The organism is Variovorax sp. GW821-FHT10D07 (genome assembly GCF_059415325.1).
Genome location: NZ_JBWKMZ010000011.1, coordinates 226547 through 327449, shown reverse-complemented (window position 1 = coordinate 327449; position 100903 = coordinate 226547). Strand labels below are relative to the sequence as shown.

88 protein-coding genes and 1 tRNA gene (1 of these 89 only partly in view) are annotated in these 100903 nt (G+C 70.4%); 46 read left to right on the top strand and 43 right to left on the bottom strand.

Going from position 1 to position 100903, the window contains the following annotated elements; genetic code table 11:
- Positions 1-101: 101 nt before the first annotated feature.
- The 3 genes from AC07PU_RS29155 to AC07PU_RS29145 all read right to left on the bottom strand — a co-directional run bounded on the left by AC07PU_RS29155 (position 102) and on the right by AC07PU_RS29145 (position 2815).
- Positions 102-1118: a bile acid:sodium symporter family protein gene (locus AC07PU_RS29155; RefSeq protein ID WP_495321827.1), complete on the bottom strand. Its 1017-nt coding sequence runs from the start codon at positions 1116-1118 to the stop codon at positions 102-104.
- Between the two features lie 71 nt (positions 1119-1189).
- Complete coding sequence (locus tag AC07PU_RS29150; protein ID WP_093351697.1) at positions 1190-1645, bottom strand: response regulator; 456 nt, start codon at positions 1643-1645, stop codon at positions 1190-1192.
- Between the two features lie 183 nt (positions 1646-1828).
- Positions 1829-2815, bottom strand: coding sequence for a quinone oxidoreductase family protein (locus tag AC07PU_RS29145; RefSeq protein WP_093351699.1), 987 nt, complete (start codon positions 2813-2815; stop codon positions 1829-1831).
- A 103-nt stretch (positions 2816-2918) separates the two neighbouring features.
- Between AC07PU_RS29145 and AC07PU_RS29140 the strand changes: the two genes are divergently transcribed.
- The gene (locus tag AC07PU_RS29140; protein ID WP_495321825.1) at positions 2919-3824 is read left to right on the top strand and encodes a DMT family transporter; all 906 of its coding nucleotides are present in this window, start codon (positions 2919-2921) and stop codon (positions 3822-3824) included.
- A 19-nt stretch (positions 3825-3843) separates the two neighbouring features.
- Here AC07PU_RS29140 and AC07PU_RS29135 read toward each other — a convergent pair whose 3' ends face one another.
- The 5 genes from AC07PU_RS29135 to AC07PU_RS29115 are packed head-to-tail and all read right to left on the bottom strand — an operon-like array spanning position 3844 to position 10690.
- Entirely contained in the window at positions 3844-6204 is a 2361-nt protein-coding gene (locus AC07PU_RS29135; RefSeq protein ID WP_495321823.1) for a DUF5672 family protein, read from the bottom strand.
- Positions 6205-6253: 49 nt separating this feature from the next.
- Positions 6254-7054: an SDR family oxidoreductase gene (locus AC07PU_RS29130; protein WP_093351705.1), complete on the bottom strand. Its 801-nt coding sequence runs from the start codon at positions 7052-7054 to the stop codon at positions 6254-6256.
- A 41-nt stretch (positions 7055-7095) separates the two neighbouring features.
- Positions 7096-8040, bottom strand: a complete 945-nt coding sequence (locus AC07PU_RS29125) for a DMT family transporter (protein ID WP_495321822.1) — start codon at positions 8038-8040, stop codon at positions 7096-7098.
- Positions 8041-8062: 22 nt separating this feature from the next.
- Positions 8063-9676, bottom strand: a complete 1614-nt coding sequence (locus AC07PU_RS29120; RefSeq protein WP_495321834.1) for a gamma-glutamyltransferase family protein — start codon at positions 9674-9676, stop codon at positions 8063-8065.
- Positions 9677-9706: 30 nt separating this feature from the next.
- Positions 9707-10690, bottom strand: a complete 984-nt coding sequence (locus tag AC07PU_RS29115) for a Bug family tripartite tricarboxylate transporter substrate binding protein (RefSeq protein WP_495321820.1) — start codon at positions 10688-10690, stop codon at positions 9707-9709.
- 99 nt (positions 10691-10789) lie between these two features.
- On the opposite strand from AC07PU_RS29115, the gene AC07PU_RS29110 reads away from it, so the two are divergent.
- Entirely contained in the window at positions 10790-11713 is a 924-nt protein-coding gene (locus AC07PU_RS29110) for a LysR family transcriptional regulator (protein WP_495321818.1), read from the top strand.
- An 81-nt stretch (positions 11714-11794) separates the two neighbouring features.
- Here the strand turns inward: AC07PU_RS29110 and AC07PU_RS29105 are convergent, their stop codons facing one another.
- From AC07PU_RS29105 to AC07PU_RS29085, 5 genes are all read right to left on the bottom strand, one after another.
- The gene (locus AC07PU_RS29105) at positions 11795-13306 is read right to left on the bottom strand and encodes a tripartite tricarboxylate transporter permease (protein ID WP_093351715.1); all 1512 of its coding nucleotides are present in this window, start codon (positions 13304-13306) and stop codon (positions 11795-11797) included.
- 13 nt (positions 13307-13319) lie between these two features.
- Entirely contained in the window at positions 13320-13805 is a 486-nt protein-coding gene (locus tag AC07PU_RS29100; protein ID WP_093351719.1) for a tripartite tricarboxylate transporter TctB family protein, read from the bottom strand.
- Positions 13806-13966: 161 nt separating this feature from the next.
- Positions 13967-15757 carry a type IV pilus assembly ATPase TfpB gene (gene tfpB, locus AC07PU_RS29095; protein WP_431511837.1) on the bottom strand — a complete coding sequence of 597 codons (1791 nt, stop codon included), beginning with the start codon at positions 15755-15757 and terminating at the stop codon, positions 13967-13969.
- Positions 15758-15761: 4 nt separating this feature from the next.
- Complete coding sequence (locus AC07PU_RS29090) at positions 15762-16541, bottom strand: class I SAM-dependent methyltransferase (protein WP_296781379.1); 780 nt, start codon at positions 16539-16541, stop codon at positions 15762-15764.
- On the bottom strand, positions 16541-17032 hold the full coding sequence (locus AC07PU_RS29085; RefSeq protein ID WP_431511836.1) for a DNA-deoxyinosine glycosylase: 492 nt from the start codon (positions 17030-17032) through the stop codon (positions 16541-16543). Before AC07PU_RS29085 ends, AC07PU_RS29090 begins: the two co-directional genes overlap by 1 nt.
- Positions 17033-17158: 126 nt before the next feature.
- On the opposite strand from AC07PU_RS29085, the gene AC07PU_RS29080 reads away from it, so the two are divergent.
- Positions 17159-17992 (top strand): mechanosensitive ion channel family protein, encoded by an 834-nt coding sequence (locus AC07PU_RS29080; RefSeq protein ID WP_495321816.1) that lies wholly within the window; start codon positions 17159-17161, stop codon positions 17990-17992.
- Between the two features lie 66 nt (positions 17993-18058).
- On the opposite strand, the gene AC07PU_RS29075 is transcribed toward AC07PU_RS29080, so the two are convergent.
- Complete coding sequence (locus AC07PU_RS29075) at positions 18059-18517, bottom strand: hypothetical protein (protein WP_495321815.1); 459 nt, start codon at positions 18515-18517, stop codon at positions 18059-18061.
- Between the two features lie 154 nt (positions 18518-18671).
- Positions 18672-19532: a TatD family hydrolase gene (locus AC07PU_RS29070; RefSeq protein ID WP_495321814.1), complete on the bottom strand. Its 861-nt coding sequence runs from the start codon at positions 19530-19532 to the stop codon at positions 18672-18674.
- A gap of 113 nt (positions 19533-19645) precedes the next feature.
- Here AC07PU_RS29070 and AC07PU_RS29065 point away from each other — a divergent pair, with 113 nt between their 5' ends.
- The 4 genes from AC07PU_RS29065 to AC07PU_RS29050 are packed head-to-tail and all read left to right on the top strand — an operon-like array spanning position 19646 to position 23810.
- Entirely contained in the window at positions 19646-20632 is a 987-nt protein-coding gene (locus tag AC07PU_RS29065; protein WP_495321813.1) for a S1C family serine protease, read from the top strand.
- A gap of 37 nt (positions 20633-20669) precedes the next feature.
- Complete coding sequence (locus tag AC07PU_RS29060) at positions 20670-21689, top strand: AAA family ATPase (RefSeq protein WP_093351739.1); 1020 nt, start codon at positions 20670-20672, stop codon at positions 21687-21689.
- 26 nt (positions 21690-21715) lie between these two features.
- Positions 21716-22717 carry a DUF58 domain-containing protein gene (locus AC07PU_RS29055; RefSeq protein WP_203204706.1) on the top strand — a complete coding sequence of 334 codons (1002 nt, stop codon included), beginning with the start codon at positions 21716-21718 and terminating at the stop codon, positions 22715-22717.
- Positions 22718-22772: 55 nt separating this feature from the next.
- A complete protein-coding gene (locus tag AC07PU_RS29050; protein WP_093351744.1) occupies positions 22773-23810 on the top strand; it encodes a VWA domain-containing protein in 1038 nt (345 codons plus the stop codon).
- Between the two features lie 12 nt (positions 23811-23822).
- Here the strand turns inward: AC07PU_RS29050 and AC07PU_RS29045 are convergent, their stop codons facing one another.
- Complete coding sequence (locus tag AC07PU_RS29045) at positions 23823-24398, bottom strand: TetR/AcrR family transcriptional regulator (RefSeq protein WP_296791712.1); 576 nt, start codon at positions 24396-24398, stop codon at positions 23823-23825.
- Between the two features lie 168 nt (positions 24399-24566).
- Here AC07PU_RS29045 and AC07PU_RS29040 point away from each other — a divergent pair, with 168 nt between their 5' ends.
- Complete coding sequence (locus tag AC07PU_RS29040; protein ID WP_495321812.1) at positions 24567-25391, top strand: SDR family NAD(P)-dependent oxidoreductase; 825 nt, start codon at positions 24567-24569, stop codon at positions 25389-25391.
- 12 nt (positions 25392-25403) lie between these two features.
- On the opposite strand, the gene AC07PU_RS29035 is transcribed toward AC07PU_RS29040, so the two are convergent.
- Together AC07PU_RS29035 and AC07PU_RS29030 are read right to left on the bottom strand one after the other, a co-directional pair.
- A complete protein-coding gene (locus tag AC07PU_RS29035) occupies positions 25404-26039 on the bottom strand; it encodes a TetR/AcrR family transcriptional regulator (protein ID WP_093351752.1) in 636 nt (211 codons plus the stop codon).
- Between the two features lie 52 nt (positions 26040-26091).
- Positions 26092-26694 (bottom strand): phenylacetic acid degradation protein PaaY, encoded by a 603-nt coding sequence (locus AC07PU_RS29030; RefSeq protein ID WP_261210036.1) that lies wholly within the window; start codon positions 26692-26694, stop codon positions 26092-26094.
- A gap of 165 nt (positions 26695-26859) precedes the next feature.
- Between AC07PU_RS29030 and AC07PU_RS29025 the strand changes: the two genes are divergently transcribed.
- From AC07PU_RS29025 to AC07PU_RS28945, 17 genes are all read left to right on the top strand, one after another.
- On the top strand, positions 26860-27663 hold the full coding sequence (locus tag AC07PU_RS29025; protein ID WP_296781387.1) for an enoyl-CoA hydratase-related protein: 804 nt from the start codon (positions 26860-26862) through the stop codon (positions 27661-27663).
- 3 nt (positions 27664-27666) lie between these two features.
- On the top strand, positions 27667-28107 hold the full coding sequence (gene paaI / locus AC07PU_RS29020) for a hydroxyphenylacetyl-CoA thioesterase PaaI (protein ID WP_057593742.1): 441 nt from the start codon (positions 27667-27669) through the stop codon (positions 28105-28107).
- A gap of 28 nt (positions 28108-28135) precedes the next feature.
- Positions 28136-29446 (top strand): phenylacetate--CoA ligase PaaK, encoded by a 1311-nt coding sequence (gene paaK, locus AC07PU_RS29015; RefSeq protein WP_398500084.1) that lies wholly within the window; start codon positions 28136-28138, stop codon positions 29444-29446.
- A gap of 30 nt (positions 29447-29476) precedes the next feature.
- Entirely contained in the window at positions 29477-31942 is a 2466-nt protein-coding gene (locus AC07PU_RS29010; RefSeq protein WP_495321811.1) for a penicillin acylase family protein, read from the top strand.
- 41 nt (positions 31943-31983) lie between these two features.
- Positions 31984-32991: a 1,2-phenylacetyl-CoA epoxidase subunit PaaA gene (gene paaA, locus AC07PU_RS29005; protein ID WP_057593739.1), complete on the top strand. Its 1008-nt coding sequence runs from the start codon at positions 31984-31986 to the stop codon at positions 32989-32991.
- Positions 32988-33284 (top strand): 1,2-phenylacetyl-CoA epoxidase subunit PaaB, encoded by a 297-nt coding sequence (gene paaB / locus AC07PU_RS29000; protein ID WP_057593738.1) that lies wholly within the window; start codon positions 32988-32990, stop codon positions 33282-33284. Before paaA ends, paaB begins: the two co-directional genes overlap by 4 nt.
- A gap of 10 nt (positions 33285-33294) precedes the next feature.
- Positions 33295-34074, top strand: a complete 780-nt coding sequence (gene paaC / locus AC07PU_RS28995) for a 1,2-phenylacetyl-CoA epoxidase subunit PaaC (protein WP_495321810.1) — start codon at positions 33295-33297, stop codon at positions 34072-34074.
- Positions 34075-34085: 11 nt separating this feature from the next.
- Positions 34086-34604 carry a 1,2-phenylacetyl-CoA epoxidase subunit PaaD gene (gene paaD / locus AC07PU_RS28990; protein ID WP_093352182.1) on the top strand — a complete coding sequence of 173 codons (519 nt, stop codon included), beginning with the start codon at positions 34086-34088 and terminating at the stop codon, positions 34602-34604.
- Positions 34605-34615: 11 nt separating this feature from the next.
- Positions 34616-35710 (top strand): 1,2-phenylacetyl-CoA epoxidase subunit PaaE, encoded by a 1095-nt coding sequence (gene paaE, locus AC07PU_RS28985; RefSeq protein WP_093351767.1) that lies wholly within the window; start codon positions 34616-34618, stop codon positions 35708-35710.
- A gap of 45 nt (positions 35711-35755) precedes the next feature.
- Positions 35756-36901, top strand: coding sequence for an ABC transporter substrate-binding protein (locus tag AC07PU_RS28980; protein ID WP_093351770.1), 1146 nt, complete (start codon positions 35756-35758; stop codon positions 36899-36901).
- A gap of 114 nt (positions 36902-37015) precedes the next feature.
- On the top strand, positions 37016-38044 hold the full coding sequence (locus tag AC07PU_RS28975; protein WP_093351772.1) for a branched-chain amino acid ABC transporter permease: 1029 nt from the start codon (positions 37016-37018) through the stop codon (positions 38042-38044).
- A complete protein-coding gene (locus AC07PU_RS28970) occupies positions 38041-39957 on the top strand; it encodes a branched-chain amino acid ABC transporter ATP-binding protein/permease (RefSeq protein WP_296781390.1) in 1917 nt (638 codons plus the stop codon). Before AC07PU_RS28975 ends, AC07PU_RS28970 begins: the two co-directional genes overlap by 4 nt.
- On the top strand, positions 39954-40694 hold the full coding sequence (locus tag AC07PU_RS28965; protein ID WP_208510732.1) for an ABC transporter ATP-binding protein: 741 nt from the start codon (positions 39954-39956) through the stop codon (positions 40692-40694). Before AC07PU_RS28970 ends, AC07PU_RS28965 begins: the two co-directional genes overlap by 4 nt.
- A gap of 149 nt (positions 40695-40843) precedes the next feature.
- Positions 40844-42907, top strand: coding sequence for a phenylacetic acid degradation bifunctional protein PaaZ (gene paaZ / locus AC07PU_RS28960; protein ID WP_495321809.1), 2064 nt, complete (start codon positions 40844-40846; stop codon positions 42905-42907).
- Positions 42907-43665 carry an SDR family NAD(P)-dependent oxidoreductase gene (locus tag AC07PU_RS28955; protein ID WP_495321808.1) on the top strand — a complete coding sequence of 253 codons (759 nt, stop codon included), beginning with the start codon at positions 42907-42909 and terminating at the stop codon, positions 43663-43665. Before paaZ ends, AC07PU_RS28955 begins: the two co-directional genes overlap by 1 nt.
- Positions 43666-43710: 45 nt before the next feature.
- A complete protein-coding gene (locus AC07PU_RS28950; RefSeq protein WP_495321807.1) occupies positions 43711-44274 on the top strand; it encodes a methyltransferase family protein in 564 nt (187 codons plus the stop codon).
- A gap of 74 nt (positions 44275-44348) precedes the next feature.
- Complete coding sequence (locus AC07PU_RS28945) at positions 44349-45149, top strand: CPBP family intramembrane glutamic endopeptidase (protein WP_093351788.1); 801 nt, start codon at positions 44349-44351, stop codon at positions 45147-45149.
- A 1-nt stretch (position 45150) separates the two neighbouring features.
- Here the strand turns inward: AC07PU_RS28945 and AC07PU_RS28940 are convergent, their stop codons facing one another.
- The 15 genes from AC07PU_RS28940 to AC07PU_RS28870 form a co-directional block, all read right to left on the bottom strand.
- Entirely contained in the window at positions 45151-45765 is a 615-nt protein-coding gene (locus AC07PU_RS28940) for a flavin reductase family protein (RefSeq protein WP_495321806.1), read from the bottom strand.
- A 59-nt stretch (positions 45766-45824) separates the two neighbouring features.
- Positions 45825-47390 carry a TerC family protein gene (locus AC07PU_RS28935; RefSeq protein ID WP_296781424.1) on the bottom strand — a complete coding sequence of 522 codons (1566 nt, stop codon included), beginning with the start codon at positions 47388-47390 and terminating at the stop codon, positions 45825-45827.
- Between the two features lie 269 nt (positions 47391-47659).
- The gene (locus tag AC07PU_RS28930; protein WP_495321805.1) at positions 47660-48289 is read right to left on the bottom strand and encodes a hypothetical protein; all 630 of its coding nucleotides are present in this window, start codon (positions 48287-48289) and stop codon (positions 47660-47662) included.
- 19 nt (positions 48290-48308) lie between these two features.
- Positions 48309-49904, bottom strand: coding sequence for a vWA domain-containing protein (locus AC07PU_RS28925; RefSeq protein ID WP_495321804.1), 1596 nt, complete (start codon positions 49902-49904; stop codon positions 48309-48311).
- On the bottom strand, positions 49901-51166 hold the full coding sequence (locus tag AC07PU_RS28920; protein WP_495321802.1) for a toxic anion resistance protein: 1266 nt from the start codon (positions 51164-51166) through the stop codon (positions 49901-49903). Before AC07PU_RS28920 ends, AC07PU_RS28925 begins: the two co-directional genes overlap by 4 nt.
- 13 nt (positions 51167-51179) lie before the next feature.
- Complete coding sequence (locus tag AC07PU_RS28915) at positions 51180-52304, bottom strand: hypothetical protein (RefSeq protein ID WP_495321801.1); 1125 nt, start codon at positions 52302-52304, stop codon at positions 51180-51182.
- A gap of 104 nt (positions 52305-52408) precedes the next feature.
- A complete protein-coding gene (locus tag AC07PU_RS28910) occupies positions 52409-53884 on the bottom strand; it encodes an N-acyl-D-amino-acid deacylase family protein (RefSeq protein WP_495321800.1) in 1476 nt (491 codons plus the stop codon).
- Complete coding sequence (locus tag AC07PU_RS28905; protein WP_495321799.1) at positions 53881-54792, bottom strand: MurR/RpiR family transcriptional regulator; 912 nt, start codon at positions 54790-54792, stop codon at positions 53881-53883. Before AC07PU_RS28905 ends, AC07PU_RS28910 begins: the two co-directional genes overlap by 4 nt.
- An 11-nt stretch (positions 54793-54803) precedes the next feature.
- A complete protein-coding gene (locus AC07PU_RS28900; protein WP_495321833.1) occupies positions 54804-56105 on the bottom strand; it encodes an amino acid deaminase in 1302 nt (433 codons plus the stop codon).
- 2 nt (positions 56106-56107) lie between these two features.
- On the bottom strand, positions 56108-57088 hold the full coding sequence (locus tag AC07PU_RS28895; protein ID WP_093351806.1) for an ABC transporter ATP-binding protein: 981 nt from the start codon (positions 57086-57088) through the stop codon (positions 56108-56110).
- A complete protein-coding gene (locus AC07PU_RS28890) occupies positions 57085-58122 on the bottom strand; it encodes an ABC transporter ATP-binding protein (protein ID WP_495321798.1) in 1038 nt (345 codons plus the stop codon). The genes AC07PU_RS28895 and AC07PU_RS28890 overlap by 4 nt, the downstream gene beginning before the upstream one ends.
- On the bottom strand, positions 58122-58961 hold the full coding sequence (locus AC07PU_RS28885) for an ABC transporter permease (RefSeq protein ID WP_057597745.1): 840 nt from the start codon (positions 58959-58961) through the stop codon (positions 58122-58124). The genes AC07PU_RS28890 and AC07PU_RS28885 overlap by 1 nt, the downstream gene beginning before the upstream one ends.
- Positions 58962-58964: 3 nt before the next feature.
- A complete protein-coding gene (locus AC07PU_RS28880) occupies positions 58965-59921 on the bottom strand; it encodes an ABC transporter permease (RefSeq protein ID WP_495321797.1) in 957 nt (318 codons plus the stop codon).
- Positions 59918-61174, bottom strand: coding sequence for a lactonase family protein (locus tag AC07PU_RS28875; protein ID WP_495321796.1), 1257 nt, complete (start codon positions 61172-61174; stop codon positions 59918-59920). The genes AC07PU_RS28880 and AC07PU_RS28875 overlap by 4 nt, the downstream gene beginning before the upstream one ends.
- Positions 61175-61193: 19 nt before the next feature.
- Positions 61194-62765, bottom strand: coding sequence for an ABC transporter substrate-binding protein (locus tag AC07PU_RS28870; RefSeq protein WP_495321794.1), 1572 nt, complete (start codon positions 62763-62765; stop codon positions 61194-61196).
- Between the two features lie 204 nt (positions 62766-62969).
- Between AC07PU_RS28870 and AC07PU_RS28865 the strand changes: the two genes are divergently transcribed.
- Complete coding sequence (locus AC07PU_RS28865; protein ID WP_057597741.1) at positions 62970-63359, top strand: RidA family protein; 390 nt, start codon at positions 62970-62972, stop codon at positions 63357-63359.
- Positions 63360-63386: 27 nt separating this feature from the next.
- Here AC07PU_RS28865 and AC07PU_RS28860 read toward each other — a convergent pair whose 3' ends face one another.
- Positions 63387-63746 carry an ankyrin repeat domain-containing protein gene (locus AC07PU_RS28860; protein WP_490878874.1) on the bottom strand — a complete coding sequence of 120 codons (360 nt, stop codon included), beginning with the start codon at positions 63744-63746 and terminating at the stop codon, positions 63387-63389.
- Positions 63747-63916: 170 nt separating this feature from the next.
- Here AC07PU_RS28860 and AC07PU_RS28855 point away from each other — a divergent pair, with 170 nt between their 5' ends.
- Positions 63917-65749 (top strand): amidase family protein, encoded by a 1833-nt coding sequence (locus AC07PU_RS28855; protein ID WP_495321793.1) that lies wholly within the window; start codon positions 63917-63919, stop codon positions 65747-65749.
- Here AC07PU_RS28855 and AC07PU_RS28850 read toward each other — a convergent pair.
- Positions 65746-66360: an ATP-dependent Clp protease proteolytic subunit gene (locus AC07PU_RS28850; protein ID WP_495321792.1), complete on the bottom strand. Its 615-nt coding sequence runs from the start codon at positions 66358-66360 to the stop codon at positions 65746-65748. The two genes, AC07PU_RS28855 and AC07PU_RS28850, sit on opposite strands and share 4 nt — an antisense overlap.
- Positions 66361-66450: 90 nt before the next feature.
- On the opposite strand from AC07PU_RS28850, the gene AC07PU_RS28845 reads away from it, so the two are divergent.
- Positions 66451-67224 carry a sigma-70 family RNA polymerase sigma factor gene (locus tag AC07PU_RS28845; protein WP_495321791.1) on the top strand — a complete coding sequence of 258 codons (774 nt, stop codon included), beginning with the start codon at positions 66451-66453 and terminating at the stop codon, positions 67222-67224.
- Positions 67225-67358: 134 nt separating this feature from the next.
- On the opposite strand, the gene lolD is transcribed toward AC07PU_RS28845, so the two are convergent.
- A complete protein-coding gene (gene lolD / locus AC07PU_RS28840; protein ID WP_093351827.1) occupies positions 67359-68033 on the bottom strand; it encodes a lipoprotein-releasing ABC transporter ATP-binding protein LolD in 675 nt (224 codons plus the stop codon).
- Positions 68026-69282, bottom strand: a complete 1257-nt coding sequence (locus AC07PU_RS28835) for a lipoprotein-releasing ABC transporter permease subunit (RefSeq protein ID WP_495321790.1) — start codon at positions 69280-69282, stop codon at positions 68026-68028. Before AC07PU_RS28835 ends, lolD begins: the two co-directional genes overlap by 8 nt.
- Positions 69283-69390: 108 nt before the next feature.
- Between AC07PU_RS28835 and AC07PU_RS28830 the strand changes: the two genes are divergently transcribed.
- The 10 genes from AC07PU_RS28830 to AC07PU_RS28785 all read left to right on the top strand — a co-directional run bounded on the left by AC07PU_RS28830 (position 69391) and on the right by AC07PU_RS28785 (position 88494).
- Positions 69391-70362, top strand: coding sequence for a hypothetical protein (locus tag AC07PU_RS28830; RefSeq protein WP_495321789.1), 972 nt, complete (start codon positions 69391-69393; stop codon positions 70360-70362).
- Positions 70362-72083, top strand: coding sequence for a single-stranded-DNA-specific exonuclease RecJ (gene recJ / locus AC07PU_RS28825; RefSeq protein ID WP_495321787.1), 1722 nt, complete (start codon positions 70362-70364; stop codon positions 72081-72083). The genes AC07PU_RS28830 and recJ overlap by 1 nt, the downstream gene beginning before the upstream one ends.
- Positions 72084-72280: 197 nt before the next feature.
- The gene (locus AC07PU_RS28820) at positions 72281-73102 is read left to right on the top strand and encodes an SDR family NAD(P)-dependent oxidoreductase (protein ID WP_208513993.1); all 822 of its coding nucleotides are present in this window, start codon (positions 72281-72283) and stop codon (positions 73100-73102) included.
- A gap of 325 nt (positions 73103-73427) precedes the next feature.
- The gene (locus tag AC07PU_RS28815; RefSeq protein ID WP_495321786.1) at positions 73428-77717 is read left to right on the top strand and encodes a DUF4132 domain-containing protein; all 4290 of its coding nucleotides are present in this window, start codon (positions 73428-73430) and stop codon (positions 77715-77717) included.
- Positions 77714-78166, top strand: coding sequence for a hypothetical protein (locus tag AC07PU_RS28810; RefSeq protein WP_398494022.1), 453 nt, complete (start codon positions 77714-77716; stop codon positions 78164-78166). The genes AC07PU_RS28815 and AC07PU_RS28810 overlap by 4 nt, the downstream gene beginning before the upstream one ends.
- Complete coding sequence (locus tag AC07PU_RS28805) at positions 78163-81597, top strand: DUF4132 domain-containing protein (protein ID WP_495321785.1); 3435 nt, start codon at positions 78163-78165, stop codon at positions 81595-81597. The genes AC07PU_RS28810 and AC07PU_RS28805 overlap by 4 nt, the downstream gene beginning before the upstream one ends.
- 91 nt (positions 81598-81688) lie before the next feature.
- Positions 81689-82831: an ATP-binding protein gene (locus tag AC07PU_RS28800; protein WP_093351842.1), complete on the top strand. Its 1143-nt coding sequence runs from the start codon at positions 81689-81691 to the stop codon at positions 82829-82831.
- 1 nt (position 82832) lies between these two features.
- Complete coding sequence (locus AC07PU_RS28795; protein ID WP_495321784.1) at positions 82833-85244, top strand: DUF5682 family protein; 2412 nt, start codon at positions 82833-82835, stop codon at positions 85242-85244.
- Positions 85241-86365, top strand: coding sequence for a VWA domain-containing protein (locus AC07PU_RS28790; protein WP_057596088.1), 1125 nt, complete (start codon positions 85241-85243; stop codon positions 86363-86365). The genes AC07PU_RS28795 and AC07PU_RS28790 overlap by 4 nt, the downstream gene beginning before the upstream one ends.
- Positions 86362-88494 carry a YehQ family protein gene (locus AC07PU_RS28785; protein WP_495321783.1) on the top strand — a complete coding sequence of 711 codons (2133 nt, stop codon included), beginning with the start codon at positions 86362-86364 and terminating at the stop codon, positions 88492-88494. The genes AC07PU_RS28790 and AC07PU_RS28785 overlap by 4 nt, the downstream gene beginning before the upstream one ends.
- A gap of 13 nt (positions 88495-88507) precedes the next feature.
- Here the strand turns inward: AC07PU_RS28785 and AC07PU_RS28780 are convergent, their stop codons facing one another.
- On the bottom strand, positions 88508-89389 hold the full coding sequence (locus AC07PU_RS28780; protein WP_495321782.1) for a helix-turn-helix transcriptional regulator: 882 nt from the start codon (positions 89387-89389) through the stop codon (positions 88508-88510).
- Positions 89390-89658: 269 nt separating this feature from the next.
- Here AC07PU_RS28780 and AC07PU_RS28775 point away from each other — a divergent pair, with 269 nt between their 5' ends.
- The 8 genes from AC07PU_RS28775 to AC07PU_RS28740 all read left to right on the top strand — a co-directional run bounded on the left by AC07PU_RS28775 (position 89659) and on the right by AC07PU_RS28740 (position 97498).
- A complete protein-coding gene (locus tag AC07PU_RS28775) occupies positions 89659-91311 on the top strand; it encodes an LVIVD repeat-containing protein (RefSeq protein WP_495321781.1) in 1653 nt (550 codons plus the stop codon).
- A gap of 89 nt (positions 91312-91400) precedes the next feature.
- On the top strand, positions 91401-91844 hold the full coding sequence (locus tag AC07PU_RS28770; RefSeq protein WP_495321780.1) for a hypothetical protein: 444 nt from the start codon (positions 91401-91403) through the stop codon (positions 91842-91844).
- Positions 91845-92019: 175 nt separating this feature from the next.
- Positions 92020-93678 (top strand): LVIVD repeat-containing protein, encoded by a 1659-nt coding sequence (locus AC07PU_RS28765; protein WP_495321779.1) that lies wholly within the window; start codon positions 92020-92022, stop codon positions 93676-93678.
- 2 nt (positions 93679-93680) lie between these two features.
- Positions 93681-95003 carry a hypothetical protein gene (locus AC07PU_RS28760; protein ID WP_495321778.1) on the top strand — a complete coding sequence of 441 codons (1323 nt, stop codon included), beginning with the start codon at positions 93681-93683 and terminating at the stop codon, positions 95001-95003.
- Positions 95003-95236 (top strand): hypothetical protein, encoded by a 234-nt coding sequence (locus tag AC07PU_RS28755; protein ID WP_495321777.1) that lies wholly within the window; start codon positions 95003-95005, stop codon positions 95234-95236. Before AC07PU_RS28760 ends, AC07PU_RS28755 begins: the two co-directional genes overlap by 1 nt.
- Complete coding sequence (locus AC07PU_RS28750; RefSeq protein ID WP_495321776.1) at positions 95236-96696, top strand: hypothetical protein; 1461 nt, start codon at positions 95236-95238, stop codon at positions 96694-96696. The genes AC07PU_RS28755 and AC07PU_RS28750 overlap by 1 nt, the downstream gene beginning before the upstream one ends.
- A 37-nt stretch (positions 96697-96733) precedes the next feature.
- A complete protein-coding gene (locus AC07PU_RS28745; RefSeq protein WP_495321775.1) occupies positions 96734-97138 on the top strand; it encodes a hypothetical protein in 405 nt (134 codons plus the stop codon).
- A 30-nt stretch (positions 97139-97168) separates the two neighbouring features.
- Entirely contained in the window at positions 97169-97498 is a 330-nt protein-coding gene (locus AC07PU_RS28740) for a hypothetical protein (RefSeq protein ID WP_093351860.1), read from the top strand.
- 30 nt (positions 97499-97528) lie between these two features.
- On the opposite strand, the gene AC07PU_RS28735 is transcribed toward AC07PU_RS28740, so the two are convergent.
- The 5 genes from AC07PU_RS28735 to AC07PU_RS28715 form a co-directional block, all read right to left on the bottom strand.
- Positions 97529-97604, bottom strand: a tRNA-Thr gene (locus AC07PU_RS28735).
- A gap of 81 nt (positions 97605-97685) precedes the next feature.
- Positions 97686-98276 carry a ClpXP protease specificity-enhancing factor gene (locus AC07PU_RS28730; RefSeq protein WP_495321774.1) on the bottom strand — a complete coding sequence of 197 codons (591 nt, stop codon included), beginning with the start codon at positions 98274-98276 and terminating at the stop codon, positions 97686-97688.
- Positions 98277-98417: 141 nt separating this feature from the next.
- Positions 98418-99029: a glutathione S-transferase N-terminal domain-containing protein gene (locus tag AC07PU_RS28725; protein ID WP_057596959.1), complete on the bottom strand. Its 612-nt coding sequence runs from the start codon at positions 99027-99029 to the stop codon at positions 98418-98420.
- 95 nt (positions 99030-99124) lie between these two features.
- Positions 99125-99901, bottom strand: a complete 777-nt coding sequence (locus AC07PU_RS28720; RefSeq protein WP_203204672.1) for a cytochrome c1 — start codon at positions 99899-99901, stop codon at positions 99125-99127.
- A 29-nt stretch (positions 99902-99930) separates the two neighbouring features.
- Positions 99931-100903 carry the 3' portion of a cytochrome b gene (locus tag AC07PU_RS28715; RefSeq protein WP_208511608.1) on the bottom strand. It continues 464 nt past the right edge of the window, so the window shows 973 of its 1437 coding nt (coding positions 465-1437); its start codon lies off the right edge, out of view — the gene reads right to left on this strand; the stop codon is at positions 99931-99933.

Genomic DNA, 100903 nt, shown 5'->3' with positions numbered 1-100903 from the left:
GGGGTCGCCTTTTCTTTGCCTACTTTCTTTTGGCGAAGCAAAAGAAAGTAGGTCCGCCGCCGGGCGGAATTCCCGGCTCCTGCCTCAGCAAAAGCAAACCGCTATTTAGAAGAAGCAGCCCCCAATGCAGCAGGCTCAACAGCAACACGCACCTGCCGCCGCGCATACCGCTGCGCCAACACAGCACAAACCATCAACTGCATCTGATGAAACAACATCAGCGGCAAAACGATGGCGCCAACAGCATGCGAGGCGAACAGAACCTTAGCCATGGGAATCCCACTAGCCAGACTCTTCTTCGACCCACAGAACACGATAGTGATCTCGTCCTCCGTATCGAAGCCAAGCTTGCGCGCCAACAAGGTAGTAAGGCTCAACGCCAAAGCCAGGATCACCGCACACACCACCAGCAACCCCACCAGCGCATGCCCCGGCACCTGCCGCCACAACCCCTCGATCACCGCCGCACTGAACGCCGTATAGACCACCAGCAGGATCGACCCCTGGTCCACGAACTTCAGCACCGAGGCACGCCGCTTCACCCAGCCCCCGATCCACGGCCGCAGCAGATGCCCCGCCGCGAACGGCACCATCAGCTGCAGCAGGATCCGCCCGATCGCATCGAGCGACGACGACGCCGCATGCCCACCATGCGGCAGCACCACCAGCCCCACCAGCACCGGCGTCACGAACACCCCCAGCAGCGTCGAGGCCGAGGCGCTGCAGATCGCCGCCGGCATGTTGCCGCGCGCCATCGCGGTGAAGGCGATCGCCGACTGCACGGTGGCGGGCAGCACGCACAGGTACAGCACGCCGGTGTAGAGCTCGGGCGTGACCAGCGGCACCAGCACCGGCTTCAACGCCAGCCCGAGCAGCGGGAACAGCACGAAGGTGCTCGCGAACACCAGCAGGTGCAGCCGCCAGTGGGTGATGCCCTCGAGGATCGCCTCGCGCGAGAGCTTGGCGCCGTGCAGGAAGAACAGCAGGCCGATGGCCACCGTGGTCAGGCCCTCGAAGAACTGGGCGGGACGGCCGCTGGCGGGGACGAGGCTCGCGAGGGTGACGACCGACAGCAGGGCGAGGGTGAAGTTGTCGGGCAGGAGACGGGAACGGGACATGGAAAGGCAAAGCGCGACCGGCCCCTGTGCAGGGACGATCGCTCGAATAAGGGATTACCCGTATTTTCGCGCTAGTGCGCCGTCGAGGCGGCGGGGCGCGAAGAAGGCGACGCGGACGGTGGGGGATAGCTCGCGGCGGCCGTCGTGAAGCGCGCCTGCCGGCGGCGCAGGCAGTAGTCGATCAGGTCGTCGACCTCGGTGGCCTTGTCGAACACGGCGTCGGCGCCGAGCTGCAGGCAACGGCGGCGCATGTCGGGCGTGGCATGGTTGCTCAGCACCACCATCTTCTGGGCCGGATCGCGGTGGCGGCAGGCCTGCAGCACGCTGAGGCCGGTGCCGTCCTTGAGGAACAGGTCGACGATCGCCAGGTCCCACAGCGCCATGTTGCGCGTCAGCCAGCGCGTGCTCTCGGCCTCGGTGTCGGCCAGGCCGACCGGATCGACCCGCGCCACCTCGCGCAAGGTGCCCACGAGGTTCTCGCGGATGGTGGGGTTGTCTTCGACGATGAAGGTGCGGACGGTGCTCATGGCGGCATGCGGCCATCCCTGCGGGCGGCGAAGCGAGGCATCCGCTTCGGCCCGATAAAGAACGGCTGGCTGGACTTTGTTGGCAACGAGGCTACAAAGTGCACCCCCCACAAGACGCAGGCATGACACCCCTGCCCGGGTAGGACAAGGCCGGGGTGCCGCCACGCCCGGCTTCGGGGCCGCTCAGAGCGTGAAGATCGTGCAGCCCGTGGTCTTGCGCGCCTCGAGGTCGCGGTGCGCCTGCTGCACGTCGTCCAGCGCATAGCGCTGCACGATCGGGATCTTCACCGCGCCGCTTTGCACGATGGCGAACAGGTCGTCGGCCGCCGCCTGCGTGCTGTCGCGCGTGGCCAGGTGCGAGAACAGCGTGGGACGCGTCAGGTACAGCGAGCCCTTCGAGGCCAGCACGCCGAGGTTCACCGGCGGCACCGGGCCCGAGCCGTTGCCGAACACGGCCAGCAGGCCGAAGGGACGCAGGCAGTCGATCGAGCCTTCGAAGGTGTCCTTGCCGACCGAGTCGTAGACCACCTTCACGCCCTTGCCGCCGGTGATCTCCTTGACGCGGGCGGCGAAGTTCTCGCTGCTGTAGTTGATGGCATGCGCCGCGCCGTGGTCCAGCGCGAGCTGGCACTTGGCGTCGCTGCCGGCGGTGCCGATCAGCTGCAGGCCCAGCGCCTTGGCCCACTGGCAGGCGATCAGGCCGACGCCGCCGGCCGCGGCATGGAACAGCACGAAGTCGCCGGGCTGCAGGCCCTCGGCCGGCAGCGTCTTCTTCAGCAGGTACTGCGTGGTCAGGCCCTTGAGCATCATGGCCGCGCCGGTCTCGAAGGAGATGTCGTCGGGCAGCTTGCAGACGCACTTGGCGGGCATCACGCGCAGCTCGCTGTAGGCGCCGGGCGGCTGGCTCGCATAGGCGGCGCGGTCGCCGGCCTTCAGGTGCGTCACGCCCTCGCCCACCGCCTCGACCACGCCCGCGGCCTCCATGCCGAGCTGCAGCGGCATCTGGAACGGATAGAGCCCGCTGCGCTGGTAGGTGTCGATGAAGTTCAGGCCCACGGCCTTGTGACGGATGCGGATCTCGCCGGGGCCGGGCTCGCCGACCTCGACCTCGACGATCTTCAGTTCCTCGGGACCGCCATGGCGGTCGATACGAACGGCTTTGCTCAACATCGGTGCTGTCTCCACGCGCGAAAAAAGAAGAGGCGCATCCTGCCATGTTTGGGGTTTCCACGGCGACACGGGTCATTGCCGCCAGCCGCTAGAGTCGGCGCCCATGCAATCGCCACAGCGCCTCACGCCCCTGACCATCCTCCTGCTCGTCGTGCCGCCGCTGCTGTGGGCCGGCAACGCGGTGGTCGGCCGCCTGGTGCGCGAGCTGGTGTCGCCGCTCACGCTGAACTTCGTGCGCTGGGTCATCGCCTTCGTGCTGCTGCTGCCGCTCGCGGCCCCGGTGCTGCGGCCCGCGAGCCCGTTGTGGGCGCACTGGAAGCGCTACGCGCTGCTGGGCCTGCTGGGCATCGGCCTGTACAACGCCTTCCAGTACCTGGCGCTGCAGACCTCCACGCCGATCAACGTAACGCTGGTGGGCTCGAGCCTGCCGCTGTGGATGCTGGCGGTGGGCAGCCTGTTCTTCGGTGCCCGCCCGCATGGGCGCGCGATCGGCGGCGCGCTGCTGTCGATGCTCGGCGTGCTGCTGGTGCTCAGCCGCGGCGAGTGGCGCCAGCTGCTGGCGCTGCGGCTGGTGCCGGGCGACCTCTACATGATCCTGGGCACCATCGCGTGGGCCTTCTACAGCTGGCTGCTCGCGCGCACGCACGAGCCCGCCGCGCTGCGGCGCGACTGGGCCGCCTTCCTGATGGCGCAGCTGGTGTTCGGCGTGGCCTGGTCGGGCGCGCTGGCGGCCGGCGAGTGGACGCTGACGCCGGCCCATCTCGACCTGGGCTGGCCGCTGGTCGCCGCCATGGCCTTCATCGGCATCGGCCCGGCCGTGCTGGCCTACCGCTGCTGGGGCACCGGCGTGCAGCGCGCGGGGCCGCAGGTGGCCGGCATCTTCATGAACCTCACGCCGCTGTTCGCCGCCGTGATGTCGGCGGCCTTCCTGCGCGAGGCGCCGCACTGGTACCACGGCGCGGCCTTCGTGCTGATCGTGGGCGGGATCGTGGTGTCGACGCGGCGCTGAACGAGCGCTCGTGCGCTGCTCAGGGCTTGCGGAACAGCCCGGTCAGCAGGTCCTTCTCGTCGAAGCGGTCGTCCTTGAAGCACTCGATGGTTTCCAGTCCCGCCGCTTCCATCGCCCGCGCCAGGCTGGCCTCGGTGTAGAAGCCCACGTGGCAGGGATCGGGATAGGCGCGGTCGTAGGGCATCGAGATCACGAAGTAGCCGCCCGGCACCAGCGACCGGCACGCCGACGAAAGGAAGTCCGCCACGTCGTCGGCGTAGATGTGCTCCAGCGTATGGAAGCTCACGACGGTGTCGGCCGGCGGAACGATCGGGCCGTCGGCCGTGAGGTCGTGCTCGACGAACAGGCTGGCCAGGGGCACGGCCTCGAAGAGTTCGCGCGCCAGCGACAGCGCCTGTTCGTTGAGGTCCACGCCGACCACCTCGCTCACCCGCGGGTTCTCGCGCAGCCAGTAGGTGCTCGCGCCGTGGTTGCAGCCGATGTCGAGCACGCGGCCCTGGATGAAGGGCGCATAGGCCTGCAGGATGCGGCGGTTCGCATGCCGCTCCCAGAAGCCGAACGGGCTCGGCTCGACCGTGAGGTACGACTCCTTGGCATAGCGCATCGGCGGCGGCGCGGCGGGCGCGAACAGGTGCGCCAGTTCCGGTTGGCTCGCCAGCCAGCGCGGCGCCTCCTCGCGGCCCACCAGTTGCCACGCATAGCCGGGCCGGTCATAGAGGTCGCGCCCCGAGGCCAGCAGCGCGGGGATGTCGAGCGCATCGAGCAGCTCGGGCCGGTTGTATTCCTGGTGCGCGAAGCCGCGGATCTTGGCGCGCACCGCCTCCTCGTCCATCGCGAGGTACGACAGGTGCCAGCCCGCGTCGTCGATCAGCCGCGCGGGCTGGGCGCCGTTGCGCACGCGCAGGCGCAGCTGGTCGGGCGTGAGACCGTCGAGCCGCGCGCGCGTGGCCGCCACGGTCCAGACCGACGCGGCCTCGGGGCCCTGCACGTTGCGGTAGTTGGCGTAGAAGTAATAGAAGGCCTGGCGCAGCCCGAAGACCTCGTGGCGGCGGTCGTCGCGCATGGCGCGCACGGTGTCGGCGCGCGGTATCTCGTCGGCGTCGGAGATCATCACCAGGTCGTGCGGCGCCGCGTCGTGCAGGCCGCGCAGGATCTGGTTGCGCTGGAATTTCTCGCGGATCCAGAAGCCCGATTTCGGCGTGTCGGCATGCCAGTCGCCGGGCACGGCCATCGCATCGGCGGCCGCGTCGACCTCGGGCATGTCGTGCACCGCCACGTGGCGGATGCGCGGCAGGAAGGCCGCGATGCGCGGGTCGGCGGCATCGAAGCGCAGCGGCTTGGGCACGCCGGTGAAGCTGCGGTCGGCCTCGACCACGACGAAGCAGTCGACCACCTCCTCGAGCTCGTGCAGCCGCGCCGCGAGGATGTCAGCCTCGCCGTTGTAGGTGAAGCAGTCGTAGACCCTGCGCGTGGGGCCCGGCGACACGGCCGCTGCCTGCGCCTCGGACGGAAACTCGATGCGGTAGCCGCGGCGCTCGAACATCGTCAGCAGGTCGCGCTCGCCGTACCAGCCGTCGAGCTCCGACAGTGGCACCAGCGAACGCACCGTGGGCGGCGACAGCGACACCAGCCGGCGCACCTTCGAGTGATGGCCGAAGATCCTCAGCGCATCGAAGCCATGGTGCAGCTGCGGGCCCGCATGCTCGATCGCGAACTCGCGCGCCAGCTCGACCGGCGCGAAACGCAGGCCCTGGGCCTCGAGCGCGGGCCGCAGCACGCCGGTCAGTTGCACGTCCTCCAGCAAGGGGTCGTGATGCCAGTGCATCCGCAGCGGCTCGCCCTCGAGCGCATCGGGCGGCGGAATCTCGACGCGGATCTGCGGATGGTCGACCAGCGCGCGCAGGAAGCGCCGGCTGCGCAGGCTGAAGCCGCCATTGAGCACCGGCGTGACGCGGTGGTCGGGCCGCGCGTACTCGTCGGCCCATTCGAAGCGGGTGCGCCAGTACGCCGGCCCCTGCGGCGGCTCGATGCGCGCGAGGTGGATCGGCGCGCCGATGCAGTCATGGTCGAGGAAGGCCTCGTTCCAGTTGGCCGCGTCGAGCACCCAGCCGTCTTCCTGCACGATCAGCACGAACTCGGTCTGCACCACGCGCCAGAGCGCGAACATGATGAACCAGCTGTACTCGTGGTAGTTGAGCGGCGCGATCGCGCGGTGCGCGATGCCGCGGCCCAGATCGGCCGGCGCCTGCGGGCTGCACAGCAGCGCGCGCGCGCCGGGCATCTGCGCCAGGCTCAACGCGAGCGCCATGGCGGCGCCGCGCGCGTCCGGCAGGCCGGTGACGGACACCAGCGTGATCTTCTCAAACGACTCCCTGCTCATCTTCTTCTTGCCCCGCGAATTCTTCGTTCCGCGTGATGCCCGGTCCGGCTCAGTAGGTGCCCGGGTAGGCACCGCCATCGGCCAGCACGTTCTGCCCGGTCATGTAGCCGGCCTGCACGCTGCACAGGAAGGCGCAGATGGCGCCGAACTCGGCCGGCGTGCCGAAGCGGCGCGCGGGCACGGACTTCTTGCGGTTCTCCCACACGGTGTCGAAGTCCAGGCCCGACTTCTGCGCCGCGCCGCTCATCGTGCCCTTGAGACGGTCGGTCTCGAAGGAGCCGGGCAGCAGGTTGTTGATGGTCACGCCCTTGGCCGCGACGCCGCTGCGCGCCACGCCGGCCACGAAGCCGGTGAGGCCGCTGCGCGCGCCGTTCGACAGGCCCAGCACCTCGATCGGCGACTTCACCGAGCTCGAGGTGATGTTGACGATGCGCCCGAAGCCGCGCTCGGCCATGCCGTCGACCGTGGCCTTGATGAGCTCGATCGGCGTGAGCATGTTGGCGTCGACCGCCTTGATCCAGTCCTCGCGCTCCCAGTTGCGGAAGTCGCCGGGCGGCGGGCCGCCGGCATTGGTGACCACGATGTCGAAGGCGTGGCCCAGCGCGAACACCGCGGCGCGGCCGGCCTCGGTCGTGATGTCGGCCGCCACGGCCTTGACGAAGGGAGCCGGCGTGCCCGCCGCCGTGGCCGCGTCGGCCAGCTGCTTGGCGGCCGCCTCGAGCGCCTCGGCGCCGCGCGCCACGATCACCACGTTGACGCCCTCGCGCACCAGCGCCTCGGCGCAGCCGTAGCCCAACCCCTTGCTCGCGCCGCACACCAGCGCGGTCTTGCCTGCAATGCCCAGATCCATTTGTTCGACTCCAGAAGAGAAAGAAGAAAAGCGCGATGGCCTCAGCGGCCCTTGCGCGTGAAAACGAAGATGCCCGCGATCACCAGCGCCGTGCCGGCGGCGATCCAGGCGGTGAACGGCTCGCCGAGTATGACCACGCCCATGAGGATGGTCGACAGGGGTCCGATCATGCCGGTCTGGGCGGCGATGGCCGGCCCGATGCGCTCGATGGCCATCATCACCATCAGCACCGGCACCGCCGTGCACAAGGTGGCGTTGAGCACCGACAGCCAGATCACCTCGGGCGCCACCTGCAGCGCCGCGTCGAGCGGGCGCAGCAGCGCGAACTGCGCGAGGCAGAACAGGCAGGCCACCGTGGTCGCGAGGCCCACCAGCCGCAGCGATCCGAGGCGCTGCACGAATTCGCCGCTGTAGACCAGGTAGCCCGCATAGCTCACCGCGCTGAGGAAGACCAGGAACGCGCCCCAGGCCGCCGCGAGGCCGCCGCCCTTGCTCTCGCCGGCCAGCAACTCGTGGCCGAACACCAGCAGCACGCCCGCGTAGCTGATGACCATGCCGACGAGCTGCGGCCGCGTGACGCGGCGGCGGTACAGCACCCAGCCGAAGAACAGCACCAGCGTGGGATTGAGATAGAGGATCAGCCGCTCGAAGCTGGCCGAGATGTAGGCCAGCCCGGCGAAGTCGAGGAAGCTCGCGAGGTAGTAGCCCGAGAAGCCCAGCCCGATCACGCCGAGCCAGTCGCGAAAGCTCAAGGCGGGCTTGCCGCGGCCCGCCCACCAGGCCATGAGCGCGAACAGCGGCAGCGCGAACAGCATGCGCAGCATGATCAGCGTCACGGCATCGACGCCGTGGCGGTAGGCCAGCTTGACGATGATCGCCTTGCCGCTGAACGCGATCGCGCCCAGTGAGGCGAGGACGAGGCCGGGCGCGATGCTCTTCGCGCCGTCTTGAAGGGGAATGCCGGTGCTCGCGGCCGTCTTGGTCATCCCCCGATCATCGCGTGAAAGCTCAATACCCTGCTGCCGCTCCGTCTCGGCGCGGATCGCTGGCGGCCACGTAGCCCTCGACCGAAGGATCGCCCGCGCGCCAGATGAACTGGCCGGCGCCGAAGTCCTGGTAGGAGTCGTTGATGACTTCGAGGTGATGGCCCAGGCCGCGCAGGCCCTGCACGGTGGCGGGGTTCATCGCGGCCTCGACGTTGATCTCCATGCCCGCGTTGAAGCGCCAGCGCGGCGCGTCGCAGGCGGCCTGCGGGTTCTGCTTGTAGTCGAGCATGCGCACCAGCGTCTGCATGTGGCCCTGGGGCTGCATGTTGCCGCCCATCACGCCGAAGCTCATCACCGGCTGGCCGTCCTTGGTGAGGAAGGCCGGGATGATGGTGTGGAACGGGCGCTTGCCCGGCGCCACCACGTTCGGGCTCTCGGCCTTGAGGCTGAAGCCGTGGCCGCGGTTCTGCAGGCTGATGCCGAATTCGGGCTCGACGCAGCCCGAGCCGAAGCCCATGTAGTTGCTCTGGATGAAGCTCACCATCATGCCGCTCTCGTCGGCCGCGGTGAGGTAGATGGTGCCGCCCTTGACGGGGTTGCCGGCCTTGAAGTCCTGCGCCTTGTTGCGGTCGATCAGCCGCGCGCGCGAGGCCAGGTAGGCATCGTCGAGCATCTGCTCGGTCGTGACCTCCATGGTCTTGCGCTCCGACACGTAGCGGTAGACGTCGGCGAAGGCCAGCTTCATGGCCTCGATCTGCAGGTGCTGCGACTCCACCGAGTCGACCGGCAGCGAGGCGATGTCGAACTTCTCGAGGATGCCCAGCGCGATCAGCGCCGCGATGCCCTGGCCGTTGGGCGGGATCTCGTGCAGCGTGTGGCCGCGGTAGTCGCGCGAGATCGGCGTGACCCACTCGGGCTGGTAGGCCGCAAGGTCGGCCACGGTGAGCGCGCCGCCCTGCTGCTGGGAGAACTTCGCGAGCGCCTCGGCGATCTCGCCCGTGTAGTAGGCCTCGCCCCTGGTGCGGGCGATGGCCTTGAGCGCGCGCGCGGCGGCGGCGAAGCGGAACAACTCGCCGACCTCGGGCGCGCGGCCCCAGGGCAGGAAGGCCTGGGCGAAGCCCGGCTGCGATTGCAAGAGCGGCGTGGCCGCGAGCCACTTGCCCTGCACCACCGGCGGCACCAGGTAGCCGCGCTCGGCGATGTCGATGGCCGGCGCCATCAGGTCGGCGAAGGGCAGCTTGCCGAAGCGCTCGCTGAGCGCGGCCCAGCCGCGCACCGCGCCCGGCACGGTGACCGAGTCGATGCCGCGCATCGGCGGGGTGGCGGCGTCGGCACCGTACTTGGCCCTGAAGTACTCGGGCGTCCAGGCCTTGGGCGCGGGGCCCGAGGCATTGAGGCCGTGCAGTTCCTTGCCGTCCCACAGGATGCAGAAGGCATCGCTGCCCAGGCCGTTGCTCACGGGCTCGACCAGCGTCATGACGGCCGCGGTGGCGACCGCCGCGTCGACCGCATTGCCGCCCTGCTGCAGGATGCGCAGGCCGGCCTGCGCGGCCAGCGGGTGCGAGGTCGACACCACGTTGCGCGCGAACACCGGGATGCGGGTGGAGGTGTAGGGGTTGCCGAAATCGAAGTTCAGGGCGGTCATGGCGGTCGTGCTCTCGTGTCTTCAGTCGTTGGTGATCTTGCGTTCGACGACGATCTTCTTCCACTTGGCGGCGTCGGCGGCCACCATCTTCGCGAACTGCTCGGGCGTGCCGGCGATGGCGGGCTCGATGCCCAGGCGCGACAGCTTGTCCTTGACCTCGGGGTCGGCCAGCGCCTCGTTGGCGGCCTTGTTCACGCGCGCCACGATGTCGGGCGGCAGGCCCTTGGGGCCGTAGAAGCCGAACCAGGTGTTCGATTCGAAGCCCGGCAGCGTGTCGGCGATCGGCGGCAGTTCGGGCGCGAGCGGGCTGCGCTTGAGCGTGGTCACGCCGAGTGCGCGCAACCGGCCGTCGCGCACGTGCGGCATGCCGGTGGGCAGCGAGTCGAACAGCACCTCGACCTTGCCGCTGATCAGGTCGGGGATCGCGAGCGCCGTGCCCTTGTAGGGAATGTGGGTGACGAACACGCCGGCCTGCGCCTTGAACAGCTCGGCCGTGAGCTGCACGATGGTGCCGTTGCCGCTCGAGGCGTAGTTGAGCTTGCCGGGGTTCTTCTTCGCGTAGTCGATCCACTCGCGCACCGTCTTCGCGGGCGAGTCGACCGGCACCAGCATGATGCTCGGCGCGTCGCCCACGTGCGCGATCGGCGTGAAGTCGCGCACCGTGTCGTAGGGCAGGCGGCTGGTGATGGCCGGGCCGATCGAGTGCGTGCTGGTGGTGGCCAGCAGCAGCGTGTAGCCGTCGGGCGCGGCCTTGGCCGCGAGGTCGGAGCCGATGGCGCCGCCGGCACCGGGCTTGTTGTCGACCACCAGCGTGGTGCCCAGCTTCTCGCCCATCTTCTGGCCCAGCGTGCGCGCGAACAGGTCGGTGGCGCCGGCCGCGGGAAAGGGCACGACCAGCCGGATCGGCTTGTTCGGGTAGCCCTGCGCGAGGCCGGTGGCCGGCGCGGCCAGGCACAGCGCGGCGAAGGCGGCCGCGAGGCCGTGGAGAAACTGGTGGCGTTGCATGGTGCGGGATTCCCTTCGCAAGATGGCGAACATTCGATGCTAAGCAGCGCGGGCGCATCAAGCCAGATAATCCCGCTTATTCAACTATGAGCACAATTTATGGCACGGATCGCCGCCGAGGAGGTTTCGCTGCAGCAGCTTCGCGCGCTCGCGGCGGTGGCCGAGACGGGCAGCTTCACGCTGGCCGCCGAGAGCCTGCAACTGACCCAGCCGGCCATCAGCCACCTGGTCAAGCGCATGGAGGAGGACCTGGGCCAGCCGCTGGTGGTGCGCGGGCGCCGCATCCGCATGACCGATGCCGGCCAGATGATGGTCGACACGGCCGTGCGCGCGCTGCGGCTGATCGATGAGTCGGTCAATGCCTGCCGCTCGCAGGCGCAGTTGCGCGAGGGCCGCGTGGTGCTGGCGGTGGGCCATCTCACGGCCGGCGCGCTGATGCCGCCGCTGCTCGGACGCTTCGCGCAGAAGCACCCCAAGCTGGCCACCACGCTGCTCGACAGCACCGCCGAGCAGATGATCTCGCGCATCCTGTCGCAGGAGGCCGACCTGGGCTTCGGCTCCGACATCGGCCAGGCGCATTCGGAGCTCGCGACCGAGCCGCTGTTCGTCGAGCGCATGGCGCTGTTCGTGCGCGAGGACCATCCGCTCGCGCAGCGCAGCAGCATCGAGGCGCGGCAGCTCGACGCCCTGCCCTTCATCCACGTCAACCCCGACGCCAACGTCTGGCGCGCGGTGAGCCGCCAGCTCTCGAGCGTGGCCAATGTCTACCCGCAGGTGGCGCACCACGTGTCGATGCTCTCCACCGCCTTCGGCCTGATCCAGGCCGGCGCGGGCGTGGCGCTGCTGCCGCGCTACGTCGAGGTGCTGATGCCGCCGAACCTGCGCGCGCTCGCGGTCACGCGGCCGGTGCTCGAGTACCCGCTGGTGGCGGTGCGGCTGGCCAAGCATCCGCTGAGCCCGGCCGCGATGGCCTTCCTCGACATCGCGCGGCAGCACCTGAAGCCGCGCACGGCGAAGGGCTGAAAGGCCTTCGCCCAAAACAAACGGCGCCCGCAGGCGCCGTTGGCTGGAGCGAGCCCGGCACGCGTGCCGGGCGGTCGTCGATCACTCCTCGACGAAGGCTTCCTCGCGCTTCGACTTCACGGCCGGCAGCAGCACGATGACGAGCAGCAGCAAGGCGGCAGCCAGCAGGCCGGCGGAGATCGGGCGCGTGATGAAAACGGTCCAGTCGCCGCGCGACAGCAGCAGCGAGCGGCGCAGGTTCTCTTCCATCATCGGGCCCAGGATGAAGCCCAGCAGCAGCGGCGCGGGTTCGCAGCCGAGCTTGAAGAAGGTGTAGCCCACGAAGCCGAAGATGCCCACCATCCAGATGTCGAAGGTGTTGTTGTTGGTCGAGTACACGCCGATCGCGCAGAACAGCACGATCGCCGGGAACAGGTACTTGTAGGGCACCGACAGCAGCTTGATCCACATGCCGATCAGCGGCAGGTTCAGGATGATCAGCATCGCGTTGCCGATCCACATCGAGGCGATCAGGCCCCAGAACAGCTCGGGGTTGCTGGTCATCACCTGCGGGCCCGGCTGGATGTTGTGGATCGTCATCGCGCCCACCATCAGCGCCATCACGGCGTTGGGCGGAATGCCCAGCGTCAGCAGCGGAATGAAGGAGGTCTGCGCACCGGCGTTGTTGGCCGACTCGGGAGCCGCCACGCCGCGGATGTTGCCCTTGCCGAAGGGCACTTCGCCCGGCTTCAGCTTGGTCTTCTTCTCGATGGTGTAGGCCGCGAAGGCCGCCAGCAGCGCGCCGCCGCCGGGCAGGATGCCCAGGGCCGAACCGAGGGCCGTGCCGCGCAGCACCGCGGGCACCATGCGCTTGAAGTCTTCCTTGGTCGGGAACAGGCCCTTCACCTTGGCGGTGAACACTTCGCGCTCTTCATCGGGACGCGAGAGGTTCGCGATGATTTCGCCGTAGCCGAACACGCCCATGGCGATGGCCACGAAGCCGATGCCGTCGGTCAGTTCGGGGATGTCGAAGCTGAAGCGCGCCACGCCCGAGTTCACGTCGGTGCCCACCAGGCCCAGCAGCAGGCCCAGCACGATCATCGCGATCGCCTTGAGCAGCGAACCCGAAGCCAGCACCACGGCGCCGATCAGGCCCAGGATCATCAGCGAGAAGTATTCGGCCGGGCCGAACTTGAAGGCCAGCTCGGTCAGCGGCGGCGCGAAGGCGGCCAGGATCAGCGTACCGACGCAGCCCGCGAAGAACGAGCCCAGGCCCGCCGCGGCGAGTGCCGGCCCCGCCCGGCCCTTGCGTGCCATCTGGTAGCCGTCGATCACTGTCACCACTGATGATGACTCCCCTGGCAGGTTCACCAGGATGGCGGTGGTCGAGCCGCCGTACTGCGCGCCGTAGTAGATGCCGGCCAGCATGATCAGGGCCGACACCGGGGGCAGCGCGTAGGTCGCGGGCAGCAGCATCGCGATGGTCGCGACGGGGCCGATGCCGGGCAGCACGCCGATCAGCGTGCCCAGGATGCAGCCGACCAGGCAGTACAGCAGGTTCGTGAAGGTGAACGCGACGCCGAAGCCGGTCGAGAGGTTCTGAAAGAGTTCCATGGTGCTTGCGTCCTCAGCCGATGAAGGTCGGCCAGACCTGGATCTGGAGCTTGAGCGCCCAGATGAAGGCGATGTAGCTGCCGACCGCCAGCACGGTGGCCAGGATCAGCACGCTGGGCAACTTGAACTCGTGGCCCGCGAGGCTGGCGATGATCACCAGCGCGTAGATCGCGATGATCAGGCCCATGGCCGGCACGCCGAAGCTCGGCAGGCCGCCCAGCAGGATGCCGAACACGAGGTTGGCGCCAAGAATCAGCACCACCTGCCGCCAGGCCCACTTGCCGATCTTGTCGCCCGTGGTGGTTTCGACGGTCATGCCGCTGAACATGATGCCCAGGCCGATCACCGCCATCAGGATACCGAGCACCAGCGGGAAGTAGCCGGGACCCATGCGAGCACCGGTGCCCACGCTGTAGTTGGTGGCGCCCCAAGCGAAGGCGACCCCGACCACGGTGAACATCAGTCCCGAGAAAAAGTCTTTCTGACTTTTGATTTTCACGAACAGTCTCCTCGAACAAATTTCGATGCGGGATTGTGGAGTCAGGTGGAAGTCAGCCCCATGTGGGTTCCACCTACCGAGAACTTAGGGATAACCCCGGTGCACGAGGCGCCTCGGATGTAGGTGGTTCGTATTCGGCGCGGGGCTGCGCCGGGGTGCGATCAAGCGTCGAGCGGCGGCGTGGCGCTCAGCACTTCCTCGATCGTGGTCAGGCCCTCGGCCACGCGCAGCGCGCCCGCGAGGCGCAGCGGCCGCATGCCGTCGACCACGGCCTGGCGCCGCAGCGCCGAGAGGTTCGGTTCCTTCGTGACCTCGGAGCGGAAGGTCTCGCTGATGCTCAGCAGTTCGTACAGGCCCATGCGCCCCATGTAGCCGGTCATGCGGCAGTCGACGCAACCCACCGGCTTGTAGGCGCGCACCGAGCCCGTGATCTGCCACGGCTTGACGATGGCCTCGAGCTTCTCGCGCGTGATGCCATCGTCGGGCTGCTTGCAGTGCGGGCACAGGGTGCGCACCAGCCGCTGCGCGAGCACGCCCAGCATCACGGCGTTGATGAGGTACGAGGGCACGCCGAGTTCCATCAGCCGCGTGATGGCGCTGGGCGCGTCGTTGGTGTGCAGGGTGCTGAACACCAGGTGGCCGGTCAGCGCGGCCTGCACCGCCATCTCGGCGGTGGCGAGGTCGCGGATTTCGCCGACCATGATGATGTCCGGGTCCTGCCGCATCAGCGCGCGCAGGCCCTCGGTGAAACCGAAATCGAGTTGCGGCTGCACCTGCGTCTGGTTGAACGCGGGCTCGATCATCTCGATCGGGTCCTCGACGGTGCTGACGTTGACCTCCTCGGTCGCCACGCGCTTGAGCGTGGAGTACAGCGTGGTGGTCTTGCCCGAGCCCGTGGGGCCGGTCACGAGGATGATGCCGTTGGGCCGCGTGACGAGTTGCTCCCAGCGCTGCGCATCGTGCTGCGCGAAGCCGAGCGCATCGAGGTCCTTGACCGCGGTGTCGGGGTCGAAGATCCGCATCACCATCTTCTCGCCGAAGGCGGTGGGCAGGGTCGACAGCCGCATCTCGACCTCTTCGCCGCGCATGTTGCGGGTCTTGATGCGGCCGTCGAGCGGACGGCGCTTCTCCACCACGTCCATGCGGCCCAGCAGCTTGATGCGCGCGACCATCGCGTTCATCACGCCCATCGGCATCTGGTAGGCCGGATGCAGCACGCCGTCGATGCGGAAGCGGATCACGCCCTGGTCGCGGCGCGGCTCGAGGTGGATGTCGCTCGCGCGCTGGTCGAAGGCGTACTGCCACAGCCAGTCGACCACCTGCACCACGCTCTGGTCGTTGGCATCGAGCTGCTTGTTGCTCTTGCCGAGCTCGACCAGCTGCTCGAAGCTCGCGCCGCCGGTATTGCCGCCGGCCTTCTGCGCCGCGCGCACCGACTTCGCGAGCGCGAAGAACTCGGCCGTGTAGCGCTGGATCTCGGCCGGGTTCGCGACCACGCGCCGCACCGTGCGCCGCGACTGGCGCTCGACCTCGGAGATCCAGTCGGTGAGGAAGGGTTCGGCCGTGGCCACCACCACCTCGTTGGGCAGCACCTGCACCGGCAGCACCTTGTGGCGCTCGGCATAGGCGGCGCTCATGGTGTCGGCCACCTTGCCCACGTCGACCTTGAGCGGATCGATGCGCAGATAGGACAGGCCCGCGCGGCCCGCGAGCCACTGCGCGAGCATCTCGAGGTCGAGCGGCTTGCTGTCGCTCTCGCGCGTCATCGCGACATTGGCCAGCCGCACCAGCGGATGCTGGCGGCTCTCGGCCTGGGCGCAGCGCGCGATGGTGCGCTTGGCTTCCATCGGCGAGATCACGCCGTCGGCGGCCAGCCATTCGATGAGGCGACGCAGGTCGAGCGGCCCTTCGGGGCGGGTGGCCGGTGCGGCGGAAGCGGGAACGGCGCTCATGGATTCAGATGGAAAGGACCGGCTTGAAGACCCGCAGCCACTTGGGCGCGGGCAGGCCCCAGCGAGTCTGGATGGTTTGGGCACGCTCGGCAAGCGCCTCGCGCTTGGGCCGGCTGGGCTGGCGCTGCGCGAGCACCACCGTGTTGCCCTCGCGCGTCGGCTTGAAGGCCCAGACCGCGTCGGCGCCGAAGACGGCCTGGATCTTCTCGAGGCTGCGCTCGTAGCTCGACGAGCGGCCGAAGAGGTTGACCGTCATCGCGCCGTCCTCGGTGAGCAGCGCGCGGCAGTCGGCATAGAAGTCCTCGCTGTCGAGCACGGGCGCCGCGGCCTCGTGGTCGTAGAGGTCGACCTGCAGCGCATCGACCGTGCCCTGCCATTCGGGTCGGCGGATCTCCTCGGCCGCGTCGGCGATCACCACGCGCAGCTTGGCGTCGTCGGGCGGCAGCTTGAACCAGCCGCGGCAGGCCGACACCACCTGCGGGTTGAGCTCGACCGCGGTGGTGCGCATGCGCAAGGTCTTGCGGCAGAACTTGGTGAGCGTGGCCGCGCCCAGGCCGAGCTGCATCGCATGGCGGTTGCCGATGCCGGTGCCGTCGACGAACAGCAGCCAGGCCATCATGCGCTGCACGTACTCGAGCTCGATCTCGTAGGGCGCGTCCAGCTTCATCGAGCCCTGGACCCATTCGGTGCCCAGGTGCAGGTAGCGGATGTCGCCCCAGTCGGAGAAGTTGACCTCGGGCAGTTCGGCGGGAAGGCGGGAAGTGGATTGCTTGCGTGCGGCCATCAGACCAGTCCATGGACAGAGAAGACCTCGCGCCATGCGGCGAGCTTGCGCTCGAAGCTCCACGACGCATTGGCCGGGCTGGTGGAAGGCAATTGGTAAACCGGCACGCCCAGGGTTCGGGTGTGCCGGGCGTGCTTGAAGCTCTCGCCGCCGTTGTGGGCCACGGCCGCCAGCTTTGGCAGGTGCAGCGCCGCGATGTCGTTGGGCACGGCCGCGCGGATCGCCGAGTCGAGGCTGCCCTCGCGCTCGCAGGCCGCATAGACGTCCCACACGCCGAGGCCGTGCGCCAGCAGCCAATCGCTACGCTTTTGATAGCTATCGACTCCCGTGGGGAGCGGGTCGTGGGGCCACAGGGCTTGCAAGATTTTCCAGAACTGGTTTTGCGGGTGCGCATAATACTGCCGCTGTTCCAGCGATCTCGCGCCCGGAAAGCTGCCGAGGATCAACACCACGGTGGCGGGCGAGACGATCGGTGCCAGCCCCGTGAGCACGGCGCCCGCTGCCGCAACGGCGGGTTTCGCCGCTGCTCGTTTGTGAATGGGGGCGCGGTCGGACCGGGTCGAAGGTTTTTGGGGTTTGGATCGAGTCACCGCGCCTGTACCGGAGGATGGAGATTCATGAACACGGAAGCCGTCTGGACTTTTCTCAGTACGCAAGGCGCCGATTTTGGCCTCAAGGTGCTCGGCGCGATCGCCGCCTGGCTGGTGGGCCGCTGGTTGATCGGATTCGCGCTGCGCTTCGTGCGCGTCGGCCTCGAGCGCGGCCGGCGCGTCGATCCGACGCTGAGCCACTACCTGGTGTCGATCCTCAGCGTGCTGCTGAACATCGTGCTGATCCTCGCGATCCTCGACATGTTCGGCGTCAAGACCACCTCCTTCGCGGCGCTGCTCGCGGGCGCGGGGCTGGCGATCGGCACCGCCTGGGGCGGGCTGCTCACGCACTTCGCGGCCGGCGTGTTCCTGCAGGTGCTGCGGCCGTACAAGGTGGGCGACTACGTGACCATCGGCGGCGTGAACGGCACGGTGCAGGAGCTCGGGCTGTTCGGCACCACGCTGATCACGCCCGACAACGTGACCGCCACGGTGGGCAACAACAAGGTGCTCTCCGACACCATCCAGAACTTCAGCACCCTCGCCTTCCGGCGCGTCGACACCACGGCCAAGGTGGCCAACGGCGTGGACGTGAACCAGGCCATCGAGCTGCTGCGCCAGGCGGTGCAGGCCATCCCCAACGTGGCGACGCAGCCGCCGCCCGACGTGGAAATCCTGCAGTTCACGCCCGAGGGCCCGCTGCTGGCGGTGCGGCCCTACACCCACACCGACCACTACTGGCAGGTCTACTTCGACACCCACAAGGCGATCGTGAAGACCTTCGGCGCGGCCGGCTACCCGACGCCCGAGACGCCGGTGCTGCATCGCACGGTGCCGGACACGGCACCCAAGCCGGCCTGAGCGGGCCCAAAAGAAAACCCGCCGAGGCGGGTTTTCGTTGCGGTCGCGGCGCGACGGCCTGCCTGCTTACTTCTTGGCGGCTTCGTTCTCGGCCGTGCCCGGGATCTTCTCGCCGATGGCGTGACCCGTGCTGCGCATGCCGTCGGCCGTCTTGTGGCCGGCGTTCTCGACCACTTCACCGGTCTTGGTGGCGGCCTTCTTGGTGGCGTGGGTCGCCTTCTTGGTGGTTTTCTTGGTCGCGTCCCAGGTCTTTTCGGCGCCCGACTCGGTCGCGTTGGCGGCCTTCTTGGTCGTGCGCTTGGTCGCGTCCCAGGCCTTCTCGGCGCCGCGCTCGGTCGCGTTCACGGCGCGCTTGGTGGTGTCCTTGGTCGCGTCGTAGGCGTCCTTGCCGGCTTCCTTCACCTTCTCGGTGGTCGAGGGTTCGGCCGTCGCGGGCGCGGTGGTCTGTGCCACGGCGGAGATGCCCACGGCACCGAATGCCAGTGCGAGCACGACGGGAAGGGTGCGAGCGAAAGTTGCTTTCATGGATGAACTCCTTTTCTTGGATGAAATGCTGGGAGCCGGTGTCGTTCGACATCGGTGACGAAGGTCGTCACCCCTGTCCAACGAAGCTCCACGGTTCAAGGATGACAGCAAATGCAGGCCTGGAAAGCACTTGGACCCAAGTCAAGGCATTGGCCTACGACCTGAGTAAGGACCCCTCCGACAGGTCCAGCAGACTTTGGAGCTTCGGCATCGCTTCGATGGCATTTCGCGTGGTTTTTTCGGCCAGTTCATCGACCCCGATGCCGCGCAATCGAGCCACCACGTCGGCGATGCGCGGCAACTCGCCGGGCTCGTTGCGGCCCTGCGCCTCGCCCGCGTCGCGCTGCGCCTGCGTGCGGTAGAGCCAGTGCGGCTGGATGTCGGGCGCGTCGGTCTCCATCACCAGCGCCTCGATCGGCAAGGTGGCCGCGAGCCGGCGCAGTTGCAGCGCGCGCTCGAAGGTCACGGCGCCGCCGAAGCCCAGCTTGAGCCCGAGCGCGATGCAAGCTTGCGCCTGCTGCTCGCTGCCGTTGAAGGCATGCGCGATGCCGCGCCACGGCTGCCCGCCGGCAGTCTGCCGCAGATGCTTGAGCACCTTGTCGACCGAACGCCGCACATGGATCAGCACCGGCAGCCCGTGCTTGCGCGCCAATTGCAACTGAGTGTGAAAGAAGTGCTGTTGCTTGTCGTCGTCGAGGTGCTCGACGAAGTAGTCGAGCCCGATCTCGCCGACCGCCACCAGCCGCGGGTCGTCGCGCCTCGCGCCCAGTTCGGCGTCGAGCAGGGCCAGGTCCTCTTCCTTCGCATCGCCCGTGCACAGCGGGTGGATGCCCAGCGCATAGGCGTCGCCCTGGCGCTCGGCCAGCTCGCGCACGGTCGTGAAATTGAAGGCGGCCACGGCCGGGATCACGCACAGCGCGACGCCGCGCTCGGCCGCGCGGGCGCGGATCCCGGGCATCTGCGCACCGAACTCGGGCGCGTCGAGGTGGCAGTGGGTGTCGACGAAAAGAGCCATCGCGTCATGATGCCCGAAGGGATGCAAGGCAGAAGAAAGCGTGCTACCGTGCTTTTCATCACGCCCATCGCGTGACACCCACCACGCGACAGCCTTTTGCCGGAGGTGAACCCATGCGCAGGCCCGCCATGTACAGCCGCTCGCCACGCACGCCGATCGAGTCCGACGACGGGGCCTCCGGGCAGGTCGCGGCCGATCCCGTGGCGCCGCAGCCCGCCGCCACGCGCGAGCGCTGGCAACCCGGGCGCCGCAGCTTCGCGCTGCTGAGCCTCGCTCTGTGCGCGGCCCTCGCGGCCGGCGGCGCGGCCTGGTGGCAGCGCGGCAATGCGCGCCAGCTCACGCAGAAGGACATCGACGCGGCCGTGCTGCGCACGCTGCAGACCAACACCCTCCCCTCGCCCGCCGCCAAGGCCGCCGACATCGTGCGGCCCTCGGTGGTGCGCGTGGTCGGCTACGGCCCCGAGAAGGCCACGCCCGAGGCCAAGACGCAGAAGCGCGGCCGCAACATGGCCAAGGGCAAGTCGCCCGAGGCACCGGCCGACGACGGCCCGCCGGGCCAGGTCGAGCGCGGCGTGGGCACCGGCGTGGTGATCGTCGACAAGGGCGTGATCCTCACCAACCTGCACGTGGTCGCGGGCTCCGAGACCATCAAGGTGACCTTCGCCGACGGCCTGGAGGCGCCGGCCGTCATCACCGGCGTGCAGCCCGAGAACGACCTCGCGGTGCTGCAGGCGCAGAAGATTCCCGACGACCTGATTCCCGCCGTGATGCGCTCGACCGCCGACCTGCGGCCCGGCGACCAGGTGGCCGCGGTGGGCTTTCCCTTCGGCATCGGCCCCTCGGTGTCGGCCGGCGTGGTGTCGGGCCTCAAGCGCTCGTTCCGCTCGCCCGAGGGCAAGCAGGAGCTCGGCAACCTGATCCAGTTCGACGCGGCCGCCAACCCCGGCAATTCGGGCGGCCCGCTGGTCAACATGGACGGCGAGGTGCTCGGCATCGTCACCGCCATCCTCAATCCCACGCAGCAGCGCACCTTCATCGGCATCGGCTTCGCGGTGCCGATAGAGAACGCCGCCTCGGCGGCCGGTTCGCCACCGTTCTGACCCCCTCTTCCTTTTTTCGACCCAGAAAGAGCCCCGAATGAGCAGCACCGAGACCTCCTCCTTCGCCACGCCCGCCAGCACCGCCGAGCTGATGGAGCAGATCCTCTACCAGGTGAAGCGCGTGGTGGTGGGCCAGGACCGCTTCCTCGAGCGCGTGATGGTCGCGATGCTCGCGGGCGGCCACCTGCTGGTCGAAGGCGTGCCGGGCCTCGCCAAGACGCTGACCGTGAAGACGCTGGCCGACACCGTGCAAGGCCAGTTCAAGCGCATCCAGTTCACGCCCGACCTGGTGCCCTCCGACCTCGTGGGCACGCGCATCTACAACCAGAAGACCGGCGACTTCAGCACCTCGCTGGGCCCGGTGTTCGCCAACCTGCTGCTGGCCGACGAAATCAACCGCGCGCCGGCCAAGGTGCAGAGCGCGCTGCTCGAGGTGATGCAGGAACGCCAGGTCACGATCGCGGGCGAGACGCACAAGGTGCCGCGCCCCTTCCTCGTGATGGCCACCCAGAACCCGATCGAGACCGAGGGCACCTATCCGCTGCCCGAGGCGCAGGTCGACCGCTTCATGATGAAGGTGCTGGTCGACTATCCGACCGACGAGGAGGAGTTCGTGATCGTGCAGCGCGTGATCGGCCCGCCGGTCGAGGCCGTGCCGGTCGCCACCACCGAGCAGCTCGCGGCGCTGCAGGCCGAGGCGCGGCGCGTGTACGTCGATCCCTCGCTGATCCAGTACGCGGTGAAGCTGGTCTCGGCCACGCGCACGCCCGACAGGCACGGGCTCAAGGACATGGGCCGCTTCATCACCTTCGGCGCCAGCCCGCGCGCGAGCATCAGCCTGACCGAGGGCGCGCGCGCCCTGGCGCTGCTGCGCGGACGCAGCTACGCGCTGCCCGAGGACATGACGGCGCTGGTGCCCGACGTGCTGCGCCACCGCGTGACGCTGTCCTACGAAGGCCTGTCCGAGGGGCTGACGCCCGACGGCCTGATCGAGAAGATCATGCGCGCGGTGCCCGCACCGCCGAAGCCGCTCGAGCACGAGAAGCTCGCCGCCTGAACCCGGATCACCCCACACGACCCGCCATGAAGAAAAGCTGGTGGCGCAAGGCCCCCGAGGCCGCCGCGAACGACGAACGCCCCGCGCTCGAGGCGGGCGGCGCCGAGCGCGCCCTGCGCCGCCTCGAATGGACCGTGATCCGCCGCCTCGACGGCCTGCTGCAGGGCGACTACCGCACGCTGATGCGCGGCACCGGCCTCGACCTGGCCGACCTGCGCGAATACCAGTTGCACGACGACGTGCGCCACATCGACTGGAACGTCACGGCGCGGCTGCAGACGCCGCACGTGCGCGTCTTCACCGAAGACCGCGAGATGTCGGCCTGGTTCGTGCTCGACCTCAGCCGCTCGGTCGACTTCGGCTCGGGCCTGAAGGCCAAGCGCGAGATCTCGGCCGGCTTCGTCGGCGTGCTGGCGCGCCTGCTCACGCGCCACGGCAACCGCGTCGGCGCGCTGGTCTACGGCCACGACCTCGAGGCCGTGATCCCGCCGCGCAGCGGCCGGCGCCATGTGCTGCACCTGCTGCATGCGATGGAGCGCCGCGCCGACCAGGCCGACAAGGCGCCGCCGCAGAAGGGCATGACCCGGCTCGACGACCTGCTGAAGTCGGCCGCCACCCTGATGCCGCGCCGCTCGACCGTGTTCGTGGTGTCCGACTTCCTGAGCGAGCCCGGCTGGGAGAAGCCGCTGGGCCAGCTGGTGCAGCGCCACGAAGTGGTGGCCGTGCGCCTGTTCGACCCGCTCGAGCTCGACATGCCCGACCTGGGCCTGGTGCCGCTGCGAGATGCCGAGACCGGCGAGCAGCTCTGGGTCGACACCCACGATGCGGGCTTCCGCCGCCGCTTCGCGCGCATCGCCCGCGAGCGCGAGGATGCGCTGCGCGGCGCGCTGGCCCGCGCCGGCGTCGACACGCTGGAGCTGTCGACCGCCGACGACCTGGTCGAGGCGATCGTGCGCTTCGCCGACATGCGCAAGCGGCGCGTGCGCACTTCGGGTGCCTCGCGTCCTGTAAAGGCGGTGGCCGCATGACGACCATCGGGTATATCGAGTTGACGTTGGCGACGACGAGCGCGAGGATTTCGCCGTGACCTTCCTCTGGCCCCAATTCCTCTGGCTGCTGCTGGCGCTGCCGCTGCTGGTGCTGCTCTACCTCTGGCTGCTGCGCCGCAAGAAGAAGCTCGCGGTGCGCTACGCCAGCCTCTCGATCGTGCGCGAGGCGATGGGCACCGGCCAGAGCATCCGGCGCCATGTGCCGCCGTTCCTGTTCCTGCTCGCGCTGGCCGCGATGCTGGTGGCCGCCGCGCGGCCGATGGCGGTGGTGATGCTGCCGTCGAACCAGCAGACCATCATCCTCGCGATGGACGTCTCGGGCAGCATGCGCGCCGCCGACGTGCTGCCGAACCGGCTGGTGGCGGCGCAGGATGCCGCCAAGAGCTTCATCAAGGACCTGCCGCGCAACGTGAAGGTCGGCATCGTCGCCTTCGCGGGCAGCGCGCAGGTGGCGCAGCTGCCCACCACCAACCACGACGACCTCGTGACCGCGATCGACAGCTTCCAGCTGCAGCGCGCCACCGCCACCGGCAATGCCATCGTGGTGTCGCTCGCCACCCTGTTCCCCGAGGCCGGCATCGACGTCTCGCAGTTCAGCGCGCCGAGCCGCCAGCGCGGCGTGGCCATCGACCAGGCCGACAAGCCGGCCAAGGAATTCACGCCGGTCGCGCCGGGCTCCTTCACCTCGGCCGCGATCATCATGCTGACCGACGGCCAGCGCACCACCGGCGTCGACCCGCTCGACGCGGCCAAGGCCGCGGCCGATCGCGGCGTGCGCATCTACACCGTGGGCATCGGCACGGTCGACGGCGAGACCATCGGCTTCGAAGGCTGGTCGATGCGCGTGCGGCTCGACGAGGAAACCCTCAAGGCCGTCGCCAGCAAGACCCAGGCCGACTACTTCTATGCCGGCACCGCCGCCGACCTCAAGAAGGTCTACGAGACGCTGAGCTCGCGGCTCACGGTCGAGAAGAAGGAAACCGAGATCTCGGCGCTGTTCGCGCTCGGCGCCGCGGTGCTCACGCTGCTGTCGGCCGGGCTCTCGCTGCTCTGGTTCAACCGGATTCTCTAGGGCGGCGCCCTCTCAGGCTTTCGCCATTCCCTCGATCCCCGCGAGCACCTCGCGCAGGATTTCCTCGGACAGCGCCTCGTCGTTCATCGCGCGCGCCAGCACCAGCCCGCCGGTCATCGCCGCCACCGCGCGGATCGCGTCGCCGCGCGCGTCGGCGTTCTTGCGCGTACGCCAGGGAAAGAACTTCGCGAAGCGCTCGATGCTCGCCTTCATGTGCGCGGTGAGCGAAGGCGCGGTGACCTGCTTCTGCGCCGTCTGGGCCGAGAAGGCCGCGAGCAGGCAGCCGTCGCCGGGCGCATCGCGGTGCGACACGCTGAGGTAGGCGCGCACGTAGTCGACCATGCCGTTGGGCAGCTGGGTGGCGGCGTCGAGGTCGGCGAGCGAATGCGCCGACGCATGGTCGACGCACTCGGCCATCAGCGCTTCCTTCGAATCGAAGTGGTTGTAGAACGGGCCGTGCGTGAGGCCCGTGGCCTTCATGATCTCGCTCACGCTCACGCCGCCGAAGCCGCGCTCGCGGAACAGGCGCGAAGCCTCGCCCAGGATCTTCTGATGCTTTTCGGCGGTTTCCGCTGCGGGGTATCGCATGTGACCTCATCCTCTTTCCGGGTACTTCCAGACCCTGGTTGACGCTATTCATGATAGGCATCATGCTTCGCACCGTCAAACATGATCACCATCATGCTTAACGACGAAGGGCCTTTGGAAGCGGTCGCCGACCGCGCGGGCACCCCGACTTCTTTTTTGGAGAACGACATGAGCGAGCAAGCGAACAACACCTCCGCCCACCCCGGCACCGCGGTGGTGACCGGCGCCTCCGCCGGCCTGGGCCGGCTCTTCGCCGACCGGCTGGCGCGCCGCGGCCACGACCTGCTGCTGGTGGCGCGCCGCGGCGACCGCCTCGACGAAGCCGCCAAGGCGCTGCGCAGCCAGTACGGCGTGACGGTGAACACCCTGGTGGCCGACCTCGGCGCCGCCGCCGACCTCGAGCGCGTGGCGCAGGCCATCGCCGCCGATGCCTCGATCACGCTGCTGGTCAACAACGCCGGCACCTCCACGCTGGCGCCGGTGCTCGCGACCGCGCCCGCCTCGGCGCAGTCGATGATCGACGTCAACGTCACCGCGCTGGCGCGGCTGAGCCTGGTGGCGCTCGCGGGCTTCAAGGCGCGCGACCGCGGCACGCTGATCAACATCGGCTCGGTGCTGGGCTTCCACACGCTGCCGATCAGCAGCATCTACAGCGGCACCAAGGGCTTCGTGCTGAACTTCACGCGCGGCCTGCAGGAGGAAGTGGCGGGCAGCGGCGTGCGCGTGCAGCTGGTGCTGCCCGCAGCCACCGCCACCGACATCTGGGAGCTGTCGGGCGTGCCGGTCACGAACCTCGATCCCGCGCACGTGATGACGGCCGAGCACTGCGTCGATGCCGCCATCGCCGGCCTCGACCTCGGCGAGCCGATCACCATGCCCTCGGTGGACGACTACGCGCCGCTGTTCGCGGCCTACGACGACGCGCGCGCCCAACTCTTCGGCGCCTCGCAGAACGGCACGCCGGCCACGCGCTACGCCGGCGCGGCGCGCTGAAGGTCCGCGCCCTCAGGCCGCCGGCTTCGGCTTCTTCTTCGCGCGTGCCGGCGGCGCTTTCACGGCGCCGATGCCGCCGAGGAACAGGTCGGCCACCACCGGCGCGATCGAGGCATGGTCGAGCTGGCCGCCGGGCTTCATCCAGGTGAACATCCAGTTGATCATGCCGAACAGCAGCATGGTCAGCGGCTTGGCGAGGTCGTCGCTCGGCGTGCCCGGGCGCAGCGCGGCCACCGCGCGCGCGAAGCCCGCGACCACCTCGCGCTCCTTGTCGAGCACGCGCTCGCGGTCCTCCTCCTCGAGGAAGCGCACGTCGTCGGTCAGCACGCGGTGCGCGTCCTGCGCGCCCGCGTACTCCTCGACGATGCGGTAGATGAAGCGCCGCAGCCGCTCCTCGTCGGTCTGCGTCGAGGCCTCCTCCTCGGCCACCAGCGCCGCCAGCTTGGAGACGTGCGTCTCGGCGATGCTGATCAGCAGGCTGCGCTTGTCCTTGTAGTAGTGGTAGAGCGTGGCCTTCGAGAGGTTGCAGGCCTCGGCCACCTGGTTCATCGAGGTGGCCGGGTAGCCCTGGCGCGCGAACAGCCGCGCGGCCCGCTCGAGGATGAGCTCGCGCTGGTCGTCGTAGCTGGCGGATCTTCCTCTGGGCATCGGTGTTCTTTCTGTTCTGGCGTTGAGAGGGTGTGACGGGCAGCGCGCGATCCTAGCTGCGCCTGGTCGCGATCAGCGGCTTGACGTCGATCGCCGGCAGCCGCGGCCGCCCGGCCTCGACCTGCGCCAGCGGCTCGACCTCGCGCATCGTCGCGAGGCTGCGCACGGCGAGCGCCTGGTAGACCTGCGTGCCCTCGAGCTTCCACGCGATCTCGGCCTCGCTCAGTTCTCTTTTCACGCGCGCGGGCATGCCCGCCACCAGCGTGCGCGGCGGCACCTTCATGCCGGCCGGCACGAAGGCGCTGGCGGCCACGATGGCCTTCTCGCCGATCTCGGCCTCGTCCATCACCACGGCATTCATGCCCACCATGGCGTCGCGCCGCACCACGCAGCTGTGCAGGATCGCGCCATGGCCGATGTGGCCGTTGACCTCGATCACCGTGTCGTTGTCGGGAAAGCCGTGCACGCAGCAGTTGTCCTGCAGGTTCGAGCCCTCCTCGAGCACGATGCGGCCGAAATCGCCGCGCAGGCTGGCGCAGGGGCCGACGTAGCAGTTCGGGCCCACGATCACGTCGCCGATCAGCACGGCGGACGGATGCACGTAGGCGGTGGGGTCGACGACGGGGATCACGCCGTCGATGGCGTAGCTGGGCATGGGTGCGGTCTCCTGTGGGGTGCCGGTCCTTCGTCTCGCGATTCAGGGTTTTCCCTGAATGCTTTGGACTTGTGCCGGATTCGTTCGCCATCCTAAAATCTACCGAACGGTCGGTCAATAGTAATTGACCCGAAGTCATCCCCCCCACAGATGAGAGACAAGCCCATGTCGGAACCCCTGGTCCTCGTCGGCAATGCCGGCGCCGTCCGCACACTGAGCCTCAACCGCCCCGCGGCGCTCAACAGCTTCACGAGCGAACTGCACGCCGAACTGCTGGCGGCGCTCGAAGCGGCGGCCGCCGATGCCGAGGTGCGCTGCGTGGTGCTGACCGGCGCCGGTCGCGCCTTCTGCGCCGGCCAGGACCTCGCCGACCCGATGGTCGCGCCCGACACCACGCCCGGCGCCGCGCCCAAGGACCTGGGCCACGTCATCGAGAAGCTCTACGGCCCGCTGGTCCAGCGCATCCGCAGCATGCCCGTGCCCGTGGTCGCAGCGGTCAACGGCGTGGCCGCCGGCGCCGGCGCCAACCTCGCGCTGTGCTGCGACCTCGTGCTCGCCGCGCGTTCGGCGAGCTTCATCCAGGCCTTCACCAAGATCGGCCTGGTGCCCGACACCGGCGGCACCTGGCTGCTGCCGCGGCTCGTGGGCCCGGCGCGCGCGCTGGGCATCGCGATGCTCGGCGACAAGCTGCCGGCCGAGGAAGCCGCGCGCATCGGCCTGATCTGGCAGGTGGTGGACGACGCCGCGCTGGCCGACGCCGCCGCCGCGCTCGCGGGCCGGCTCGCCGCCATGCCCTCGCGTGCGCTGGTCGCCACGCGCGCCGCGATGAATGCCGCCCAGACCATGGACCTCGACACCGCACTGGCCGAGGAGGCCCGCCTGCAGCGCGACCTCGGCGCCGCCAACGACTACCGCGAAGGTGTCGAGGCCTTCCGCGCCAAGCGAGCCCCCGTCTTCAAGGACCGCTGAGCCATGAGCACCGAACGCACCCCGCAACAGACCGCCGAATACGTGCGCGACGGCATGTTCGCCAACGACAACGCCTCCAAGGGCCTGGGCATGCGCATCGTGGAGGTCGGCCCGGGCCAGGCCACGATCGAGATGCGCGTGCGCCCCGACATGCTCAACGGCCATGCGATCTGCCACGGCGGCTTCATGGCCACGCTGGCCGATTCCACCTTCGCCTTCGCCTGCAACTCCTACAACGAGCTGACCGTGGCCTCGGGCTTCGCGATCGACTTCATCGCGCCCGCGCGCGAAGGCGACCTGCTGACCGCGCGCTGCTTCGAGGTTTCGAAGGCCGGCCGCACCGGCGTCTACGACACCGAGATCACCAACCAGCGCGGCGAGCGCGTCGCGATCTTCCGCGGCCGCTCCTACACCGCCAAGGGCCGCCCCGCCGTCGCGGCCTGAACCGAACGAAAAAAACGAGGACCCCGTCATGCCAGCACCCCGCCCCGCCCCCGGCGATCTCGAACCGATCGAGACCGCGAGCCGCGACGAGATCACCGCGCTGCAGGTGCAGCGCCTGCGCGACACGCTGCAGCGCGCCTACGACAACGTCCCGCACTACCGCCAGGCCTTCGACGCCAAGGGCGTGCAGCCGGGCGACCTCAAGACGCTCGCCGACCTCGCGAAATTCCCGTTCACGGTCAAGAGCGACCTGCGCGACAACTACCCCTTCGGCATGTTCGCGGTGCCGCGCCAGCAGGTCGCGCGCATCCATGCCTCGTCGGGCACCACCGGCAAGCCGACCGTGGTCGGCTACACGAAGAAAGACATCGACACCTGGGCCGACCTGGTCGCGCGCTCGATCCGCGCCGCGGGCGGCCGCGCCGGCGACCTGATCCACATCGCCTACGGCTACGGCCTGTTCACCGGCGGCCTGGGCGCGCACTACGGCGCCGAGCGCGCGGGCTGCACCGTGGTCCCGATGTCGGGCGGCCAGACCGAGAAGCAGGTACAGCTGATCCAGGACTTCCGGCCCGACATCATCATGGTCACGCCGAGCTACATGCAGGTAATCATCGAGCAGTTCGAACGCCTGGGCCTGGACGCCAAGGACAGCTCGCTGCGCATCGGCATCTTCGGCGCCGAGCCCTGGACCGAGGCCATGCGCCGCGACATCGAGGCCAAGGCCGGCATCGACGCGGTCGACATCTACGGCCTGAGCGAAGTCATGGGCCCGGGCGTGGCCAGCGAATGCGTCGAGAGCAAGGACGGCCCGGTGATCTGGGAGGACCACTTCTATCCCGAGATCATCGATCCCGAGACCGGCGAACTGAAGGCCGACGGCGAGGAAGGCGAGCTGGTCTTCACCTCGCTGAGCAAGGAGGCGATGCCCATCATCCGCTACCGCACGCGCGACCTCACGCGCCTCTTGCCGCCCACCTCGCGCGCCTTCCGCCGCATGGGCAAGATCGTCGGGCGCAGCGACGACATGATGATCATCCGCGGCGTGAACGTCTTCCCCACGCAGGTCGAAGAGATCGTGCTCGCGCACGGCGCCCTCACCGGCCTCTACCAGGTGCACGTGAGCCGCGAAGGCCTGCTCGACCAGGTCGAGGTGCACTGCGAGCTCGCGCCGCATGAAGCCGCCGCGGCCGACCGCGCGGCCATCGCCGGCTGGGTGCAGCACCGCGTGAAGACGCTGGTCGGCATCTCCACCCGCGTGGTGGTGCATGCGCCGAACGAGATGGAACGCACGCAGACCGGCAAGGCCCGGCGCGTGGTCGACAACCGCCCGCGCTGAGGCGCCGCCGCTTTCCCCGAACCGCCACCGATGACACTGAATTTCCGATCGATCGCCCTCGCCTGCGCCCTGGTGGCGCTGGCCGGCTGCGCCGCCAACTCCACCGCCCCGGCCACCGGCGCGGTTATGCCCCCGGCCGGCAAGGTCACGATCAAGCGCGACGACTACGGCGTGCCGCACGTCTATGCCAACGACGTGCGCGGCCTGTTCCACGGCTTCGGCTACGCCGTCGCGGAAGACCGCCTGTTCCAGATGGAGATGGCACGCCGCGCCGTGCTGGGCACCGTCGCCGAAGTGATGGGCCCGGCCTATGTCGCGCTCGACAAGGGCAGCCGCGCCAGCTTCGATCCCGCCTCGATCCGCGCGCAGATGGCGCGCCTGTCGAGCGACGACAAGGCCATCTTCGACGGCTATGCCGCCGGCTTCAATGCGCGCGTGAACGAAGTGCTGGCCGCGCCGGCCACGCTGCTGCCCAAGCAGTTCGCCGATGCCGGCTTCCGCCCGAAGGCCGACTGGAGCGGCTACGACGTGGCGATGATCTGGGTCGGCACCATGGCCAACCGCTACTCCAACGTGAGCAGCGAGCTCGCCAACCTGCGCCTGCTCGAGCAGCTGCGCAAGGCGCGCGGCGACGAGGCCGGCCGCCAGCTGTTCGACCAGATCCGCTGGGTGGAAGACCCGCTCGCGCCCACCACCGTGCCGCGTCCCAAGGCCGTGGCCCGAGGCGCCGCCGACGATGCGCACGCCGCCCATCGCGCGGCGCTGGCGCCGGTCTCGCCCGAGCTGCTGGTCGCGCGCAACGAGATCGATGCCGCGCAGCGCGGCGTGGCCGAGCCCTGGACCCGCCCGATCGCCAGCAACCTCTGGATCGCCGGCCCGAACAAGACCACCGACGGCAGCACCGTCTTCATCAACGGCCCGCAGTTCAACTGGTTCAATCCCTCGTACGTGTTCGGCATCGGCCTGCACGGCGCCGGCTTCGACGTGACCGGCAACACGCCGTTCGCGCATCCCGTGGTGCTGTTCGGCACCAACGGCAAGATCGCCTGGGGCGCCACCGCCGGTCCGCTCGACGTGAACGACATGTACCAGGAGAAGCTGGACCCCGCCAACCAGTACCGCTACCTGTTCAACGGCGCGATGCGCGCCATGAGCAAGCGCACCGAGCTCATCAAGGTCAAGGGCCAGCCCGACCAGAGCCTGGACGTCTACGCCACCGTGCACGGCACCGTGACCAACTTCGACCTGCCCAACGGCACCGCGTATTCGATGAAGCGCAGCTGGGACGGCTACGAACTCGAGTCGCTGCTGGGCTGGATCCACGCGATGCGCGCGCAGAACTGGGAACAGTGGCTGGCGCAGGCCTCGCGCGTGGCCATCACCATCAACTGGTACTACGCCGACACCGCCGGCAACATCGGCTACGTCTCGCCGGGCCGGCTGCCGATCCGCCCGGCCACGCAGGACATCCGCCTGCCCGCCGTGGGCGACGGCTCGATGGAATGGCTCGGCATCCGCCCGTTCAGCGAGGACCCGAAGACCTTCAACCCGGCGCAGGGCTACGTCGCCAACTGGAACAACCAGTCGGCGCCGGGCGCGGTCAGCGACGGCGGCAACTACTCGGTGGTCGACCGGGTGCACGAGTTCACGGCGCGGCTCGAGGCCAAGCCCCGGCTCACGCCCGACGAGCTCTGGGCGCTCAACCGCATCACCGCCTACGCCGACACCAACGCGCGCTACCTCGTGCCCTTCGCCCTCGAGGCGACGCGCGGCCTGCCGGCCGCCGACCCGGCGCGCCGCGCGGCCCAGGTGCTGGCGGACTGGAACATGCTCAACGAGGACCCGGCCGAGCGCGGCGTCTACGACAGCCCGGCCACCACGCTGATGACGGCCTGGCTGCCGATCCTCTACCGCAAGGTGCTGGCCGACGACCTGCCGCCCGAGGTGTTCGCGGCCTATGCGGGCACCGGCTATGCCGGCGAGACGCAGGTGGCCAGCATCCGCCCGGGCAACGGCCTGAAGCTGGTCTACAACGCGCTGCTCGGCCCCAAGGCCGGCGTGCCGCAGCGCTACGACTTCTTCAACGGCGAGGACAAGAACGCCGTGCTGCGCGCCACGCTCGCGCAGGCCGTGGCCGAGCTCGACAAGCGCTTCGGCAGCGACACCGCCAAGTGGCGCACGCCGGTGACGAAGCATGTGTTCCTCACCAGCAACTTCATCGGCGCGCCGCAGGCCGGGGCCGACGAGCTGCTGAGCCTGCCGAGCTACATGAACCGCGGCACGCAGAACGACAAGGTGGTGCTCGGCGCCAAGGGCGTCGTGCTGTGCACCGCCGCCCCGCCGGGCCAGAGCGGCTTCGTTGGACCCGACGGCCGCAAGTCGCCCCACTACGCCGACCAGATGACGCTGTTCAAGGATTTCGGCTGCAAGAGCGAGGCCCTGACACCGGCCGAGGTGGACCGCCGGGCGCAGTCCACGAAGCAGCTGAGCTACTGACCACCGATCGACGACCTCTTCACCTCTCAAGGAGAACCGCGATGTACACACAAGCCATGGACACCATGGGCAAGGACGCCGGCGACGGCAAGAAGGCCCTGCGCTCGGCCGACGAGTTGCGGCTCGAGGAACGCTTCGACGCGCGCATCGACGCCGGCGACTTCATCGAGGCCAAGGACTGGATGCCCGATCACTACCGCAAGACGCTGGTGCGGCAGATCAGCCAGCATGCGCACTCGGAGATCGTCGGCATGCTGCCCGAGGGCAACTGGATCAGCCGCGCGCCCACGCTCAAGCGCAAGGCGATCCTGCTGGCCAAGGTGCAGGACGAGGGCGGCCACGGCCTCTACCTCTATGCCGCCGCCGAGACGCTGGGCACCTCGCGCGACCAGATGTTCGACGCGCTGCACACCGGCAAGGCCAAGTACAGCTCGATCTTCAACTACCCCACGCTGACCTGGGCCGACATGGGCACCATCGGCTGGCTGGTCGATGGCGCGGCCATCATGAACCAGGTGCCGATCTGCCGCTGCTCCTACGCGCCCTATGCGCGCGCCATGATCCGCATCTGCCGCGAGGAGAGCTTCCACCAGCGCCAGGGCTACGAGGCGCTCCTGACCATGATGACCCACGGCACCGACGCGCAGAAGGCGATGGTGCAGGACGCGGTCAACCGCTGGTGGTGGCCCTCGATCATGATGTTCGGCCCGCCCGACGACCAGTCGCCCAACTCGGCGCAGTCGATGCGCTGGGGCATCAAGCGCTTCAGCAACGACGAGCTGCGCCAGAAGTTCATCGACGCCACCGTCGAGCAGGCGGCCATCCTCGGCGTGACCCTGCCCGATCCCGACCTCAAGTGGAACGAGGAACGCCAGGCGCACGACTTCGGCACCATCGACTGGAGCGAGTTCTGGCGCGTGATCGGCGGCGACGGCCCCTGCAACCGCGAACGCCTGCAGGCCCGTGTCGACGCCTGGGAAGACGGCGCCTGGGTGCGCGAAGCCGCACTCGCCCATGCCAACAAGCAACCGATGAAGGAGGCGGCATGACCGTCGAACAGAAACAAGAATGGCCCCTGTGGGAAGTGTTCGTGCGCAGCAAGGCCGGCCTGGACCACAAGCATTGCGGCAGCCTGCACGCCGCCGACTCGAAGATGGCGATCCAGATGGCACGCGACGTCTACACGCGGCGCCAGGAAGGCTGCAGCATCTGGGTGGTGCGCTCCGAGCAGATCGTCGCGAGCGATCCGGGCGACAAGGACATGTACTTCGATCCCGCCGAGGACAAGGTCTACCGCCACCCGACCTTCTACGCGCTGCCCAAGTCCGTCGACCACATGTGAGCGGCCGGCCATGCAAGCATCGATCGAACTGAACCGCACGCCCGCCGTGCAGTACCTGCTGCGCATCGGCGACACCTGCCTGGTGCTGGCCCAGCGCCTGGGCGAGTGGTGCGGCCACGCGCCCGTGCTCGAGGAGGACATCGCGATGGCCAACATCGCGCTCGACCTCGTGGGCCAGGCGCGCGCGCTGCTCACCCACGCCGGCAAGCTGGAAGGCGCCGGCCGCGAGCACGACGAGGACCAGCTCGCCTACCTGCGCGAGGAGCGCGACTACTTCAACCTCACGCTGGTCGAACTGCCGCGCGGCGACTTCGCCTTCTCGGTGGTGCGCAACACCATGATCGCCACCCTGCTCAAGCTGCTGTGGCAACGGCTGGCGAGCTCGAACGACGAGGAAGTGGCCGCCATCGCCGGCAAGGCGCTGAAGGAAGCGCGCTACCACCAGCAGCATTCGGCCGACTGGGTGGTGCGCCTGGGCGACGGCACCGAGGAGTCGCGCCGCCGCACCGAGGCCGCGCTCAAGCAGGCCTGGCTCTACATGCCCGAGCTGTTCGAGGCCGACGCGGTCGACCGCGAGGCCAGCGCCAGCGGCCTGGGCCCGGCCTGGAACGAACTGCGCGAGCCGTGGTTCGCCGAGATGCAGCAGGTGCTCGACGCCGCCGGCCTGGCCGCGCCGGCCGAGGCCAAGTTCCGCAGCACCGGCAAGCAGGGCGTGCACAGCGAGCACATGGGCTACATCCTGGCCGAGATGCAGCACCTGCAGCGCGCCTTCCCCGGGGGCGTGTGGTGACTGCCGACACCATGGCCGCTTCGCGCATCGACGCCGCCTGGGAGGTGCTGCACTCGGTGCCCGACCCCGAGGTGCCGGCCGTGTCGGTCTGCGACCTCGGCATCGTGCGCGACGTGATCGAGCACGACGACGGCCTCGAGGTGGTGCTGACGCCGACCTATTCGGGCTGCCCCGCGACCGAGGCCATCGAGCACGACGTGCTGGCCGCGATCGAGCGCGCCGGCCTCGGCCCCGCGCGCGCCACCCTGCGCCGCGCGCCGGCCTGGACCAGCGACTGGATCAGCGACGAGGGCCGCGCCAAGCTCAAGGCCTACGGCATCGCCCCGCCCGCCCACCTCACGCCCGAGCAGGCCGCCGGCACCGCGGTGCCGATCCGCCTGTTCGGCCGCCTCGCCGGCGAGCGCATCGCCTGCCCGCGCTGCGCGAGCGAGCGCACCGAGCGGCTGTCGGCCTTCGGCTCCACCGCCTGCAAGGCGCTGTACCGCTGCCTCGCCTGCCGCGAACCCTTCGAACATTTCAAGCCGATCTAGGCCCCACGCCGATGAGTACCCTGTTCCACCCCCTGCGCGTGAAGGCCATCGAGCCCGACACGCCCGAGGCCGTCATCGTCTCCTTCGAGGTCCCCGAGACGCTGCGCGAAGTCTTCGGCTTCACGCAGGGCCAGTACCTGACCCTGCGCAACGAGATCGACGGCCAGGACCTGCGCCGTTCCTATTCGATCTGCGCCGGCGTCGACGACGGCGAGCTGCGCGTGGGCGTGCGCAAGGTGCGCGGCGGCCAGTTCTCCAACTGGATCAACGCCCACCTCAAGCCCGGCGACTCGATCCAGGTGATGGCGCCGCAAGGCCGCTTCTTCGTGCCGATCGAGGGCGAGTCCGCGCGCCACCATGTCGGCATCGCGGGCGGCAGCGGCATCACGCCGATCCTGTCGATCATGAAGACCGTGCTCGCGCGCGAGCCGAAGAGCCGCTTCACGCTGATCTACGGCAACCGCCAGCTCCAGTCCACGATGTTCAAGGAAGAGATCGAGGACCTGAAGAACCGCTACATGACGCGCCTGGTGCTGCAGCACGTGTTCTCCGACGAGCACACCGATTCGCCGCTGGGCTTCGGCGTGATGAACCGCGAGAAGATCGGCGAGTTCCTGCAGGGCCTGGTGCCCGCGGGCAGCATCGACCACGTCTACATCTGCGGCCCGTTCCAGATGAACGACGAGGCCGAGGCCGCGCTGCTGGCCGCGGGCGTGCCCGAGGAACGCATCCACATCGAGCGCTTCGGCGTCGCGCTGCCCTCGGCGAGCTCGACCGCCCAGGTCGGCGCCGTGGTGCACGAGGCCCTGCCCGGCGACGCCAAGCGCGCGCGCGTGACCATCGTGCGCGACGGCCTGCAGCGCGAGATCACCTACACCGAAGGCCAGCCCAGCATCCTCGACGCGGCCTCTGCGGCCGGCCTCGAGGTGCCGTTCTCGTGCACCTCGGGCGTGTGCGGCACCTGCCGCGCCAAGTGCGTGGACGGGGAAGTCCGCATGGAAAGAAACTTCGCGCTCGACAAGAATGAAGTGGCCGCGGGCTTCGTATTGACCTGCCAGGCCCACCCCCTTACCGAACGCGTCACGCTCTCGTTCGACGAGCGCTGAGATACTTCAGGCCTCAACCTTTTTTCAACCGGAGACAAGCCAACCATGAAATTCTTCAAGCCCCTGCTGATCGCCGCCCTGTGCGCCACGGCCCTGTCGGCCTGGGCCGACGTCAACGTCGGCGTGACCATCTCGGCCACCGGCCCGGCGGCTTCGCTGGGCATCCCCGAGAAGAACACGATCTCGCTGATGCCCAAGACCATCGGCGGCCAGAAGATCAACTACATCGTGCTCGACGACGCCTCCGACACCACGGCCGCCGTCAACAACACGCGCAAGCTGATCGCCGAGAACAAGGTCGACGTGATCCTGGGCTCGACCACCACGCCGGCCTCGCTCGCGATGATCGACGTGGCCAGCGAGGCGCAGACGCCGATGATCTCGGTGGCCGCCTCGGCCCGCATCATCGAGCCGATGGACGCCAAGAAGAAGTGGGTCTTCAAGACGCCGCAGAACGACATCATGATGTCGCTGGCCATCGCCGAGCACATGGCCGCCAACGGCGTGAAGAGCGTCGCCTTCATCGGCTTCTCCGACGCCTACGGCGAAGGCTGGTCGCAGGAATTCGCCAAGGCCGCCGAACTCAAGAAGATCAAGGTCGTGGCCAACGAACGCTATGCGCGCACCGACACCTCGGTCACCGGCCAGGCGCTGAAGATCATGGCCGCCAAGCCCGACGCGGTGCTGGTCGCCGGCTCGGGCACGCCGGCCGCGCTGCCGCAGAAGACGCTCAAGGAGCGCGGCTACACCGGCAAGATGTACCAGACGCACGGCGTGGCCAACGCCGACTTCCTGCGCGTGGGCGGCAAGGACGTGGAAGGCACCTTCCTGCCGGCCGGCCCGGTGCTGGTGGCCGACCAGCTGCCCGCCGGCCACCCGGTGAAGAAGTCCGCGCTCGCCTACGTGGCGGCCTATGAAGCCGCCTACGGCAAGGGCTCGGTCTCGACCTTCGGCGCGCACGCCTGGGACGCCGGCCTCCTGATGAGCTCGGCCGTGCCGGTCGCGCTCAAGAAGGCCCAGCCGGGCACGCCCGAGTTCCGCGCCGCGCTGCGCGACGCGCTCGAGCAGACCAAGGACGTGGCGGGCGCGCACGGCGTGTTCACCATGAGCGCGAGCGACCACCTGGGCCTGGACCAGCGCGCGCGCGTGATGGTCAAGATCGAGAACGGCGCCTGGAAATTCCAACCCTGATCGCACGGGGCTGAACGACGGACACCGCGGGCCGGCGCCACCGGCCCGCGGTGTTCCTGCAAGAGGGGCACGGTTTTTCTCTCGCCCCTGGTCTTCTGAAGGAAAGTTGGTCGTATGGATTTGCAGATCGCCCTGCTGCTCGGGCAGGACGGCATCGTGAACGGCGCGGTCTACGGACTGATGGCGCTCGCGTTGGTGCTGGTGTTTTCGGTCACGCGCGTGATCTTCATCCCGCAGGGCGAGTTCGTCGCCTTCGGCGCGCTGTCGATGGCCGCGCTGCAGGGCGGCCGCGCGCCGTCCACGCTGTGGCTGCTGCTGGCGCTGGCGCTGGCCGTGCTGGCGATCGAGGCCTGGCGCTGGAAGCGCGGCGCCACGGTCGACTGGCGCTCGGCGCTGACCTGGTGCGTGGCCTTCCCCGCGGTGGCCGCCGCGCTGGTGCTGGTGCTCAAGCCCACCTCGCTCGCGACGCAGGCGCTCACCGTGCTGGTGCTGATCGCGCCGCTGGGCCCGCTGCTCTACCGCCTCGCCTACCGCCCGCTGGCCGATGCCAGCGTGCTGATGCTCCTGATCGTCTCGGTGGCGCTGCACGGCGTGCTGATCGGTCTCGGGCTGTTCTTCTTCGGCGCCGAGGGCTCGCGCACCAGCGCGTTCTCCGAGCTGCGCCTCGACCTCGGCGGCATTCCCGTCACCGGCCAGTCGCTGGTGGTGGTCGGCGTCACGCTGGTGCTGGTGATCGCGATGTTCTGGTTCTTCGGCCGCTCGATGATCGGCAAGGCGCTGCGCGCCACCGCCATCAACCGCGTCGGCGCACGGCTGTCGGGCATTCCCACCGAGCTCTCGGGCGACCTGAGCTTCGCGCTCGCGGCCGTCATCGGCGCGGTGTCGGGCCTGCTGATCGCGCCGATCACCACGGTCTACTACGACACCGGCTTCCTGATCGGCCTCAAGGGCTTCGTGGCCGCCATCGTCGGCGGGCTCGCGAGCTATCCGCTGGCGCTCGCGGGCGCGCTGCTGGTGGGCCTGCTCGAGGCCTTCTCCTCCTTCTGGGCCAGCGCGTACAAGGAAGTGCTGGTCTTCACTTTGATCATCCCGGTGCTGTGGTGGCGTTCGCTGCGCAGCCATCACGTGGAGGACGAGGAATGAACCCGTCTTCATCGACCCCTGTGGCTTCTTCTTCCGCCAACGCCGTGCCCGAGGGCCGTCCGCTCGTCACGCCGCGCGTGCTCACGCTCGTGTTCATCGTCGCGCTCGCGCTGGCCTGGGGCTGGCTGCCGCCCTTCACCGTCACCGTGCTCAGCAACATCGGCCTCTATGCGCTGGTGGCCGTGGGCCTGGTGCTGCTGACCGGCGTCGGCGGCATGACCTCCTTCGGCCAGGCCGCCTTCGTCGGCATGGGCGCCTATGCCACGGCCTGGATCTGCACCTCGCCGACCGCGGCCGGCTGGCTCGGCGGCCTCGCGGGTTCCGCGCTGGTGCCCTGGCTCGGCCTGCTGCTCGGGCTGGTGCTGACCTTCGCGCTGGCCTGGGCGCTCGGCGCGGTCACGCTCAAGCTCTCGGGCCACTACCTGCCGCTGTGCACCATCGCCTGGGGCCTGAGCCTGTACTTCCTGCTCGGCAACATGGAGTTCCTCGGCGGCCAGACCGGCATCACCGGCATTCCGCCGCTGGTGATCGCGGGCGTCTCGTTCGCCACGCCGCGCATGCTGGGCGTGGTGATCTGGGCCGTGCTGCTGCTGGCGCTGTGGGCCATGCACAACCTGCTCGACTCGCGCGAGGGCCGCGCCATCCGCGCGCTCAAGGGCGGCCGGCTGATGGCCGAATCGATGGGCGTGGACACCGCGCGCCACCGCATCAAGCTGTTCGTGCTGGCCGCGCTGCTGGCCGCGATCTCGGGCTGGCTCTACGCCCACATGCAGCGCTTCGTGAACCCCACGCCCTTCAACCTCAACATCGGCATCGAGATGCTGTTCATGGCGGTGGTCGGCGGCGCGGGCCATCTCTGGGGCGCGGTGCTCGGCGCCACGCTGATCACGCTGCTGAAGGAAAAGCTGCAGGACATCCTGCCCGCGCTGCTGGGCACCAGCGGCAACTTCGAGGTGGTGGTGTTCGGCCTGCTGATGCTGTTCGTGCTGCAGCGCTTCGCCGACGGCCTGTGGCCCACGCTGGCGCGGTTGTCGCGCCGCTGGGTGCGCGAACTGCCGCGCGCCGCCGGCGCCGGCCCGGCCGTCTCGAGCACCGAGCAGCTCGCGCAGCGCGCGCTGCCGGCCAGCGGCAGCCTGCTGCTGCAAGCCGACGGCGTGAGCAAGCGCTTCGGCGGGCTGGTGGCCAACAACGACATCTCGATGACCCTCAAGGCCGGCGAGGTGCATGCGCTGATCGGACCCAACGGCGCCGGCAAGAGCACCTTCTTCAACATGATCTCGGGCGTGGACGATCCCACCACCGGCGAGGTGCGGCTGGTCGGCCAGCCGATGTCGGGCAAGCCCTCGCGCGCCTTCGCCGCGCTGGGCCTGGGCCGCACCTTCCAGCACGTGCGCCTGCTCGGCCAGCGCAGCGTGATCGAGAACGTGGCGCTCGGCGCCCACCTGCGCGCCAGGCGCGGCTGGGTGTCGGCGATGCTGCGGCTGGACCGCGCGGAGGAAGCCGCGCTGATGGCCGAGGCACGGCGCCAGATCGAACGCTGCGGCCTCGGCGCGCATGCCGACACGCCCGCGGCCTCGCTCTCGCTGGGCCAGCAGCGCGTGGTCGAGATCGCGCGCGCGCTCGCGGGCCAGCCCTCGGTGCTGCTGCTCGACGAGCCCGCGGCCGGCCTGCGCCACCTCGAGAAGCGCGCGCTGTCCGAGCTGCTCGGCCAGCTGCGCGCCGAAGGCCTCGGCATCCTGGTGGTGGAACACGACATGGAGTTCGTGATGAACCTCGCCGACCGCATCACCGTGCTCGAGTTCGGCACTGTGATCGCCACCGGCTCGCCCGCCGAAGTGCAGGCCAACCCGCGCGTGCTCGAGGCCTACCTCGGCGGCGCCGACGACGAACTGCTCGAGGACGCATCGCGATGAGCCAACCCCTGCTTCAACTCGACGGCTTCTGCGTCGCCTACCGCGAGGTGGAGGCGGTGCACAGCGTGCGCCTGCACGTGAACGAAGGCGAGATCGTCACCGTGATCGGCCCGAACGGCGCCGGCAAGACCACGCTGCTGTGCGCGGCGATGGGCCTCCTGCCCTCCACCGGCAGCCTGTCGCTGCAGGGCGAGCGCATCGCGCGCCCGGGCGTCGAGGCCATGGTGGCGCGCGGCGTGGCGCTGGTGCCCGAGCGGCGCGAGCTGTTCGGCGAGATGTCGGTGGAAGACAACCTGCTGCTCGGCGGCTTCTACCAGTGGCGCAAGGGCAAGCGCGACCAGCGCGCGCGCATGGACGAGATCTTCGAGATCTTCCCGCGCCTGAAGGAACGCCGGCCGCAGATGGCCTCCACGCTCTCGGGCGGCGAACGCCAGATGCTGGCCATCGGCCGCGCGCTGATGGCGCGCCCGCGCCTCTTGATGCTCGACGAGCCCTCGCTGGGCCTCGCGCCGCTGGTGGTGCGCGAGGTGCTGCGCGTGGTGGCGCAGCTGCGCAAGCACGGCGTGTCGGTGCTGCTGGTGGAGCAGAACGCGCGCGCCGCGCTGCAGGTGGCCGACCGTGCCTACGTGCTCGAGATGGGCGCCGTGGCGCTCGAGGGCCCGGCGCGCGAGCTGCTGCACGACCAGCGGATCATCGATACCTACCTGGGCATCGGCAAGAAGGACGACGCCCACTGACGAATGCCTCCCTCCCCCGCCGGGGGAGGGCCGGGGTGGGGGCACGACGGCCCCGACCTCCGCGCAGCCCCGAGCTCCGGGGTTGCACCCATCCCGACCTTCCCCCGCAGGGGAAGGCCCAACACAGAGATAGCAAAGGACCCAGCACCATGAGCACCACCCTCCAAAGCTACATCGCCGGCCGCTGGATCGGCCGCGAGGCCGCGCAGTCGCTGCGCAGCGCCGTCAACGGCCAGGCCATCGCCAGCACGCACGCCGAGGCGATCGACTTCGCCGAGGCGCTGGCCCATGCGCGCCGCGTCGGCATCCCGGCGCTGATGGCGCTCGACTTCCAGCAGCGCGCCGAACGCCTCAAGGCACTGGCCAAGTACATCGCCGCGAACAAGGAAACCCTCTACGCCGTCTCGGCCCACACCGGCGCCACGCGCGCCGACGGCTGGGTCGACATCGAGGGCGGCGCCGGCACGCTGGCGGCCTACGCGGGCATCGGCAGCAACGAGCTGCCCTCGGGCAACCTGGTGCACGAGGGCCCGGCCTTCCCGCTCGGCAAGAAAGGCGGCTTCGCGGGCACCCACATCCTGGTGCCGCGCGGCGGCGTGGCGGTGCACATCAACGCCTTCAACTTCCCGGTCTGGGGCCTGCTCGAGAAGTTCGCGCCCAGCTTCCTCGCGGGCATGCCCTGCATCGGCAAGCCGGCCACCGCCACCAGCTACCTCACCGAGGCCGTGGTGCGGCTGATCGTGCAGTCGGGCATCCTGCCCGAGGGCAGCCTGCAGCTGGTCATCGGCGGCACGGGCGACCTGCTCGACCGCCTCGAGGGTCCCGACGTCGTGACCTTCACCGGCTCGGCCGACACCGCCGCCAGGCTGCGCGTGCATCCGAACCTGGTGCGCCAGTCGATCCCGTTCAACGCCGAGGCCGACTCGCTCAACTGCGCGATCCTCGCGCCCGACGTCACGCCCGACGACGAGGAGTTCGACCTGTTCGTGAAGGAGGTGGCGCGCGAGATGACGGTGAAGGCCGGCCAGAAGTGCACCGCCATCCGCCGCGCCATCGTGCCGCGCCAGCATCTCGACGCCGTGGCCGAGCGCCTGCGCGCGCGGCTGGCCAAGACGGTGGTGGGCGATCCCTCGCGCGAGGAAGTGCGCATGGGCGCGCTGGCCTCGCATGCGCAGCAGGCCGACGTGGCCGAGCGCGTGGCCGAGCTGCGCAAGGGCGCCGAGCTGGTGTACGGCGGCGGCGACGGCTTCTCGCCCGTGGGCGAGGGCACGGCCGAGGGCGCCTTCTTCGCGCCCACGCTGCTGCTGAGCCGCAAACCGCTCGAGCACGACGCGGTGCACGACATCGAGGCCTTCGGCCCGGTCAGCACGCTGATGCCCTACGAGGGCATCGACGAGGCGCTGGCGCTGGCCGCGCGCGGCCGCGGCAGCCTGGTCGGCACGCTGGTCACGCGCGATCCCGCCACCGCCGCCAAGGCGATTCCCGTCGCCGCGGCCTGGCACGGCCGGCTGCTGGTGCTCGACCGCGAGGCCGCCGCCGAATCGACCGGCCACGGCTCGCCGCTGCCGCCGCTCAAGCACGGCGGCCCGGGGCGCGCCGGCGGCGGCGAGGAGCTCGGCGGCCTGCGCGCCGTCAAGCACTACTTGCAGCGCGCCGCGCTGCAGGGCTCGCCCACCATGCTGGCGGCCGTCACCGGCGAGCACGTGCGCGGCGCCAAGGTGCGCGAGAGCGAGGTGCATCCGTTCCGCAGCCACTTCGAGGACCTGCAAATCGGCGACTCGCTGCTGACGCACCGCCGCACCGTGAGCGAGGCCGACATCGTGGCCTTCGGCGGCCTGTCGGGCGACTACTTCTACATGCACTTCGACGAGATCGCGGCCAAGGAGTCGCCGTTCGGCAAGCGCATCGCGCACGGCTACTTCGTGCTGTCGGCGGCCGCCGGCCTGTTCGTCTCGCCCGCGCCCGGCCCGGTGCTGGCCAACTACGGCCTCGACACGCTGCGCTTCGTCAAGCCCGTGGGCATCGGCGACACCATCCGCGCGCGCCTGACCTGCAAGCGCAAGATCGACCGCAACCGCAAGGACGCCAACGGCCAGGGCCAGGGCGTGGTGGCCTGGGACGTCGAGGTGACGAACCAGGACGGCGAGCTGGTCGCGAGCTACGACATCCTGACGCTGGTCGCGAAGAAGCCGGTGCCGGCGGCGGCGGCCTGATGTTCGACCTCGGCGGCAAGGTCGCGCTGGTCACCGGCGGCAACGGCGGCCTGGGCCTCGGCATGGCCCAGGGCCTGGCGCAGGCCGGCGCGCGCGTGGTGATCGCCGCGCGCAACCCCGAGAAATCGGCCGCCGCGGTCGAGACGCTGAAGGCGCTCGGCAGCGACAGCTTCGCCATCGCCATCGACGTCGCCGACGAGGCCTCGGTGCAGCAGGCGGTCGACGACGTGGCCGCGCGCTGCGGCCGGCTCGACATCCTGGTCAACAACGCCGGCACCACCGTGCGCAAGCCGGTGGACCAGCTCACGCTGGACGAGTGGAACCTCGTGCTCCAGACCAACCTCACCAGCGCCTTCCTCGTGAGCCGCGCGGCGCACCCGCACATGAAGCGCGGCGGCGGCGGCAAGATCGTCAACGTCGGCTCGATGATGTCGATCTTCGGCGCCGCCTACTCGCCCGCCTATGCCGCGAGCAAGGCCGGCGTGGTGCAGCTCACCAAGTCGACCGCGCTCTCGTGGGCGGCCGACAACATCCAGGTCAACGCGATCCTGCCGGGCTGGTTCCAGACCGAGATGACCGACGGCGCGCGCGCCCAGGTCGCGGGCCTCTACGAGCGCGTGGTCGCGCGCACGGCCGCGGGCCGCTGGGGCCGGCCGGCCGACATCGCGGGCACGGCCGTGTTCCTCGCGAGCCCCGCGGCCGACTACGTGACCGGCGTGTCGATCCCGGTGGACGGCGGCTACTCGACGATGGGCTGACAAGGTGTGAGGGCGCCGGCGGCCCGGCGTGTAGATTCGGGCCCCATGCCTTTCGCCTGGATCCAGATCGCCCTCTTCGTCGTCGTCTCGGCCGCGCTGCTGTACGTCTCGCGCGGCGCGCTGCGCCGGCGCGGCTCGCACGGCTTCTACCGCTTCTTCGCCTGGGAGTGCATGCTGGCGCTGATCCTGCTGAACCTGCCCGTGTGGCACGTGGATCCGCTGGCGCCGCACCAGCTGCTGTCGTGGCTGCTGCTGGCGCTGTCGGCCTGGCTGCCGGTGCATGCCTGGCGCCGGCTGCAGGCCGCGGTGCGGCCCGGCGCGGCGCGCGACGACGATCCCGCGCTGCTCGGCTTCGAGAAGACCTCCTCGCTGGTCACCGACGGCGCCTTCCGCTACATCCGCCATCCGATGTATACGGCGCTGATGCTGCTGGCCTGGGGCGCCTGCCTCAAGGACATCGGCGGTCCCGGCCTCGCGCTGGCGCTCGCGGCCACGGTGCTGCTGGTGCTGACGGCGCTCAGCGACGAGCGCGAATGCATCGCGCATTTCGGCGACGCCTACCGCGCCTACATGCGCGGCACGAAGCGCTTCCTGCCCTTCGTGGTCTGACACCGCCCCCCGGTTGGGGGAGGCGCCGGGCCGGCGGCAGCGGCTAACATGCCCGCCACCTTTGCGCAGCGCCCATGCCCTCCCCGAACCGCCCGGCCTTCCCCTCGGCGACGCAGGCCGTCCTGCTGTACCTCGCCCTGTTCCTCTGCGAGCTGGTCGTGGGCGCCGCGCTGCGCGACGGCAACCGGCTGTTCGGCCTGAGCACCATGCAGATCGGCGTGCTGTCGTCCGTGCTGGGCAACGGGCTGGTGTTCGCGGTCGTGATGCAGCAGCAGAAGCTGGGCTGGCGCGCGCTGTTCCATCCCTCGAATGCCTCGATGCGCGCCACCTTGATGCTGGTGGTGCCGCCCACGCTGCTGCTGGTGCCGGCGCTGATGCTGGCGATCACCTGCGCGATCAACCTGCTGACGCTGGCGCTGCCGCTGTCGGCCTGGGAGGAGGCGATGTTCAGCCGCATGGCCGACGGCAGCGTGGCGGCGGTGCTGGCGGTCTGCGTGATGGCGCCGCTGCTCGAGGAGATGCTGTTCCGCGGCATCGTGCTGCGCGGCTTCCTGCAGCGCTACGGGCGCGGGCAGGCGATCTTCATGTCGGCGCTGCTGTTCGGCGCGGCCCACATGAACATCTACCAGTTCGTGGTCGGCGTGGCGATGGGCGCGGTGCTGGGCTGGCTCTACGAGCGCACGCGCTCGCTGATCCCGTGCATCGCGCTGCACGCGGCCTACAACAGCGCCACGCTGCTGGTGGCCGGCTGGCTTGAGGACGCCTCGCCGGCCGGCGTGCTGAGCTTCGTGCTGCTGGCCGGCGCGGCCGCGCTGTGCGGCGGGGTGGTGCTGCGGCAGCTGCTGGTGGCCTCGGGCCGGACCAGCGACGGCTGATTCAGCGCCCGGCCTGCGCCAGCGGCTTCGCGTCCACCGCCTCGCCGTCGACGATGAAGTGCCCGCCCGCCACGTGGTGCAGCGTGCGCAGGTCGTCGTGGCCCTCGAAGTGCCAGCGGCCGTTCGAGAACACGCGCGCATCGGCCTGGGCCGCGATCACCTCGCCGAGGAACAGGTCGTAGCGCTGCTGGATCGGCGGCTCGGGCAGCAGCCGGCATTCGAGCCAGGCCGCGCAGCCCTCGAGCAGGGGCGCCCCGGTGGCGCTGCCCGCGAAGCTCTGCAGCCCGTAGGCCTCGAACTTGTCGCGGCCGTCGCGTTCGACCATCTCGCGGCCCGAGCTGCTGCCCAGCGCCTCGGTCAGGTCGAGCTGCGCGCGCACCGGCACCTGCAGCGCGAAGCTGCCCGCGCCCTCGAGCAGCACCCGGGTCCAGGTGCTCTTGTCGAGCACCACCGCCACCTTGGGCGGATCGAAGTCCAGCGGCATGGCCCAGGCCGCCGCCATGATGTTGCGCCGGCCCGCGTGGGCCGCGCTCACCAGCACCGTGGGGCCGTGGTTGAGCAGGCGGTAGGCCTTGGCGAGAGGAACGGGCTGGCGGTGAGCGGCGTTGGAGGTCATGCGCGGAGCAGATCGGAGAGCGGAAGGCGCCAGCCTATCAAAGCGGCGCCCCGCGCGCTTCAGGCCTCGGGCAACGCCACGGGCACGCGCCGCACCGCCACCTCGCGGATGCGCTGCGCGTCCACGCCCGTGACGACGAATTCCCAGCCGTCGTGCACCCAGGTGGCCTCGGCCGCGGGCAGGCCGCCGAAGCGGTCGAGCAGCAGCCCCGCCACCGAGGTGTAGCTGTCGTCCTCGCTCGCCAGGCCGTCGGTCTGCAGCGCCTGCTCGAGCAGGTGCGGATCGGCGCTGCCGGCCACGGTCCAGGCCTCGGGGCCGGTCTGCTGGATCTCGAGCGCCTCGTCCTCGTCGGGGAACTCGCCCGCGATCGCCTCCAGCACGTCGATCGGCGTGACCACGCCCGTGAGCGTGCCGTGCTCGTCGGCCACCAGCGCGAGCTGGCCGCGCGCGCCGCGCAGGGTGTCGATCAGGCGGATCACGCGCGTCGACTCGGCCACGTAGATCGGCGCGCGCAGGCCATGGCCCTCGTCGATGCGGCCATGGCGCAGCAGCTGGCCCAGCAGGTCCTTGGCGCGCGCCACGCCCACCACCTGGTCGAGCGAGCCGCGGCACACCGGGAAGATGCCGTGCGGCGTGTCGAGCAGCTGCTCGCGCAGCGCCTCGGGATCGTCGTCGAGGTCGACCCAGGAGACGTCGGCGCGCGGCGTCATCACCGAGCGCACGTTGCGCTCGGCCAGCGAGAGCACGCCGCTGACCATGTTGCGTTCCTCGATGCCGAAGGCGGGTTCGTCCGCGGGCGCATCGGCATCGGCCGCATCGCTGCCCGCGGGCACCGGCTCGCCGCGCGTGCGGCCGCCGAGCAGGCGGATCACCGACTCGGCCGTGCGCTCGCGCAGCGGCCGGCGCGCCTCGTGGCGCAGCGCATTGCGGCGCACCCACTGGTTGAGCGCCTCGATCAGCACCGAGAAGCCGATCGCGCCGTAGAGGTAGCCCTTGGGAATGTGGAAGCCCAGGCCCTCGGCCACCAGGCTCAGGCCGATCATCAGCAGGAAGCTCAGGCACAGCACCACCACCGTGGGATGGGCGTTGACGAAGCGCGTCAGCGGCTTCGAGGCCCACAGCATGATCGCGATCGAGATGATCACCGCGGCCATCATCACCGGCAGGTGGTCGACCATGCCGACGGCCGTGATCACCGCGTCGAGCGAGAACACGGCATCGAGCACCACGATCTGCGCCACCACCACGCCGAAGCTCGCATAGGCCGCGCTGCCGGTCACGGCATGGCTCACGCCCTCGATGCGCTCGTGCAGCTCGGCCGTGGCCTTGAACAGCAGGAACAGGCCGCCGAACAGCAGGATCAGGTCGCGCCCCGAGAAGCCCTGGCCGAACAGGCTGAACAGCGGCGTGGTCAGCGTCACCAGCCACGAGACGATGGACAGCAGCCCCAGGCGCATCAAGAGCGCCAGGCTCAGGCCGATGAGCCGCGCGCGGTCGCGCTGGTGCGGCGGCAGCTTCTCCGCGAGGATCGCGATGAAGATCAGGTTGTCGATGCCCAGCACGATCTCGAGCACGACGAGCGTGAGGAGACCGATCCAGACGGCGGGGTCGGACAGCAGTTCAATCATGGAAGGTGGCGCGCGAGCGCAGGCGGCCCGGCATGGCGCGAACCATGGCGGGCGATGAGGGGGGAATCGGGAGGAGAGAAGCAGCCGTTGGACGCGGCGGAGGCCGTGTCAGGGGCGGGGACAGCACGCGCGGAAAGCGGCGGCGAAGAAGCGGGAGGCTGGCGCAGGCCAGCGACGGACTGGGAGGCTCTGAGGAGGAAGTCACCCGCGCAGTCTATCGAAGCCCGCGCGCGGCCCCACGTTTGCAAGGGCTTTGCCGACGCGGCTCAGCCCTCGAGGAAGTCGGGCTGCCTGAACTTCTTCTCGAGGAACTGGCCGTTGGCCACCAGCGCCGCGGCATCGCTCGCGGCCAGGTTGGCGACCACCTCGCGCAGCTTGGCATCGAGCAGGCCCAGCTGCTCGCCGAGCAGTTGGCGCGCGGTCTTGCCATCCTTCAGCGGCTGCGTGACGCGAAAGGCCGGCGGCAGCGCCACGTAGTTGGCCAGGGTCTCGGGCAGGTAGCGCAGCACGGTCTCGCGCACGGTGAACAGGTCGTCGCCGCCGGTGCCGGCATCCATCAGTTGCGGCAGCACCTCGACCACCAGGCCGCGCACGCTCTCGAGGCTGTGCCGCATGTCCTCGGTGAGGTGCGGCGATGCGCGCGCGACCACCTGCTCGAGCCGCCGCAGCGTCTCCTCCAGGCTCAGGCTGTCCTCGATGCGGCGCTCGAGCTCGGGCGCGCGCCGGCCCAGCAGCCAGCCGCCGACGTAGAGGCCGGCGGTGATGGCGAGCCAGCTGCGGTCGATGACGCCCGCGAACAGCAGCGCCGGACCGGCCAGCGCGAGTGCGCAGCCGAGGATGTTGCCGTTGCCGTAGAGGAACAGCAGCGCGCGCAGCTTCAGCGAATGCCGCGCCACGTCGGACCTTTGCGCGGGCTCACTGATAGCCCCGGATTTCCTTGAACACCTGCGCCAGCACCAGCCGGCGGCCGTCGAACTCGCGCCCGCCCGAGGACTTCGCGAGCTGGTGCATCTCGGCCGCGTTGCCCTCGCCGAACAGGATCGGGAAGATGCGCGCCGGCAGCCCGCTCGCATAGCGCGCCTGGAACTCCTCGGGATTCAGGCCCGCGTTGTTCTGGCCGTCGGTCAGCAGCACGATGCTCACGAAGCGATCGGGATCGCTGCGCTGCTCCTCGCGCGCGAGGTCCTCGGCCACGGCCAGCGCCGAATAGATGGCGGTGCCGCCATCGGCCTTCATCGCGTCGGCCTGGCGGCGCAGCTCCTCGCGCGCGGCGCCGATGCGCTCGGGCTCGAAGCGCACCCACACCGGTTCCGACACGCGCGTGGCGAACGGAATCAGCACCACGCGTTCGCGGCTCTGGAAGGCGCTGTAGCGCACGCTCGCCGCGGCGCCGGCCTCGGCCCCCGACAGCCGCTTGAGCGCCTCGCGCATGGCTTCCAGGCGCTGCCCCTGCATCGAGCCGCTGAGGTCGAGCACGAAGATCGAGGTGGAGGGCTTGCGCCAGCGCGCCTGGTAGGTGCCGAGCACGGCGTCGATCACCTCGAGCCGGTTCGGAAAGGACAGCTCCGACACCGCCGCCGTGGGCAGCGCGCTCGCGGCCTGCACCTCGGGATTGGCCGGGCGCAGGAAGGCGGCCGACAGCGCGTCGCGCTGGAACGCGGCCCCCTTCCAGGCCGCCACCAGCCGGTTGTAGGGCTCGCGCCGGGCCTCGTCGAGCAGCATCAGCGGATAGTCGGCCGAGATCATGCCGTCGCGCGGATAGATCGGCAGCAGCCGGTCGGCCGCGGGCAGCCGCTCGTTGAGGCGCAGGATCACGGCCTCGTAGTTGACCATCGCATCGATCGCCGCGGGATCGGCCAGGTAGGCATCGGCCAGCCAGCCCGAGCTGCCGGCCGTGAGCTTCTGGCCCGAGAGGAAGGCCTTGAGCGTCTTCTCGTCCACGTCCTGCGCCGTCAGATCCTCGGTCTTGCCCGCGAGCGCCGAGGCGACCGCGAACAGCGCGCTCATGCCGGTGTTGGAGCTGGTCGCGTTGGTCATGCCGTAGCGAAGTTGGCCCGTGCTCGCGGCGCGCGCGATGTCGGCCCAGCCGGGTGCGCGCTTGTCCCAGCCGAGCCTCGCGGCCTTGGCGGCCTTCACGCCGAGCGCGATGCGCGAATAGAAGAGCTTCTCGCGCGCCACCGCCGGCTTGGCGAGCGCCAGCGCGGGGTAGGCGCCGTTGGGCGGCAGGATCGCGTCGAAGCGCTCGCCGGCATTCACGCGCTCCACGATGTCGAGCGTGCCCGCGTACGACAGCTGCAGCTCCACCCCGGCGGCGCGCGCGGCCTCGACCAGCGGCGCCTCGAGGTCCTTGAGCTCGGAGCCCGCGAGAACGGTGAAGGCGGCCGATGGCGGGCTGGCCTGCGGCGCGGCGGCGGTGGGCGTGGCAGCCTCCTCGCGGCCGCAGCCGGCCAGCCCGAGGGCCAGCGCCAGCAGCGCGCCGAGCGCGAAGCGCCGCGCCGGCGCCAGGCTCACAGCACGACCCCGCTGCCCGCCGACGGCTCGCGCAGCGCGGCGGCCGAGGTCTCGCGGCGCGCGCGGTCGAGGTAGCCGCGGCTGCGCGCCACCTCGTCGCTCAGCGTGTCGACCGTGGTCTGCATCGAGTCGAGCGCCTTGAGCTTGAAGTCGGCGATCGCGTCCATGGTCTGGTAGATGTTGGCGAAGGCCTGCTGCAGCTTGGCGATCTCGATCGTGCCCGAGGCCGCCTGCTGGTGGATCTGGCCGGTCTGCTCGCGCAGCAGCTCGCTGGTGGTCGCGATCAGGTTGCCGGTGGTGGCATTGAGCGCGCCGATCTGGTCGAGCACCAGCTTCTGGTTGGCCAGCGCCTGCGCCACGATCACCGCGGTGCGCAGCGCCGACACCGTGGTGGTGGTGGCGCGGTCCACGCCCTTGGTCAGCTCGAGGTTGTTCTTGCGGATCATGTCGAGCGCCAGGTAGCCCTGGATGTTGACCGCGAGCTGCGTCAGCAGGTCGGTGACCTTCTGGCGCGCATAGAACAGCATCTCCTCGCGCACCACGCGCGCCTTCTCGGGATCGGTGGCGTCGAACTCGCGCGCCTTGGCATCGAGCCGCGCGTCGAGCGCCTTGCCGATGTGCACGTACTTCTCGAGCCGCTCCATCAGCGTCCAGAGGTTGACCTTCTCCTGCTCGATGGCCGCGTTGTCGCGCAGCAGCTCGTCCTTGCCGCGCTTGAGCGACTCGATGATGGCGTTGAGGTGCGACTGCGAGGACTGGTAGCGCTCGAAGTAGGCGACCAGCTTGTTGCCCAGCGGGATCAGGCCCAGCAGCTTGCGCGCCGAGAACAGGTCGCCCTGCTTCGAGGGATCGAGGTCCTCGACCTGGTGGCGCAGGTCGATCAGCGACTGGCCGATCTGCGAGCCCTGGCCGAACAGGCCGTTGCGCAGCGAGCCCACCGGGCGTTCGAGCATGCGGTTGGAGACCGAGGCCGAGGCCTCGATCTCCTTGCTGCCCATCGAGTGGATGCGCGCCACCGCCTCCTTGAACTGCGGATGCTGGCTGTCGTGCGCCGTGATGTCGTCGATGAAGCGATCGACCTGCGCATCGAGCTCGCCGACCTCCTCGGGCTTGAGCCGCACCCGCCCGCTGGCGGACTCGACCGGCACCGGCGCGACGGGCGCCGGCGGCTCCAGCACGAAGGACTGCGGCGGCTGCAGCACGTCGGGCGCGGCAACGGCGACCGCCGTGGCGGGGGCGGACTCGGGACGGGAAGTGTTCATGGGTTCCTCGGGTTCACTTGAAGCGGCCTTCGATGGCGGTGGTCATGCGTTCGAGCCATTCGAAGCTGGGCGGGTCGATCACGTCGACCAGCACGTCGGGCACCTTGACGCCGCGGCCGGCCCAGTTCTCCGGCCCCTTGGCATCGCCACCGGTGCGAAAGCCGTACTCGTGCGCGAGCTCGCGCAACTTGGGATCGTTCTCCAGCGCCGCGCCCAGGCGCGCGCCGCCCGGCGTGTAGGGCACCAGCACGTGCTTCGAATAGACCGTGGGCCGCGGATAGAGCAGCACCATGTCGCCGCGCAGCCGGTCGGGATGCTTGAGCCAGAACTCCACCAACTGCGATTCGTAGGCCACCAGCAGCGGCGCCTTGCCCATGCCGAGCGCGAGGTAGTCCTCGAACGGCCCGGCCGAGGACTGCTCCTGGAAGCCCTGGCGCAGGAACAGCGGCGCCACCGTCGGCAGCACGCGGTCCACGTCCTGCTGGCTCTGCACGATCTGCTGGCCGTTCGCGAGGTAGCTCGCCAGCGCCAGGTACATCGCCGCCGAATTGGAGGTGCGCACGTCGGTCGAGTTGATCAGCAGCGACTTGCTGGTGGAGAACGCGGCGCTGGCCTTGAGCTCCTTCCAGCGCGTGCCCTTCTCGATCATCGCCATCAGCTTCGGCAGGTCGACCACGTAGTAGAAGTCGCCCTGCTTCTCGGCCACGCCGTTGGCGATCAGGATCTCGGCGATCGGCCGCCAGCTCGCGAGCACGATCGGCGTGTAGAAGGGGTTGTAGACGTTGGGCGCCTTCGCCAGCTCCTTGAGCCGCTGCGCGGCCGGCGCGCCCGAGGGAAAGCCGAAGTCGAACTTGGCGGCGTCGTAGCGCTCGGCGATGGTGCGCGAGCCGGCCTTCTCCACCGTGACCGTGATGCCCTGCGCGGCCAGCGCCTGCTGCACGCGCTCGTCGGCGAAGAACGATTCCTTCTCGGAACCGATCAGCCCGCGCAGCGCCACATGGCGCGCCTGCTCGATCCGCGCGGCGTTGCCGGCCGTGGTGTCGTCGCGCACGCGCTGGTTCGAATACCAGACGCCGCTCGCGACCGCGGCCAGCAGGACCACGGCCAGCGCCGGCGCGATCAGTTTGCGGATTTCCAACGGTGCTGCTCCTCGGCCCCTTCATCGGGGTTCGAAGAACATCCTAGCCACGCAATATGACGGTTCGTGACAGTCCGATGACAGCCGCGGGGCGGCCGCCGCGCTCAGGTGCCGCGCGTCAGCATGCGCCCCGCGCGCGCCAGCACGCGCGCCTCGTCCACCGTCGCGCCGCCGCGATAGGCCAGCACGCCGTTCACGAACACGCGCTCGATGCCCAGGCTCAGGCCCTTGGGCCGGTCGTAGGTGGCGGTGTCGGCGATGGTCTCGGGATCGAACACCACCACGTCGGCCATGTGGCCCGCGCGCAGCAGGCCGCGCTCGGCAATGCGCAGGTTGCGCGCGCTCATGCCGGTCATCTTGTGCACCGCCTGCTCGAGCGTGAACAGCCGGCGCTCGCGCCAGTAGCGCGCGAACACGCGCGGGAACGCGCCCCAGAGCCGCGGATGCGGATGGCGGTCGTGCGGCAGGCCGTCGCTGCCGATCATGGTCAGCGGATGCGCGATCACGCGCTCCACGTCCTCTTCCTGCATCTGGAAGTAGCAGGCGCCGCCGGGCTTCAGCCGCAGGCAGGCCGCCTGCTCGCTCACGCCCCATTCGCGCGCGATGTCCGACACCAGCCGGCCGGTCATCTCGGGATGCGGGTCGGACCAGGTCAGCAGCACGTCGATCACGCCGTCGACCAGGTCCTCGCGCAGCACGGTGGAACCGGCGACGTAGGGGTAGACGTCCATCGCGATCTTCTGGCGCTGCGCGAGCGACTCGATCAGCGGCAGCGTCTCCCTGGTGCGGCCCCAGTTCGCGGGCCCGGCGCACTTGTGGTGCGAGATCACCAGCGGCACGCCGGCGGCAAAGGCCGAGTCGCCGGCCTCGTGCAGCGCCTCGACGATCTGCTGCATCTCGCTGCGCAGGTGGGTGGCGTAGACGCCGCCATGGCGCGCCACCACGCGCGCGAGCGCGGTCACCTCCTCGGCGGGCGCGGCGAAGGCTTCTTCATAGAACAGGCCCGAGGACATGCCGTGCGCGCCCTCTTCCATGCAGGCCTCGAGCAGCGCCGCCATGCGCGCGAGCTCGTCGGCGTTCGCGGGCCGGTCGAGCGCCTCCATGGCCGCGAAGCGCAGGGTGGTGTGGCCCACCAGCGCGGCCACGTTGAGCGCGGGCTGCGTGGCGTCGACCGCGGCGCGGTACTCGACCATGCTCGCATGGCGGAACGAATCGGCGCCCAGCAGCGTGAGCGGCGGCTTCGACTGCGGCGTGCGGTAGGGCGCGAGCGAGATGCCGCAGTTGCCCGTGACCACGGTAGTGATGCCCTGCGACACCTTGGGCAGGCACAGCGGGTCGCGCAGCACGATCGCGTCGTCGTGCGTGTGGGCGTCGATGAAGCCCGGCGCGATCACCTTGGCGCGGCAGTCGACGACCTCGACATCGGCCAGCTCGAGGCCCTCGGGCAGGCGCGCGCGCAGGCCCTCGCCGAGCGCGAGGATGCGGTCGCCGCGCAGCAGCACGTCGCCGGGCCACGAGGGGCCGCCCGAGCCGTCGACCACGAGGCCGGCCTCGAGCAGCACGGCTTGGGGTGTGCTCACGATCGGCGTCCTTTCTCGTTGATGCCGCCGCCGTCCCAGCTCTGCAGCGGGTGCGTGGTGGCGTCGATGCCGTGGCGCTGGAAGGCTTCGCGCGCGCGCTGCAGGCGCTGCACCGCCGGCTCGCCGCGCCGCTGCGCGACCAGCACCGTGAGGATCTCGATCGCCGTGAGGTGCGTCAGGTAGGCATCGATGCCCACGTGCATCACGGCGTCGTCGGGCACCGAGAGCCCGAGCAGGAAATCGGCCTTGGCCGCGAGCGCGGTGCCGGGCCGCGTGAGCGCGACCACCTTGGCGCCCTGGCCGCGCGCGATGTCGACCGCGTCGAGCAGCGAGGGCATGCCGCCCACGTGCGAGATCGCGATCACCACGCCGCCCGGGCGCTGCGCGGCACCGGCCACCTGCTGCAGGTGGTAGTCGGCCCAGGCATTGGCCGACAGGCCGAGCCGGAACAGCCGCGCCTGCAGGTCGTTGGCCATGAACCACGAGGTGGCGCCGGCGCCGTAGAGGTCGACGTGCGGCGCGGCCGCGATGGCCGAGACGGCGCCGTCGAGCACCTGCATGTCGAGCTGGCCGCGCACGCCCGAGACCGAGGCGGCCGCGCTGCGCGCGATCTTCGACACCACCTCGTCGGCGGCGTCCTCGATGTTGACGCGGCGGTGCAGCGGCGAGCCGCCGAGCGCGAGCTCCTGCGCCAGCGCCAGCTTGAACTCGCGCAGGCCCGCGAAGCCGAGGTCGCGGCAGGTGCGCATGATGGTCGGTACCGAGCTGCCGGAGCGCTCGGCCAGCGATTCGAAGCTCTCCTCGAGCACCCGGTCGGGGTCCTCGAGGATCAGGTCGAGGATCGCGCGCCGCGTGGCGGGCGCGCCCTCGCGGGTCTGCGCGATCTTCTGGAGCAGCGAGGGAGTCATCGGCCGCGCGGTCAGAAGTGCATCGCCACCGCGTCGCTCACGCGGTAGTCGTTCTCGACCACGGGCATCCAGTGCCACTTGTCGAAGGTGGTGCAGGGATGCGAGATGCCCAGGCCCACGCGGTCGCCGACGGCCGGCGCACGCGCCTCCTCGTCGGCTTCCCAGCGCAGGTAGGCATGCTGGTCGTTGAGCGCCGTGATCTTCCAGCCCGCGGGCACGGCCTCGGGCGCGAGCGCGCCGCGCGCCGCGCGCGCGATCGGCACCGGCAGCGAGAGGTCGAAGGAGATGTCGCGCTTGCCCACGGCCAGGATCGCGAGGCCGGGCTCGGGCCGCGACTGCACCGTGGCCCAGACCTCCATCGCAGGCACCAGGGTCTCGCCGCAATCGCAACCGAGGCGCTCGTCGACCGCGCTGACCATGCGCTTGTAGAAGCCATGGTCGTGCGTCACGTAGCAGCCCGAGCGCAGCAGGCCGCGCACCGGCGACGCCAGCGCGGGCTTCAGCCGCCCGGCCACGAGGTCGAAGATGGCCGAGCCGCCGGCCGAGACCAGCACCTCGTCGGTCTCGAACAACTGCTGCGTGTCGCAATGGCGCGCCACGGCTTCCACGCGGTCCATCAGGGTCGCGGCATAGGCCGCGTCGGGCTCGCTGGCGCCGGTGGCGCCCTGCCCTTCGTAGGTCTCGATGCCCACCAGCCGCACCGCGTCGCTCGCGCGCAGCCGCGTGGCGAGCGCCACCGCCTCTTCATGCGTACGGCAGCCGGTGCGCGCGCCCTGCACACCGATCTCGAGCATGACCTCGAAGGGCACGCTGTTCGGGTGGCGGCGCGCCCAGTCCTCGATCAGCGCGAGCTGCGCCAGCGAATCGACCAGGAACACGATGCGCAGGCCCGCATGGTCGCGCAGCAGCAGCTGGATGCCGGCCAGGTCCTCGTCGCTCACCACCTGGTTGGCGATCAGGGTGCGGCGCGCGCCGGCGGCCACGCCCACCGCGAGCTGGGTCACGGTGGCGAAGGTCAGGCCCCAGGCGCCGGCGTCGAGCTGGCGCTGGAACAGCTGCGGCGACATGGTGGTCTTGCCGTGCGGCGCGAGGTCGATGCCCCATTCGCGCACGCGCGCCTGCATCCAGGCCAGGTTGTGTTCGAGCGCCTCGCGCTTGAGCACGGCCAGCGGCAGCGGCAGGTCGCCCGCGAGCACGTTCCAGCCCGCGGCGCCGATCTCGCTGCGCCGGCGCGGCGCCTGGGTGCGCGGATAGCCCTTGAAGTTGCTGCCCAGCAGCGGGTCGTCGAAGGAGGGAGCGGCGGTGTCGGTCATGGTCATGCGGCGATGGGGGAAAGCAGGTCCTTGCGGATGCAGGCGCTGTAGTGTCCGCTCGAAACCTGCTCGAGCGGCGGCACGGTCTGCGCGCAGGCCTCGATGGCATGCGGGCAGCGCGTGCGGAACACGCAGCCGGAAGGCGGCGAGATCGGACTGGGGATGTCGCCCTTGAGCGCGATGCGCTCGGTGGCGAGCTCGGGATCGGGCTTCGGGCTCGCGGCCAGCAGCGCCTGGGTGTAGGGGTGCGAGGGCCGCGCGAAGAGCTCGTCGGTCTCGGCCACCTCCATCACCTTGCCCAGGTACAGCACCACCACGCGGTCGCACAGATACTCGACCACGTCGAGGTCGTGCGAGATGAACAGCATGGTCAGGCCCAGGCGCTCGCGCAGGTCGGCCAGCAGGTTGATGACCTGCGACTGGATCGACACGTCGAGCGCCGACAGCGGCTCGTCGGCCACGATGAACTCGGGCTCCACCGCGAGCGCGCGCGCCACGCCGATGCGCTGGCGCTGGCCGCCCGAGAACTCGTGCGGGAAGCGGCTCGCATGCTCGGCGCGCAGGCCGACGGTCTCGAGCAGCTCGGCGATGCGCTTGTCGCGCGCGGCCGCGCCCTTGTGCAGGCCGTGCGTGGCCAGCGCCTCGCCGAGGATCGCGCCGATGCGCATCTTCGGGTTCAGGCTCGCATACGGGTCCTGGAAGATGATCTGCAGCTTGCTGCGCAGCTTGCGCATGCGCTCGCCCGACAGCGCGCCGATGTCGTCGCCGCGGTAGAGCACCTGGCCCTCGGTGCGCTCGAGCAGGCGCAGCACGGTGCGGCCGATGGTGCTCTTGCCCGAGCCCGATTCGCCGACCAGGCCCAGCGTCTCGCCGGGCTGGATCGCGAACGACACGTCGTCGACCGCGCGCACGGGGCGCTCGCCGCTGCCAAAATACTTCTTGAGTCCGCGGACTTCGATGAGAGGGGAAACGACGGCGTTCATGCGAGCCTCGCGAAGTGGGCGTCGGGCTGCACGCGGGTGCAGCGAGCCTGGCGGTCCAGGCGGATGTCGATCAGCGGCGGCATCGCCGTGGCGCAACCGGCCTGCGCATGGTCGCAGCGCGGCTCGAAGGCGCAGCCCGGCGGCGGCGCCAGCGGGCTCGACACCTGGCCGCGGATCGCGAACAGGCGCTTGGGCTTGGGCTGCCCCGGCTGGCGCGCCTTGCCCGGCAGGCAGGCCAGCAGGCCCTGGGTGTAGGGATGCTCGGGCTGCGCGAACAGCGGGCGCACCGGCGCGCTCTCGACCACGCGGCCCGCGTACATCACGACCACGTCGTCGGCATGGTGCGCGACCACGCCGAGGTTGTGCGTGATGAACAGGATGCTCATGCCGGTCTCGGCCTGCAGCCGGCGCATCAGCACCAGGATCTGCGCCTGGATGGTCACGTCGAGCGCGGTGGTGGGCTCGTCGGCGATCAGCAGCGTCGGGTCGCAAGCCATGGCCAGCGCGATCATCACGCGCTGGCGCATGCCGCCCGAGAGCTGGTGCGGGTACTCGTGGAGGCGCTGCGCCGCGGCCGGGATCTCGACCAGGTCGAGCATGCGCTTCGCATGGGCCAGCGCGGCCTGGCGGTCGAGCCCCTTGTGCAGCCGCACGCTCTCGGCGATCTGCTCGCCGATGGTGAACACCGGGTTCAGGCTGGTCATCGGCTCCTGGAAGATCATCGAGAGCTGGTTGCCGCGCAATGCGCGCATCTCGCGCTCGGGCAGGGTCAGCAGGTCGACGGTCCTGCCTTCGCGCGTGACGAAGCGCGCGCCGCCGCTGACCTGGGCGTTGGCGGTCCTGGGCAAGAGGCGCATCAGCGTGAGGCTGGTGACCGACTTGCCCGAGCCCGATTCGCCGACCAGCGCGGTGGTCTTGCCGGGCTGGATCGCGAAGCTCACGTCGGCCACCGAGCGGATCAGGCCATCCTCGGTGGGGAAGCTGGTGCTCAGGCTGTCGACCACGAGGCGCGGGGAGGATGTGGCGGTCGTCATCACGCGGTCTTTTTAAGCTTGGGGTCGAGCAGGTCGCGCACGCCATCGCCGAGCAGCTGCAGCGACAACGCCGTGAAGATGATCGCGAGCCCCGGGAACAGCACCACCCAGAAGGCCTGGTGCGCGTACTGCTGGCTGCCCGCGACCATGGTGCCCCAGGTCGGGATCTCGGGCGGCACGCCGACGCCGAGGAAGGACAGCCCCGCCTCGGCCAGGATCGCGTAGGCGAAGATGAACGAGACCTGCACCAGGATCGGCGACATCAGGTTCGGCAGGATGTGGCGCCACAGGATGCGCGAGGTGCGCACGCCGAGCGCGCGCACGGCCTCGACGAACAGCAGCTCGCGCACCACCAGTGTGGAGGCCCGCACCACGCGCGCCACGCGCGGCGTGTAGACCAGCACCAGCGCCAGCACCGTGTTCATCAGCGAGGGCCCGAGGATCGCCACCAGCGCGATCGCCAGCAGGATGTCGGGGAAGGACATCATCGCGTCGACCACGCGCATCAGCGGCGCGTCGAGCCGGCGGAAGAAGCCGGCCATCAGGCCCAGCACGGTGCCCGCGACGACGGCACCGAGCGCGGTGAGCGCCGCGATCGCCAGCGAGTAGCGCGCGCCGTGCACGATGCGCGAATAGAGGTCGCGGCCCAGCTCGTCGGTGCCCAGCAGGTGCTCGGCGCTCGGCGCCTTCAGGCGTTGCAGCACGGCCGTGTCGTTGGGATCGATGGAGGCGAACAGCGGCGCGCCGATGGCGAGGATGGCGATCGCCAGCAGCACCAGCGCGGACAGCATCACGATGCGGCGGTGCATCAGTTGGCGCAGCATTCTTGGCATCCGCATGGCTCAGACCTTCACGCGCGGATCGACCACCGCATACAGCAGGTCGATAGCGAAATTGATGAGCACGTAGATCGCGGCGATCACCAGCAGCGCGCCCTGGATCACCGGGTAGTCGCGCCGCAGCACCGCGCTGACCACGAGGTTGCCCACGCCCGGCAGGCCGAACACGGTCTCGGTGATGACGGCGCCGCCGATCATCAGCGCCACCGTCAGGCCGATCACCGTGACGATCGGCACCAGCGCGTTGCGCAGCGCATGCTTGAGCACCACCACCGTCTCGCTCAGGCCCTTGGAGCGGGCGGTGCGCACGTAGTCCTCGCCGAGCACGTCGAGCATCGAGGCGCGCGTGAAGCGGATGATGAGCGCGGAGTTCAGGAGGCCCAGCACCGCGGCCGGCAGCACCAGCGCATGCAGCCGCTCGGCCAGCGCCGCGTCGGGCGCGCCGTAGCCCGAGACCGGGAACCAGCCGAACGAGACCGCGAAGATCTGGATCAGCACGATGCCGAGCCAGAAGCTCGGGATGCTCGCGCCCAGCATCGCGATGCCGGTGAACAGCTGGTCGACCGCGCGGCCGCGGAACACGGCCGAGACGATGCCGCAGGGCACGCCGATCAGCGCGGCGATGGCCACCGCCATCAGCGCGAGCAGCGCGGTGGGCTCGGCGCGCTCCCACAGCGCCTGCGTGACCGGGCGCTGCAGGAAGATCGAGGTGCCGAGGTTGCCCTGCAGCACCTCGCGCAGCCAGTAGCCGAACTGCACGGGCAGCGGCTTGTCGAGGCCGTATTCCTTCTGCACGCGCGCGATGTCGGCCGCGGTGGCCTGGTCGCCCAGCAGCACCGAGACCGGGTCGCCCGAGGCGGCGCGCGTGAGCACGAACACCAGCACCGCCACGATGGCGAGCACGATGAGCATGCCGCCCGCGCGCGAGGCGATGTAGCGAAGCGAGGCGTTCTTCTTCATGCCGAGAACTCGATCGCTGCCGCGCTGCCCACCGCCACGTACTGGCCGGTGAACGCGATGTCGCCGTTCTTCACGCGGAAGACCGTGACGTTGTCGCCCTGCTTGTTGTGGCAGACGTAGAGGAAGCGCCCGCTCGGGTCGAGCGTGCAGCTGCGCGGGTAGTTGCCGCGCGTCCATTCTTCGCGTACCAGCGTGGGCGCGCCGGTGCGGGCATCGATCGCGAACAGCGAGATCGAATCGTGCAGCCGGTTGAGCGACACGAAGTGCCGGCCGCCGGGCAGCATGCGGATGCCCGAGGCGTAGCTGGTGCCCTTGAAGCCCTTCGGCAGCGCCGAGGTCTCGCTCACGGGCGCGAGCACGCCGGTGGCGTCGTCGTAGCGCATGAAGGCGATGGTCGAGGCCTCCTCGTTCACGAGGTAGAACCAGCGGCCGTTCGGATGAAAGACGAAGTGACGCGCGCCCGAGCTCTCCGACACGGCCACCGTGCCGGGCTGGCTCAGCACGCCGGTCGCGCGGTCGAAGCGGTAGGAGATGACGCGGTCGAGCCCCAGGTCGGCCACGAGCACGAAGTTGCCTTTGGGATCGGACTGCACCATGTGCGCATGCGGGCCGTCGTGGTCAGAGGTGGCGAAGCCCTCGTGCGAGCGCGCGGCCGCCGGCACCACGTCGGCGCCGGGCTTGCAGGGCGTGGCGCCGCAGGCGGCCGCGTCCGGGTAGACGACGGCGGCACGGTCGGCCTCGAAGCCGCCATCGGCGCGCAGCGCGATCACGCTGACGTCGCCGCTCGCGTAGTTGGCGGTGAACAGGAAGCGGCCTTCGGGATGCACGCTGAGGTGCGCCGGGTCCTTGCCGCCGCAGGGCATCTCGGCCACGAAGGACAGCGCGCCGTTCGCGCCGATGCGGAAGGCCGAGACCGAGCCGGCCTCGAACTCGTTGGCCGCATAGAGCAGCGGCAGGCTCGGATGGCGCGCGAGCGAGGCGGGGTTGCGCAGCTTCGCGCCCTCGCCCTGGCTCGCCACCGCGGGCGGCGCGCCGGGAATGGGCGTGAGCGCGCCGGTCGCGCCGTCGAGCACGAACTGGTGCACGCCCAGGCCGCGCCCGCCGCGCCATGGCTTGCCGCCGTCGCTGTAGGTGCCGACGTAGGCGTACACGGGCCCCGGCGTGGCGGCCTGGACGGTGGAGGCCGTGAGGCCCAGGGCTCCGAGACCGGAGGCCCATGCGGTGGCTTGCAGAAGCTGGCGACGCGATGGCATGGCGGGAGTCCTCGCGGCCTTACTTGATCTTCGCGTTCCAGAAGAAGGGCCAGGTCGCGGGCTGGTAGTTGTCGAGCGCCGGGCTCTTGGCCGACAGCCCGTTGAACTTGCCGACGTTGATGTACGGCACCTCCTCGTAGACCACCTGCTGCACCTTGCCCCACAGCGCGCCGCGCCTGGCCGGGTCGCTCTCGACGTTGAAGGCCTGCAGCGCCGCCTTCTTGGCGGGCGTGTCCCACCAGCCGGGCGCGCCGTCGCCGAGCTGCGGCGGCGAGAGCATCGGCTCGGGGAACTGGCCCGAGTGGGTGACGTAGATGTCCCACAGCTTGGCGTCGTTGCGGCGCTGCACCAGCGTGGCCCAGTCGACCACGTTGAGGTCGACCTTGAAGCCGGCGCGCTTGAGCTGCTCGGCCATCAGGAGCGACATGTTGTAGTGGAAGTCGTACTGGCGGCTCGTGAGCACACGGATCGGCTCGCCCTTGTAGCCGGCCTTGGCCGCGGCCTCCTTGGCCTTGGTGGCGTTGCGCTGGTTGTACTGGTCGGCGCCTGCCGTCGAATAGAAGGGCGAGCCCTTCGGGAAGTGGTTGGCCTCGGCCACGAAGAAGCGCGTGTCGCCGAAGCCGGCCGCGAGCATCTCGCCCTCGCCGAGCGCGGTCTGGATCGCCTGGCGCACCGGCTGGCTCGCGGCCACGCCTTCCTTGGTGTTGAGCACCAGGTAGGGGAAGCCGAACGAGGGCGTCATGATCGGCACCGTCTTGCCGCCCGACTTCTCCAGGCGCGGCAGCGCCTCCACCGGCAGCAGGTCGGCGAAGTCGTACTGGCCGGCCAGCGCGCCCTCGACGCGCGTGCTGGCGTTGGGCACCGGCACGAAGCGCAGTTCCTCGATCGCCGCCTCGCGCTTGCCGCCGTAGCCGCTCGCGGGCTCCTTGCGCGCCGCGTACTTGTCGAAGCGCGTGAGCAGCACGAACTGGTCGGGGCGGCGTTCCTTGAACTTGTAGGGGCCGGTGCCGACGAAGTCCTTGAGCGGCGAGGCGATCGATTCCTTGGCCATGATCGCGGCCATGCCGCTGGGCAGCGCGAGCTGCGACAGCAGCGGCGCATAGGGCTCCTTGAGCACGATCTCGACCGCCAGCGGGCCCTTGGCCTTGAGGCTCTCGATCTCCTTGCCCACGGCCTTGCCGCGCGGCGACTGGTCCATCCAGCGCTGCAGGCTCGCGACCACGTCGTCGGCCGTGAGCTCGCGGCCGCTGTGCAGCATCACGCCCTTGCGCAGCGCGATCGCGTAGGTCTTGCCGTCGGCCGAGATCTTCGGCATGCCCTCGGCCAGCATCGGCACCACGTTCCACTTGGCGTCGAAGGTGTAGAGCGTCTCGTAGACGTGCTGCATGATGGTTCCGACCAGGTCGGCGGTCGAGGCCATCGGATCGAGCGTCTGCGGCTCGGCCACCATCGCCAGCGTGGCGAAGTTGCGCGGACCCTGCGCCTGGGCGTTCAGCGGTGCCACGGCATACAGCGCCGCGAGCAGGGTGGCACCCAGAAGGGTGCGCTTCGACAGCATGGGCAGGCGCGGGAAAGAGCCGGCGTGGGGCATGGAGTTCTCCTTCATGGGGCGAGACGCGTTTGTGAAAAAAACTTTCGTTGCGGGCCGCACTTTGAAGCAGTATCTATGCCAAATCATCCGTGAAAACCCTTGATTCAGCGTTATCACTGAAATAGATTTTCAGTTTCGGCCGATACTGGCGGCCGTTTTCACCCCCTCCCCTTTCATTTCCCTTCTTCAGACAGGAGCTCGTCCATGCCTCTCGAATACCTCGGCGCCCCGCCCACCGCTTCCGACCGCCAGGTGCGTCCCTTCTCGCCGGCCGTGCGCGCGGGCGATTTCATCTACGTGTCGGGCCAGGTGCCGGCCAATGCGCAGGGCGAGATCGTGGCCGGCGGCATCGAGGCGCAGACGCGCCAGGTGATGGAGAACCTGAAGACCGTGCTCGCGCTGGCCGGCGCCACGCTCGACGACGTCTGCAAGACCACCTGCTGGCTCGACGACGCGCGCGACTTCGGCGCCTTCAACCGCATCTACATGAGCTACTTCGGCGAGAACAAGCCCGCGCGCTCGACCACCGAGGCGCGGCTGATGGTCGATGCGAAGGTGGAGATCGACGTGGTGGCGTACAAGCCGAAGGCTTGAGCGGCGCCTGAGCGGCGCTTCGACGGCTCAGGAAGCGTCGCGCAGCAGCGCGACGATGTCGCCATGCTGCTTCTCGAACGCGAGGTCGAAGGCGGTGTGGCCGGCACCGTCCTTGAGCAGCTTGTCGGCGCCATGGATCATCAGCGCGCGCACGGTCTCGTAGTGGCCGCGCGCCGCGGCCTCCATCAGCGCGGTGCGGCCGTTGGCCAGGCGCGCATCGGGATCGGCACCCTTCTCGAGCAGCGCGGTCACGGCCTGCGTCTGGCCGAGGCGCGCGGCCTGCACGAGGTTCGGCACGGCCGCCGCCTGCGCCGCGGCCCAGGGCACCATGGTGCATCCCATCAGCGCCACGCAGGCGTGGATCAGCAGGTGCTTGAGCGGGTTCATGGCGTGTCCTCGGAATCTGCGATGGCGGTCGATGATGGGCCTGCGCGGCGCACGAGCATCGTGCGGGCACATGTCGCTTCGAGCAAGCGACGTGCCATGGCCGCAGGCATGCGCGCATGCTGGCATGGATGCTGCGTTGTCGGGGGTTCAACTCCACTCCGACACCAACGATGACCTCCACGCTCGCGCGCCGCAAGCTTCCTGGCTTCTTCTCCTCGTCCTCGCGCGCCACGCGCTTCGCCTGCACGCTGATGTTCTCCGCCGTGCTCGCCGCCTGCGGCGGTGGCGGCGACAACAGCGTCTTCTCGTTCACGCCCGTGGCCGGCACGCCGCCGACCACGCCCGAGACGCCCGGCGATGCCGTGGTGCTGCAGCCCGACCGCGCGCCCTTCCCGCTGGTCGAGGCCACCGTCGAAGGCTTCCATGCGGCGATGCGCAAGGGCCAGGTCTCGTGCCGCGACGTGGTGCAGGGCTACCTCGACCGCATCGCGGCCTTCGATGCCGATGCCTCCGATGCCTACCCCGACAGCCCCGGCCTGCACAGCGTGATCGCGGTCAACCCGGCCGCGCTCGCGCGCGCCGACGAACTCGACCGCCAGTTCTTCAAGACCGGCCAGATGGCCGGCCCGATGCACTGCGTGACGGTGCTCGCGAAGGACAACATCGACACCCACGACATGAAGACCACGGCCGGCTCGCTGGCCCTGGCCAACAACCAGCCGCCCGACGACGCCTACATCCTGCGCAAGATCCGCGAGGCCGGCGGCATCGTCATCGGCAAGGCCAACCTCGACGAGTTCGCGTTCGGCTTCACCGGCAGCTCGTCGGTCGGCGGCAAGACGCGCAATGCCTACATCCCGGCCAACAGCGCGGGCGGCTCGTCGTCGGGCACCGGCACCTCGATCGCCGCCAGCCTCGCGATGCTGGGCCTGGGCACCGACACCGGCGGCTCGGTGCGCGTGCCCTCGGCGGTCGAGGGCCTCTACGGCCTGCGGCCCACGCTGCGGCTCGTGAGCCAGGACGGCATCGTGCCGCTGGCCCATGGCCAGGACACGGCCGGCCCGCTGTGCCGCCAGGTGCAGGACTGCGCGCTGGTGCTCGATGCCATGGCCGGCTACGACGCCGCGCCCGGCAGCGGCCAGCGCACCGCCAAGGCCTGGGACGCCCCGCTGGTGGCCGATGCCGCCGCCTATGCGGCGATGACCGCGCAGCCCGCGAGCTACACCGCGACGCTCAAGGCCGATGGCCTGCGGGGTGCGCGCATCGGCGTCGTGCGCGCGATGTTCCCGGCCGCGACCGTGGCCAACCAGCGCTTCCTCGACACCCTCGATGCCGCGCTCGACCGCATGAAGGCCGCGGGCGCGACGATCGAGGACGTGCAGATCCCCGACCGCGCGACCATCCTGACCGGCTACGCCAGCCTCTCGTCCTACGAGTTCCGCGACAACCTCACCGAGTACCTCGGCAGCTGGAGCTCCACCGCCGACGGCCATCCGCGCACCACGGAAGACGTGGCGATCGCCATGGCCACGCTGGAACCCACGCGCGTGGCCAACTTCCGCTCGTACATCACCTCGGGCACCAACAAGGAATCCAACCCGACCTACCAGAACAACCTGAAGCCGCGCGACGCCTTCGTGATCCCGCGCGTGACGGCCGCGCTCGACAACCTCGACTTCGCCACTGGCGCGAGCCTGGGCGCGCCCTACGACGTGCTGGTCTACCCGGTGCTGCAGGGCTTCAACAGCACCAGCGTGAACTCGGGCTCGAACAACCGCCTGAGCCCCTTCTCCGGCTTCCCGGCGCTGGCCTTCCCGGCCGGTTTCGTGAAGGCCACCGATGCCTCGAGCTCGGTCGAGCCCGTGACCTTCGAGATGATCGGCCGCGCCTTCGCCGAGCCCACGCTGTTCCGCCTGGCCTACGGCTGGCAGGCCAGCGCCACGGCGCGCGTGCCGAGCCCGCTGGCGCCGGAGCTCAAGAAGCCCGACGCCTCGGCGCTCTAACCGCGCAGCTCGCTCTTGCGCTGCACGATGCGCGAGACCAGCCCGTAGTCGACCGCCTCCTCCGCCGACAGCCAGCGGTCGCGCTCGATGTCGGCCAGCACCACCTCGAGGGGCTTGCCGGTCTCGCGCGCGATCTCGTGCGCGATGCGCTGGCGGGCCTTGACGATCTCCTGCGCCTGGATCGCGATGTCGGTGGCCTGGCCGCCGGCCCCGCCCGAGGGCTGGTGGATCAGGAAGCGGGTGTTGGGCAGGCACACGCGACGCTCGCGCGGCGCGGCCAGGAACAGGTGGGTGGCGGCGCTGCCGACCCAGCCGGTGCCGATCATGTGCACCGGCGCGGCGATGAAGCGCACCACGTCATGGATCGCATCGCCCGATTCGAGATGCCCGCCGGGCGAACTCACGAGGATGTCGATCGGCTTGTCGGCGCTGTCGGCGTCGAGCGCGATCAGCCGGCGCGTGACGTCGGCGGCCACGGCGTCGGTGATGCTGCCGAAGATCAGCAGCGTGCGCGAGCGGAAGGCCTTCTCCTCGAGGTAGGAATTGCGCGGCTCGGCGGTGGCGGCCGGGCGGGTGTCGTCTTCGGATTCCATAGCGAACATGGCGGTCATGGGAAAGCTCCTGCGGGTTGGACGGTTCGAACTGTCTTGACGAACAAGCCCACGCTTTCGTGACATCGCCGGTCGTGGCAAGCTGCGCCGATGCTCGACGAACGCTATCTCTCGCAATTCCCGGCCCTGCGCGGCCGACTGGTGCGCGCGGCGGCGCGGCTGCTCGGCGGCACGGCGCAGGCCGAGGACCTGGTGCAGGACACCTACCTGCGCGCGCTCGAGGCCGGCGAACACGCCGGCATCGACACCGCACAGGCCTGGCTCACGACGGTGATGCAGCACCTCGCGATCGACCGGCTGCGGCGCGAAGGCTGGATGCGGCGCTGGCTCGACGAGGCCGGCGCGACGACGGAGACGGCGGAATCGGCCGAAACCGAGGCCGCGCGCGCCGAAGAGACCGGGCAGGCCTTGCGCCTGCTGGCCGAGCGGCTGAGCCCCGCCGATGGCGCCGCGGTGCTGCTGCGCGAGGTGTTCGAGGTCAGCTTCAAGGAACTGGCCGAGGCCACGGGCCGGACCGAGGCCGCCTGGCGGCAGCAGATGCACCGCGCGCTGCTGCGGCTGCGCGAGCCGCGCGAGAAGGCATCCGACAGCATCGGGCGCGACGCCGTCTTCCCGCTCTACCAGCAGGCGCTGCGCGATGCCGATGCGCGGCTGCTGTTCGCGATGCTGCGCCAGCCGCCGGCACGGGCGATCGGACTGTCGGCCCATGCCGCGCCGCCGCCGGCCTCGGGCTCGCCGCGCGCGGCCTGCCAAGTGGTGCAGATCGGCGGCCGGCTCGGGCTGGTGCTGACGCTGGGCGGGAAGCTGTTGTGCGTGCTGCCGCTGGAGGCGCGGCAGGAAGAGGCGGAAGCGCTCTCGCTCTGAATCGCGGTATTTGCTCCTTCCCCCTCTGGGGGAAGGTCGGGATGGGGGCACGCTGCGATGGCAAGGCCAAGGCCCTATCGACCGCCCGCGGCCCCCACCCCTACCCTCCCCCAGCGGGGGAGGGAGAAAGACACTCAGGCCAGCCGCCCTGCCACCAGCTGCAGCACCCGGTCGCAGCGCCGCGCCAGGTCCTGGTCGTGCGTGACCATCACGAAGGCCGTGCCGTGGCGGCGCGCGAGGTCGAGCATCAGCTCGAACACGGTGTCGGCGGTGCTGCGGTCGAGGTTGCCGGTGGGCTCGTCGGCCAGCACGCAGGCCGGCTGCGTGACCAGCGCGCGCGCGATCGCCACGCGCTGGCGCTCGCCGCCCGACAGCTCGGCCGGCCGGTGATGCAGCCGCTCGCCCAGGCCCACGCTCTGGAGGATCTTCGTCGCCGACTGCGCGGCCGTGGCCGGGTCGACGCGGCGGATCTTCAGCGGCATCGCCACGTTGTCGAGCGCGCTGAACTCGGGCAGCAGGTGATGGAACTGGTAGACGAAGCCCAGGTGCAGGTTGCGCAACCGGCCCTGCTCGGCGGGGTCGGCATGCGCGATGTCCTTGCCGAGCAGCTCGACATTGCCCGAGGTCGGCGAATCGAGCCCGCCCATCAGGTGCAGCAGCGTGCTCTTGCCCGAGCCCGAGGCGCCGACGATGGCCAGCGTCTCGCCGGCATGCACGTCGAGGTCGATGCCGTGCAGCACGGTCAGGTCGAGGCGCCCTTCGTGGAAGCGCTTGGTCAGACCGCGCGCCTTCAATACGACTTCACTCATAGCGCAGCGCCTCGGCGGGATTCACGCGGCTGGCGCGCCAGCTCGGATACAGCGTGGCCAGGAAGGCCAGCACCAGGGAGATGATCGCGATCGGCATGATGTCGCTGCGCTGCGGATCGCTCGGCATCTTGCTGATCAGGTAGATGTCCTTGGGCAGGAAGCTCGCATGAAACAGCTGCTCGAGGAAGGGCACGATCACGTCGATGTTGTAGGCGATGCCCAGGCCCAGCAGCAGGCCGGCCACGGTGCCGATCACGCCCACCATCGCGCCCTGCACCACGAAGATGCCCATGATGCTGCGCGGCGAGCTGCCCAGGGTGCGCAGGATCGCGATGTCGGCGCGCTTGTCGGTCACCGTCATCACCAGCGTCGACACCAGGTTGAACGCGGCCACCGCCACGATCAGCGTGAGGATGATGAACATCATGCGTTTCTCGACCTGCACGGCCGCGAACCAGGTCTTGTTCTGGCGCGTCCAGTCGCGGATCAGGAACTGGCCCGGCAGGGTGACGGCCATCTCGTCGGCCACGTCGCGCGCCTGGTTGAGGTCCTTCAGGCGGATGCGGATGCCGGTCGGGCCCTCGAGCCGGAACACGCGCGCCGCGTCCTGCTCGTTGATCAGGGCCAGCGCCGAGTCGTATTCGTAGTGGCCCGAGTCGAAGGTGCCGACCACGGTGAACTGCTTGAGCCGCGGCACCACGCCGGCCGGCGTGACCTGGCCGCCCGGCGCCACCAGCGTGACCTGGTCGCCGGGCTGCACGAACAGCGAGCGCGCCAGCTCGCCGCCCAGCACGATGCCGAACTCGCCGGGCACCAGCTTGTCGAGCGTGCCCTTGGGCGCGGCGGCCGCGATGTCGGTGACCTCGGGCTCGAGCTTGGGCTCGATGCCGCGCACCAGCGTGCCCTTCATGTCCTCGCCGCGCGCGATCAGCGCCTGGGTCGCGATGAAGGGTGCCGCGCCGACCACCTCGGGGTACTTGCGCGCGGCCGCCATGATGGTGTCGAGCTCGGGCAGGGCCTGGCCGTCGCGCGAGATGATCTCGATGTGCGAGACCACGCCCAGCATGCGGTCGCGCACTTCCTTCTGGAAGCCGTTCATCACGCTCAGCACGATGATCAGCGCGGCCACGCCGAGCGCGATGCCGAGCATCGAGACGCCCGAGATGAACGAGATGAAGCCGTTGCGCCGGGTCGCCCGGCCCGCGCGCGTGTAGCGCCAGCCGAGCTGCAGTTCGTAGGGGAGTCGCATCAGGTCTCCTGCGGCGCTCGGGGCGACGGCATGGGTCGGTTCATGGGGAAAAAGGGTGAAGACGAAGAGGAAGGCGGGCGGAATTGTGGCATCCCGGACAATAGGCCCATGGCCGAACCCGCTCCCGCCCGTCATCTCCTGATTCCCTTTGCCGGCCGCGGTTCCCCGTCCTGCCGCGCAGCCCTCCCAACCTTAAGGTTGCCCAAGCTCGAGGCCCTGCTCGGCCGGCTCGCCGTCACGGCCACCGACACGCAGGACGAAAGCACCCGCTCCCCGCCGCACGAACGCGCCCTGGCGCGCGCGCTCGGCATCGCCGCGGCCGACGGCTGCATCCCCTGGGCCGCGCTCGAGGCACGCCGCAACGGTGCCGCCGCGGCGGACGACACCGGCGCCTGGGGCCTGGTCACGCTGTGCCACTGGCAGGTCGGCATCGACGACGTGGTGCTCGGCGATCCCTCCGCGATCGAGATCGACGCCGAGGAGTCGGCCGCGCTGCTGGCCGCGGCGCGCCCCTTCTTCGAGGAGGACGGCATCGCGCTGCATCCGTCCGCGCGCCCCGGCCGCTGGCTCGCGCGCGCGCCGATCTTCCAGGACCTCGCCACCGCCGCCATCGACCGCGCCGTGGGCCACCCGATCTCGCAGTGGTCGCCGCTGGCCGATGCCGCGCGGCCGCTGCGCCGGCTCCAGAACGAGATGCAGATGCTGCTCTACACCCAGCGCGTGAACGACGACCGCGCCGCGCGCGGCGCGCCGCCGATCAATTCCTTCTGGCTCAGCGGCACCGGCGTGCTCCCCGCGGGTGCCATCAGTCCCGAAGGCCCCGCACCGCAGGTCGACGATTCGCTGCGCACCGCCGCGCTGCACGACGACGGCATCGGCTGGGCCGAGGCCTGGCAGGCGCTCGACGCCGGCCCCGTCGCCGCGCTGCTCGACCACTACAACGCGGGCGCCCCTGTCACGATCACGCTGTGCGGCGACCGCACGGCGCAGCGCCACGAGATCCAGCCGCGCGGCTTCGTGGGCTGGGCGCGCAGCCTGTTCGACCGGCCGCGCGCCGCCGCCGTGCTGGAGGCGCTCTGATGAAGATCCATCCCCGCGACATTCCCCCGCGCAGCGCCTGGGCCCTCGAGCAGGCCGGCGTGCATCCGCTGCTGGCGCGGCTGTTCGCCGCGCGCGGCGTCAGCGCCAAGGACGAGCTCGACGACGGCCTGGCGCGCCTGCTGCCGCCCGACACCCTGCGCGGCACGCACGAGGCCGCGGTGCTGCTGGCCGACGCGATGGCCGCCGACAAGCGCCTGTGCATCGTGGCCGACTACGACTGCGACGGCGCCACCGCCTGCGCGGTCGGCGTGCGCGGCCTGCGCCTGCTGGGCGCGAAGAACGTGAGCTACCTCGTGCCCGACCGCGTGGTCGACGGCTACGGCCTCACGCCGCCGATCGCCGAGCGCGTGGCCGCGAGCGGCGCCGACATGCTGATCACGGTCGACAACGGCATCGCCAGCGTCGACGGCGTGGCCGCGGCCAAGGCGCGCGGCCTGCAGGTGCTGGTGACCGACCACCACCTGCCCGGCCCCGAGCTGCCGGTGGCCGACGTGCTGGTGAATCCCAACCATCCCGACTGCGGCTTCGAGAGCAAGTGCATCGCCGGCGTCGGCGTGATGTTCTACGTGCTGCTCGCGCTGCGCTCCGAGCTGCGCCGGCGCGGCGTGTTCGACGTGGCGACACAGCCCAAGCTCGACGCGCTGCTGCCGCTGGTGGCGCTGGGCACCGTGGCCGACGTGGTGAAGCTCGACGCCAACAACCGCCGGCTGGTAGCGCAGGGCCTGCGCCGCATCCGCGCGGGTGCCATGCCCGCGGGCGTGTCGGCGCTGTTCAAGGCCGCGGGCCGCGTGGCCGCCGCGGCCACCACCTTCGACTTCGGCTTCGCGCTCGGCCCGCGCATCAATGCCGCCGGCCGGCTGGCCGACATGACGCTGGGCATCGAATGCCTGCTGACCGAGGATGCCGCGCGCGCCGACGAGCTCGCGCGCCTGCTCGACGGCATCAACCGCGAGCGGCGCGACATCGAGGGCGGCATGCGCGACCAGGCGCTGCTGCTGGCCGAGTCGCTGTTCACCGTCGACGGCGAAGGCACCGAGACCGTGCCCGCGGCCATCAGCGTGTTCGATGCCGACTTCCACGAGGGCGTGGTCGGCATCGTGGCCTCGCGCATCAAGGAGCGCTTCCACCGGCCCACCTTCGTGTTCGCGGCCAGCGGCGCGCCCGGCAAGGAGCACGAGCTCAAGGGCTCGGGCCGCTCGATCCCGGGCTTCCACCTGCGCGATGCGCTGGACCTGGTCGCCAAGCGGCATCCGGGCGTGCTGCTGCGCTTCGGCGGCCACGCGATGGCGGCCGGCTGCACGGTCGCGCGCGAGCAGTTCCAGACCTTCGAGCGCGCGCTCGCGCAGGTGGCCGACGAATGGCTCGATGCCGCCACGCTCACGCGCCGCATCGACACCGACGGCCCGATCTCGCGCGAGTACTTGCGCGTGGACCTGATCGACACCCTGCACCGCGAGGTCTGGGGCCAGGGCTTCGCGCCGCCCACCTTCAGCGAGGAGGTCGAGGTGGTGTCGCAGCGGCTGGTCGGCGAGCGGCATCTCGCGCTCAAGCTGCGCCACCAGGGCCAGCCCATCGACGGCATCTGGTTCGGCCACACCGACCCGCTGCCGCCGCGCGTGAAGCTGGCATTCCGGCTCGACGCCGACGAATGGCAGGGCGTGCGGCGCGTGCGCTTCCTGGTCGAGGGCGCGGAGATCTGAAGCGTTCGAGCCCCGGCCACAGGTTACGCCGGGGTTTCCGCTGCAAGCAATTGCGTGCGCTGTCCCGCCACGGCGGGCGCGCGGTCGGTACACATTCCTACAAGGAAGGCGCGCGGGCCTTCTACGCTGGCTTCCATGCACGGCGCGCCACGGCCGATTTCCGGCAGCGTCCACGCGGTGCAACGCAGGAGACCGGCATGCAGACACCCTCCCCCGACGTGTTCCCCGGCGCCGAGCGTCGCCCGCTCGCGCTGGTGACCGGCGCCTCCTCGGGCATCGGCTACCAGCTCGCGCGGCGCGCGGCCGAACATGGCTACGACCTGCTGATCGGCGCCGACGAATCGCTGGCGCAGGCCGAGGCCGACCTGCGCGCGCTGGGCGCGCGCGTGTTCGCGGTGCGCGAGGACTTCGCCACGCGCGACGGCGTCGACGCGCTGCTCGCGGCCTGCGAGGACCGGCCGATCGACGTGCTGTTCGCCAACGCGGGCCACGGCCTGGGCCATGGCTTCCTCGACCAGGAATTCCACGACGTGCAGCACGTGATCAACACCAACGTGACCGGCACGCTCTACCTGGTGCAGCGCGTGGGCCGCGCGATGCGCGAGCGCGGCCAGGGCCGCATCCTCATCACGGGCTCGATCGCGGGCTTCCAGCCCGGTGCGTTCCAGGCGGTCTACAACGGCACCAAGGCCTTCATCGATTCCTTCGCGATGGCGTTGCGCAACGAGCTCAAGGACACGGGCGTGACCGTGACCTGCCTGATGCCCGGCGTGACCGACACCCACTTCTTCGCGCGCGCCGACATGCTCGACACGCGCGTGGGCCAGCAGTCCGACAAGGCCGATCCGGCCGAGGTGGCGAGGGAAGGTTTCGAGGCGCTGATGAAGGGCGAGAGCGGCGTGATCGCGGGCTGGCGCAACAAGATGCAGGTGGCGCTGTCGCGCGTGATGCCCTCGCCCGCGCTGGCCGAGCAACACCGCAGGATCGCGGAACCGGGCAGCGCGCACGCGCCTTCCTGAGCCGTCCCGGACCGTCGACGCGCGAACGTCGGAACCTTCTTCGTACATTCCCGACGCCCTACGTAGCCTTGCGACTTTTGGAGGTGCACGCGAGCGTGCCTCGCGGGCATGATCGCGCCCATGCGTTGTCCTTTCCCGATCGCTCCGGCGCGCAGCATGCGACTGCCGGGTGCCCATCGGGCGCCTGCGTCTTGAACCCCCGCGCCCTTCGATGCGCCGCTGGCACGCGGCGTTCACATGGCGCGCCTATCCTGCCTCCAGGCTTGCGTACGGCAACGCTTCTTGATGTCCGCTCACCGACGAACCCCAGGAGGATTTTCTTTCCATGCGCCGTTTTGAACTGATCGAGGGAACCGCCAGCAAGTTCTGGGAAGTGGAACAGGCGGAGAACGATCTCAACATCCGCTGGGGCCGCATCGGCACCGCGGGCCAGAGCCAGACCAAGTCCTTCGCCGATGCCGCGAAGACCGCCACCGCGCTGACCAAGCTGGTGAGCGAGAAGACCGGCAAGGGCTACAAGGAAGTCGGCGTGAGCGCCGATGCGAGCATCGGCAAGACCGAGGCCAAGCCGAAGGCGGAAGCGCCTGCCGCCGCACCCGCCGCGGCGCCTGCGGCTGCACCCGTGGAGGCAGCGACGAAGGTCACCGCATCCGCCCCCGCACCCGCCACGCCGGCACCGCCGCCCGTCGCGAGCGAAAGCCTCGACAGCCAGTGCGAGCGCGTCGTCGAGGCCGTGCGCATCGCGATCGAGGACGGCAGCGTCAAGACCGGCGACAAGTTCTCGGCCGCCGCGCTCAAGCGCCAGTACGGCGTGAGCGAGCAAGGCGCCACGATGGCCTTCGAGGAGCTCAAGTCCCATGGCCTGCTGTCGGGCTGGGGCACCACCGCCGAGGTGCGCGAGAAGGCACAGGATGCGGCGCGCGAGCTCGCGCAACGCGCGGTGGCCGCGCACGGCGAGACCCCTGCCCAGCCCGTGACCGAAGGCGCGCCGCCCTGGCTTGCGCAGGGCGCGCCGCTGCGCATCACGGCGCAGACGCGCGAGTTCGCCTATGCCTCGCGGCGCTTTCCCTCGACCCGGCCGGTGCTCGACCTGGCGCAGGCCTGGAAGCGGGCCTGCAACGACCTCGAGCTGCCGCTGGACCTGGCCGCGACCGATGCCGCGCTGCGGCCCGCAGCCGAGCGCATGCTCGCGCGCGACAAGCCCGCCACGCCCGCGCCCGATGCCGAGGCCGATGCGCTGCTGCTGGCCTTCATGGACCACAACACGCGCCGCGACAAGGCCGGCTCGGTGGTGTTCCTGATCCAGTACCTGGTCGCGCAGTACGGGCTGGCCGGCGCGATCGAGGTCTACCTGTCGGCGCTGCGCCTGCAGGTGGAAGGCAGCTACGACCAGCAGGCCAAGAAGTGGCGCAGCCGCTTCTCGGGCAACCCCGGCCAGGCCGTCAACCACGGCTGGTACGGCGCCGTGGGCGATGCCGAGGAAGTGCTGCGCGAGCAGCTCTCGACCGCACCCGAGGCCGAGTGGCAGCAGTGTGCCGACCTGATCGAGGCCGCGCTGCCCTCGCTGCATCCGAGCCGCCAGCCACTGGCCGCACTGCTGCTGCCCGAGCGGCCTGAACTCTCGAACGCCCTCGCGCTGCGGCTGGCCGGAGAGAAGGACAGCGGCGAGACCTTGCACTGGCTGCTGCTGACCATCACCGATGCCGCCGCCGCCGCGCAGGCCGCCAAGGTGCGGCTGAGCTATTCGAGCGGCTTCTGGGGCCACTACAAGATGACGGCCACCGCGCTGCTCGAACGCGGCACCGAGGCCGTGGCGCTGCTCGAGCGCGGCGCGGCCGAGGAACACGCGGGCGAGACGCTCGCGGCCATCGGCACGCCCGAGGCGGTGGCGGCGCTCGCCAAGGTCGCGAGCGGTTCGAAGGCGGCGCTGGCGCGGCTGTCGCTCGCGGTGGACCGCTGGCCGCAGGCCGCCATCGTCGCGCTGGCGCGGCTGGTGGCCGCCGGCGGCAAGGACGCGGGCCTGCTCACGCCCAGCCTCACGCGGCTGCTGCGCGCGCACGGCGGCCTGGTCGACGGCCTGCGGCCCTGGCTCGATGCCGGCGCGCAGGGCGCGATCGACCGCCAGCTCGCGCTGCTGTCGGGCCCGAGCGAGGTCGCCGATGCCAGCGAGCTGCCAGGCGTGCTGGCCTCGCCGCCCTGGCTCGCCAAGGTGCAGAAGAAGGCAGCCGCGGTGCTCGCGCTCGAGCCGCTCGCGCTGGCGCCGGTCGAGCAGTGGGCGCCGGGCGCGCGCGAGGAGGCGCAGCGGCCCGGCACCTCGTGGCAGGTGAACCGCTTCGCGACCGCGCGCACCGACGTGCAGGTGATGCTCAAGGAGCTGGGCTTCGAGAGCAAGGCCAGCAAGCTCGCGCACGAGGAGCAGGTGAAGCTGATGCAGGCCGCCTACGAGGCCGAGGACATGCCCGATGCCGCGGTGCTGCAGGACATCCACCAGCGCGGCGAGGCGCGCGAGAAGGAACTGCTCGCGAGCCTGCGCGACCCGATCCTCGACACCGCGCGCGAAGGCATCCGCAGCGGCGATGCCAGCAAGCTGATCGCCGCCTGGCGTGGCATGCTGGCCGCGCGCAAGCAGGAGCGCTACTACTTCTTCTGGTTCGATGCGCGCTATGCGGCGCTGCTGCCGCCCGAACTCGGCGTGCCGTTCTGGAACGCGGTGGCCGGCCAGGCCGAGACCCAGGGCGCCGACTTCGTGATGGCGAACTTCGGCCTGCCCGCGCTGCCGGGGCTGCTGTCGGTGGTGCGCGCCAAGCCCGGCGAGAACCTGCAGCTCGCGCTGAACTACGGCGCGGTGGAACTCGCGGCACCGGCCGCGCGCGCCTTCGCCAAGCTCAAGACCGTGCGCCAGGCCGGCCGCGACTGGCTGCTCAAGTACCCCGAACACGCGGCCTGCGGCCTGATCGCGCCCGCGCTCGGCAAGGCCGGCGAGGCGCGCGACGCGGCGGGCTCGGCGCTGCGCCTGCTGCAGGCCGAGGGCCATGCCGAGCTGCTGCTCGAAGTGGCCGGCCGCTACGGCAAGGACGAAGCGGTGCAGGCGCTGCGCGCCGTGCTCGAGGAAAGCCCGCTCGACCGCTTCCCCACCAAGCGCGCGAAGCTGCCCGAGTTCTGGCAGCCGCGCGGCTGGCGCCGGCCGGTGCTGCGCAACGGCAAGGCGCTGCCCGACGAGGCGCTCGACCACCTGGGCCAGATGCTCACCTTCCCGACCAACGAGGAGGTCTACGGCGGCATCGCGGTGGTCAAGGAAGCCTGCGCACCCGAGTCGCTGGCCGACTTCGCCTGGGACGCCTTCAGCGCCTGGCTCGAGGCCGGCGGCCCGAGCAAGGAAGGCTGGGCGCTCACGGTGCTCGGCTTCCTCGGCAACGACGACACGGCGCGCCGGCTCACGCCCTTCATCCGCGCCTGGCCCGGCGAGGCCGCGCATGCGCGCGCCGTCACCGGCCTCGACGTGCTGGCCGGTATCGGCTCCGACGTGGCGCTGATGCTGCTCAACGGCATCGCGCAGAAGGTGAAGTTCAAGGGCCTGCAGGACCGCGCGCGCGAGAAGATCGACACGATCGCCGAGGCGCGCGGCCTCTCGACCGAGGAACTCGAGGACCGGCTCGCGCCCGACCTCGGCCTCGACGAACAGGGCACCCTGCTGCTGGACTTCGGGCCGCGCAGCTTCAAGGTCGGCTTCGACGAGGCGCTCAAGCCCTATGTGCGCGAGCGCGCCGACGGCGTGGACGGCGCGCGCCTGTCCGACCTGCCCAAGCCCAAGAAGACCGACGACGCCGAGAAGAGCAAGGAGGCGGTCGAGCGCTTCAAGCTGCTCAAGAAGGACGTGCGCACCATCGCGAGCCAGCAGCTGCTGCGGCTCGAGGTCGCGATGTGCGTGCGCCGGCGCTGGACGCCCGAGGTGTTCCGCACCTTCCTGGTCGAGCACCCTCTCGTGCGCCACCTGGTGCAGCGGCTGATCTGGGGCGCCTACCGCGTGCAGGGCGAGGCCAGCTACGGCGGCGAGCTGCTGGCGTGTTTCCGCGTGGCCGAGGACGGCAGCTTCACCACCGCCGAGGACGATCCCTTCGAGCTGCCCGCGGGCGAGGACATACGCATCGGCGTGCCGCATGCGCTCGAGATCTCGCCGGCCGACGCGGGCGCCTTCGGCCAGGTGTTCGCCGACTACGAGCTGCTGCAGCCCTTCGCGCAGATCGGCCGCGACACCTACGTGCTGACCGAGGACGAGAAGAAGAGCCAGAAGCTCGAGCGCTGGAAGGACGCCACCGTGCCCACGGGCCGCGTGCTGGGCCTGGTCAACAAGGGCTGGCGCCGCGGCGAGGCGCAGGACGGCGGCGGCATCTGGTACTTCAGCAAGCCGCTGGGTCCGAACCGCGTGATCGAGCTCTACCTCGACCCCGGCATCATCGTCGGCATGGTCGACGAGTACCCCGAGCAGAAGCTCGGCGAGGTGCAGGTCGGCAAGCCCTCGGGCTGGGGCAACATGCAGAACGCCGAGACGCTGGACCAGCTCGATCCGATCTCGGCCAGCGAGCTGATCCGCGACATGGAAGGGCTGCGCGCTTGAGCGCGGCGGCCGCGCGGCCGAGGTCCTGGCTGCTGGCCGCGGGCCTGCTGCTCGCGGCGCTGGCCCCCGCGGCCGCGCGTGACGTGGCGCCCGAGGTGCCGCCGCAGGTCGACACCGTGGCCACCGGCGGCGAATGGCGCACGGCGCGCGACGGCGGCGTGCTGCGCATCGTGATCGTCCACCAGGGCTTCGAGCACGTGCACTCGCGGCTGTGGCTCGAATGGCTCGCGAGCGGCGAGCGCGGACCGGCGCGCCGGGTGGCGCGGGTGCTGGTCAAGGAGCTGTCGGGCGGCATGAACGTGCTCGCCGTCGACGAGCGCGCCCGCACCTTCGAGGGCCCGCGCATCCGGCTGCGCAGCACCCACAGCTATTCCCACGAGACCACCGACATCGCGATCGAGGCCGGCGCGCCCGGCCGCTACCAGCTGCTCGAGCAGCCCTCCAGATGACCGCTTCCAGCTTCGCCCTGCCACCCGAACTCCAGAACGCGCTGCCGCCCGGCGAGCCCGGCGCGAAGCCCCCGCCCAAGGCCGCCTCGCTGCCCACGCTGCGCAAGCGCGTGCTCGACAAGTGCGGCGAGTACGCGGTCGACGCGCTGCTGCCCGAGCCCTTCGAAGTGCGCTCGCCCGCCACGCGCGGCTGGCTCGAGGCCGCAATGGACGCGGCCGACACGCGACTGCTGGGCCTGATGATCGCGCGCTTCCGCGAGCAGGCCTACACCGGCCGCGACGAGCCGGCCGAGGCGCTGGTGCACTGGCTGGTGCTGCAGCACGGCCTGGCCACCGCCTTCGACGCGCTGCTGCATGCGGCGCGCTGGCGGCGCGAACGCATCGGCCACAAGCCGCTGCGCCAGGATGCGCCGCCCGACGATGGCGCCCATTCCTTCTGGGGCCAGCCCGCGAGTTCGCTGTGGCAGTTCCGCGGCCACTGGATGGAGGCCGACGCCGCAACGCGCGCCGCCTGCATCGAGCGGCTGCGCGCGCTCGACCCGCAACTGCCGCTGGCCGCGCGCGCCCGCTTCGCGATCGCGCTGCCCGAATGGCGCCCGCACGCGCGGCAGCTGTTCGACCAGGCCACGCCCGAGCAGCTCGAGCGCTGCGGTCCCTGGCTGCGCTGGGCTGCCGGCCTGCCGCTGGCCGAAGTGGCGGGCGACGGCACGCGGCTGCTCGACCAGCCGTCGCTGCTCGCGCTGCTGCTGCGCGAACACGGCGAGGCGCTGCTGCCCCTGCTGCTGGACCTCGGCGCGCGCCAGCGCAGCGTGGCCGTGGCCTGGACGCTGGCCGCCTTCGGCACGCCCGAGGCCACCGAGGCGCTGGCGCGCATGACCGCCGCCGACGCCGCCTGCGCCAAGGCGCTGGGCTGGGTCGCGGGTGAACGCCCCGAGCGCTGCTTCCTCGCGCTCGCGCAGGTGCTCGAGGACGGCGGCCTGCCCAAGGCCGGCGCCGCGCGCCTGGTGCCGCAGCTCAAGACCCTGGCCGGCACGCTCGGCGAGCGCTTGCCCGCGCTGCTACCGGCACTGCCGGCCGCCGTGCGGCGCCAGCTCGGCGCGGTCGCCGACCAGGCCGGCGCGGCGCCCGAGGCCTTCGCCGACCGCGCGCGCTGGCCCGCGGTGCTCGCCGACCCGCCCTGGGCGCGGCGCGCGGCCGATGCGGCGCCGCCGCTGGTGCTGGCCGGCCTGCCCGTGCTCGAGGTGCCGCCCGAGGAGGACTGGGGCGACGAGGTCCGCCAGGACTGGATCGACCGCGACACGCCCTATGTCTACCGCCAGCCGATGGAGGCCGAGCGCGCCATCGGCGAGCGGCTGCGCGAATGGACGCCGGAACGCGTCGCCGCGCTGCACACGCAGCCGCCGCAGGCGCTCGAGCGCTTCATCGCCGACTGGCAACGCGTGCACGACGATGCCGCGCCCGACCGCCGCCAGTACGGCAACTTCATTGCGGTGCAGGCCGCCTGGTTCCTGCCGCCGGCCACCGGGCTGGCGTTCTGGAATGCCGTCGGCAGCGGCAAGGAAGCGCCGCGCGCCGGCGGCTTCGTGGCGCGCTTCGGCGCCGCCGCGCTGCCGGGCCTGCTGCAGGCACTGGCCAACGATGGCGACGAGCATTTCGTCGCGCGCTTCATCGGCGCCACGCAGCTCGCGCCCTTCATGGCGCAGGCGCTCGCGCGCCGGCCGACGCGCCGCGCGCAGGCACGCCAGTGGCTGCTGCGCTTCGCGTCGCATGCCGCCGCCGGCCTGCTGCCAGCCGCGCTGGGCCCCGAGGGCGAGGCACGCCAGCAGGCCCGCGCCGCGCTGCGCGCCATGGCCGCGCTGGAACAGGCCGAGGCGCTGCGCGCCATTGCGCGCCGCCATGACGACCCGGCCGTGGCGACCGCAGTCGATGCGCTGCTGGCCGAGGATCCGTTGCGCGACTTCCCGTCGCGCATCCACGCACGCAGCAAGCTCCCGGCCTTCTGGCAACCGGCCGGCTGGCGCAAGCCGCGGCTGCGCGACGACGGCCTCGCGCTGCCCGACGAGGCGCTGCAGCCGCTGGGCCTGATGCTGAGCTTCGCGGCCGACCTGCCGCAGGGCTATGCGGGCCTGGACGCCGTGCGCGCCGCCTGCGAGCCCCAGAGCCTGGCCGACTTCGCCTGGGACGCCTGCGAATCGTGGGAGGCCGCGGGCGCCGGCGCGCCCGGCAACTGGGCGCTGCGCGCGCTCGGCCTGGTCGGCACCGACGACACGGCGCGCCGGCTCGGCGCCCTCGTGCGGCGCTGGAGCGCTCCGGGCGCGGGCGGCACCGCCACGCGCATCGGCTGGGTGCTCGAGGCGCTGGCGCGGCTGGGCAGCGACGTCGCGCTGATGCAGCTCGACGCGATCGCGCGCAAGAACCGCATCGCCACGGTGCGCCATGCGGCCGCCGAGAAGCTAGCGCAGGCCGCGGCCGAACGCGGCCTGAGCGGCGACGAACTCGAGGACCGGATCGCGCCCGACCTCGGCCTGGACGAGCGCGGCGGCCTGCTACTGGACTTCGGGCCGCGCCAGTTCCATGTCGGCTTCGACGAGGCGCTGGTGCCTTTCGTGCGCGAATCGGTCGAGGGCCGGCCGGGCGCGCGCCTGGCCACGGCGCCGCGGCCACGCGCGAGCGACGATGCCGAACTCGCGGCCGCGGCCGCGGAACGCTTCAAGGCGCTCAAGCAGGATGCCGCCACCGTCGCGGCCCAGCAGCCGCTGCGGCTGGAACGCGCGATGCGCACGGGCCGCGGCTGGCCGGTGGAAGACTTCCACCGCTTCATCGCCGGGCATCCGCTGATGCGCCACCTGGCCGAGCGGCTGGTGTGGGGCGTGACCGAGGGCGGGCGCGACGCGCGCGGCCTGACGCTGCTGCGCGCCGCCTTCCGCGTGAGCGCCGAAGGCGAATGGGTCGATGCCGACGAAGCGCCGCAGGCCTTCGACGACCACGATGCCGCGCGCATCGTCGTCGCCCATCCGCTGCAGCTGAGCGCCGCGCAGATCGCCGCCTTCGCACAGCAGTTCGCCGACTACGAGCTGATCCAGCCCTTCGAGCAGCTGCACCGCGCCGTGCATGCGCCGCGCGAGGACGAACGCGCGCTGACCGCGCTCACGCGCTGGTCGGGCCGCATCGCGCGGCCCGGCCCGCTGTGGGCGCTGGAGTCGCGCGGCTGGCTGCGCGGGCGCGGCGGCGGCGGTGCCTACGACCATGCCTGGCTAGGGCTGGGCGGCGGCCGCGCGCTCTCGTTGCGCTTCGGGCCCGGCCTCGACAACGCGGGCGCCGGCGAGGACCAGACGCTCGACGTGCTGCACCACGGCCACCCGTTCGGCGAACTCGATCCCATCGTCTTCAGCGAGGCGGTGCGCGACATCGACGCGCTGGGCGCGCGCTGAGGAGCGCTGCGCCGTCCTGCCATCGCTCTGCTATGTTCATTCGCGCGGGCACCATCCCGCGCCCTTTTCAGATCCGACACCGATCCAGACCATGGCCACCTCCCGCAAGCCGACAGACACCCCACCCACCGGTTCCCCTGCCCTGCAGCGCCCGCCTGCCGAGATCCAGTACGCCGCGCAGATCGCGCAGCTGCAGGCGCAGGACAAGGACCCGCGCCCGCCGGGCTGGGCCATGAGCCTGAAGGCCGCGCGCGCCTTCATCCTCGGCGATGCGCAGCTGGGCATCGCGCCGAAGATCGTGGCGCCGGTCGCGAGCATCGAGCGCATGCTGGTCACCCTGGCCACCGGCCGCGGCCTGATGCTGGTGGGCGAGCCGGGCACCGCGAAGTCGATGCTCTCGGAACTGCTGGCGACCGCGATCTCGGGCGTGTCCACGCTGACCATCCAGGGCGGCGCCTCGATCACCGAGGACCAGATCAAGTACGGCTGGAACTACGCGCTGCTGATCAACGAGGGCCCGAGCCCGCGCGCGATGGTGCCGGCGCCGCTGTACATCGGCATGCAGCAGGGCCAGGTGGTGCGCTTCGAGGAAATCACGCGCGCGCCGCTCGAGGTGCAGGACTGCCTGCTGGGCATGCTGTCCGACCGCGTGATGGCCGTGCCCGAGCTCTCGGGCGAGCATGGCATGCTCTATGCGCGCGAGGGCTTCAACATCATCGCCACCGCCAACACGCGCGACCGCGGCGTCAACGAGATGAGCGCCGCGCTCAAGCGCCGCTTCGACTTCGAGACCGTGTTCCCGATCCTCGACTTCGAGCGCGAGCTCGCGCTGGTGCGCGAATCGTCGGCGCGGCTGCTCGCGCAGAGCGGCATTCCGAAGACGGTGCCGCAGCCGGTGCTCGAGCTGCTGGTGGCCACCTTCCGCGACCTGCGCGGCGCGCCCGCTTCCTCCGAGAAGAACGGCGGCGGCAGCGACGCCGCGATGGACCGGCTCACGGCCGTGATGTCGACCGCCGAGGCGGTCAACGTGGCGCACGCGGTGGGCGTGCGCGCCTGGTTCCTCGAGCAGCGCGAGGGCTCGCCAGCAGACCTGGTCGACTGCATCGCGGGCACGGTGGTCAAGGACAACGCCGACGACCGCGCCAAGCTGCGCCGCTACTTCGAGCAGAAGGCGGCCAAGCGCAGCGGCGAGCACTGGCGCGCCTACTACGAGGCCCGCCACCGCCTGCCCTGAGATGAACGCGCCCCACATCGTCGGCGTGCGCCACCACAGCCCCGCCTGCGCGCGGCTGGTGGCCGAGCGCATCCGCGCGCTGCGCCCGGCCCATGTGCTGATCGAAGGCCCGGCCGACTTCAACGCGCGGCTCGAGGAGCTCTACCTGCCGCACCGGCTGCCGGTGGCGATCTACAGCTACCTCTCGGCCGGCGAGACGCACCACGGCTCGTGGTCGCCGTTCGCCGAGCACTCGCCCGAATGGCAGGCGCTGCAGGCCGGCCGCGAGGTCGGTGCCGAAGTGCGCTTCATCGACCTGCCCGCCTGGCACGACGCCTTCTCGCGCATGGAGAACCGCTATGCCGACGTGGCCGACACCCAGCACGAGGAACGCGCCGCGGCCTACGAGCGCGCGCTGACCGAGCAGCTCTCGGTGCAGGGCCGCGACGCGCTGTGGGATCACCTGTTCGAGGACGGCTGCGACAGCGCCGAACTCGCGCAGCGGTTGTCCACCTACTTCGAGCACCTGCGCGGCGAGGACCCGGGCTCGCTCGGCAACCAGGCGCGCGAGACCATGATGGCGCGCTGGATCGCCTGGGCCATGGCGCAGCCCGCGGTGCAGGCCGGCGCGCCGGTGCTGGTGGTCTGCGGCGGCTACCACGCACCCGCGCTCGCGCGCTTGTGGCCCGGGCTGCCGGCGCAGATGCCGGAGACGCCCGAACCCGAGGTCGAGGACACGCCCGATGCCGGCCCAAATGCCAGCGACCAGGACACCGTGGTGCGCTACGGCTCCTACCTCGTGCCCTACACCTTCAAGCGGCTCGATGCCTTCGCGGGCTATGCCTCGGGCATGCCCTCACCGGCCTACTACCAGTGGATGTGGGAGCTCGGCCCCGAGGGCGCCGCGCACCGCGCGCTGCAGCAGGTGATGCAGCGGCTGCGCGACAGGAAGCTGCCGGCCTCCACCGCCGACCTGATGGCGGTGCACCTGCGCGCGCAGGGCCTGGCGCGGCTGCGCGGCCACGAGAAGCCGCTGCGCTCCGACTGGCTCGACGCGCTGGCCGGCGCGCTGGTCAAGGAAGCGCTGGACGCGCCGCTGCCCTGGACCTACCGTGGCCCGATGCGCCCCGGCACCGCGCCGGTGCTGGTGCAGGCGATGGACGTGCTGGCCGGCGACATCGCGGGCCAGCTCGCCGACGGCACACCGCAGCCGCCGCTGGTGAAGTCGGTGCGCGACGAGCTCGCGGCGCACGGCATCGAGCTGCGCGGCCAGCGCAAGCTCGACCTGCTCGATGCCGCCGACCGCGCGCGCAGCCGCGTGCTGCACCGTCTCGCGCTGCTGCGCCTGCCCGGCGTGGTGCGCAGCCAGGGGCCGAAGCTCGCGATGTCGGGCGAACGCACCGAGGTCTGGACCCTGGGCCAGCCCTTCGAGCAGCAGGCCGCGCTGATCGAGGCCGGCGCCTGGGGCGCCAACCTGCACGATGCGGCGCGCGCGCGGCTCGAGGACGAGCTGCGCCATGCGAAGGGCCGCATCGGTCCGCTGGCCGAGGGCCTCAACCAGGCCGCCTGGGCCGGCCTGCCGGCGCTCAGCGGCGCGTTGCTGCGCGAGCTGCAGCAGGCGATGGCGCAGGAGCCGCGCTTCGAGGCCATGGGCCCCGCCCTGGCGGTGATGCATACGCTGCTGCGCCACGGCCAGTTGCTCGGCATGGCCGACGCGCCGGTGCTGCGGGTGGCGATCGAGGCCGGCTTCGACCGCGCGCTGTGGTTGCTCGAGCCGCCCGCCGCGATCGCGCCGTCCGACATCGACGCGCACCTGCAGGGCCACCTCGCGCTGCGCCGCATCGTGGCCGACGTGCTGGCCGACCGCGAGGACGCGGCGCAGGCCGAGCCGCTCGACGTGGAGCCCGCGCGCGCGCTCGCCGTGTGGCAGCGCAAGGCGGCCGATGCCGGCGCGGCACCGCTGAGCCGCGGCGCGGCGCTGGGCGCGACGCTGAGCCTCGCGCACCGCGTGCCGCAGGCCCCGCAGGCCGGCGTGGCCGATGCGATGCAGCTGCTGCACGCGATGCCCGCGCCGGTGCTCGGCGATGCGCTCACGGGCCTGCTCGCGCTGGCGCGCGAGACGCTGTCGTCCGAGCCCGCCTTCGCCGCCGGCATGGACCGCACCGTGCAGGCACTGGACAATGCCGACTTCGTGCGCGCCATGCCGAGCCTGCGCGCGGCCTTTGCCTGGCTGCCGCCGCAGGAGCGCGGCCGGCTCGCCGACCAGGTGCTGGCGCTGCACGATGCCACCCACCTGTCGCGCCGCGCGCTCACGGCGCGGCGCGAGGGCGAGGCCGCGCCCGAGGCGCTGGCCGCGGCGCGCGCCGCCGAGGACGCGGCGATCGCGCGCCTGGCCGGCTGGGGCCTGAGCCTCGATACGGAAGAGCAGCCATGAGCCTCGACATCCCCGATCCGCTGCAGCGCTGGCGCCTGCTGCTCGGCGATCCGGCCGAGCGGGCCTGCGGCGGCCTGAGCGCCGAGGCGCAGGCCGCCGACGCCGCGCTCGACTGGCTCTACGGCCGCGATGGCGACCGCGCCGAGCGCGGCGAACGCAGCGCCGGCCTCGGGCCCTCGGCGCTCAGCACGCCCGACTGGATCAACGCCATCCACACGCTGTTTCCCAAGGAAGTGATCGAGCGGCTCGAGCAGGACGCGGTGGAGCGCTACGGCATCGACGAGGTGGTGACCAACCTCGAGGTGCTCGAGCGCATCGAGCCTTCCGAATCGCTGCTGCGCGCCGTGCTGCACACCAAGCACCTGATGAACCCCGAGGTGCTCGCGGCCGCGCGCAAGCTGGTGGCCGAGGTGGTGCGGCGCATCATGGAGAAGCTCGCGACCGAGGTGCGGCAGGCCTTCAGCGGCAGCCGCGACCGGCGCCGGCGCTCGCGCATGAAGGTGGCGCGCAACTTCGACTTCAAGCAGACCCTGGCGGCCAACCTGCACCGCTACGACCCGCAGCGGCGCAAGCTCTACGTGGAGCGGCCGGTGTTCATCAGCCGCACCAAGCGCCATGCCGAACCCTGGGACATCATCCTGCTGATCGACCAGAGCGGCTCGATGGTCGACTCGGTGATCCACAGCGCGGTGATGGCCGCCTGCCTCTGGCAGCTGCCGGGCATGCGCACGCGGCTGGTGGCCTTCGACACCGCGGTGGTCGACCTCACGGCCGACGTGTCGGACCCGGTCGAGCTGCTGATGAAGGTGCAGCTCGGCGGCGGCACCGACATCGCGAAGGCCGTGGCCTATGCGCAGTCGCTGGTGGCCAATCCCGCGAAGACCATCGTGGTGCTGGTCAGCGACTTCTACGAAGGCGGCAGCCCCTACGAGCTGGTGCGCCGCGTGAAGGCGCTGGTGGAGGCCGGTGCCAAGGTGCTGGGCCTGGCCGCGCTCGACGCAAAGGCCGAGCCGAGCTACGACCGCGAGATGGCCGCGCGGCTGGTGCGCGAGGGGGCGCAGATCGGCGCCATGACGCCGGGCCAGCTCGCGGGCTGGCTGGCCGAGAAGGTGCAGGCATGACGGCGGCGCGCGGCGACCTGCTCGAACTCACGCCCGAGGCGCTGACCGCGCTGGCCAACGCGGGCTTCGTGAAGCGCGCGCAGAAGGACGTGGCGGCCGGCCTGCTGCCGCTGCTCGAGACCGCCGACGACGGCACGGTGAGCGCGCGCTTCGACGACGGCGTGCGCACCAGCCTGCCGCCGGGCCGCACCCTGCGCGATGCGCAGTGCAGCTGCCCGGCCAGCGGCATGTGCCGGCACCGCGTGATGCTGGTGCTGGCCTACCAGGCGCAGGCGGCGAGCGCCGCGCCCGCGCCCTCGGCCACGCCGGCGGAGGACGAGGTCGACGCCTCGGCCGCGGGCGGCGAATGGAGCCCGGCCCATTTCGACGATGCCGCGCTCGCCGCGAGCTTCGCGCCCTCCGTCATCGAACAGGCCCAGCGCCTGGCCGCCGCGCGGCCCGTGGTCGCGGTGCAGGCCTGGCGCAGCGCGAGCGCGCCGCCGATCGCGCGGCTGCCGATGTGCAGCGTGCGCTTCTTCTCGCGCAGCTCGCTGGTGCATGCGCGCTGCGACTGCAAGCAGGGCAGCGGCTGCGCCCACGTGGTGGTGGCGCTGTGGGCCTTCCGCCAGGCCGGGCCGCTGGCCGCGGGCTCGCCCGAGCGCATGGTGGAGGTGCACGCGCCGGCCGACGGCGACGCGGCCGGCGACGGCCACCGCCCCGCCGCGCTGATGCAGGGCGAGGCCGCGCGCGCTCTGCAGGCGCAGCTCGAGGCACTGAGCCTCTCGCTCTGGCTCGATGGCTCGAGCCAGCCGCTGATGGCGCTGGCGGCGCGCTTCGAGGCCGCGCGCGAGCAGGCGCGCGCGCTGGGCTGGCGCTGGGTCGAGGACGGCATCGACGAGCTCTGGCTGCTGCTGCAGGCGCAGCAGGCGCGCAGCAGCCGTTTCGATCCGCGGCGGCTGCTGCACGTGATGGCCGAGCTCTGGGCGCGGCTGCGCGCGGCGGCCCATGCCGACAGCGCGACCGGGCCGCCACCGCTGCCCGCGAGCCAGATCCTCGGCGTGGGCGTGAAGGGCGAGGTCGCGCTCGACCACCTGCGGCTGGTGTCGCTGGGCGCCGAGCTCTGGTCCGACGAGAGCGGCGAAGGCGCGAGCGTGATGTTCGCCGACCCCGACACGCAGGCCGTGACCGTGCTCGAGCGCCAGTGGTCGCGCGCCGACGATGCCACGGCCGGCGGCACACCCGCCAACCTGCTGGGTCGGCGCGTCGCGGGCTTTCCGCTGCGGCAGCTCGCGAGCGGGCAGGTCATCACCAAGACCGCGACCCGGCGCGCCAACGGCCAGATCGACATCGCGCCGGGCGCGCGCCAGACCGGCGTGATGCCGCTGTCGCCGAAGTCCTGGGACGACCTCGTCGCGCCGCTCAAGCAGCCGAGCGTGCAGGCCCTGGTCGCGCACCTGCGCGAGACGCCGCCCGACTTCGTGCGGCCGCGCCAGGCGGCGAGCGGTGCCGCGGCGGGTGCCTCGGGCCAGTTGCATGTGGCGGCCTTCGAGCACATGGCGGTGCTGGCCAGCCACTGGGATGCGGCGGCGCAGGTGCTGCATGCGCGCATCGGGCGCGCGGCGGACGAAACGGAAGCCGACGCGCCTGCCGATGAAGTCCCGCCGCTGCACCTCGCCCTGCCCCATCGCGCGGCCGCGCCCGGTGCCGTCGACGCGCTCGCGCGCGCGCTCGCCGGCGAATGGGGCGCGCTGCGTGCCGTGGCCGGCAGCGTGCGGCTGCAGGACGGAGAGCCCGTGATGCAGCCGACGGCCCTGCTGACGGTGCAGCGCGCCGTGGTGCTGCAGGCCGAGGCACCCGCGCCGCAACCGCTGCCGCTGCAGGGCGAACACGAGGAGCCGCCCGCGCTCAACGCGCTCGCCACCGACACGCTCGACCTGCTCGCGCTGTGGCTGCGCCAGGGCCTGCGCCACCAGGGCGGCGGCGCCGCCTCGCGCGCCGAGACGCAGGCCGCGCAACTCGAACGGGCCGGGCTCGCGCGCAGCGCCAGGCTGCTGCGCGGCGTGCTCGGCCAGTTGCGCGCGGCACAGCGCGGCGCGCTGGTGGGCCGGCTCGCGCTGCTGAGCCTGTGGATGCAGGGCGTGGGGCAATAGCCCCGTTCGCGCGCTAGACAGCGCAGCAGTTGCGGTATTCGAGCGCCGTGCGCCGCTCCACCTTCTTGAAGGTGTCGGCGAAGTGGCTGGGACTCGCGAAGCCGCAGCGCAGCGCGATGTCGGTCACCGGTAGCCGCGTGAGGTGCAGCATCTCCTTCGCATGCTCGATGCGCGCGCGGATCAGGTACTGGTGCGGCGTCACGCCGGTGCTGCGCTTGAAGGCGCGCAGGAAGGCATACGGATCCATGTCGAGCAGCGCGGCCAGCGCGGTCAGCGACACGCCGATCTCGAGCCGGCCGCGGATGTGCTCCTTGACGCGATCGAGCGCGGCCTTCGACAGCAGGCCCTCGGCCTGCGCCTCGCTGGCCGCGGCCGTGTGCGTCTGCCGCAGGTGCGCGAGCAGCGCGATCAGCAGCGTCTCGCCATAGCCGGGCCCCTCGGGCTGGCCGGTCTTCGCATCGGCATGCAGCGCGAGCAGCAATTGCGCGATCAGCGGGCTCGACACGTTGCAGCAGGGCACCAGCGCGCGGTCGCCGCCATCGCTTTCGCCGGCATTCTGGAAGTGGCGCGGATCGATGCTCAGCGTGAGGGCCTCGCACGGGTCCCAGGTGCGTCCCTTGATCTGCGCGCCGGCCGGCAGGATGCTGATGCCCAGCGGCTGCGCGGTCGCGGACCAGAAGCGCTCGTCGTGCAGGCGCATCTCGAAGCGCGTGGGACCGCCGAGGTTGACCGAGACGCAGTGGCGGATCAGCCCGCCCTCGACGTTGTCCATCGGGTCGGCCTCCTCGTGCTCGAGGAGCATGCCTTCCCAGCGGGCCTCGAAGAGAAGCCTGCCGCAGCCGCGGTCGATGCCGACCGGCTGGCCGCGGCCTTGCACGCGCTGCCGAACGCCCATGGCCTGGTCCTTGTGGTTGTATGTTGTCTCCGGGCGGCGATGGTTTGCGAGCGGACTTACAGCGCGCTGACGGGTCGCCGACGCGGCGCCGCTGCAATTTTCCGGAAGCCGCACCGCCGCCGCGCGGGGCCGGCGCGGCACGCATGCGCCTGCAATTCCCCGGAAGCGCCGAAACGCCCTGCCGCGAATACTTCTCCCACACGCAACGAAGCGCGGCGGCCTGCGCCGCGCGAACGGTGCGTGGATCACAACAACGGAGACACGCAGGAATGAAACGCGCAAGACTCATCGGCGCCGCCGCCTCGGCGACGGCACTTCTCATGGCATGCGGTGGCGGCAGCGGCGGGGGCGCGGTGCTGCCCATCCTGCCGCCGCCCAGCAGCGTGGCCGAGCCGCCCGCGCCACCGCCGCCACCCGCGGGTCCGCCGCCGCTCACGGTCGCGAAGGCCGTCTGCACCGAAGGCGGCACGCCCGAATCGGCCCTGCAGGGCCAGGTGCCGGCGGCGATGCGCCAGGGCTTCAAGGGCTTCTCGTGCAACCTGCAGTTGGTGGGCCAGTTCGAGGGCGAAGGCGGCAACTGGTCGGCGGCGTCGTTCCGCGATCCCGGTGGGCGCACCTGTGCGTACCACGCGACCGCATACCCCGTGGGCTTCGATGGCAAACCGCGCGGGCGCGTGAACCCCGGCGTGCCGGTGATCGACATCACCGACCCGGCCAAGCCCTGGCGCAGCATGTCGCTCACCACGCCCGCGATGCTCGATCCATGGGAATCGCTGCGCGTGAACGCGCGGCGCCAGCTGCTGCTGGCCGACAACGGCAACAACGGCAGCGTCTTCGCCGGCTTCGGCGGCGCGGAGATCGACATCTACGACCTGTCCGCCGACTGCCGCACGCCACAGCTGCTCGCGAGCATGGAGGTGGGCACGGGCAAGGACGGCGGCATCGTGCCGCCCGAAAGCCCCAAGGGGCACGAAGGCAATGTGTCGCCCGACGGGCTGACCTACTACATCGGCGACATCGCGACCAGCCGCTACCACGCCGTCGACATCACGAACTCGACCAAGCCGCGCATGGTGGCTTCGTTCGACATGAAGAGTGTGGACCTCGGCGGCACGCACGGGCTCTCGGTCAGCGAGGACGGCAAGCGCGCCTACGTGGTGTCGACAAACATCCCGACGGCCAGCGAGTTCCTGGACCCCGACGCGAAAACGCGCAACGGCTTCCTGATCCTCGACACCTCCGAGGTACAGGCGCGCGTGCCCAATGCGCAGATGAAGGTGATCTCGGCCACCACCTTCAAGGACGGCAGCGTGGCGCAGCACACCATTCCCGTGACCATCGGCGGCAAGCCCCATCTGGTGATGGTCGACGAAGGCGGTGCCGCGGGCCTGAGTGACACGGCCAACGTCAAGCTGGCCTGCGAGGCGAAGATGGCGCCCTACCCGATGGCGCGCATCTACGACATCAGCGACGAGAAGAAGCCGGTGCTGGTGTCGAAGCTGATGCTCGAGACCCACGATCCCGCCAACTGCGACAAGGTGCTGCCCGACATCGCGGGCCTGTCGACCTTCACCTACGGCAGCCACTACTGCTCGGTCGACAACCGCAGCAACGGCACCGCGCTGGCCTGCTCGTATTTCAACTCGGGCGTGCGCGTGTTCGACATCCGCGAACCCGCGCGGCCCAAGGAGATCGCCTACTACAACCCCGCGGGCGCGACCGTGCCGCGCGCCGGTTCCTTCCACAGCCAGCTGTCGGTGGCCGGCAGCGGCGGGCCCGACTGGTGCGCGTCGCGCGCGGACTTCGATTTCGATCGCGGCCTGCTCACGACCATGTGCCAGGACAACGGGCTGCTGGTGTTGAAGTTCGCGAAGAACACCTGGCCCTTCTCGCAAAGCACGCCTTCGACCTTGCAGAACTGACGACGGATGGCGCGCGGCCATTGCAATTCGATGAATTGCAATGCCACGCGCATTCGTGATTGCATTTCTCCGCAATGGACAATGAGTCGTTGTTCGACTCTTCCATTGCAGACATGAAGAAAGCGCGCCTTGCCCTCCTTGCATCCATTCCCTTTCTCTTCTCGATCGCCACATCGGCCAGTGCGGCCGACGACCCGGGCATCGTCGGCCGCTGGAAAAGAACGAAGGACAACGGCGAGTGGGTCGTGTACGACTACAGGCGCGACGGGCGTCTGTTCCGGGCCACGCCTTCGCACGCCGAGCCGGTGCCGTTCGGCCGCTACAGGCTGGCCGGCGACGTCATCCACTTCGAGGATTCGCCCGAGCACTACACGCCGGTGCGCTTCGTGGTCGAGACGGGCAGCTGCAGCGGGCACACCGGTGCGACCTTGTTTCTCCACGACCAGGCCACGGGGGCCGCGTATGGCTGTTACTTCAGGATCGACCCGGCGCCTGCCGGGGATGAGCGTCGAGACATATCGCGCATTAATTAATGCTAGTAATTCAATAACAAATAATCCGAAACATCATCGTCATCCCTTATTCCTGCTCGCTATCGCAGTAAGAGTGCAGTAAGTGCCGATCTCAAGACTCCCCTGGAACCGGGCGCGATTCCCAATTCATGCGCATTCGAAGACGCAGTGCCCGGCTCATCGAAGGAGACAAACCATGAGATTCCAGGGACGACTTCCTGCCGTCGCCACCGTCGTGGCCACGGCATTCCTCGCAGCCTGCGGAGGTGGGGACGGCGGCACGGCGGTGCTGGCGTTTGCGCCGCCACCGTCACTGCCCACGGGCATCGGCGAGCCGCCGGCACCACCACCGGTCGCCGAAGTGCCGCCACCGCTCACGGTGCCGAAAGCCGTGTGCGCCGAGGGCGACGTTCCCGAATCGGCCTTGCAAGGCCAGGTGCCCGCAGCGATGCGGCAGGCCGGGTTCAAGGGCTTCTCGTGCAACCTGAAGCTGGTGGGCCAGTTCGAGGGCGAAGGCGGCAGCTGGTCTTCGGCCTCGTTTCGCGATCCCGGCGGGCGCACCTGCGCCTACCACGCGACCGCGTACCCCGTGGGCTTCGATGGCAAACCGCGCGGGCGCGTGAACCCAGGCGTGCCGGTGATCGACATCACAGACCCGGCGAGGCCCTGGCGCTCGATGTCGCTCGCCACGGCCGCGATGCTCGATCCCTGGGAATCGCTGCGCGTGAATGCGCGGCGCCAGTTGCTGCTGGCCGGCAATGGCCGCAACAGTCGCCTCGGCGGCCCGGAGATCGATGTCTACGACCTCTCGGCCGACTGCCGCACGCCGCAGTTGCTCGCGAACATGGAGGTGGGCACCGGCAAGGACGGCGGCATCCAACCGGCCCAGGGCCCGAAGGGACACGAGGGCAATGTCTCGCCCGACGGACTGACCTACTACATCGGCGACATCGTGGCCCGGCGCTACCACGCGGTCGACATCACGAGCTCGACCCGGCCGCGCATGGTGGCCTCCTTCGACATGGCGCCCTCGGGCCCGGTGACCTCGCACGGCTTGTCGGTGAGCGAGGACGGCAAGCGCGCATACGTGGTGTCGGTCGGCGCCCCCCAGCCCGGCGAGGTGCTCGATCCCGATGCGCAGACGCGCAACGGCTTCCTGATCCTCGACACCTCCGAGGTGCAGGCGCGCCTGCCCGATGCGCAGATGAAAGTGATCTCGGCCACCACCTTCAAGGACGGCAGCGTGGCGCAGCACACCATTCCCGTGACCATCGCAGGCAAGCCGCACCTGGTGATGGTCGACGAAGGCGGCTCGGCGGGCCTGAGCGAGACCGCCAACGTCAAGCTGGCCTGCGAGGCGAAGCTTCCTCCCTATCCGATGGCGCGCATCTACGACATCAGCGACGAGACCAAGCCCCTGCTGGTGTCGAAGCTGATGCTCGAGACGCACGATCCCGCCAACTGCGACAAGCTGCTGCCCGATATCGCGGGCCTGTCGACCTTCACCTACGGCAGCCACTACTGCTCGGTCGACAACCGCAGCAACGGCACGGCGCTGGCCTGCTCGCACTTCAACTCGGGCATGCGCGTGTTCGATATCCGCAATCCCGCGCGGCCCAAGGAGATCGCGTACTTCAACCCCGCGGGGACGACGACCACACCCGCGGGCTCCAACCACCTCCAACCGCGCGCGGCCGGTGTCGCCAGCCCCGACTGGTGCGCCTCGCGCGCGGACTTCGACTTCGAGCGCGGCCTCTTGACGACCATGTGCCAGGACAACGGCCTGCTGATGCTGAAGTTCGCCCAGAACACCTGGCCCTTTGCGCAGAGCACGCCTTCCACGCTACAGAACTGACGATGACGCGAACACTGGATCGACATCTGCGCGCATGGACGGCCGCCGCCGCCATGCTGGCGAGCGCCCTGCCCTTCAACGCCGCCGCCTGGGAAGCCGACGTGCATTTCGGCCTCACGCGCTGGCTCGCGGTGCAGGCGGGCTTCAGCGCGCCGCAGGCCGATGCGATCGCGACCGGCAACCAGCGCGTGGACTTCGGTGCGATGGAGACCATGCTGCTCGTGACCGAGTACGCCTGCACCGGCGCCGATGCCGAGGGCCGCGCGGAGGCGGCACGCGCGGCGCGGCGCCTGCACGCCCCCGGCGGCGGCGAGGCTTCGACCGAGGCACTGCGCACGCTGCTGCGCGATGCGGGGCCGAAGGCGGGATTGCTGCTGCTCAAGTTCGGCGAGGCGCTGCATCCGCTGCAGGATGCATCGGCCCATGAAGGGACGGACGCGGCCGGGATCGGCGCGCCCGCCATCGCGGGACTGCCCTGCGACCTGCCGTCGATGACCGTGTCAACGGGTGGCGAGCAGGCCCATCGCGCCGACCTCACCGCGGCGCGCCCGGCCGCCGCGCTCGCGATGGCGCGCGCGAGCTTCGAATGGCTGCAGCGCTATCCACCGATCGCGGACGCAGCGCGCGTGGCTGCCGACTGGCCGCGCGTCGAGGCACAACTCGGTGGCTTCGTGACGGCGTCCACCAAGGCGGCGAAGGCCGCGTGGTTCCGCGAGCACGGCATGGAGGACACGGGCTTTCTCGAAGGCATCAGCCTGCCCGATGGCGCGCAGCCCTGGACCGCGACCTGGTCCGGACGCCGGCTGCCGCGGCTGCAGGCGGCGGCCTCCACGCAGCATGGCGTGCCCGAGGAGGTGCGCCGCTTCTTCGACGACTTCTTCGCGGCCTGGCTCGGCGACGGCGACCCTGCCGCCGCGCTGGGCCTGGCCAAGGGCGAAGGCACGCCCGCGCAGCGCGATCTCGCGGCGCGGCTGCGCCTGTGGCGCCTGCACGATCACGGCGCCGCGGCCGCGCTCGCGCATGCGCCGTCCGCGCTCACGCGCGCGCAGCTGCAGCGCGTCGATGCGCTCGCGCGCGACCGCGCCGCCTACGCGCGCTATCCGCGGCTGGCCGATGCCTTCTTCCCGCTGATGGCGATCGAGTCCTATGCGCCGCCGCTGCTGCCCTACATCGTGCGGCCGCTGCCCGCGCTCGCGGACGGCGAGGCCCGGATGCTCGCGATCGCGAAGCTGCGGCACGCGCCCTACGACGAGCTGCTGCTGGTCGCGCAGCGCCGCGCGGGGCGTTGGTCGGTGGTATCGCTGCAGGGCGTGAGGGACCACTGATGACGATGGATGCGGTGCAATGGATCGGCCGGCATGCGGTCGCGCTGATGCTGATCGTTGGATGGGCCGCGCTGGCGGGCCTGCTCGCGCTCGGGCTGGAGCGCGCGGACCGCGATGCGCGCTTTCTCTACCTGGTGGAGACGCAGGTCTGCCATGTGCCCGGGGCGGAGGCACCGCCCCTGGCCTTGTCGGCCGTAGCCCGCGTTGCCGACCCGCGGAAGGCTTCTCGCTGATGCGTTCGCTCGTCCGCTGGCGCCCCACCCTTCTTCTCGCCGCCGCGACCGTGCCGGGCCTCGCATGCGCCCATTCCTTCGGCGTGCAGTACACGCTGCCGGTGCCGTTCTGGATGTATGCCTATGGCGCGACCGCGGCGCTGGTGCTGTCGTTCGTGATCGTGGGGATCTTCGCGGCCGTGCCGCCCGCGCGGAGCGATACCTCGCCGAACGCGCGCCGCGTGGGCACGCATGTCTTCGTCCCGGCTTTCGTCGTGCATGGCCTGCGCACCCTGTCGGTGGCCCTGCTCGTGCTCACCATCGCCTGCGGCTTCCTCGGCACCGACAACCCCTTCCGCAACCTCAACATGACCCTGTTCTGGATCGTGTTCGTGCTGGGCCTGACCTATGCCACCGCGGTCGTCGGCGACCTGTTCGTGTTCTGCAACCCGTGGCGCGCGCTCTGCGAACTGCTGCGCGCGCGTTGCGGCATGCGCTTCGGCGGACGCATCGCCTATCCCGCGTGGCTCGCCTACTACCCGGCGCTGGCGCTCTACATCGCCTTCATCTGGATCGAGCTGTTCGGCCACAGCACGCCGCGGCAACTGGCGCTGATGCTCACCGCCTACACGCTGCTGACCGTGGCGATGGCCTGGCTCTTCGGCAGCGCGGCCTGGTTCCGGCATGGCGAGTTCTTCGGGTTGTTTCTTTCGCTCGTGGGCCGCATGGCACCGATCGCCTGGCGGCGCGCCGGCTGCCGCGGCGTGGCGCTGCGCTGGCGCCTGCCGCTGTCGGGGCTGCTCGAGCGCCATCCGACGCATGTGAGCCTGGTGCTGTTCATCCTGTTCATGCTCTCGTCGACCGCCTACGACGGCGCGCACGAGACCTGGCCCTGGAGCCGGCTGTTCTGGAAGACCCTCTATCCGCTGGTCGAGCCGGTCGTGAAGGCCCACAGCGCGCAGCCCTATGCGACCGCGGCCAGCCTGTTCCATGGCTGGCAATGGCTGGCGCTGTGCCTCTCGCCCTGGGCCTATCACGGCGTCTACCTGTTCTTCCTCGCGCTCACGCGGCGCGTGGCGGCCTCCGAGCTCTCCACGCGCGAGCTGGCCTGCCGCTTCGCGCTCACGCTGGTGCCGATCGCCTTCGTCTACCACGCGACGCACTACTACACGATGCTGTGGTCCCAGGGCGCGCAGCTGCTGCCGCTGCTGTCCGATCCGCTGGGGCGGGGCTGGAACCTGTTCGGCACGGCACGCGCCGCGATGCCGCCGCGCATCATCGATCTCAACATCGTCTGGCACACCCAGGTCGGGCTGATCCTGGCCGGGCACATCGCCAGCGTGGTGCTGGCCCATGCGGAAGCGCTGCGGATCTTCCGCCACACGGGCCGCGCGCTCGCGAGCCAGGTGCCGATGCTGCTGCTGATGGTCGCGCTGACGGCCGTGGGGCTGTGGATTCTTTCGCTGCCGCTGGCGGGATAGGCGCCGCGTCCTTTTTCATTTCCCCCTGGATCCGCCCATGAAATCTTCACTGGTCTACGCCTTCGGCGGCTTCGCCATCGTCGCGCTGATGGCGCTCGGCTATCTCGCGGCGCGGCCGTCGACCGACCCGGCCACGTCCGCCGCGGCCCCTTCGCGCACCGGCACGCAGTTCGAGGTGCGGATCGGCGCGGCCGCCGAGGCCGAGGGCACGCCGCTGCCGGTGCTGCCCGTCACGCGCGGCGACATCGTCTCGATCGCCGTGAGCTCGGCGCAGGCCGGCCAGCTGATGATCCACGGCTACATGCAGGAGATGGTGCCCGTGGCCGCGGGCCAGACCGCCACGCTGCGCCTCGCGGCGCTGCATGCCGGGCGCTATCCGCTGCACCTGCATGGCGACGACCAGAGCCACCGCGAAGTGGCCATTCTCGAGATTCGGCCGTGACGCCACGGCGTGTTGGCATACTCGGCCCCCATGACGGTCGAAACGGTGGGCGGCGAGCGCCCCTATGTCATCGAAGTGCAGGGAGAGGAAGTCACCGTACAGGACACGATGGTGGCCGGCTTCACCTATCGCATCCAGCTCGAGTCGCAACTCGGCACCTCGGCGCGGGTGGTCCAGTGCTTCAAGGCCTGGACCCGGCTGCAGCGCGAAGGCGCCGCGAATCTGCAGGGACCGGAACTGGAGCACGCGGCCGCCTGGCTCGAGGCGCATCGGCAGGCGCGCTGGCAGGCAAGGCGCTTCTTCCTCGTGCCGAGCGCGAAGACCTTCGTGCTGCGGCTGCGCGAACAGCCCAAGCGCTGAGCGGGCCGGCGCCGGACTGGAGGGGGTGTTTGGTGCCGCTTGTCCGAATCGAACGGACGACCTTCCGCTTACAAGGCGGGTGCTCTACCAACTGAGCTAAAGCGGCCGAAAAGAAAAATCTGCAGCGGATTCTAGTGGGGTGCCCACCAGGGTCCGGAAACGGGCGCGTCGTGCAGGCCTGGGCCGGTTACTTGACGCGCTTGAGCGAAGGCCGTGCGCCGCCGCCGGCTGGAGGGCGCGGCGGTTCGTCGGTCGGGTCGGCCTCGGGGCCATCGCCGATGTCGGTCACGTCGCTGCCCGCATCGTCGGCCGTCACCAGGTGCACGACCCGGTTGGCCTCGCTCTCGCTGCCGCCGCGCGAGGCATCGCGCAGCGCCGAACGCACCGGGCTCGCCGGCGCCGGCACGCCCGTGGCGGCTGGCGAGTCGAGTCCCATGCCGGTGTCGGCCGCGGGAGGCGGTGCGGGAAAGGCCATGCCCTGGCCGTTCTCGCGCGCATAGATCGCGATCACGCGGCCCACGGGCACGCTGATCTCGCGCGCCGTGCCCGCGAAACGGGCCTTGAACTCGATGAAGTCGTTGCCGAGCTTGAGCGAGCTGGTCGCGTCGAAACTGATGTTCAACACGATCTCACCATTCTTCACGTACTCGCGCGGCACCTGGACGGTGTCGTCGACCTGCACGGCGACATAGGGCGTGAACCCGTTGTCGGTGCACCATTCGTACAGCGCCCGGATGAGGTACGGGCGGGTGGAAGACGACTCGAGCGCGTTGATCATGAAAAATTTTCTACCGTGCAATCGCAAACGTCGGACTTTTCGCGAAACACCGCGGAACCGGCTTGGCCGGGCCGCAGGTGTTGCCCCCGGAAGGGGGTTGGCGAAGCGACACGAAGTGCGCGAAGCCTGGGGGAGAGCCTGTTACTTGCGCATGACCTTTTCGGAAGGAGTCAGCGCTTCGATGTAGGCCGGGCGCGAGAAGATGCGTTCGGCGTACTTCAGCAGCGGCGCGGCGTTCTTGCTGAGGTCGATGCCATAGTAGTCGAGGCGCCACAGCAGCGGCGCAATGGCCACGTCGAGCATGGAGAAGTTGTCGCCCAGCATGTACTTGTTCTTGAGGAACACGGGCGCGAGCTGCGTGAGGCGGTCGCGGATGTGCGAGCGTGCCTTTTCGAGCGCCTTCTCGTTGCCCTTGGCGGTGCGGTTCTCGAGCGTGGACACGTGCACGAACAGTTCCTTCTCGAAGTTGAGTAGGAACAGGCGCACGCGCGCGCGGTCGACCGGGTCGCCGGGCATCAGCTGCGGATGCGGGAAGCGCTCGTCGATGTACTCGTTGATGATGTTCGACTCGTACAGGATCAGGTCGCGCTCGACCAGGATCGGGACCTGGCCGTACGGGTTCATCACGCTGATGTCTTCAGGCTTGTTGTAGAGATCGACATCGCGGATCTCGAAGTCCATGCCCTTCTCGAACAGCACGAAGCGGCAGCGGTGGGAAAAGGGGCAGGTCGTACCTGAATACAGCACCATCATGGCGAAAGACTCCTAAAAATCAAAAAGAGTGGGTTGCGTTGGCAACCCACTCCACGGGACCGGCGCACTTGACGCTCCGGTCGGCAAGGATGGAACTACTTGACGTCTTTCCAATACGAGGCGTTCAGTCGCCACACGAAAATCACCGACATCGACAGGAACAGCAGCACCCAGACACCGATGCGGATGCGCGTGTTCTGCGCGGGCTCGGCCATCCACTGCATGTAGCTCACCAGGTCGCCCACGGCGGTGTCGAACTGCAGCGGGGTCATGGTGCCGGGCGTGACCTGTTCCCACTTGCCGGTGAACACATCGGCCTCGTGGCCATGCTGCTCGACCTTGGCGTGGATCGGACGGCGCTCGCCCTGGAGCTCCCACAGCGGATTGGGCATGGCCACGCTCGGGAATGCGAGGTTGTTCCAGCCGGTCGCCTTGGTGTCGTCGCGGTAGTAGGTGCGCAGGTAGGTGTAGAGGTAGTCCGCACCGGTGCCGCCGTGGCCGGCGCGCGAGCGTGCCACCAGCGTCAGGTCGGGCGGCGTGGTGCCGAACCATTCCTTGGCCTGGCGCGCGTCGATGTTGGCCTTCATGGTCTCGCCGACCTTCTCGGTCGTGAACAGAAGGTTGTCCTTGATCTGCTGCTCGCTGATGCCGATGTCCTGCAGGCGGTTGAAGCGCATGAAGGCGGCCGAGTGGCAGTTGAGGCAGTAGTTGACGAACAGCTTGGCGCCGTTCTGCAGCGCGGCCACGTCGTTCGTCTTGTTCGGGGCCTTGTCCCAGGCGAGGCCGCCGGATTCGGCCGAAGCGGCTGCGGAGAAGGTCAGGCCCAGTGCCAAGCCCAGGGCCGCGAGCCAGCCGGAAATGCTTTTCTTCATCGTGTGTCTCTCGAGCTGTCTTGCGCTTTTCAATGGGCGGCGAAGGTCACGCGGTCGGGCACGGTCTTGAACTCGCCCTTGCGGCTCCACCACGGCATCAGCAGGAAGAAACCGAAATAGAACAGCGTGCCGATCTGCGAGATGGTCTGCGCGATGTCGAGCGCGAACGAGCCTATCACGAGGTTGCCCCAGACGCCGGGCGGCTGGATGCCAAGGTAGCCCAGGATCAGGAAGAAGAAGACGAACACGCCGTACACGTACTTGTGCCAGCCCGGACGGTAGCGGATCGACTTGACTTCGCTGTGGTCGAGCCACGGCAGGAAGAACAGGATGATGACCGAGCCGCCCATCACGACCACGCCCCAGAACTTGGCGTCGAAGGTCTTGAGCAGGAAGATCGCCACGGCGGCCACGACGATGATCGCGACCTTGAGCGCCACGCCCGACTTGCCCTTGACGAAGTTCCAGATCGCGGCCGCGCCGATGATCAGCGCGAACACGTTGACCATGTCGTCGGTGGTCGCACGCAGCATCGAATAGAACGGCGTGAAGTACCAGACCGGCGCGATGTGGTTCGGCGTCTTCAGCGAATCGGCCGGGATGAAGTTGTTGTACTCCAGGAAGTAGCCGCCGGCTTCGGGGGCGAAGAAGATCACCGCCGAGAAGATCGTGAGGAACACCACCACGCCGAAGATGTCGTGCACCGTGTAGTACGGGTGCGACGGGATGCCGTCGAGCGGATGGCCGTCGGGACCGCGCTTGGCCTTGATCTCGATGCCGTCGGGGTTGTTCGAACCCACTTCGTGCAGCGCGATCAGGTGGGCCACCACCAGGCCGAGCAGCACCAGCGGCACGGCGATCACGTGGAAGCTGAAGAAGCGGTTGAGCGTGGCGTCGCTCACCACGTAGTCGCCGCGGATCAGCAGGGCCAGGTCAGGACCGATGAACGGGATGGCGGCGAACAGGTTCACGATCACCTGGGCGCCCCAGTAGGACATCTGG

Coding starts and splice junctions, on each gene's coding strand:
- AC07PU_RS28850 (WP_495321792.1), bottom strand. CDS start 66,360: ATGACCGCCATGTTCGCTATGGAATCCGAAGACGACACCCGCCCGGCC.
- AC07PU_RS28780 (WP_495321782.1), bottom strand. CDS start 89,389: ATGGGCGTTCGGCAGCGCGTGCAAGGCCGCGGCCAGCCGGTCGGCATC.
- AC07PU_RS28980 (WP_093351770.1), top strand. CDS start 35,756: ATGAAATTCTTCAAGCCCCTGCTGATCGCCGCCCTGTGCGCCACGGCC.
- AC07PU_RS28890 (WP_495321798.1), bottom strand. CDS start 58,122: ATGACGACCGCCACATCCTCCCCGCGCCTCGTGGTCGACAGCCTGAGC.
- AC07PU_RS29135 (WP_495321823.1), bottom strand. CDS start 6,204: ATGAGCAGGGAGTCGTTTGAGAAGATCACGCTGGTGTCCGTCACCGGC.
- AC07PU_RS29010 (WP_495321811.1), top strand. CDS start 29,477: ATGACACTGAATTTCCGATCGATCGCCCTCGCCTGCGCCCTGGTGGCG.
- AC07PU_RS28845 (WP_495321791.1), top strand. CDS start 66,451: ATGCTCGACGAACGCTATCTCTCGCAATTCCCGGCCCTGCGCGGCCGA.
- AC07PU_RS28730 (WP_495321774.1), bottom strand. CDS start 98,276: ATGATCAACGCGCTCGAGTCGTCTTCCACCCGCCCGTACCTCATCCGG.
- AC07PU_RS28880 (WP_495321797.1), bottom strand. CDS start 59,921: ATGAAGAAGAACGCCTCGCTTCGCTACATCGCCTCGCGCGCGGGCGGC.
- AC07PU_RS29035 (WP_093351752.1), bottom strand. CDS start 26,039: ATGCCCAGAGGAAGATCCGCCAGCTACGACGACCAGCGCGAGCTCATC.
- AC07PU_RS28900 (WP_495321833.1), bottom strand. CDS start 56,105: ATGACCGACACCGCCGCTCCCTCCTTCGACGACCCGCTGCTGGGCAGC.
- AC07PU_RS29090 (WP_296781379.1), bottom strand. CDS start 16,541: ATGGCCGCACGCAAGCAATCCACTTCCCGCCTTCCCGCCGAACTGCCC.
- AC07PU_RS28855 (WP_495321793.1), top strand. CDS start 63,917: ATGACCTCCACGCTCGCGCGCCGCAAGCTTCCTGGCTTCTTCTCCTCG.
- paaD (WP_093352182.1), top strand. CDS start 34,086: ATGGCCGCTTCGCGCATCGACGCCGCCTGGGAGGTGCTGCACTCGGTG.
- AC07PU_RS28945 (WP_093351788.1), top strand. CDS start 44,349: ATGCCCTCCCCGAACCGCCCGGCCTTCCCCTCGGCGACGCAGGCCGTC.
- AC07PU_RS29145 (WP_093351699.1), bottom strand. CDS start 2,815: ATGTTGAGCAAAGCCGTTCGTATCGACCGCCATGGCGGTCCCGAGGAA.
- AC07PU_RS28965 (WP_208510732.1), top strand. CDS start 39,954: ATGAGCCAACCCCTGCTTCAACTCGACGGCTTCTGCGTCGCCTACCGC.
- AC07PU_RS28975 (WP_093351772.1), top strand. CDS start 37,016: ATGGATTTGCAGATCGCCCTGCTGCTCGGGCAGGACGGCATCGTGAAC.
- tfpB (WP_431511837.1), bottom strand. CDS start 15,757: ATGAGCGCCGTTCCCGCTTCCGCCGCACCGGCCACCCGCCCCGAAGGG.
- AC07PU_RS28720 (WP_203204672.1), bottom strand. CDS start 99,901: ATGAAGAAAAGCATTTCCGGCTGGCTCGCGGCCCTGGGCTTGGCACTG.
- AC07PU_RS28895 (WP_093351806.1), bottom strand. CDS start 57,088: ATGAACGCCGTCGTTTCCCCTCTCATCGAAGTCCGCGGACTCAAGAAG.
- paaC (WP_495321810.1), top strand. CDS start 33,295: ATGCAAGCATCGATCGAACTGAACCGCACGCCCGCCGTGCAGTACCTG.
- AC07PU_RS28835 (WP_495321790.1), bottom strand. CDS start 69,282: ATGCGACTCCCCTACGAACTGCAGCTCGGCTGGCGCTACACGCGCGCG.
- AC07PU_RS28815 (WP_495321786.1), top strand. CDS start 73,428: ATGCGCCGTTTTGAACTGATCGAGGGAACCGCCAGCAAGTTCTGGGAA.
- paaA (WP_057593739.1), top strand. CDS start 31,984: ATGTACACACAAGCCATGGACACCATGGGCAAGGACGCCGGCGACGGC.
- AC07PU_RS29105 (WP_093351715.1), bottom strand. CDS start 13,306: ATGGAACTCTTTCAGAACCTCTCGACCGGCTTCGGCGTCGCGTTCACC.
- AC07PU_RS28970 (WP_296781390.1), top strand. CDS start 38,041: ATGAACCCGTCTTCATCGACCCCTGTGGCTTCTTCTTCCGCCAACGCC.
- AC07PU_RS28885 (WP_057597745.1), bottom strand. CDS start 58,961: ATGCGGATGCCAAGAATGCTGCGCCAACTGATGCACCGCCGCATCGTG.
- AC07PU_RS29070 (WP_495321814.1), bottom strand. CDS start 19,532: ATGGCTCTTTTCGTCGACACCCACTGCCACCTCGACGCGCCCGAGTTC.
- AC07PU_RS28805 (WP_495321785.1), top strand. CDS start 78,163: ATGACCGCTTCCAGCTTCGCCCTGCCACCCGAACTCCAGAACGCGCTG.
- AC07PU_RS28830 (WP_495321789.1), top strand. CDS start 69,391: ATGGCCGAACCCGCTCCCGCCCGTCATCTCCTGATTCCCTTTGCCGGC.
- lolD (WP_093351827.1), bottom strand. CDS start 68,033: ATGAGTGAAGTCGTATTGAAGGCGCGCGGTCTGACCAAGCGCTTCCAC.
- AC07PU_RS28800 (WP_093351842.1), top strand. CDS start 81,689: ATGGCCACCTCCCGCAAGCCGACAGACACCCCACCCACCGGTTCCCCT.
- AC07PU_RS28920 (WP_495321802.1), bottom strand. CDS start 51,166: ATGAACACTTCCCGTCCCGAGTCCGCCCCCGCCACGGCGGTCGCCGTT.
- recJ (WP_495321787.1), top strand. CDS start 70,362: ATGAAGATCCATCCCCGCGACATTCCCCCGCGCAGCGCCTGGGCCCTC.
- AC07PU_RS29065 (WP_495321813.1), top strand. CDS start 19,646: ATGCGCAGGCCCGCCATGTACAGCCGCTCGCCACGCACGCCGATCGAG.
- AC07PU_RS28740 (WP_093351860.1), top strand. CDS start 97,169: ATGACGGTCGAAACGGTGGGCGGCGAGCGCCCCTATGTCATCGAAGTG.
- AC07PU_RS29140 (WP_495321825.1), top strand. CDS start 2,919: ATGCAATCGCCACAGCGCCTCACGCCCCTGACCATCCTCCTGCTCGTC.
- AC07PU_RS28905 (WP_495321799.1), bottom strand. CDS start 54,792: ATGACTCCCTCGCTGCTCCAGAAGATCGCGCAGACCCGCGAGGGCGCG.
- AC07PU_RS29045 (WP_296791712.1), bottom strand. CDS start 24,398: ATGCGATACCCCGCAGCGGAAACCGCCGAAAAGCATCAGAAGATCCTG.
- AC07PU_RS29155 (WP_495321827.1), bottom strand. CDS start 1,118: ATGTCCCGTTCCCGTCTCCTGCCCGACAACTTCACCCTCGCCCTGCTG.
- paaI (WP_057593742.1), top strand. CDS start 27,667: ATGAGCACCGAACGCACCCCGCAACAGACCGCCGAATACGTGCGCGAC.
- AC07PU_RS28745 (WP_495321775.1), top strand. CDS start 96,734: ATGAAATCTTCACTGGTCTACGCCTTCGGCGGCTTCGCCATCGTCGCG.
- AC07PU_RS29115 (WP_495321820.1), bottom strand. CDS start 10,690: ATGCAACGCCACCAGTTTCTCCACGGCCTCGCGGCCGCCTTCGCCGCG.
- AC07PU_RS28785 (WP_495321783.1), top strand. CDS start 86,362: ATGACGGCGGCGCGCGGCGACCTGCTCGAACTCACGCCCGAGGCGCTG.
- AC07PU_RS29150 (WP_093351697.1), bottom strand. CDS start 1,645: ATGAGCACCGTCCGCACCTTCATCGTCGAAGACAACCCCACCATCCGC.
- AC07PU_RS28955 (WP_495321808.1), top strand. CDS start 42,907: ATGTTCGACCTCGGCGGCAAGGTCGCGCTGGTCACCGGCGGCAACGGC.
- AC07PU_RS29080 (WP_495321816.1), top strand. CDS start 17,159: ATGAACACGGAAGCCGTCTGGACTTTTCTCAGTACGCAAGGCGCCGAT.
- AC07PU_RS28950 (WP_495321807.1), top strand. CDS start 43,711: ATGCCTTTCGCCTGGATCCAGATCGCCCTCTTCGTCGTCGTCTCGGCC.
- AC07PU_RS29130 (WP_093351705.1), bottom strand. CDS start 7,054: ATGGATCTGGGCATTGCAGGCAAGACCGCGCTGGTGTGCGGCGCGAGC.
- AC07PU_RS28875 (WP_495321796.1), bottom strand. CDS start 61,174: ATGCCATCGCGTCGCCAGCTTCTGCAAGCCACCGCATGGGCCTCCGGT.
- AC07PU_RS28725 (WP_057596959.1), bottom strand. CDS start 99,029: ATGATGGTGCTGTATTCAGGTACGACCTGCCCCTTTTCCCACCGCTGC.
- AC07PU_RS29110 (WP_495321818.1), top strand. CDS start 10,790: ATGGCACGGATCGCCGCCGAGGAGGTTTCGCTGCAGCAGCTTCGCGCG.
- AC07PU_RS29075 (WP_495321815.1), bottom strand. CDS start 18,517: ATGAAAGCAACTTTCGCTCGCACCCTTCCCGTCGTGCTCGCACTGGCA.
- paaK (WP_398500084.1), top strand. CDS start 28,136: ATGCCAGCACCCCGCCCCGCCCCCGGCGATCTCGAACCGATCGAGACC.
- paaE (WP_093351767.1), top strand. CDS start 34,616: ATGAGTACCCTGTTCCACCCCCTGCGCGTGAAGGCCATCGAGCCCGAC.
- AC07PU_RS28940 (WP_495321806.1), bottom strand. CDS start 45,765: ATGACCTCCAACGCCGCTCACCGCCAGCCCGTTCCTCTCGCCAAGGCC.
- paaB (WP_057593738.1), top strand. CDS start 32,988: ATGACCGTCGAACAGAAACAAGAATGGCCCCTGTGGGAAGTGTTCGTG.
- AC07PU_RS29025 (WP_296781387.1), top strand. CDS start 26,860: ATGTCGGAACCCCTGGTCCTCGTCGGCAATGCCGGCGCCGTCCGCACA.
- AC07PU_RS28860 (WP_490878874.1), bottom strand. CDS start 63,746: ATGAACCCGCTCAAGCACCTGCTGATCCACGCCTGCGTGGCGCTGATG.
- AC07PU_RS29125 (WP_495321822.1), bottom strand. CDS start 8,040: ATGACCAAGACGGCCGCGAGCACCGGCATTCCCCTTCAAGACGGCGCG.
- AC07PU_RS28775 (WP_495321781.1), top strand. CDS start 89,659: ATGAAACGCGCAAGACTCATCGGCGCCGCCGCCTCGGCGACGGCACTT.
- AC07PU_RS28820 (WP_208513993.1), top strand. CDS start 72,281: ATGCAGACACCCTCCCCCGACGTGTTCCCCGGCGCCGAGCGTCGCCCG.
- AC07PU_RS29055 (WP_203204706.1), top strand. CDS start 21,716: ATGAAGAAAAGCTGGTGGCGCAAGGCCCCCGAGGCCGCCGCGAACGAC.
- AC07PU_RS28870 (WP_495321794.1), bottom strand. CDS start 62,765: ATGCCCCACGCCGGCTCTTTCCCGCGCCTGCCCATGCTGTCGAAGCGC.
- AC07PU_RS28795 (WP_495321784.1), top strand. CDS start 82,833: ATGAACGCGCCCCACATCGTCGGCGTGCGCCACCACAGCCCCGCCTGC.
- AC07PU_RS29040 (WP_495321812.1), top strand. CDS start 24,567: ATGAGCGAGCAAGCGAACAACACCTCCGCCCACCCCGGCACCGCGGTG.
- AC07PU_RS29030 (WP_261210036.1), bottom strand. CDS start 26,694: ATGCCCAGCTACGCCATCGACGGCGTGATCCCCGTCGTCGACCCCACC.
- AC07PU_RS28865 (WP_057597741.1), top strand. CDS start 62,970: ATGCCTCTCGAATACCTCGGCGCCCCGCCCACCGCTTCCGACCGCCAG.
- AC07PU_RS28765 (WP_495321779.1), top strand. CDS start 92,020: ATGAGATTCCAGGGACGACTTCCTGCCGTCGCCACCGTCGTGGCCACG.
- paaZ (WP_495321809.1), top strand. CDS start 40,844: ATGAGCACCACCCTCCAAAGCTACATCGCCGGCCGCTGGATCGGCCGC.
- AC07PU_RS28750 (WP_495321776.1), top strand. CDS start 95,236: ATGCGTTCGCTCGTCCGCTGGCGCCCCACCCTTCTTCTCGCCGCCGCG.
- AC07PU_RS28790 (WP_057596088.1), top strand. CDS start 85,241: ATGAGCCTCGACATCCCCGATCCGCTGCAGCGCTGGCGCCTGCTGCTC.
- AC07PU_RS28760 (WP_495321778.1), top strand. CDS start 93,681: ATGACGCGAACACTGGATCGACATCTGCGCGCATGGACGGCCGCCGCC.
- AC07PU_RS28755 (WP_495321777.1), top strand. CDS start 95,003: ATGACGATGGATGCGGTGCAATGGATCGGCCGGCATGCGGTCGCGCTG.
- AC07PU_RS29060 (WP_093351739.1), top strand. CDS start 20,670: ATGAGCAGCACCGAGACCTCCTCCTTCGCCACGCCCGCCAGCACCGCC.